This is a genomic window from Terasakiella sediminum, assembly GCF_033100395.1.
Taxonomy (GTDB): domain Bacteria; phylum Pseudomonadota; class Alphaproteobacteria; order Rhodospirillales; family Terasakiellaceae; genus Terasakiella.
In genome coordinates, this window is the sequence record NZ_JAWLVJ010000005.1 from 72,607 (window position 1) to 187,949 (window position 115,343).

General features: G+C 48.4%; 109 protein-coding genes and 2 pseudogenes (1 of these 111 running past the window's edge). 50 read left to right on the plus strand and 61 right to left on the minus strand.

Annotated features, from left to right (window positions below; translation table 11 throughout):
* The 3 genes and pseudogenes from RYZ26_RS05140 to RYZ26_RS05150 all read left to right on the plus strand — a co-directional run.
* Positions 1–345 (plus strand): annotated as a pseudogene (locus RYZ26_RS05140) (hypothetical protein); the annotation flags it as partial.
* Between the two features lie 299 nt (positions 346–644).
* The gene (locus RYZ26_RS05145; RefSeq protein ID WP_317682091.1) at positions 645–1,349 is read left to right on the plus strand and encodes a DUF6969 family protein; all 705 of its coding nucleotides are present in this window, start codon (positions 645–647) and stop codon (positions 1,347–1,349) included.
* 67 nt (positions 1,350–1,416) lie between these two features.
* Complete coding sequence (locus tag RYZ26_RS05150; RefSeq protein ID WP_317682092.1) at positions 1,417–3,282, plus strand: ABCB family ABC transporter ATP-binding protein/permease; 1,866 nt, start codon at positions 1,417–1,419, stop codon at positions 3,280–3,282.
* A 683-nt stretch (positions 3,283–3,965) separates the two neighbouring features.
* Here the strand turns inward: RYZ26_RS05150 and RYZ26_RS05155 are convergent.
* The gene (locus RYZ26_RS05155; RefSeq protein WP_317682093.1) at positions 3,966–4,958 is read right to left on the minus strand and encodes an MDR family oxidoreductase; all 993 of its coding nucleotides are present in this window, start codon (positions 4,956–4,958) and stop codon (positions 3,966–3,968) included.
* Between the two features lie 136 nt (positions 4,959–5,094).
* Between RYZ26_RS05155 and RYZ26_RS05160 the strand changes: the two genes are divergently transcribed.
* The 6 genes from RYZ26_RS05160 (at position 5,095) to RYZ26_RS05185 (ending at position 10,531) form a co-directional block, all read left to right on the plus strand.
* Positions 5,095–6,222, plus strand: coding sequence for a YjgN family protein (locus tag RYZ26_RS05160; protein WP_317682094.1), 1,128 nt, complete (start codon positions 5,095–5,097; stop codon positions 6,220–6,222).
* A 3-nt stretch (positions 6,223–6,225) separates the two neighbouring features.
* Positions 6,226–7,290: a M48 family metallopeptidase gene (locus RYZ26_RS05165; RefSeq protein WP_317682095.1), complete on the plus strand. Its 1,065-nt coding sequence runs from the start codon at positions 6,226–6,228 to the stop codon at positions 7,288–7,290.
* 212 nt (positions 7,291–7,502) lie between these two features.
* Positions 7,503–8,276 (plus strand): ABC transporter ATP-binding protein, encoded by a 774-nt coding sequence (locus RYZ26_RS05170; protein ID WP_317682096.1) that lies wholly within the window; start codon positions 7,503–7,505, stop codon positions 8,274–8,276.
* A 72-nt stretch (positions 8,277–8,348) separates the two neighbouring features.
* Positions 8,349–9,092, plus strand: a complete 744-nt coding sequence (locus RYZ26_RS05175; RefSeq protein WP_317682097.1) for an ABC transporter substrate-binding protein — start codon at positions 8,349–8,351, stop codon at positions 9,090–9,092.
* A gap of 60 nt (positions 9,093–9,152) precedes the next feature.
* Positions 9,153–9,848 carry an ABC transporter permease gene (locus RYZ26_RS05180; RefSeq protein WP_317682098.1) on the plus strand — a complete coding sequence of 232 codons (696 nt, stop codon included), beginning with the start codon at positions 9,153–9,155 and terminating at the stop codon, positions 9,846–9,848.
* Positions 9,845–10,531: an ABC transporter permease gene (locus RYZ26_RS05185; RefSeq protein ID WP_317682099.1), complete on the plus strand. Its 687-nt coding sequence runs from the start codon at positions 9,845–9,847 to the stop codon at positions 10,529–10,531. Before RYZ26_RS05180 ends, RYZ26_RS05185 begins: the two co-directional genes overlap by 4 nt.
* On the opposite strand, the gene RYZ26_RS05190 is transcribed toward RYZ26_RS05185, so the two are convergent.
* The 9 genes from RYZ26_RS05190 to RYZ26_RS05230 all read right to left on the minus strand — a co-directional run bounded on the left by RYZ26_RS05190 (position 10,528) and on the right by RYZ26_RS05230 (position 17,625).
* On the minus strand, positions 10,528–11,070 hold the full coding sequence (locus RYZ26_RS05190) for a DUF4760 domain-containing protein (protein ID WP_317682100.1): 543 nt from the start codon (positions 11,068–11,070) through the stop codon (positions 10,528–10,530). The two genes, RYZ26_RS05185 and RYZ26_RS05190, sit on opposite strands and share 4 nt — an antisense overlap.
* A 99-nt stretch (positions 11,071–11,169) precedes the next feature.
* Complete coding sequence (locus RYZ26_RS05195) at positions 11,170–13,065, minus strand: SLC13 family permease (protein WP_317682101.1); 1,896 nt, start codon at positions 13,063–13,065, stop codon at positions 11,170–11,172.
* Between the two features lie 69 nt (positions 13,066–13,134).
* Positions 13,135–13,593: a GNAT family N-acetyltransferase gene (locus tag RYZ26_RS05200; protein WP_317682102.1), complete on the minus strand. Its 459-nt coding sequence runs from the start codon at positions 13,591–13,593 to the stop codon at positions 13,135–13,137.
* Positions 13,590–14,369 (minus strand): PhzF family phenazine biosynthesis protein, encoded by a 780-nt coding sequence (locus RYZ26_RS05205; RefSeq protein ID WP_317682103.1) that lies wholly within the window; start codon positions 14,367–14,369, stop codon positions 13,590–13,592. Before RYZ26_RS05205 ends, RYZ26_RS05200 begins: the two co-directional genes overlap by 4 nt.
* 60 nt (positions 14,370–14,429) lie before the next feature.
* Positions 14,430–15,215 (minus strand): PhzF family phenazine biosynthesis protein, encoded by a 786-nt coding sequence (locus tag RYZ26_RS05210; protein WP_317682104.1) that lies wholly within the window; start codon positions 15,213–15,215, stop codon positions 14,430–14,432.
* 13 nt (positions 15,216–15,228) lie between these two features.
* A complete protein-coding gene (locus RYZ26_RS05215) occupies positions 15,229–15,933 on the minus strand; it encodes an alanyl-tRNA editing protein (protein WP_317682105.1) in 705 nt (234 codons plus the stop codon).
* Positions 15,934–15,940: 7 nt separating this feature from the next.
* Positions 15,941–16,486 carry a LysE family translocator gene (locus tag RYZ26_RS05220; protein WP_317682106.1) on the minus strand — a complete coding sequence of 182 codons (546 nt, stop codon included), beginning with the start codon at positions 16,484–16,486 and terminating at the stop codon, positions 15,941–15,943.
* Positions 16,480–17,370, minus strand: a complete 891-nt coding sequence (locus tag RYZ26_RS05225; RefSeq protein ID WP_317682107.1) for an EamA family transporter — start codon at positions 17,368–17,370, stop codon at positions 16,480–16,482. The genes RYZ26_RS05220 and RYZ26_RS05225 overlap by 7 nt, the downstream gene beginning before the upstream one ends.
* A 3-nt stretch (positions 17,371–17,373) precedes the next feature.
* Positions 17,374–17,625: a DUF1127 domain-containing protein gene (locus RYZ26_RS05230; RefSeq protein ID WP_317682108.1), complete on the minus strand. Its 252-nt coding sequence runs from the start codon at positions 17,623–17,625 to the stop codon at positions 17,374–17,376.
* Positions 17,626–17,744: 119 nt separating this feature from the next.
* Between RYZ26_RS05230 and RYZ26_RS05235 the strand changes: the two genes are divergently transcribed.
* On the plus strand, positions 17,745–19,139 hold the full coding sequence (locus RYZ26_RS05235) for an aminotransferase-like domain-containing protein (protein WP_317682109.1): 1,395 nt from the start codon (positions 17,745–17,747) through the stop codon (positions 19,137–19,139).
* On the opposite strand, the gene RYZ26_RS05240 is transcribed toward RYZ26_RS05235, so the two are convergent.
* Genes RYZ26_RS05240 through RYZ26_RS05250 form a run of 3 tightly spaced genes read right to left on the minus strand, consistent with a single transcriptional unit; the run spans position 19,132 to position 21,082 of the window.
* Positions 19,132–19,848 (minus strand): LrgB family protein, encoded by a 717-nt coding sequence (locus RYZ26_RS05240; RefSeq protein ID WP_317682110.1) that lies wholly within the window; start codon positions 19,846–19,848, stop codon positions 19,132–19,134. The two genes, RYZ26_RS05235 and RYZ26_RS05240, sit on opposite strands and share 8 nt — an antisense overlap.
* Positions 19,845–20,183, minus strand: coding sequence for a CidA/LrgA family protein (locus RYZ26_RS05245; protein ID WP_317682111.1), 339 nt, complete (start codon positions 20,181–20,183; stop codon positions 19,845–19,847). Before RYZ26_RS05245 ends, RYZ26_RS05240 begins: the two co-directional genes overlap by 4 nt.
* Before the next feature lie 2 nt (positions 20,184–20,185).
* Complete coding sequence (locus RYZ26_RS05250) at positions 20,186–21,082, minus strand: LysR substrate-binding domain-containing protein (RefSeq protein ID WP_317682112.1); 897 nt, start codon at positions 21,080–21,082, stop codon at positions 20,186–20,188.
* Between the two features lie 143 nt (positions 21,083–21,225).
* Between RYZ26_RS05250 and RYZ26_RS05255 the strand changes: the two genes are divergently transcribed.
* A complete protein-coding gene (locus tag RYZ26_RS05255) occupies positions 21,226–22,155 on the plus strand; it encodes a response regulator (RefSeq protein WP_317682113.1) in 930 nt (309 codons plus the stop codon).
* Position 22,156: 1 nt separating this feature from the next.
* On the opposite strand, the gene RYZ26_RS05260 is transcribed toward RYZ26_RS05255, so the two are convergent.
* Entirely contained in the window at positions 22,157–23,341 is a 1,185-nt protein-coding gene (locus RYZ26_RS05260; protein ID WP_317682114.1) for a DUF2478 domain-containing protein, read from the minus strand.
* A 68-nt stretch (positions 23,342–23,409) separates the two neighbouring features.
* On the opposite strand from RYZ26_RS05260, the gene RYZ26_RS05265 reads away from it, so the two are divergent.
* From RYZ26_RS05265 to RYZ26_RS05285, 5 genes and pseudogenes are all read left to right on the plus strand, one after another.
* Positions 23,410–24,075: a histidine phosphotransferase family protein gene (locus RYZ26_RS05265; protein ID WP_317682115.1), complete on the plus strand. Its 666-nt coding sequence runs from the start codon at positions 23,410–23,412 to the stop codon at positions 24,073–24,075.
* Between the two features lie 222 nt (positions 24,076–24,297).
* Positions 24,298–27,087 (plus strand): hybrid sensor histidine kinase/response regulator, encoded by a 2,790-nt coding sequence (locus RYZ26_RS05270; protein ID WP_317682116.1) that lies wholly within the window; start codon positions 24,298–24,300, stop codon positions 27,085–27,087.
* 112 nt (positions 27,088–27,199) lie between these two features.
* On the plus strand, positions 27,200–27,565 hold the full coding sequence (locus tag RYZ26_RS05275; RefSeq protein WP_028879161.1) for a response regulator: 366 nt from the start codon (positions 27,200–27,202) through the stop codon (positions 27,563–27,565).
* A gap of 43 nt (positions 27,566–27,608) precedes the next feature.
* Entirely contained in the window at positions 27,609–28,748 is a 1,140-nt protein-coding gene (locus RYZ26_RS05280; RefSeq protein WP_317682117.1) for a protein-glutamate methylesterase/protein-glutamine glutaminase, read from the plus strand.
* A pseudogene (locus tag RYZ26_RS05285) lies at positions 28,745–29,572 on the plus strand (CheR family methyltransferase); the annotation flags it as partial. The gene RYZ26_RS05280 and the pseudogene RYZ26_RS05285, both read left to right, overlap by 4 nt.
* A gap of 430 nt (positions 29,573–30,002) precedes the next feature.
* Here RYZ26_RS05285 and RYZ26_RS05290 read toward each other — a convergent pair.
* A complete protein-coding gene (locus RYZ26_RS05290) occupies positions 30,003–31,070 on the minus strand; it encodes an enolase C-terminal domain-like protein (RefSeq protein ID WP_317682118.1) in 1,068 nt (355 codons plus the stop codon).
* Between the two features lie 91 nt (positions 31,071–31,161).
* On the opposite strand from RYZ26_RS05290, the gene RYZ26_RS05295 reads away from it, so the two are divergent.
* Positions 31,162–31,764, plus strand: a complete 603-nt coding sequence (locus RYZ26_RS05295) for a TetR/AcrR family transcriptional regulator (RefSeq protein ID WP_317682119.1) — start codon at positions 31,162–31,164, stop codon at positions 31,762–31,764.
* Here RYZ26_RS05295 and ctrA read toward each other — a convergent pair.
* Positions 31,719–32,414 carry a response regulator transcription factor CtrA gene (gene ctrA, locus RYZ26_RS05300; protein WP_317682120.1) on the minus strand — a complete coding sequence of 232 codons (696 nt, stop codon included), beginning with the start codon at positions 32,412–32,414 and terminating at the stop codon, positions 31,719–31,721. The genes RYZ26_RS05295 and ctrA overlap by 46 nt on opposite strands.
* Before the next feature lie 221 nt (positions 32,415–32,635).
* On the opposite strand from ctrA, the gene fliI reads away from it, so the two are divergent.
* From fliI to RYZ26_RS05315, 3 genes are read left to right on the plus strand one after another with little or no spacing between them, the layout of a single operon-like run.
* Positions 32,636–34,033 (plus strand): flagellar protein export ATPase FliI, encoded by a 1,398-nt coding sequence (gene fliI / locus RYZ26_RS05305; RefSeq protein WP_317682121.1) that lies wholly within the window; start codon positions 32,636–32,638, stop codon positions 34,031–34,033.
* Positions 34,034–34,043: 10 nt separating this feature from the next.
* Positions 34,044–34,469, plus strand: coding sequence for a flagellar FliJ family protein (locus RYZ26_RS05310; RefSeq protein ID WP_317682122.1), 426 nt, complete (start codon positions 34,044–34,046; stop codon positions 34,467–34,469).
* A 23-nt stretch (positions 34,470–34,492) separates the two neighbouring features.
* Complete coding sequence (locus RYZ26_RS05315; protein WP_317682123.1) at positions 34,493–35,077, plus strand: 2-hydroxychromene-2-carboxylate isomerase; 585 nt, start codon at positions 34,493–34,495, stop codon at positions 35,075–35,077.
* Positions 35,078–35,082: 5 nt separating this feature from the next.
* Here the strand turns inward: RYZ26_RS05315 and RYZ26_RS05320 are convergent, their stop codons facing one another.
* From RYZ26_RS05320 to RYZ26_RS05390, 15 genes are all read right to left on the minus strand, one after another.
* The gene (locus RYZ26_RS05320; protein WP_317682124.1) at positions 35,083–37,143 is read right to left on the minus strand and encodes a methyl-accepting chemotaxis protein; all 2,061 of its coding nucleotides are present in this window, start codon (positions 37,141–37,143) and stop codon (positions 35,083–35,085) included.
* Between the two features lie 134 nt (positions 37,144–37,277).
* Positions 37,278–37,649, minus strand: coding sequence for a hypothetical protein (locus RYZ26_RS05325; RefSeq protein ID WP_317682125.1), 372 nt, complete (start codon positions 37,647–37,649; stop codon positions 37,278–37,280).
* A 3-nt stretch (positions 37,650–37,652) separates the two neighbouring features.
* Positions 37,653–39,290, minus strand: coding sequence for a hypothetical protein (locus RYZ26_RS05330; RefSeq protein WP_317682126.1), 1,638 nt, complete (start codon positions 39,288–39,290; stop codon positions 37,653–37,655).
* Between the two features lie 13 nt (positions 39,291–39,303).
* Complete coding sequence (locus tag RYZ26_RS05335) at positions 39,304–40,095, minus strand: MinD/ParA family protein (protein WP_317682127.1); 792 nt, start codon at positions 40,093–40,095, stop codon at positions 39,304–39,306.
* A gap of 141 nt (positions 40,096–40,236) precedes the next feature.
* Positions 40,237–41,424, minus strand: a complete 1,188-nt coding sequence (locus RYZ26_RS05340) for an amino acid aminotransferase (RefSeq protein WP_317682128.1) — start codon at positions 41,422–41,424, stop codon at positions 40,237–40,239.
* Positions 41,425–41,439: 15 nt separating this feature from the next.
* Positions 41,440–43,566, minus strand: coding sequence for a flagellar biosynthesis protein FlhA (gene flhA / locus RYZ26_RS05345; protein WP_317682129.1), 2,127 nt, complete (start codon positions 43,564–43,566; stop codon positions 41,440–41,442).
* 19 nt (positions 43,567–43,585) lie between these two features.
* A complete protein-coding gene (locus tag RYZ26_RS05350; protein ID WP_317682130.1) occupies positions 43,586–44,935 on the minus strand; it encodes a sigma-54-dependent transcriptional regulator in 1,350 nt (449 codons plus the stop codon).
* Between the two features lie 25 nt (positions 44,936–44,960).
* Positions 44,961–45,767 carry a motility protein A gene (locus tag RYZ26_RS05355; protein ID WP_317682131.1) on the minus strand — a complete coding sequence of 269 codons (807 nt, stop codon included), beginning with the start codon at positions 45,765–45,767 and terminating at the stop codon, positions 44,961–44,963.
* A gap of 11 nt (positions 45,768–45,778) precedes the next feature.
* Positions 45,779–46,078, minus strand: a complete 300-nt coding sequence (gene fliN, locus RYZ26_RS05360) for a flagellar motor switch protein FliN (protein WP_317682218.1) — start codon at positions 46,076–46,078, stop codon at positions 45,779–45,781.
* Between the two features lie 89 nt (positions 46,079–46,167).
* Positions 46,168–46,929, minus strand: a complete 762-nt coding sequence (locus RYZ26_RS05365) for a FliH/SctL family protein (RefSeq protein ID WP_317682132.1) — start codon at positions 46,927–46,929, stop codon at positions 46,168–46,170.
* Position 46,930: 1 nt separating this feature from the next.
* Positions 46,931–47,950, minus strand: a complete 1,020-nt coding sequence (fliG, locus tag RYZ26_RS05370) for a flagellar motor switch protein FliG (protein WP_317682133.1) — start codon at positions 47,948–47,950, stop codon at positions 46,931–46,933.
* Positions 47,951–47,962: 12 nt separating this feature from the next.
* Complete coding sequence (gene fliF, locus RYZ26_RS05375; protein WP_317682134.1) at positions 47,963–49,597, minus strand: flagellar basal-body MS-ring/collar protein FliF; 1,635 nt, start codon at positions 49,595–49,597, stop codon at positions 47,963–47,965.
* Positions 49,598–49,899: 302 nt separating this feature from the next.
* The gene (locus tag RYZ26_RS05380) at positions 49,900–52,086 is read right to left on the minus strand and encodes a flagellar hook-basal body complex protein (RefSeq protein ID WP_317682135.1); all 2,187 of its coding nucleotides are present in this window, start codon (positions 52,084–52,086) and stop codon (positions 49,900–49,902) included.
* Between the two features lie 115 nt (positions 52,087–52,201).
* Entirely contained in the window at positions 52,202–53,224 is a 1,023-nt protein-coding gene (locus tag RYZ26_RS05385) for a flagellar hook assembly protein FlgD (RefSeq protein ID WP_317682136.1), read from the minus strand.
* 24 nt (positions 53,225–53,248) lie between these two features.
* On the minus strand, positions 53,249–55,024 hold the full coding sequence (locus RYZ26_RS05390) for a flagellar hook-length control protein FliK (protein ID WP_317682137.1): 1,776 nt from the start codon (positions 55,022–55,024) through the stop codon (positions 53,249–53,251).
* Positions 55,025–55,260: 236 nt separating this feature from the next.
* Here RYZ26_RS05390 and RYZ26_RS05395 point away from each other — a divergent pair, with 236 nt between their 5' ends.
* The gene (locus RYZ26_RS05395) at positions 55,261–56,106 is read left to right on the plus strand and encodes a sulfotransferase family 2 domain-containing protein (RefSeq protein WP_317682138.1); all 846 of its coding nucleotides are present in this window, start codon (positions 55,261–55,263) and stop codon (positions 56,104–56,106) included.
* Positions 56,107–56,134: 28 nt separating this feature from the next.
* Here RYZ26_RS05395 and RYZ26_RS05400 read toward each other — a convergent pair whose 3' ends face one another.
* On the minus strand, positions 56,135–56,884 hold the full coding sequence (locus RYZ26_RS05400; RefSeq protein WP_317682139.1) for a hypothetical protein: 750 nt from the start codon (positions 56,882–56,884) through the stop codon (positions 56,135–56,137).
* A gap of 59 nt (positions 56,885–56,943) precedes the next feature.
* Complete coding sequence (gene pseG, locus RYZ26_RS05405; protein WP_317682140.1) at positions 56,944–57,963, minus strand: UDP-2,4-diacetamido-2,4,6-trideoxy-beta-L-altropyranose hydrolase; 1,020 nt, start codon at positions 57,961–57,963, stop codon at positions 56,944–56,946.
* Positions 57,964–58,084: 121 nt separating this feature from the next.
* Here pseG and RYZ26_RS05410 point away from each other — a divergent pair, with 121 nt between their 5' ends.
* Genes RYZ26_RS05410 through RYZ26_RS05480 form a run of 15 tightly spaced genes read left to right on the plus strand, consistent with a single transcriptional unit; the run spans position 58,085 to position 73,522 of the window.
* On the plus strand, positions 58,085–58,999 hold the full coding sequence (locus tag RYZ26_RS05410) for a thiamine pyrophosphate-dependent dehydrogenase E1 component subunit alpha (RefSeq protein ID WP_317682141.1): 915 nt from the start codon (positions 58,085–58,087) through the stop codon (positions 58,997–58,999).
* A 7-nt stretch (positions 59,000–59,006) separates the two neighbouring features.
* Complete coding sequence (locus RYZ26_RS05415) at positions 59,007–60,077, plus strand: alpha-ketoacid dehydrogenase subunit beta (protein ID WP_317682142.1); 1,071 nt, start codon at positions 59,007–59,009, stop codon at positions 60,075–60,077.
* A 16-nt stretch (positions 60,078–60,093) separates the two neighbouring features.
* Entirely contained in the window at positions 60,094–61,065 is a 972-nt protein-coding gene (locus tag RYZ26_RS05420; RefSeq protein WP_317682143.1) for a GDP-mannose 4,6-dehydratase, read from the plus strand.
* A gap of 2 nt (positions 61,066–61,067) precedes the next feature.
* Positions 61,068–62,123: a GHMP family kinase ATP-binding protein gene (locus RYZ26_RS05425; protein ID WP_317682144.1), complete on the plus strand. Its 1,056-nt coding sequence runs from the start codon at positions 61,068–61,070 to the stop codon at positions 62,121–62,123.
* A gap of 1 nt (position 62,124) precedes the next feature.
* On the plus strand, positions 62,125–62,964 hold the full coding sequence (locus tag RYZ26_RS05430; RefSeq protein ID WP_317682145.1) for a transketolase: 840 nt from the start codon (positions 62,125–62,127) through the stop codon (positions 62,962–62,964).
* An 11-nt stretch (positions 62,965–62,975) separates the two neighbouring features.
* Positions 62,976–63,878, plus strand: coding sequence for a transketolase family protein (locus RYZ26_RS05435; RefSeq protein ID WP_317682146.1), 903 nt, complete (start codon positions 62,976–62,978; stop codon positions 63,876–63,878).
* Between the two features lie 3 nt (positions 63,879–63,881).
* Positions 63,882–65,003 carry an aldo/keto reductase gene (locus RYZ26_RS05440; protein WP_317682147.1) on the plus strand — a complete coding sequence of 374 codons (1,122 nt, stop codon included), beginning with the start codon at positions 63,882–63,884 and terminating at the stop codon, positions 65,001–65,003.
* Positions 65,000–65,989 (plus strand): NAD-dependent epimerase/dehydratase family protein, encoded by a 990-nt coding sequence (locus tag RYZ26_RS05445; protein ID WP_317682148.1) that lies wholly within the window; start codon positions 65,000–65,002, stop codon positions 65,987–65,989. Before RYZ26_RS05440 ends, RYZ26_RS05445 begins: the two co-directional genes overlap by 4 nt.
* Positions 65,990–65,995: 6 nt before the next feature.
* Positions 65,996–67,288 (plus strand): B12-binding domain-containing radical SAM protein, encoded by a 1,293-nt coding sequence (locus RYZ26_RS05450; RefSeq protein ID WP_317682149.1) that lies wholly within the window; start codon positions 65,996–65,998, stop codon positions 67,286–67,288.
* A gap of 11 nt (positions 67,289–67,299) precedes the next feature.
* A complete protein-coding gene (locus RYZ26_RS05455) occupies positions 67,300–68,058 on the plus strand; it encodes a TylF/MycF/NovP-related O-methyltransferase (RefSeq protein ID WP_317682150.1) in 759 nt (252 codons plus the stop codon).
* Between the two features lie 23 nt (positions 68,059–68,081).
* The gene (locus RYZ26_RS05460; protein WP_317682151.1) at positions 68,082–69,014 is read left to right on the plus strand and encodes a hypothetical protein; all 933 of its coding nucleotides are present in this window, start codon (positions 68,082–68,084) and stop codon (positions 69,012–69,014) included.
* A gap of 17 nt (positions 69,015–69,031) precedes the next feature.
* Positions 69,032–70,024, plus strand: coding sequence for an NAD-dependent epimerase/dehydratase family protein (locus RYZ26_RS05465; protein ID WP_317682152.1), 993 nt, complete (start codon positions 69,032–69,034; stop codon positions 70,022–70,024).
* Between the two features lie 15 nt (positions 70,025–70,039).
* Complete coding sequence (locus RYZ26_RS05470) at positions 70,040–71,020, plus strand: NAD-dependent epimerase/dehydratase family protein (protein WP_317682153.1); 981 nt, start codon at positions 70,040–70,042, stop codon at positions 71,018–71,020.
* 8 nt (positions 71,021–71,028) lie between these two features.
* Entirely contained in the window at positions 71,029–72,609 is a 1,581-nt protein-coding gene (locus RYZ26_RS05475; RefSeq protein ID WP_317682154.1) for a hypothetical protein, read from the plus strand.
* The gene (locus RYZ26_RS05480; protein WP_317682155.1) at positions 72,602–73,522 is read left to right on the plus strand and encodes a phytanoyl-CoA dioxygenase family protein; all 921 of its coding nucleotides are present in this window, start codon (positions 72,602–72,604) and stop codon (positions 73,520–73,522) included. The genes RYZ26_RS05475 and RYZ26_RS05480 overlap by 8 nt, the downstream gene beginning before the upstream one ends.
* A gap of 5 nt (positions 73,523–73,527) precedes the next feature.
* On the opposite strand, the gene RYZ26_RS05485 is transcribed toward RYZ26_RS05480, so the two are convergent.
* The 9 genes from RYZ26_RS05485 to RYZ26_RS05525 all read right to left on the minus strand — a co-directional run bounded on the left by RYZ26_RS05485 (position 73,528) and on the right by RYZ26_RS05525 (position 84,579).
* Entirely contained in the window at positions 73,528–74,037 is a 510-nt protein-coding gene (locus RYZ26_RS05485) for a dTDP-4-dehydrorhamnose 3,5-epimerase family protein (RefSeq protein WP_317682156.1), read from the minus strand.
* Entirely contained in the window at positions 74,034–74,789 is a 756-nt protein-coding gene (locus RYZ26_RS05490; RefSeq protein WP_317682157.1) for a sugar phosphate nucleotidyltransferase, read from the minus strand. The genes RYZ26_RS05485 and RYZ26_RS05490 overlap by 4 nt, the downstream gene beginning before the upstream one ends.
* A gap of 31 nt (positions 74,790–74,820) precedes the next feature.
* A complete protein-coding gene (locus RYZ26_RS05495) occupies positions 74,821–75,342 on the minus strand; it encodes a flagellar biosynthesis regulator FlaF (RefSeq protein ID WP_317682158.1) in 522 nt (173 codons plus the stop codon).
* Between the two features lie 82 nt (positions 75,343–75,424).
* Entirely contained in the window at positions 75,425–77,149 is a 1,725-nt protein-coding gene (locus tag RYZ26_RS05500) for an O-linked N-acetylglucosamine transferase family protein (protein WP_317682159.1), read from the minus strand.
* 222 nt (positions 77,150–77,371) lie between these two features.
* Positions 77,372–79,303, minus strand: coding sequence for a 6-hydroxymethylpterin diphosphokinase MptE-like protein (locus RYZ26_RS05505; RefSeq protein WP_317682160.1), 1,932 nt, complete (start codon positions 79,301–79,303; stop codon positions 77,372–77,374).
* Between the two features lie 109 nt (positions 79,304–79,412).
* Entirely contained in the window at positions 79,413–80,588 is a 1,176-nt protein-coding gene (locus RYZ26_RS05510; protein WP_317682161.1) for a flagellin N-terminal helical domain-containing protein, read from the minus strand.
* A 92-nt stretch (positions 80,589–80,680) separates the two neighbouring features.
* Positions 80,681–82,189 carry a tetratricopeptide repeat protein gene (locus RYZ26_RS05515; protein WP_317682162.1) on the minus strand — a complete coding sequence of 503 codons (1,509 nt, stop codon included), beginning with the start codon at positions 82,187–82,189 and terminating at the stop codon, positions 80,681–80,683.
* Complete coding sequence (locus tag RYZ26_RS05520) at positions 82,186–83,679, minus strand: tetratricopeptide repeat protein (RefSeq protein ID WP_317682163.1); 1,494 nt, start codon at positions 83,677–83,679, stop codon at positions 82,186–82,188. Before RYZ26_RS05520 ends, RYZ26_RS05515 begins: the two co-directional genes overlap by 4 nt.
* Before the next feature lie 9 nt (positions 83,680–83,688).
* On the minus strand, positions 83,689–84,579 hold the full coding sequence (locus tag RYZ26_RS05525; RefSeq protein WP_317682164.1) for a hypothetical protein: 891 nt from the start codon (positions 84,577–84,579) through the stop codon (positions 83,689–83,691).
* 128 nt (positions 84,580–84,707) lie between these two features.
* On the opposite strand from RYZ26_RS05525, the gene pseI reads away from it, so the two are divergent.
* Positions 84,708–85,757 carry a pseudaminic acid synthase gene (gene pseI, locus RYZ26_RS05530; protein WP_317682165.1) on the plus strand — a complete coding sequence of 350 codons (1,050 nt, stop codon included), beginning with the start codon at positions 84,708–84,710 and terminating at the stop codon, positions 85,755–85,757.
* Here pseI and RYZ26_RS05535 read toward each other — a convergent pair.
* From RYZ26_RS05535 to pseB, 5 genes are all read right to left on the minus strand, one after another.
* On the minus strand, positions 85,754–86,422 hold the full coding sequence (locus RYZ26_RS05535; protein WP_317682166.1) for a class I SAM-dependent methyltransferase: 669 nt from the start codon (positions 86,420–86,422) through the stop codon (positions 85,754–85,756). The two genes, pseI and RYZ26_RS05535, sit on opposite strands and share 4 nt — an antisense overlap.
* A gap of 158 nt (positions 86,423–86,580) precedes the next feature.
* Positions 86,581–87,387: a hypothetical protein gene (locus RYZ26_RS05540; protein WP_317682167.1), complete on the minus strand. Its 807-nt coding sequence runs from the start codon at positions 87,385–87,387 to the stop codon at positions 86,581–86,583.
* Positions 87,388–87,496: 109 nt separating this feature from the next.
* Positions 87,497–87,916, minus strand: a complete 420-nt coding sequence (locus tag RYZ26_RS05545; RefSeq protein ID WP_317682168.1) for a flagellar biosynthesis repressor FlbT — start codon at positions 87,914–87,916, stop codon at positions 87,497–87,499.
* Between the two features lie 80 nt (positions 87,917–87,996).
* Positions 87,997–88,722, minus strand: coding sequence for a glycosyltransferase family protein (locus tag RYZ26_RS05550; protein ID WP_317682169.1), 726 nt, complete (start codon positions 88,720–88,722; stop codon positions 87,997–87,999).
* A 17-nt stretch (positions 88,723–88,739) separates the two neighbouring features.
* Positions 88,740–89,774, minus strand: coding sequence for a UDP-N-acetylglucosamine 4,6-dehydratase (inverting) (gene pseB, locus RYZ26_RS05555; RefSeq protein ID WP_317682170.1), 1,035 nt, complete (start codon positions 89,772–89,774; stop codon positions 88,740–88,742).
* Between the two features lie 190 nt (positions 89,775–89,964).
* Here pseB and RYZ26_RS05560 point away from each other — a divergent pair, with 190 nt between their 5' ends.
* Both RYZ26_RS05560 and RYZ26_RS05565 read left to right on the plus strand, forming a co-directional pair.
* Complete coding sequence (locus tag RYZ26_RS05560) at positions 89,965–90,312, plus strand: flagellar biosynthesis regulator FlaF (RefSeq protein WP_317682171.1); 348 nt, start codon at positions 89,965–89,967, stop codon at positions 90,310–90,312.
* A 72-nt stretch (positions 90,313–90,384) separates the two neighbouring features.
* On the plus strand, positions 90,385–90,855 hold the full coding sequence (locus tag RYZ26_RS05565; RefSeq protein ID WP_317682172.1) for a GNAT family N-acetyltransferase: 471 nt from the start codon (positions 90,385–90,387) through the stop codon (positions 90,853–90,855).
* On the opposite strand, the gene RYZ26_RS05570 is transcribed toward RYZ26_RS05565, so the two are convergent.
* From RYZ26_RS05570 to RYZ26_RS05600, 7 genes are all read right to left on the minus strand, one after another.
* Positions 90,852–92,702 carry a flagellin gene (locus RYZ26_RS05570; protein WP_317682173.1) on the minus strand — a complete coding sequence of 617 codons (1,851 nt, stop codon included), beginning with the start codon at positions 92,700–92,702 and terminating at the stop codon, positions 90,852–90,854. The genes RYZ26_RS05565 and RYZ26_RS05570 overlap by 4 nt on opposite strands.
* 12 nt (positions 92,703–92,714) lie before the next feature.
* Positions 92,715–95,003 (minus strand): flagellar hook-associated protein FlgK, encoded by a 2,289-nt coding sequence (gene flgK, locus RYZ26_RS05575; RefSeq protein ID WP_317682174.1) that lies wholly within the window; start codon positions 95,001–95,003, stop codon positions 92,715–92,717.
* A gap of 21 nt (positions 95,004–95,024) precedes the next feature.
* Positions 95,025–95,456 (minus strand): hypothetical protein, encoded by a 432-nt coding sequence (locus RYZ26_RS05580; protein WP_317682175.1) that lies wholly within the window; start codon positions 95,454–95,456, stop codon positions 95,025–95,027.
* Between the two features lie 2 nt (positions 95,457–95,458).
* A complete protein-coding gene (locus RYZ26_RS05585) occupies positions 95,459–95,851 on the minus strand; it encodes a rod-binding protein (RefSeq protein ID WP_317682176.1) in 393 nt (130 codons plus the stop codon).
* Entirely contained in the window at positions 95,851–97,017 is a 1,167-nt protein-coding gene (locus RYZ26_RS05590) for a flagellar basal body P-ring protein FlgI (RefSeq protein WP_317682177.1), read from the minus strand. Before RYZ26_RS05590 ends, RYZ26_RS05585 begins: the two co-directional genes overlap by 1 nt.
* Before the next feature lie 268 nt (positions 97,018–97,285).
* On the minus strand, positions 97,286–98,935 hold the full coding sequence (locus RYZ26_RS05595) for a flagellar hook protein FlgE (RefSeq protein ID WP_317682178.1): 1,650 nt from the start codon (positions 98,933–98,935) through the stop codon (positions 97,286–97,288).
* A 163-nt stretch (positions 98,936–99,098) separates the two neighbouring features.
* Entirely contained in the window at positions 99,099–100,304 is a 1,206-nt protein-coding gene (locus tag RYZ26_RS05600) for a glycosyltransferase family protein (RefSeq protein WP_317682179.1), read from the minus strand.
* Positions 100,305–100,401: 97 nt separating this feature from the next.
* Between RYZ26_RS05600 and RYZ26_RS05605 the strand changes: the two genes are divergently transcribed.
* From RYZ26_RS05605 to RYZ26_RS05615, 3 genes are all read left to right on the plus strand, one after another.
* Positions 100,402–100,833: a flagellar assembly protein FliX gene (locus RYZ26_RS05605; RefSeq protein ID WP_317682181.1), complete on the plus strand. Its 432-nt coding sequence runs from the start codon at positions 100,402–100,404 to the stop codon at positions 100,831–100,833.
* 146 nt (positions 100,834–100,979) lie between these two features.
* Complete coding sequence (gene dksA, locus RYZ26_RS05610; protein WP_317682219.1) at positions 100,980–101,396, plus strand: RNA polymerase-binding protein DksA; 417 nt, start codon at positions 100,980–100,982, stop codon at positions 101,394–101,396.
* A gap of 130 nt (positions 101,397–101,526) precedes the next feature.
* Positions 101,527–102,666 carry an aminotransferase class I/II-fold pyridoxal phosphate-dependent enzyme gene (locus RYZ26_RS05615; protein WP_317682182.1) on the plus strand — a complete coding sequence of 380 codons (1,140 nt, stop codon included), beginning with the start codon at positions 101,527–101,529 and terminating at the stop codon, positions 102,664–102,666.
* Here the strand turns inward: RYZ26_RS05615 and RYZ26_RS05620 are convergent.
* Positions 102,647–103,522: an SMP-30/gluconolactonase/LRE family protein gene (locus tag RYZ26_RS05620; RefSeq protein WP_317682184.1), complete on the minus strand. Its 876-nt coding sequence runs from the start codon at positions 103,520–103,522 to the stop codon at positions 102,647–102,649. The two genes, RYZ26_RS05615 and RYZ26_RS05620, sit on opposite strands and share 20 nt — an antisense overlap.
* 105 nt (positions 103,523–103,627) lie before the next feature.
* On the opposite strand from RYZ26_RS05620, the gene RYZ26_RS05625 reads away from it, so the two are divergent.
* Positions 103,628–104,383: a helix-turn-helix domain-containing protein gene (locus RYZ26_RS05625; protein WP_317682186.1), complete on the plus strand. Its 756-nt coding sequence runs from the start codon at positions 103,628–103,630 to the stop codon at positions 104,381–104,383.
* Here RYZ26_RS05625 and RYZ26_RS05630 read toward each other — a convergent pair.
* The 6 genes from RYZ26_RS05630 to flgF all read right to left on the minus strand — a co-directional run bounded on the left by RYZ26_RS05630 (position 104,380) and on the right by flgF (position 109,882).
* On the minus strand, positions 104,380–105,534 hold the full coding sequence (locus tag RYZ26_RS05630; RefSeq protein WP_317682187.1) for a methyl-accepting chemotaxis protein: 1,155 nt from the start codon (positions 105,532–105,534) through the stop codon (positions 104,380–104,382). The two genes, RYZ26_RS05625 and RYZ26_RS05630, sit on opposite strands and share 4 nt — an antisense overlap.
* Position 105,535: 1 nt before the next feature.
* The gene (locus tag RYZ26_RS05635) at positions 105,536–106,063 is read right to left on the minus strand and encodes a PAS domain-containing protein (protein ID WP_317682188.1); all 528 of its coding nucleotides are present in this window, start codon (positions 106,061–106,063) and stop codon (positions 105,536–105,538) included.
* Between the two features lie 416 nt (positions 106,064–106,479).
* Complete coding sequence (gene flgH, locus RYZ26_RS05640) at positions 106,480–107,235, minus strand: flagellar basal body L-ring protein FlgH (protein WP_317682189.1); 756 nt, start codon at positions 107,233–107,235, stop codon at positions 106,480–106,482.
* Positions 107,236–107,285: 50 nt separating this feature from the next.
* The gene (gene flgA, locus RYZ26_RS05645; protein WP_317682190.1) at positions 107,286–108,299 is read right to left on the minus strand and encodes a flagellar basal body P-ring formation chaperone FlgA; all 1,014 of its coding nucleotides are present in this window, start codon (positions 108,297–108,299) and stop codon (positions 107,286–107,288) included.
* 14 nt (positions 108,300–108,313) lie between these two features.
* Positions 108,314–109,099: a flagellar basal-body rod protein FlgG gene (gene flgG / locus RYZ26_RS05650; RefSeq protein WP_317682191.1), complete on the minus strand. Its 786-nt coding sequence runs from the start codon at positions 109,097–109,099 to the stop codon at positions 108,314–108,316.
* Between the two features lie 51 nt (positions 109,100–109,150).
* A complete protein-coding gene (gene flgF, locus RYZ26_RS05655) occupies positions 109,151–109,882 on the minus strand; it encodes a flagellar basal-body rod protein FlgF (protein ID WP_317682192.1) in 732 nt (243 codons plus the stop codon).
* A gap of 418 nt (positions 109,883–110,300) precedes the next feature.
* On the opposite strand from flgF, the gene RYZ26_RS05660 reads away from it, so the two are divergent.
* The 7 genes from RYZ26_RS05660 to RYZ26_RS05690 form a co-directional block, all read left to right on the plus strand.
* Positions 110,301–110,858: a flagellar basal body-associated FliL family protein gene (locus RYZ26_RS05660; protein ID WP_317682193.1), complete on the plus strand. Its 558-nt coding sequence runs from the start codon at positions 110,301–110,303 to the stop codon at positions 110,856–110,858.
* A gap of 54 nt (positions 110,859–110,912) precedes the next feature.
* The gene (fliM, locus tag RYZ26_RS05665; RefSeq protein ID WP_317682194.1) at positions 110,913–112,049 is read left to right on the plus strand and encodes a flagellar motor switch protein FliM; all 1,137 of its coding nucleotides are present in this window, start codon (positions 110,913–110,915) and stop codon (positions 112,047–112,049) included.
* A gap of 5 nt (positions 112,050–112,054) precedes the next feature.
* Positions 112,055–112,570 (plus strand): DUF6468 domain-containing protein, encoded by a 516-nt coding sequence (locus tag RYZ26_RS05670; protein ID WP_317682195.1) that lies wholly within the window; start codon positions 112,055–112,057, stop codon positions 112,568–112,570.
* 18 nt (positions 112,571–112,588) lie between these two features.
* On the plus strand, positions 112,589–113,374 hold the full coding sequence (locus RYZ26_RS05675; protein ID WP_317682196.1) for a MotE family protein: 786 nt from the start codon (positions 112,589–112,591) through the stop codon (positions 113,372–113,374).
* 175 nt (positions 113,375–113,549) lie between these two features.
* On the plus strand, positions 113,550–113,936 hold the full coding sequence (locus RYZ26_RS05680; protein WP_028879207.1) for a chemotaxis response regulator CheY: 387 nt from the start codon (positions 113,550–113,552) through the stop codon (positions 113,934–113,936).
* 41 nt (positions 113,937–113,977) lie between these two features.
* Positions 113,978–114,640: a protein phosphatase CheZ gene (locus tag RYZ26_RS05685; RefSeq protein WP_317682197.1), complete on the plus strand. Its 663-nt coding sequence runs from the start codon at positions 113,978–113,980 to the stop codon at positions 114,638–114,640.
* A gap of 16 nt (positions 114,641–114,656) precedes the next feature.
* A protein-coding gene (locus RYZ26_RS05690; RefSeq protein WP_317682198.1) for a flagellar motor protein MotB crosses the window boundary here: on the plus strand, positions 114,657–115,343 show its 5' portion. 240 nt of this gene lie beyond the right edge of the window; 687 of the gene's 927 nt are visible here — the first part of the coding sequence; the start codon lies at positions 114,657–114,659; its stop codon lies off the right edge, out of view.

The window sequence follows — 115,343 nt, forward strand, 5'->3', positions numbered from 1 at the left end:
CATGGGTTCTTCGCGGCACAGGGGTTAGCCGCGCATGGGTTCTTCGCGGCACAGGGGTTAGCCGCGCATGGGTTCTTCGCGGCACAGGGGTTAGCCGCGCATGGGTTCTTCGCGGCACATGGGTTAGCTGCGCAAGGGTTCTTCGCGGCACATGGGTTAGCTGCGCAAGGGTTCTTCGCGGCACATGGGCTAGCTGCGCAAGGGTTTTTCGCGGCACATGGGTTAGCCGCGCAAGGGTTCTTCGCAGCACAAGGGTTAGCAGCGCAAGGATTTTTCGCCGCACAGGGGTTCTTGGCACAACATGGGTTTTGCGCACAGGCTTTGGCTGCACATGGGTTTGCCTGAGCAGGTGCAATGTTGCCCAGGGTCGCAATCCCTATTCCTAGCCCAAGGGCCAAAGGTGTGATAGAGCTGCAGAAAAGAGTTTTGCGAAAAGTCATGAAAAGCCTCCGATAAGATAAAACAGCGTCAGTGCTGTAGTAAGATTTATTTGCCTGAAACCATCATGTGCTTTTCTGAAAGTGGCGTCTTTAAACAAAGCCATCACACCCCATCAACAAAATGTGATAAGTATTTGAGGACCAGAAACGTTAGAGAAGCTTTAGAAAGAACGTTCCTGGACATGAATGGGGATACTGGAAGCGATGACTGTAAACTTGAAAGACCTGTCAACTGAACGGCTGCAAAAGATGCTGGAAGCTGGGGCGATGGTGGAAGAATGCCACCGGGTGCTGGCTAAAGTGGGTGAGAATATCGTTTCTGATATTTTAAAAGGTACAGGCACTTTTTATCAGATGAACCATTATCCTGAAGGCGATGTTTATGATCATGAAACCCACGGGCAGTATTATTATCACGCCCACCGTGATGGCGAACATGGTCACTTTCATCTGTTTTTGCGCCCCAAAGGCATGCCCGATGGCGTAAACCCGGTGAAGGTTGCTGATTATGAAGAACCAGCTGCTGCCAATGATGCGCTCAGCCACCTGATCGCCATTTCCATGGATGCCTATGGCATTGCGCAATCGCTCTTTACCACCAACCGCTGGGTGACGGCGGAATATTGGTATGATTGTGAAGATGTCATCAAGATGCTGGACAGTTTCGAGATTGATCACGCCAGCCCGTCCTGGCCCGCCAACAAATGGGTCGGGGCCATGGTACAGCTGTTCTATCCGCAGATTTGTACCCTGCTGCGCCAACGTGATGAGGTCATCAAGGACTGGGAAAAAGCCCATCCGGATCGTAATGTCTATGAAGACCGCGATATGGAAATTCCGTCTGAAATGTCGTGTGATTATCTAAAGCAAATCGAGTTGATTACAGCAGAAATTGCGAGCCGCGCATAAGCAACCCCTGTTATTCAAAACGAAACGGGCTATATTCTAAAGATATATTTTCTTTGGATTATTTTTCATGCGCTCACTTTCACAGGATGCCCCGAAATCTTCGGGCTCACGTAATGACTGGAAAACGTTAAAAACGCTTCTCCCTTATCTCTGGCCCAAGGACGCGATGAATTTGCGCGTCCGCGTGGTGATTGCCCTTTTGCTTCTGGCTGCATCCAAGGCGACCAACGTTTCAGTGCCACTGTTTTATAAAGAGGCTGTGGATACGCTTAGTCTGAATGACGGCGTCGGTCTGGTGGTTGTACCTGTCATGTTGCTGATTGCTTATGGGGTAGCCCGTGTCATGGCCCAGGCTTTTGGGGAATTGCGTGATGCGGTCTTTGCCCGCGTCGGCCAGCGTGCCATCCGTGATGTGGCGCTCAAGACCTTTAACCACCTTCATCGTTTGGCCTTGCGTTTTCATGTGCAGCGCCAGACGGGCGGGCTGACCCGATCGATTGAACGCGGGACCAAGGGGATTGATTTCCTCCTGAATTTCATGCTGTTCAACATCCTGCCGACCCTGCTGGAAATCGTGCTGGTCTGCGGGATTTTATGGGCACTTTATGACTGGACCTTTGCAGCCGTCACCTTTGTCACCATCGCAAGCTATATCGCCTGGACTTTGATCGTGACGGAATGGCGCATCAAATATCGCCGTCATATGAATAAAAGCGACAATGAAGCCAACACGAAAGCGGTTGATTCACTGTTGAATTTCGAAACGGTCAAATATTTCACCAATGAAGATCATGAGGCCCGGCGTTATGACGTGGCCCTCAGATCATTCGAAGAAGCGTCGGTCAAATCCAAGGTGACGCTCAGCTTGCTCAATATCGGGCAGGGGGCGATTATCTCCATCGGCCTGATCGCTGTGATGATCATGGCAGGCTATGGCGTGCAGGATGGCACCATGACGCTGGGTGACTTTGTGCTGGTGAACAGTTACCTGATGCAGCTTTATATGCCGTTGAATTTCTTAGGGTTCGTATACCGCGAAATCAAACAGTCCCTGATCGATATGGAACATATGTTCTCCCTGCTGGATCAGGAAGCTGAAATTGCCGATGACGAAGATGCGACGGACCTGCCCGAAGGCGGCGGCGATGTGGTTTTTGAAAATGTCTCTTTCGCCTATGATGAACGCCGCCCGATTTTGAAAGAAGTGGACTTCCATGTTCCGGCTGGCAAGACCTGCGCGATTGTGGGGTCCAGCGGGGCAGGGAAATCCACATTATCGCGCTTGCTCTTCCGCTTTTATGATGTCTCCAAGGGGGCTGTGAAGATTGATGGTGCAGATATCCGCAGCATCAAGCAACATGCCCTTCGCAGCAATATCGGCATCGTGCCGCAGGATACGGTCCTGTTTAACGACACGGTCTTCTACAATATCGCCTATGGCCGCCCCGAAGCCACGCCACAGGAAGTGGAAGAAGCGGCGAAGCTTGCGCGCATCCATGATTTTATTATGGATTTACCTGATGGCTATAACACCATTGTGGGCGAACGCGGCCTGAAACTTTCGGGCGGGGAAAAGCAACGGGTTGCCATTGCCAGAACTATCCTGAAGCGTCCACGCATCCTGTTGTTTGATGAAGCCACATCCGCACTGGATACTCATACGGAAAAAGAAATTCAGGTTTCTTTACGTGAAGTGTCAAGCGGCCTGACCACCCTTGTTATCGCCCACCGATTGTCCACCGTTGTTGATGCCGATGAAATCATCGTGCTGGATAAAGGCGAGATCGTGGAACAGGGATCGCACGCTGTCCTGCTCGAAAAAGATGGGGCGTATGCCGCCATGTGGGCGAAACAGCAGGAAGCAGCGCTGGCGCTGGAAACGTTGGAGAAAGTGGGCGAGGCCGATGTGCTGGTACCTGCGGGTGCGGAGTAATTCATTACTGTGTCCCGGCGAAGGCCGGGACCTTTTTGAAACCTTACATGTCATAAAAGAGGCCCCGGCCTTCGCCGGGGAACAGAGGAAATAAAAAGCCCTTCTTCGCGTAGGTAGGCGCAAAGAAGGGCTCTTGGTGACTAAAGACTTTTTAAGGGGATATAGGGCTCTTTAGTCGTTGGCCGGATGTACGGTGGAATCTTCGGGGATGGGTTCCATGTCACGTACATAAAAGGCCACCGGGGGCGGTGCTGCTGGCTCCAACCGATCGGGAGGTGAGGGCGTATCGTATCGGCTGGGGTGAGGGCCATAGTAATTGACCAACCGCGCCGCGTCCCGGTGAACTGGTTCGGCAAAACATTGGACGGACCCCAATTGCTTGTAGCAATAACGAGGTTCCCAGTCATAGACGGCCTCTTCGTATTTATCTACGTATCCACAGGCGCTTAGGCCCATCAGGCCGCCTATCACCAGTCCTAGTTTCACCGCTCTATTCATTGTTTTGGTCCTCTTTATGTCACGTCATCCCTGCGAAGGCAGGGATCTGGTTTTTGTTGTTAGATTCCTGCCTGCGCAGGAATGACGCGTGTTATGCAAAATAGAACTGCAAAGAGGATGCCAAAAATGAAAAGGGGCTGTTAAAAGTTAACAACCCCTTAAAATTCAATTGGTTAACAAAGTGTTTATGAATTCACATCCACGACAACGCGTCCCTGAACTTCCCCTTTGAGGATTTTTTTGCCGTAACTAGGCAAATCTGACAGGGCAATATCTGTGGTCATGGTCCCCAGAACATCTTCCGGCAGTTCATTGACCAGTCGGTTCCAGGCGGTAACACGCTTGTCATAAGGACAGGTCGCACTGTCGATCCCCTGCAAAGTGACACCGCGCATCAAAAATGGCAGGACGGTTGTGTTGAGCTCATTGGATGCTGCAAGACCAACTGAGGCACAGCAGCTCCAGTATTTCAGCGTTGCCAGTACATGGTGCAGGGTGGATCCGCCCACATTATCAATGGCCCCGATCCAGCGTTCAGCCCCAAGCGTACCTTTGGGACCTTGTTCCAGCTCGGACCGTTCAACAATGTTGGTGACACCCAGTTCTGTCAGATAATTGTGCGACGCCTCTGACCCCGTAGAGCCTGCCACCTGATAGCCAAGACGCGCCAGGATCGCACAGGCAATGGACCCCACACCACCGGAGGCACCGGTCACCAGAACTTCACCGTCTTGTTCCGGATGCAGGCCATGATCTTCCAGTGCCATCACGGACAGCATGGCAGTATAACCCGCCGTCCCAATCGCCATGGCGCGCTTGGTTGAAATCTCATCAGGCAGCGGCACCAGCCAATCAGCCTTGACGCGGGCTTTTTGCGCATAGCCACCCCAGTGGATTTCCCCTACACGCCAGCCGTTAAGGACGACGCGGTCACCGGGCTTGTAGCGATCATCGCTGGACTCTTCGACCACACCAGAAAAATCGATCCCCGGCACATGGGGATATTCTTTCACCAGCTTGACAAGGCCATTCATGATCAGCCCGTCTTTAAAGTTAAGGGTGGAGTAGTCGACTTTGACCAGAACCTCGCCAGCAGGCAGGTCATCTTCGGAAACGGATTTGATCTCGAGCGATGGACCGTTATCGGTTTGATCCAGAAGGAGTGCATTGAATGACATGGGGGAACCTCACTGATTTATTATTATGAGATCACGATACAAAATGTTCGAAGCCCGATCAATCTTTGAGGTTGTTTAATTACAATATTTTACCTAAGCTCGCTTTAGGTGTGCGATATGCAAATGGGGTAGGGGAATGAGAGATGTAATCAAGAATATCGATCCGGGTGCGGACCGATTGTATAAAACGTTTTTGCATTCAGAGTGCCAAAATGGTGAATTTTTTAAAATATATATCGTAAATTTACTTTTCACGTTTTTGACTTTAGGAATCTTTCGTTTTTGGGCGAAAACAAGAAATCGTCGTTATATCTTCAGCCGCATGAAGCTGCTTGGTGACGGCTTTGAATATACAGGGACAGGCAAAGAGCTTTTATTGGGCTTTGGGGTTGTTATGGTTTTTATCATTTTGCCTTTTGGGATTCTGCCTGCGGGCTATGCAGAAAGTATATCGCTGACGAACCCCGAGCTATCGGGAACAATATATACTCTTCAGGCGATTTTTTTCTTCTGTTTATTCCCTATCGCTGTCTTTCGTGCCTATAGATATATTGCCTCACGCGTGAACTGGCGTGGTGTGCGGTTTTCCCAAGTCGGCAGTACGTTTGGATATTGGTGGCGTTGGATGCTTTTCACCTTAGCTATGCCATTTACGGGTGGTCTTATATTCCCCTTAAGACATGCTGTCATGTCACGCTATTGGGCTAATAATATGCGATTTGGTAATCAGGTCTTTCAAACACAGATAAAAGCGAGAAGTCTTTATAAGTCTTATTTGCTTTCCTATATTATTGTTATATCGGGGCTTGTTATTTCTTTTGGCGTTTTTAGTTACGGCATCAGTGAAATCGAGACCCGGATGGCCTTACCTAATGGAGAGTTGCCTGAAGTTGCAGTCGCACTTCAGGGGGGACTCGTTTTCGGGTTGGGGTTGTTGAACCTGCTGGTTTGGGTACTTGCAATGAGTTTTTATTATGCCAAATATTTTAGCCAGGCAATCAGCGAAACCAGCGTAAATGGTTGTTCGTTTTATGCGCGGGTTGGCCCACTGAAATTATTGGGCTTTCACGCGGTCAATCTTATGATCATGATTGTGACATTTGGTTTGTCTTATCCTTTCATTATGTCACGATATATGTCTTTTATCTCAGAAAACGTTAAGGCACGAGGCATCGAAAGTCTGGAACAAACCATTCAGATTGAACGTGACGAGCTGAAAACGGGCGAAGGTTTGGCAGATGCGCTGGACGTGGGGGCCTTCTAAAAGATGGGCTACCCCGCATCATTTGTGGATGGACAAAGTGCACGTCGTTATGATGTGCGTCTGAGCTTTTCCGGCAGACTGTTGGTTATTTCTGATTTGCAAGGCGAATGCCTGGGCGCGTGGGAGACAACACATATTGCGCCAATTGATCGTGTTGACCCCAGGCAACCTTTGATCCTGTCGTCGTCAAAACATGCGGGTGCGCGGCTTCAGATTACAGATGAGAGTACCCGAAGCTGGATCTATAACATCATTCCCGGTCTTGTCAGTCGCAATACTTATAAGAAAGAAAGCCGACTTGCCTGGTGGCTGACGGCGGCAACGGTTGCAAGCGCGGCGGGAATTTATTTTCTGCTGCCTGTTGCAGCGCAGATTGCTTTGGCTCTTGTCTCCGTGGAGTGGGAACGTGATATGTTCAAAGGGGCTGGGGTGCAGTTTGCTGGGCAGTTGGGGGCCGATAAACTCTGCACCTATCCCAAAAGTGTCGATATTCTTGATGATATGGTGGTGCGGATCGTTGGGCCGGAAAAAGCCAAACAGATGACCGTCCGCGTGGTGGATCACAAGATGGTAAATGCCTTTGCCACGCCAGGTCAGGAAATTATCCTGATGCGCGGGTTGATTGAGAAAGCCGACAGTCCGGGCGAGGTTATGGGTGTACTGGCCCATGAACTCGGGCACGTGGATCATCGCCATCCGATGCAGGCTGCCCTTCGTGGGGCTGGCCTGACGTTTTTATTGGCGGCGCTTTCCGGGGGCAGCATGATGGATCTGGCCGGATTGCTGGCCGAAACATCTTATAGCCGGGATCACGAACGCGAAGCTGATGCTTATGCGCTGGAAGCATTGAAACGCGAAGGTGTCAGCACACAAGGCATGGTGAAGTTTTTTAAAAAACTGGATCATGAAAATCATGGTTTGGAAACGGCCCTTCAATTTATCTCCACCCACCCGATGTCAGAAGACCGGGCAGCCTTCCTTGACGCCCAAAAAGGGGGGGGACCTGCTTTGTTCGATCAGGATTGGGCAGACTTGAAAAATATCTGCTCAAAAACCGATCAAATCTAGGTTCAACTTTCCGATTCCTTATGGCGGATTAGGAAAATTGATAGAAGAGGTTGAAATTTCCTTTCGATTGAAACCGAAAATTGGATGCATACTTAGTCAAATAGGATCATTTTTGGTGATTTACGAATTTCATATGACAGTTTCTTGACTTCTTGGTTAAGAAGAATCAAAGTTGCTTGAAACAGGACACTCAAACGATAACAAAAAATTATATGACCAGAGATTTTCCGGCCTTAGAAGTTTCAGATATTCACAAGCAATTTGGCGACCTTGAGGTGCTGAAGGGGGTGTCCCTGACAGCGCAGTATGGCGATGTGATTTCCATTATCGGATCAAGCGGGTCCGGTAAAAGTACCTTCCTGCGCTGCCTCAATTTGCTGGAACGCCCAACACAGGGTTCGATCCGCGTGGCGGGTGAAGATATGAAGCTGAAGCGAGAAAAAGATGGTCAGCTGGGCGCAGCGGACAAAAAACAGATTACCCGCCTGCGTGCAGAAATCGGTTTTGTGTTTCAGGGCTTTAACCTGTGGGCTCATATGGATTTGATGGAAAATATCATCGAAGGCCCAACCCAGGTCAAAGGCATGTCCAAAAAGGAAGCGACCGAAAAAGCAGCTGAGCTTTTAAACAAGGTCGGCCTTTATGAAAGAAAAGATCATTATCCGTCACAACTGTCCGGTGGTCAGCAGCAACGCGCCGCCATTGCCCGTGCGCTCGCGATGGAGCCGGAACTACTGTTGTTTGACGAACCCACATCTGCATTGGACCCCGAACTGGTCGGTGAGGTCTTGAAAGTCATGCAGATGTTGGCGGAAGAGGGGCGCACCATGCTGGTTGTGACCCATGAAATGGGATTTGCGCGCGAGGTCTCCTCGCATGTGATGTATTTGCATCAGGGACAGGTCGAAGAATTCGGCCCGCCCAAAGATGTGTTTGAAAATCCGAAATCAGAACGGATGAAACAATTTATCAGTACCGAACTCTAAAAAACAAAATTCGGACTGGTTAGGGACTAAAATTTAAGTGTTAAGACAAGCAATTCACGGGAGAATTATTTTATGAAAAAGATTGCAATTGCGCTGGCGGGCCTTTTGGCCATGGGTGTTGCAACAGCCGAAGCCGGCGATAAAATTCGCATTGGCACAGAAGGCGCTTACCCTCCGTTTAACAATATCGATAAGCAAGGTAAGGCACACGGGTTTGACGTGGATATCGCCAATGCCTTGTGCGAGCAAATGAAGGCAGATTGCGAAATCATCGCACCGCTGGACTGGGATTCTATCATCATCGGTCTGCAGAAAAAGAAATATGATGCCATCGTTGCTTCCATGTCGATTACGCCGGAGCGTCAAAAAGCGGTTGCGTTCACAGATCCTTACTATTCAAACAACCTGACCATGGTTGCCAAGGAAGGTTCCACATTGGACCCTAAAAATTTGGAAGGTAAAACTGTTGGCGCACAACGTGCAACCATTGCTGCAAACTATGTAACCGATACGCTGAAGGGCGTGACGCCAAAGCTTTATGATACGCAGGAAAATGCCTATTTGGACCTGGCATCCGGCCGTATTGATGTGCTTCTGTCTGACAAACTGCCTGCTTATGACTGGCTGCGTTCTGACGAAGGCAAAGGTTATGCCTTCCTGGGGGATGCGATTGACGTAAACGACAAGATCGGTATTGCTGTTCGTAAAAAAGACAATGAACTGCGCGAAAAATTCAACGCCGCGCTGAAAGCCATTGTTGAAAATGGAACGTATGAGAAGATCAACGCGAAATATTTCCCGTTCTCCATCTTCTAAGTTGATGAACTGGTGCCCCTTGTTTAATGCAAGGGGCCCTTTCTCTTTTGAAAGACCGATATGATCGACCTTCAGGGATTTGGACCACAGATCGCCCTTGGCGCATGGATGACACTGCAAGTTGCTGTGTGTGGCCTTTTGCTTGGCCTGATGTTTGGGCTGGGCGGGGCAGCGGCAAAATTGTCGCGCTTTGCGGTTCTGCGCGGGATCGGTCAAAGCTACACCACGGTCGTTCGTGGTATCCCGGAAATTCTGATTGTTCTGCTGGTTTATTTTGGGGGCGAAGATATCATCAACCGCATCGCGGAAAGCGTCGGCTATGATGATTATGTTGAGATTAACGTCTTTGCGGCGGGTGTAACGGCCCTTGCGCTGTCGTTCGGGGCCTATGCAACCGAAGTGTTTCGCGGCGCCATTCAGTCTGTCCCCAAAGGTCAGATCGAAGCCGCTGTTGCCATCGGGATGCGCGGATACAAGATTTTTTGGCGTATTACCTTTCCTCAGGCCATGCGTCTGGCCATCCCTGGGCTTGGCAACCTGTTTCAATGTCTGTTGAAAGATACCTCTTTGGTGTCCTTGATTGCGCTGCCGGAACTGATGCGAAATTCCGCCATCGCTATCCAGAATACCAAAGAACCTTTTACCTTTTATTTCGTCGCTGCCATCATTTATCTGATGATCACGGCTGCGGTCATGCTGGGGCAGACGTATGCGGAACGCTGGGCCAATAAAGGGGTGAAGAGGGCAGCATCATGAATTGGGAAGAAATCTATATCGCCCTTCCCAAACTGCTGGATGGGGCATTGCTGACACTGGAACTGGTTATCCTTGCCTGTGTAGCAGGTTTCCTGATTGCCGTGCCTGTGGCACTGATGCGCAGTTCGCGAAACTGGTGGCTGCGCAATATTCCGCTGGTCTATACCTTCTTTTTCCGCGGCACACCGATGCTGGTGCAGTTGTTCCTGCTTTACTATGGTGCAGCCCAGTTTGAAGCTGTGCGTGAAAGCTTCTTTTGGCCTGTCCTGCGTGAGGCTTACTGGTGTGCGCTTATCGTCTTTGCGCTCAATACAGGGGCCTATACAGCGGAGATTTTCCGTGGTGCTATTCGTACCGTTCCGGAAGGAGAGATTGAAGCAGGCATTGCCATCGGCATGAAAAAACCAACGCTTTATCGCCGGGTTGTCCTGCCACGCGCCATCCGCATGGCCCTGCCGTCTTATGGCAATGAGATCATTTTTATGATCAAAGGCTCGGCATTGGCTTATACCATTACACTTCTGGACTTGACGGGTGTCACCCGTACTATCATTGCCCGCAATTATCTGGCGATTGAAATGTATTTTGCCGCAGGGGTGATCTATTTGCTGATTACCTTCGTATTCATTCAAGTATGGATGCGTGTGGAAAAGCGAATGCTGCGGTTCCAGACACCGCATTAACTACATAGTTCGCTTTTCTTTATCCAGTCTGGTTTCATTTCTTGAATGAAACACTCTAAATGCATGAAATAGCGCGGGTGATTGGTTTCTTTGCGGTATTCAATTATCCATGGATAATGGTTTTTGAATGCATTTAAGAATAAACCACTTTTAGTTTTGAATACGACTTCTCCTTGGCAAATATCGTGTTCAATGCAATATGCTATTTCATCAAGATGATTGAGTATCTGGGTAAGGTTTCGATGATATTTTGGGTCATCGTTCACGATTTTTATAATTGCGGCTTTTTTGTCTGTGTGTTTTGTCTTGGATTTTCGATATTCAATCCAAAAATTGTCTATATAAGCAATTGAATTGTTTATTTCTTTGGTTTCCAGACTGCTAACATACTTCATCGATCGTTCAATGCGTTTGGCTTCTTTATTGTCGGTATATTCCCAGTATGCCCAGGTGGCACTAACGATTAACCCGACAGTTGCGCAAGTTTTGAATATGCCATCACAAATATTAGAAAATGCTTCGCTGTTTGTTCCACTCATGCTTTTCATCCCTTTCGCGAGGTATAAAAGACGAAGAATCCTAGCATTGTAAAATATTGATTTTTACAATTTTATATTGTCATTGCCATATTTGTCAATCTAGAAGCCATAGAATGCTGGGATGAACAGGCTGAAGGCAATCCAGATGATAAAGACAAGCGGTGTGCCTGCAACGATAAAGTCTTTAAAGCTGTAACGTCCTGGGGCCATGACCAGCAGGTTGGTCTGATAACCAATCGGGGTTGCAAAGGCGCAGTTGGCGGCAAAGACGACGGCCACGGCAAAGGCACGTGGATCGACCCCTAATTCATTCGCCATAGAGACCGCAATGGGGGTAAAGAGAACCGCACAGGTCTGTGTGGACAGAACGTTGGTCAGAATGGCGATCAGCAGGAAGAGCGCGGACAAGACGGTCCTCGGGCCCGCACCATCGAGGGCATCAACGACCCCATGGGCAAGGAAGGTCGCAGCGCCCGTTGCCTGCATGGCAGACCCAAGGGCGAGGGCGGCTCCCACCATGGTCACAATCTTTGAGTCAACGGCACGCACGGCTTGCTGGACGCTGAGCGCACCAATTGCAACCATGGCAGCTGCCCCAATTAGAGCGCAGGTCACCGTTGGCAGAACACCAGAACCTGCCAGCAGAACGACACCAGCGAAAATAGCGAGCGCACGTCTGGCATGGTGAACGGCGGGGAGTTCTTCTTTCGACCATTCCAGCAGGATCACATCGCGGTTGGATCGCAGATTATGGATATCGCTTGGGTGACCCTGAACCAACAGGACATCACCGCTTTGCAGGCGGATATCATCCATACGCGCGCGGATCATGCGTGAACGACGCTGAATGCCGATCACTTTACAGCCGGAACGTTGGGCAAAGTTGGTGCCCTGTAGGGTCTGACCGGATAGTTGCGTTGTGGGTGGTAGCATGACTTCCACCAGCATCCGGTCCTGTGTTTTCAGCTCGTCCTCTTCATCACCCTCAGATTCTTCAGCCCCTTCCATCGAAGCAAAGGATTTTTGCACCAGTTCGGGGTGATGGGGTTCCAAAAGGCCATTGTTGCGGGTCAGGACTTCGGTGATGACTTTACGGGTGGCGGCAACCACCAGAATGTCACCGGCATGGATTTTATGGTCTTCAAAGGGCGGCAGGATGTTGCTGCCCTGGTGCTGGATCATGCGTACCGTCAGGTTCGGCAATTCTTTAAAGAAGCCGCCCATGGACTCTTTACCCACTAGCTTGGCACCCGGTGCCACTGTCAGCTGCGCGATAAAGTGCTTGCCGCTATGTTTGGCTTCGCCTTCTTCACCCGTTCGGTCCGGCAGCAGGCGTGGCATGACAAATACCACATAGACCAGACCGATGGAGGCCAGCACAAGACCGGGGATGGTGAAATCAAAGAATTTAAACGGAATTTCACCCAGCTGGATCAGGGCTGAATTCACCAGAAGGTTTGTACCTGACCCGATCAGGGTGATCATCCCGCCCAGAACGGCAGCCGCACTTAAAGGCATCATCACCTTGCTGGCGGATTTATTGATACGTGCGGCCAGCGCTTGCATGATCGGGATAAAGATAACAACCACAGGAATGTTGTTCAGCATGGATGAAATCAACATGCCAACGATAAGGGTCAGAAGGATGGTAATCCAGGTGTTTTTTCCGCCCATTTTCAGCAGGATCTGGGCACCGCGTTCCAACACACCGGTTCGCACCATCCCTTGCCCTACCACCAGCAGGGCAAGCACCGTGATCAGTCCGGTATTGGCAAATCCCATCAACAGGGTATGCGGACTTAACAGATTATCCCCGCTATCATCGACCACCGGGAAGACATGGAAAATCACCATAATCCCGCCAAGGGTGACAAGGGACGTCAGTTCAACCGGGATATCTTCGATGGCATAGGCGATCAGCGCAGCAAGAATAATGATGTAGGTTAACCACATCTGAAAATTTGGACCGAAGATGTCCATTGCGAGTGCGCTCATGCTGCCCCTGATCCTTGTTGTTCTTTTGACATTAAGATATCGCCCAAGATGCTGGGATGCACAAGTGTTTTATAGGCTTTTTTCCATATAGATGACCTCATCCAGCGGATTGTCGTAATAAGGCGCAGACTTATGAAACCCTAAATCATCATAAAGTTTTAGCGCAGGTGTCAGGTGGGAAAGTGTATCCAGACACATGAAACGGTATCCTGAATTTCGGGCTTCTTCAAAAATCAATTCCGCCAGGGCACGTCCGATCCCTTTCTTTTTATAGGCATCACGCACATAAAGCCGTTTCATCTCGCAGGTATCTTTTTTGTCAACCGGCCAGATGGCGACACAGCCGCAGACTTCCCCGTTCCAGCGCGCCAGCAGCATGACGTCATATTTGGCGGCAAGGGCTTTTAATTCTGCCTGAAAGTCCTGAAAACACAGATCAACGCCCAGCCAATCCTGATATTCTGTAAAAAGCTTTTTGATATGGTCCAGATCATCGGCGCTGGTGGCTTTTGTGACAGACAGGCTCATATGGTGATGGTTCCTTTAAGGTAAAGCGCGGCCCGTCCCATCAGTTCCACCCGGTTGCCCTTGATGGTGCAGGTGATATCGCCGCCGCGCTTTGACACTTGCCGGGCATAAAGGGTGGCCTTGCCCAATCGGTCTGCCCAAAAGGGGGCAGAGACACAATGAGCCGCACCCGTAACCGGGTCTTCTTCCAGCCCGTGACCGGGGGCAAAACAGCGTGAAACAAAATCATATCGGCGCCCCGGTGCCGTCAGGATAAATTCGCCGGGTTCAATGCGGGCTAGGGCTTCGTGATCTGGTCTGGCTTTCTTGACCGTATCTTCATCTGTTGTGACGCAGACAACGAAATGGTTTTCATGGGTTTCAAGAATATCTACGCCAAGCGCTTCTTCCAACCCTTCCGGGACAGGGCAGGGTTTGGGGGCATTGGTGGGGAAATCCATGATGATGTCATCGCCCTTTTTAAGGACGATCAGCTCCCCGCTTTGGGTATCAAAATGGATCAGGCTTTTATCGTATCCCAATTCATGAAAGATCACATAAGCCGTTGCCAGCGTGGCATGTCCGCATAGGGGAATTTCGGTCGTAGGCGAAAACCATCTGAGTTGAAACCCTGCTTCATTCGGGATAAAAAAGGCGGTTTCTGACAAATTGTTTTCGGCTGCAATTTTTAACAATATCTTATCTTCCAACCACGCATCCAGCGGCACGACGGCCGCCGGGTTACCTTCAAGCGTTTTGTTGGCAAAGGCATCGACTTGGAAGATCGAAAGGTTCATCAGCGTCAACTTTTTTGGATTTGCTTTTGACCTATAGTAACCTTTTTTTGCCTCTGATTTCTAGGGGGTAAGCGTGATTTCACCTTTTAGATACAAAATCGCACGTCCAAAAAGTTCAACTCGGTCTTCTTTTACACTGCAAAGGACGTTTCCGCCGCGGCTTGATACCTGACGGGCCAGTAATTCGGTTTTCCCCAATCGTTCTGCCCAGAACGGGGCGGCGACACAATGGGCGGACCCTGTGACCGGGTCTTCATCAATCCCATGGGTGGGGGCAAAGCAGCGTGAGACAAAATCGTATTTCTCACTTTTGGCCGTCAGGATGAAATCACCGGGGGTAATATTGCCAAGGGCTTTGAAATCCGGCTTCGCATTGCGGACTTCTTCTTCGCTTTCACAGACCACAAGACAGAATCGATTTTCATGGGCTTCGATGAGTTTTGCACCAATGGCTTCATCCAGTCCTTTGGGGATATCACATGGTGTTGGTGGATTGGCCGGGAAGTCCATGGCAAAGCCATCGTCTTTCTTGCGCACCACCAGTGGGCCACTTTGGGTTTTAAAGACGATTTCGTCTTTGTCGTACCCAAGCTCGCTATAGATAATAAAAGCGCTGGCAAGGGTGGCATGCCCACATAAGGGGACTTCGACCGTCGGGGTGAACCAACGCAGGTGAAAGCCGTTTGTCGTGGGCAGGAAATAAGCGGTTTCCGCCAGATTGTTTTCTGCGGCAATGGCTTGCAGTTTTTCATCTGGCAGCCATTCTGTCAGCGGGATAATGGCTGCTGGGTTACCTTCAAAGACTTTGTCAGCAAAGGCGTCTACTTGATAGATATCTAATTTCATTTTTGCTCTGACTTTATGCGAAATGGATATTAATGCGGCGGTTTTGTTTGCCTTTTTTCTCGATCTTGCCAATGCGGATCAGACCGATTTCTCCGGTGGATTTTACGTGTGTTCCCCCGCAGGGCTGGTAATCCACATCACCCACACGGATGGTGCGCACAGACCCTTGTCCCATCGGCGGTTTGACCGACATGGTGCGGATCAAATCGGGATTGTTTTCCAGTTCTTCATCGGTGATGGCCCCGATCTCAATTGCTTTGTCTGCTTCAATCTCTGCATTGATGGCGGCAGCCAGTGCTTCTTTATCCGGGCTTTCCGGCAGATCAAAATCAAGGCGACTTTTATCCAGGCCGATGGACCCGCCGGAAACTGCCGCATCCACTTTGGAACATAGGATATGAAGGGCAGTATGCATGCGCATCAAAGTATAGCGACGATCCCAGTTGATTTCGCATTTAACCGATGATCCGATGGCGGGCAGGGGCGTGCCTTCTTCAACCAGATGAAGGTGCGCCCCCGTTTCGCGGTCTTTGACCGTATTGGCAATGGTGATGTGTGATCCGTCTTCCAGCGTCAATGTGCCGCTATCGCCGGGCTGACCGCCCCCAGTTGGATAAAAAATGGTCTGATCCAGCAGGATGGCATTGTCCTGATGTCCGGTGACAGTTGCCTGACATTCTTTTAGGTAGCTGTCGGTGCGGAAAAGTTCTTTGGTCATTCATCACCTATTTTATGAGTGTTAACACCATGATCAGTGCGAGGCTGACATAGAGTATGCGGGTTCTTAAAGGATTGTCGATCAGGAAACGACGCATCCAGGCCCCGGCAAAAATCCATGTGCCGCAAACAACATTGGCTGCAGTAAAGATAATCGCCCCGGTCACGGTATCAAGCCCATAAGACGTCGCACCCGCAAAAGCCATCATTAAAGCCTTGGGATTGATCCACTGAAATGCAGCTGCGCGAAAGAAGCCCCAAGGTTTGTCTTCGGTTTCTTCTTCACTGAAATCGGTGGAGGCTGTTGCGATCTTAAATGCGATATAAAGCAACAAGGCCATCGCCACCCATTCTAGCACATCTAAAGCGCCATTGGGCAGCAGGGGCAGGATGGAGCCTACCGCCAGAAACATAAAGCCAAAGCCCAGGTTAATCCCGAACAGGTGTGGCAATGTACGTTTGACACCAAAGCGTACGCCGGATGCCATCAACAGGGAATTGTTTGGCCCGGGCGTGATGGAGGTCACGAAGGCAAAAAGGGCAAAGTTCAACATGGCAATGTCTTTCTTCTTTTTAAAAATGATCCAGCCGGCATCGTATTGAAATACAGACCTGTGATGATAAAGCCGGCGGCCACAAGGCTATTGATTGTAATGGTCTCGCCTAAAACCAGGGCAGACGAGGTCATGCCAAAGATCGGCACCAGCAGGGAAAAGGGTGCAACCTGGCCTGCGTCATAGGTTTTCAGCAGATAAGCCCAGATGCCAAATCCTGCCAATGTGGCGATGAAGGCAAGGTAAAAGACGCTGGTAATGCCGCTGAAAGAAATCTGTTCAAATGCATTTATGATGGCATCACCGCCTTCATATCCCCAGGAAATGCCAAGCAGTACAGGGGTGGAAAAGGCACTGACCCAGATCATCAGGTGCAACGGATTGCTGCTTTGGGCCTTTTTCATGGACAGGTTGGACAATGCCCAGAAAAGGGCGGCTACCACCACAAAGGCAATCCCGATAAAGGCACTGCGCCCGCCATATTGATCGGCCAGAATAATACCAAGCCCGATAAAGGCGAGGCCCATCCCGGCCATCTGGCGTTTGCTCGGGCGCTCATCCAGTAAGAAAAACGCCAGCAAAACCGTAAAAAACGCCTGCATTTGTAAAACGAGGGAGGATAATCCGGCCCCTGCACCCAAATCCATGCCGACAAACAATAGGCTGAATTTAAAAATACCTAGGCACAGGGCAATGGCGACAATCCAGTGAAGGGGTGCCGGTCGGGTCTTCCAGATAAAGATCAGGGGAAGACCCGCCAGCCCGAAACGCAATGTGGATAACAGGATCGGCGGGAAGTTATCTAAGCCGATCCTGATGATCACAAAGTTGATACCCCACGCAGCCATAACTGAGGCTGCAAGAAAGATATGAGCGGGTTTCATTTCTCATGCTTTCCAGAAGGGCTTTTGCGCTTCGCCTTCGATATCCGCCCGGGAGAGGCCGATATCTTTTAGGGTCTCATCGGACAATTGCTTCATTTTAAAGCGCTGGCGCGAACGTTCATGCCAGGTCCACATGAGATGGACAAGCTGGAGGCAATCGGTCTTGACCATTGTTGCGCCTGCTTTCGCCCATTGGCCCCAGCTCAGCTGCGGGGCAGTTGTTGTTTCGATTGTATCGATACATTCCTGTCTCATTGGTCTTGTCTCCGCTTGTGTTAAACAAAATATTTGATGACAATGACTGTAACAATCGATACAATGTGGCGTCAATTGATACATTGTCACCATAACAATGTTTTTAGGATGATTACAAAATGACCAAATGGATGCCCCTGATCGAAGACCGTAAAGGTCCCCGCTACCTTGCTATCGCTGATGCTATTGGCGATGCAATACGTGATGGGGGCTTAAAGCCGGATGAGCGATTACCCACCCATCGTGACTTGGCTTATGATCTGGGTGTCACGGTTGGGACGGTCAGTCGGGCTTATGCCGAAGCTGTGCGGCGCGGATACGTGACGGGCGAAGTTGGGCGGGGCACTTACGTTAAAAAAGATGAAGGTACGGGCAATCCCTTTCACATCCCTTATGATATCAATCCGGAAGGTTATGACTTCAGCCTCAATTTCCCAGCAGAAGGCGAACGGGTGGAATATTTGCGCCGATCCCTGATGGTGGTTGCGCAGGACGCCGGGCTTGGGGCTTTGATGCGCTATCAAAGCGAACATGGCATGGAACATCACCGTAAATCTTTTGCCAAATGGGCAGCCTTTCACGGCGCGCCTCAGGATGCGGACCGGATTGTGGTTTCCAACGGGGTTCAGCATGGCATGACATTATCGTTGATGTCACTGGCGCGTGCGGGTGATACGTTGTTGTGTGAGGAATATAGTTATCCCGGCATCAAAACACTGGCGACCCAGCTGGGCTTGAAGATGAACGGCATTCCCATGGATGAGAAAGGGCTGATCCCGGAAAAACTGGAAGCTGCCATCATCCAGACGGGCGCGCGCATCCTTTATTGCATGCCCAATTACCAGAATCCCACCAGTATCATCATGCCCCATGAACGGCGTCTTGAAATTGCAGCCATTGCGAAGAAATACAGCGTCTGGATCATCGAAGATGACATTTATGGTTTTTTGCATGAAGACCCATCGTCTCTGACGCCATTTGCCTCCTTATTGCCAGATCAGACTTTTTATCTGAATGGGGCTTCCAAATGTGTCAGCCCGGGCATTCGGGTCGGATTTGTACTGGCCCCTGCATCGAAAGTCAAAACCGTTGCGGCCTGCATGCGCTTAAGCAACTGGATGGCGGCCCCGCTGAATGTGGAAGTGACATGTCGCTGGATCGAAGATGGTCTGATCTTTGAAATGATGGAATGGCACCGCGAAGAAGCCATCCGCCGTCAGGAACTGGTGATGGAGAATTTAAAGGGCCAGACCATCGGATCGACCAAACGATCCTATCACAGCTGGCTTTATTTGCCTGAACCCTGGACACCGGATATGTTTTGCCTGCGCGCACGTGAACGCGAAGTTTCTATCTTGCCAGCATCTGTTTTTTATACAGGCAAGGCCACACCGAAAAATGCCGTTCGCATTTGTTACGGCGCCCCGCCGAATCTGGAAAATGTGGAAGAAGGCATGAAACGACTGGGGCAGTTAATCCATGAAGAAATCCACGCCTTCCACAATGTTATGTAAGAAACAGTATCAGGATGGGCAGAAGCAGGGCGGTCACAAGGGCGTTTAACCCCATGCCCAGCCCGGCAAAGGCCCCGGCTGTTTCATTGATGCTGAGTTTGCGTGCCGTGCCGATCCCGTGTGATGCAATGCCGACGGCGAGGCCTCGTGCTTTTTTGTCTTGAACGCGAAACAGGCTCAGTACCATACCGCCAAAGACCGCGCCGACCACACCGCTGAGGATGACCAGGACAGCCGTCAGTGAGGGTGTGCCGCCAATGATTTCAGACAAGCCCATGGCAACTGGTGCAGTGACAGATTTTGGCACCATGGATAGAACCGTAGTTTCGGACCCGCCCAAAGCATAGGTGATATAGACCCCACTGATGATGGCGAACAATCCCCCCAAGGTGACGGTTGCCAGAATGGGAAAGAAGGCGGATCTGATGTGATGCAGGTTCTTATAAAGCGGCACTGCTAGGGCAACCGTTGCCGGACCCAGCAGGAAATGGATGTATTTCGCCCCATCAAAATAAACCTGATAGTCCGTCTTTGTGATCCATAAAACGCCTGAAACCAGAATGATGGAAATCAGGACGGGATTCGCTAAGGGGGACTGTTTACAGGTGCGATAAATCCAGTCACCAATGCAGAAGCATCCCAACGTCAGGCCAATGCCGAGCAAAGGCGTCTGGGTGAGGTGGTTCCAGAGATCAAGAAGCGTGTTCATGCCGAGCGATCCAGTAGCTTCATCACAAGCCCGCTAAAGATGATGGTGAAGAGTGTACCGAAAATCAGCGCCCCTGCGATGGGGAACCATTCGTTTGTAATCAGGTTAAAATGCAGAATGACGCCTGTGCCCGCCGGAACGAATAGGAACGAGAGATATTTCAGCAGTCCACTTGCCGTTTGATCCAACCCTTCTGGCAATCCTTTTTTGACGATCAGGAATAATAGCAACAAGGCCATGCCGACAACGGGGCCAGGGATGGGTAGGTCGGCCAGATAGACCAAAGCTTCCCCCGTCAGTTGAAAGGCGCAGAGCACGAAAAAGTAAAAGACCATCTTTAATGCATCTCCTGAAGGAATTTAGCCAGCGTGGTGAATTCATCACCGCGCCCGGATGTTTTTCGCCAGACCAGACCTATATCGCGTGGCGGACTGTCTTTGCTAAGCGGTAGGGTGGCAAGGTCGGTGCCTCGTGTAATTCCCGCATCAATTGCCATTTTGGGCAACAGCGTAATGCCCAGGCCATTGGCAACCATCTGCACAATGGTGGACAGACTGGTTGCGCCAAATTCGTTGATGTTCTTCGCCCCCGCCCAGGAACAGGCGGCCATGGCGTGATCGCGCAGGCAATGGCCTTCTTCCAGTAACAGCAGGTTTTCTTCCACGATTTCGGCGTTTTCAATGTGTGAATTGCTGGCAAGTGCATGATCCGCTGGCACAGCACAAAAGAAATCATCCTGCATAAAGATCGATGTCTCAATTGCATCACTTTCGTAAGGTAGGGCCAGGATCAGTACATCCAGCTGCCCTTCTTTCAGCGATTCCAGCAATCGTTCGGTCTGGTCTTCTTTCAGATACAGGGTGAGATCGGGAAAGTGGCTGCGGATATTCTGCATGATCTGCGGCAATAGATAGGGGCCAATGGTGGGAATAACACCTAGGCGAAGTTCCCCGGTTAGAGGGGAGCCTTTGGTTTTCGCCATTTCCATCAAGCCATCGGCCTGCACGACGATTTCCTGTGCGCGCGCCAGAACTTCCTTTCCTGTCGGGGTGATCAGGACGCTGCGTTTGGTCCGTTCCAGCAGTTGCAGGCCCAAGATTTCTTCAAATTCCTTGATGGCGGCACTTAAGGTTGGCTGGGTGACAAAGCACGCATCGGCTGCCTGGCCAAAATGCTGGTATTTGGCGACAGCGATGAAATATTTAAGATGCTTAAGTGTATAAGTTGCCTTCATAGGCATAATCTATAATTGATCCAAAACTCATTGGCAAATGAATGAGATGACCTATCCGTCACATGGTTGAGTCTTTTTAGTATTCTATTTGTAAAAAAAATGGCATAACAATGCGCGAAGAACGAGAAACTAAGGGCCGCTTTATGGGACAAGAACGCTTTGATCAGGTGACGGTGGTAATTGCAGACCCCGATCACAAGGCACGCACGATTGCAAAACAAACGCTGATTAAGGCGGGTTTCAGAAAGATTCTGACCGGGCACAATCTGGCATTTGTAAAGCAAAGCTTTGATGTGGAGATGCCGGAACTGCTGATCGCGGAAACGAATCTACCCGATGGTGATTTTGCGGAATTCGTAAATGATCTGCGCCACCACAAAATTGGTAATAACCCGTTTCTTGTTGTCTCCGCCCTGACGTCTGACCCGACACCAGAACTGGTGAAGAAGGTTATTCAGGCGGGTGCGGATGATCTGCTGTCCAAGCCTTTTGATGTCCCTACCCTGATGCGCCGTGTTGGTCGTTTGATCCATCAGCGCAAACCGTTCGTTGTGACAGGGGATTATGTCGGTCCAACCCGTCAGGCGAAATCTCAAAAAGAAGCTAATGCTGAAAAGTTTGATGCGCCCAACACATTAAAAGCACGCGCTTTGAACGAAGGTTCTGTCGATGACGTGCAGGCCATGGTTGATGCAGCTATTACAAATGTAAACACCAAGGCCCTGGAATCGCATGCGGAAGATATCAATGAACTGGTGACCATCGTGGTGCCGCGTCTGGCAACGGGTGAGATTGATGCCACGGCACGTCTGTGTCTGGACCGTCTGCGTTATTCCTCAGAAGATGCCAACCGTCGTCTGGATGGCACTGAATATGACCATGTGTCTGAACTGTGTCAGACTCTGATGGGGATTGTAAACAACATCCGCAATTCCGGTGGGATGCCGACAAATAAAGACGTGGCACTTTTGTCGCCTTTGAATAAAGCGATCCAGCTAGGTTTTGACAAAAATGCAGATATCGCAACGGCGCGTCAGATCACGCAAGCGATCCTTGCGAAAGTGCGCGCTTAATTTATTTTTCCAGCGTTATGTAGGTACTGACGGGTTTCAGTTCTTTGGGGGAGGCGCCGTCTTTAACCAGTTGTGCCGCCTTTTCTGCATCATTGATGATGCGGCCGGACAGCACGTTGATACCGTAATCAAACAGGCGTGAACAAAGCGGTGTTTCCGGCCCGACGATCACGCATTCTGCCATACCTTTGACCCGCAATAATGTGGGCAGAAAGCCTTCGCTGAAGGTATGGGACGGGAAGATTACGCCGTCATAGGTATATTCAATCAGATGCATCAGCGCTTCACCCGATGACAGCACCATGGAATTTTCGGAATAAGCTTTGTTCGCTGGGAACGATCCGATCACCAACACACTGTCATCACGCCCTTTAAAGTGATCCAGCCCGCTGTTATCCGGGCCTTTCAGGTCGTAGCGGTTATAGTGCGCGAGAATGGCGGCGACACCGATGGCGTGTTGCAGTGGGGTCTGGCGTTTCTGGGTATGTTCGGCCAGTGATTTTAGAGTGGCATCTGGATCAACTGTGTAACCTGTTTCACCCGTTGGATTGGCGGTGACACCGCAGCCATGCGCACCTTCTACAAAAATGGCGTTTTCGCCAATGACGACCTTTTTAACCGGGCTGTCGTCAATGCCGAGGGTCAGTTCTTTATAAAGGTTCCATTTCGGCCACCAGTCCCACATGGAGGTCACATCATGAGGCAGAAGTGACCCTAACCGTCCAGTAAATTCATTCCAGGTTTCAAGGGCGGTAGCGGGGACGGCGACAAGGGTGGGGATACCTGCCATGGCGGCTTCGACGATTTCGTCAGCCAGGCCACGGCCATCCTGTTCGCGTTCACCAAATTTTTCGATTACCAGTAAATCTGCTGGTGCATTCATGGCGTTGCGAAGGACTTTTGTTGTTTCACTGAGCTTGCCCACATCAAAGCCACAGGTGCCATGTTCACGGTCTTCCTTGCTGGGACGTGCGAGCGGCAGATGTTCGCCTGTGCGAATATCGATGGCATCCAGACCGATCTTTTCGCCAGTTTCATCATAGGCCAGTTCCTGCACCAGACCTGCCACATGCCAGCCGCGTTTTTGTAAAGTGGTCGCGAAATCACGCAAAGCATTGCGTTCCGGGGTGTCTGCAGCGTAAAGTACGCCGCCGAGACGAATTGGTTTTGCTGAATGTGTTGACATTTTTTCCGGTTCGCTTTTCTTTGTAACTGACAGTGCGCTTAACTTAACAAGAGAAGGAATAAATTTCCATGGGTATTCAGGTCGATATGAGAGTTGCTGAACTTTTATGTTCGCGTCTTTGCCATGACTTGATCGGTCCGGTGGGATCGGTAAACCAGGGGATTGAACTTCTTGGGGAAGGCGCAGGCCCCATGATGGCCGAAGCCACAGAAATGGTCGGCCAAAGCGCTCAACAAGCGGGCGACCGTCTGGAGTTTTTTCGTGTGGCCTTTGGTCTGTCCGGCGGCGGTAGTGGCCAGATATCCATGGCAGAAGGGCGCAAACTTGCCCGTGGCTTCATGAAACATGATGTGAAATTAAACTGGCCTGCCAATCCGGATTTGCCCTGGGCGGATGCTGAAAAGCGCGTACCCAAAGATGTAATCAAAGTTATTTTGAACCTGGTCATGCTGGGGCTGGATTGCCTGCCACGAAATGGCACGATGACTGTCAGCCAGGCTGTCCTGCCCGAAGGTCTGGGGGTTGCCCTGGTTGCTGAAGGACCCAAGGCCCATATCAAGGATGAAATCCACAGTGCGATTTCGGCCAATGCAAACTGCGATTCCTTGAATGCACGCACGGTTCAGCCCTTTTTTATGGCGCGTCTGGCGGAAGACCTGGGGCTGGACTTTGAAATTTTTAGTCCCGAAGCAGATTGCGTACAACTGGCCGCGATTATCCCACTGGAAATGTAACCCCTAAGCGAACTGCGCGTTTGACGTATTGTTGCAGTGCAAAGGTAAAATGGTTTCATTTCTATAATAAAATGAAATAAACGTTTCGATTTTGAAATGATGTCATTTTTCTTTTTGGAATCAGCCATTTTTTAGATACTGTACTTACCAAATCTTGAATATGCGCAAGAATGCGCGAACAGCTACGGCCGTACCCGGCATGATATGGAGAAAGGTGCAGACATGGATGATCTACTAAGTGAATTCATTACGGAAACTTCAGAAAGCCTCATGGTTCTTGACTCTGAACTTGTGAAGTTTGAGCAAAACCCGAACGATACGGAAATTCTTTCCAATATCTTCCGCTTGATGCACACCATTAAAGGGACATGTGGATTCCTTGGTCTGCCGCGCCTTGAAAAAGTGGCGCACGCCGGGGAAAACGTTCTGGGTAAATTCCGCGAAGGTACATTGGAAGTTACGCCACAGGCCGTGACCCTGATTTTGCATGCAATCGACACCATTAAAGAACTGCTGCAAACGCTGGAAGAAACAGAGGCAGAGCCAGACGGTAACGATCAGGAACTGATTGATCAACTGAATGCCATGGCTGAAGGCCGCGCAGTTGAAGATGCAGCACCGGCCGCTGCTGCCCCTGCAGACGAAGCGCCCGCAGAAGAAGCACCTGCTCCAGCACCATCTGGCGGGCCAACGCTTGATGAACGTGGTTTCCCGGTTGCAGCTGAACTTCTGATGGAAGTTGAACAAGCTGTTTCTGAAGGTGTGACGGCGCCAAGTCAGGAAGAACTTGATGCACAGATGAAAGCGGAAATGGATGCTGAAAAAGCAGCCGAAGCCCCCGCACCTGCCGCTGATACGCCAGCCCCTGCTGCACAAGTGCCTGCTGCGCCGAAGGAAGAGCCAAAGAAAGCGCCCCCTGCGAAGAAAGAAGCGGCTAAACCCAGCGGAGGCGGGAAAGAAACATCCGTTGCCAATCAGACCATTCGTGTAAACGTGGAACTGCTTGAAAACCTGATGACTTTGGTTTCCGAGTTGGTGCTGACACGTAACCAACTGTTGCAGATGGTGCGCGGGTCTGACGACAGTGTCTTTAAAGTGCCGCTGCAACGCCTGAGCCACATTACATCTGATCTGCAGGAAGGCGTGATGAAAACGCGGATGCAGCCGATTGGGAATGCATGGGCCAAGCTGCCGCGTATTGTTCGTGATCTTTCTATCGAAGCGAATAAGAAAATCGATCTGCAGATGATCGGTGCGGAAACCGAACTTGATCGTCAGGTTCTGGAACTGATTAAAGATCCGCTCACACACATGGTTCGTAACTCTGCTGACCACGGTCTGGAAACGCCAGAAGTTCGTGAAAGCGTTGGCAAGCCGAAAGTTGGTACAATTACCCTGAACGCGTACCATGAAGGTGGTCATATCATCATCGAAATCGCTGATGATGGTAAAGGTCTGAATACAGACCGTATCCGCGAGAAAATCATTGAAAATGGTCTGGCTGCAGAAGCTGATCTGGAAGCTATGTCTGATCAGCAAATTCACCAGTTCATCTTCCGTGCCGGTTTCTCTACCGCACAGAAGGTGACATCCGTTTCCGGTCGTGGTGTGGGTATGGACGTGGTGCGTACCAACATTGAAAAAATCGGTGGTACGATTGAGTTGAAGTCTATTGAAGGCAAAGGGTCTACCTTTACCATCAAGATCCCGCTGACACTGGCGATCGTATCTGCGCTGGTTGTTGAATGTTCTGGTGAACGTTTTGCTATCCCGCAAATCAGTGTTCTGGAACTGGTTCGCACATCGTCTGCGTCAGACAACAATATCGAAATGATCAACGATGCGCCTGTGTTGCGTCTGCGCAACCGTCTGTTGCCGCTGGTCTCGCTGCATGATCACCTGTCCTTGGGTGAGCGTAAAGTTGATTTGGAAAATGACGAACTGTTTATTGTTGTCACGCAAGTGGGGACATATACATTCGGTATCATCGTTGACCGTGTCTTTGATACGGAAGAAATCGTTGTGAAACCTGTTGCACCGATTCTGCGTCATATCTCTCTCTTCTCCGGGAACACAATTCTTGGGGATGGTAGCGTGATCATGATTTTGGATCCGAATGGTATTGCTGCGACAACAGGTGAAGTAGCCATGGGTAATTCCGATGCGCAGTCTACCTCTGTTGCGACGACCACCAGTGGGGAGACAACCTCTATTCTTATCTTCCGTGCAGGTGGTGAAGAGCTTAAGGCTGTGCCGCTGGCCCTTGTTGCCCGTCTGGAAGAAGTCGATGTCACCAAGATTGAATATTCCGGTACGAACCCGGTTGTTCAATATCGTGGTCAGCTGATGCCGCTTATTCCAATCGATCTCGGCCATGAATGGAAAGAAGAAGGACGTCAACCTGTTCTCGTCTTCACCGACAAGGACCACTCCATGGGGCTGGTGGTTGATGAGATCGTCGATATCGTAGAAGATCACCTGAATATTGAACTCGCTTCCGATCGCGAAGGATTCGTTGGTTCTGCGGTTATCAGTGGTAAGGCGACTGATCTGATTGATGCAGGTTACTATCTGACCAAAGCCTTCCCGGATTGGTTTGGTCGTGCAGAATCCGCCACAGCTTATGGGGATGAAAATACCTCTGGCCCACGGGTGCTGCTGGTGGATGACAGCCCGTTCTTCCGTAACCTTCTGACACCGATCCTGTCTGTAGCAGGCTACAATGTGTCCACGGCTGAAAATGCCAAGAAAGCACTGGCGTTGCGTTCGGCAGGGGCGGAATTTGATGCCATTGTTAGTGATATCGAAATGCCTGAAATGAACGGCTTTGAATTTGCCGAAGCGGTTCGTAGCGATACGCGCTGGCAGGGCGTCCCAATGATTGCGTTGTCTTCGCACGCAACTGAGCAAGATTTCGAACGTGGTCGTGAAGTCGGATTTAACGACTATTGTGCCAAATTTGACCGTGACGCTTTGTTGCAGACGCTAATGGAAATTTTATCCGTTAAGTAACGAAGACTGTTGAGTTTGATGGCTTACTGCTTTAACCTGTTTAACCAGTAAGCCGTCATTCAAATTGATGCACGGCTGGGAGGCAATCCGAGCTAAGGGGAACCGAAAAATAATGAAATCTTGTTTGATTGTCGATGATTCAAAAGTCATTCGAATGGTGGCGCGCAAAATTCTTCAGGAATTGAGCTTTGATACGATCGAGGCCGCCGATGGGCAGCAGGCACTGGATGCTTGTAAGGAAGCTATGCCAACAGCAGTTTTGCTGGATTGGAATATGCCTGTGATGAGTGGGATCGAATATTTACGCGAATTGCGTAAACTGCCCGGTGGTGATGAGCCTGTGGTGGTTTTCTGCACAACGGAAAATGATATTGAACATATTCAGGAAGCCATCGAAGCGGGTGCGAATGAATATATTATGAAACCGTTTGATAGTGAAATTATTCAGGCGAAATTTTCGCAAGTCGGCCTTTTATAATTGAAAAATTGAGGATCTATTGTCAGGTCTCGTTGGAAAAAATATGTCGTTTAAAGCCGCGCCGAAAAATGAAAATCCGATCCGGGTCATGGTTGTTGATGATTCAGCCGTTGTCCGTGGATTGATTACGCGCATGCTTGAAGCCGAAGCAGATATCAAAGTCGTCTCTTCTGTCGGGAACGGGAAGATGGCGGTCGATAGTCTTGCGCGCAATGAAGTTGAAGTCGTCGTCCTGGATATTGAAATGCCAGTGATGGACGGTCTGACGGCCTTGCCTAAAATGCTTGAAACAGATAAATCCATTCGTGTGATCATGGCTTCGACCCTGACGTCACGCAATGCGGATATCAGTCTGAAAGCCCTGCAGGCGGGTGCTGTTGATTACATTCCAAAACCATCTTCATCACGTGAACTGTCCGGGGGGCAGAACTTCGGTAAGGAGCTGGTCGAAAAAGTCCGCATCCACGGCGATGCGCGTCGCAAAGTCAAAGGTGCCCCTGTTGGCGGGGTTTCAAAACCACGCGGTGTTGCTCCACGTCCATCTGCGCTGACGACGTCGAACAAGGCCAAAGAAGTTGTGCTGCGCAAGCCCGTTGTTAAAGAACGCCCTGAAATTATTGCCATTGGCAGTTCAACTGGCGGGCCACAAGCGCTCTTTGCCGTGTTGAAAGGTATGTATGGCAAGGTGAAACAGCCGATTGTGATTACACAGCATATGCCGGCGACCTTCACAAAAATTCTGGCGGAACATATCAACCGTATGACGGGCTGGACCTGTCAGGAAGCAACGGATGGCACAGTCATTGAACCTGGGCAAATTTACCTTGCCCCTGGTGACTTCCATATGGTTGTTGAAAATGCGGGTGCGCAGAAAAAGTTACGATTAAATCAGGATCCGCCGGAAAACTTCTGTCGCCCGGCTGTAGATCCGATGTTACGCAGTGTTGTTGCGGCATATGGCAAAAAAGTCCTGACAGTTATTTTGACCGGAATGGGGTCAGATGGTCTGAAGGGTGGCAAAATTGTTGTGGAAACGGGCGGTGATCTGATCGCACAGGATGAAGCGACAAGTGTTGTTTGGGGAATGCCCGGTGCCGTTGCACAGGCTGGCATTTGCAGTGCAGTGTTGCCTTTGGATGAAATTTCATCCTATGTGGTTAAAGCTGCTGGGGGGGCATCATGAAACCTGATGATTTTCAGTTTCTCGCGACATTGGTGAAAGAGCGCTCCGGTCTGGTTTTGACGCAGGATAAAGCGTACTTGCTGGAAAGCCGTTTGATGCCGGTTGCGCGCAAGCGTGGCATGAAAGGGCTGGAAGAACTGGTCAGTTCGCTGCGTGGTCGTATGGATAACGCATTGGCTGATGAAATCACCGAAGCGATGACGACGAATGAGTCGTTCTTTTTCCGCGATATCAAGCCGTTTGATATTTTCCGCGATACGGTTCTGCCAAATCTGTTGAAGACGCGTGCTGCCAAAAAATCTTTCCGCATCTGGTGTGCGGCTGCTTCCAGTGGCCAGGAACCTTATTCCATAGCCATGGTGTTGAAAGAAGCGGCAGCTCAGCTAAATGGTTGGAAGTATGAGATTATTGGCACGGACATTTCCAAAGAAATGCTGGATAAAGCGCAAGCCGGTCTTTATTCCCAGTTTGAAGTGCAGCGTGGCCTGCCGGTTCAACACCTGGTGAAGTATTTTAAAAAGCGGGATGATCTTTGGCAGATTGACTCCTCTCTTCGTGGGATGGTTCAATATAAAGAATTTAACCTGCTGGAAGATATGAAGGCATTGGGCACGTTTGACGTTGTCTTCTGCCGTAACGTTCTGATTTATTTTGATCAGCAGACCAAGGGCGAAGTTCTTGGCAAGATGGCAAATCAGATGAGCGATGATGGTGTGCTTTACCTTGGTGGGGCAGAAACCGTTCTTGGTATTTCTGAAGCTTTTAAACCTGTGCAGGGTCTGCGCGGTATTTATGCTCGCACCGTCGGGGATAGCTCTCTTGGTGATGGCGCAGGCGATGCGGCAGCAGCCAAACCTGCGGCGAACCCAAATGTTGGACCAACAGGCTTCCAGAAGCCCAAACACATGCGCGAAGGTCGCCCGCCTGCAGGGGCTGGGACACCACCGCCTGCGCGGCCAAAGCCTGCAGGTACGCCGCCGCCGCGTCCGGCAGCAGGGGCACCGCGCCCAGCAGGTAGTCCACCGCCACGTCCGGCAGGTGCTGCACCACGACCCGGTGCGCCACGTCCGGCAGGTGCTGCTGCACCGCGACCCGGTGCACCACGCCCGGCAGGTGCTGCACCGCGTCCAGGGGCGCCGCGTCCCGGTGGGACATCCGGTGGTCCGGGACGTCCGACACCACCGCCAAGACCCGGTGTGAAAAAACCATAAGAAAAAAGCCGATCCTGACATGTGCAGGTCGGCTTTTTTGCTGTCAGATCAGATATTTATTGATCGCTGTTTCATTCCAGTTGATCCCCAGGCCGGGACTGCCGGGTTTGACATACCCATCAACAACCTGCTGCGGCGACTGTAGGATGCTTGAAGCGATATCCAGCCATTCCAGCCAGTGGCATGTCGGGGTGAGGGCAAGACAGTGTGCACTGGCTTCCACAAACAGGTGGCTTGAAACGGGTAGTGAAGCTGTTTTTGCAAGACTTGCTGCTTTCATCCAGCCGGAAATGCCGCCAATCTTCATCAGGTCCAGCATGGCAAAGTCACAGGCTTTTGTACGAATGGCGTCTTGCATGTCTTCAATAAACCACCAGTTTTCCCCAGTTTGAACCGGAACACCGGATTTGTCAGATACCCGCGCATGTCCGATTAAATCCTCCGCATGAACAGGTTCTTCTACCCAGGCGATGTTGAAATCTTTGAGGTACTGCAGACGATGAATGGCTTCTGCGGCATCGAGGGATTGATTGTAATCGACCATTAAGGACACATCATCCCCAATGATCTGACGCACAGTCGATACTGCCTGGATGTCACGTTGTAGATCAGCTGCGCCAATTTTAATTTTGACTCCTTTGAAGCCAGCATCGATGCTGGCTTCAATCTCTTTGCCATCAAGGGCAAGGTTGACGATGCCATAGCTGTCATAGGCCGCAATATCTTTTTCCACGCCTCCAAGCAAATTGACTACGCTTTGGTCCATGGATTTGCCAAGCCCGTCCCAAAGCGCCATTTCAACGCCGCTTAACGCCATGCCGACCAGTCCTTGGCTGCCCAGCAGGCGAAAGGTTTGGCGTAGTTTTTCAAATGTTTCAGCAGGGGCATAATCCCAAGCGCAAATCAGTTCATTCAGATTGTTGATGAAAGCAACCAACGGGGTGAGGGTAAGGGGGGTATAGGCGAAGATATAAGCTGATCCCTTGATGTTTTGGTCACTAAGCACGTCGATCAAAACAAGAGGGGCTTTGGGTATTTCGCCAACCGCTGTGCGGATGGGTCGCTTCATTGGGGCGAGAACGGGGCGGGCATTTAAGGATTTGATTTTCATCTCAGACCTAACATAAAGATTGAACGGTCCCTCAATCATGGTCATAGTTTGAGATAAATAAACTCACTAGTAAGTGAAGTTAGGAGAGGGTATGGCACGCAATCGGGAACAGACACGGCTAAAAATCATTACGGCTGCTTATGAAGAATTTTATCAGAAAGGCTTTTCCCGCTCCGGCGTTGATGCAATTGCAGAGGCTGCTGGGCTGACCAAACGCACCCTTTATGATCATTTTGAAAGTAAAGACGTTCTGATCGAAGCTGTCCTGGATCATCAAAACCAGTTGGTGCTGGATCGGATGAAAAAATGGGTGCCGGAAGAGGCAAGTGACCCGTCAGCAATGATTGATCATATCTTTGATAAACTCATGAAATGGATGGATCAGCCCAGGTGGATTGGTTCCGGCTTTTCCCGCGCGGCACTGGAACTTGCGGACTTGCCAGGACACCCAGCCCGCCATGCGGCGTCCAAACACAAAAAGGCTGTGGAAGGCTGGCTGGAAGCTGAGTTTTTAAAATATGGTCTTTCAAACGCAAAAGATTGCGCAACCCAGATCATGGTGATCCTCGAAGGGGCGCAATCTCTTGTACTTATTCATCAGGGCGTCGCTTATGCAGAAGTGGCCCGAAATGCGGCGTTGGTCTGTGTTCAGGCCGCAGGCTGTGCTTCGGCATCCGGGTCACGCAGCACGTAACCACGACCCCAGACGGTGTGGATGTAGTTGTCATCGGTTGCCTTGGTCAGCTTTTTACGCAGCTTGCAGACAAATACGTCAATGATTTTCAGTTCCGGTTCATCCATCCCGCCATAAAGGTGGTTGAGGAACATTTCCTTGGTCAGTGTGGAGCCTTTGCGCAGGGACAGAAGTTCCAGAATGCCATATTCCTTGCTGGTCAGATGCACAGGCTTACCATCACTTTCAACGGTCTGGTTATCCAGATTGACGGAAAGTTTGCCTGTTTTGATGATGGATTGAGAATGGCCTTTGGATCGGCGCACGATCGCATGGATACGGGCCACCAGTTCTTCCTTGTTGTAAGGTTTGGTCAGATAGTCATCCGCCCCGATTTCAAAGCCTTTGACTTTTTCTGGTGGCTGATCCAAACCGGACAAGATCAGGATCGGTGTATCTACTTTGGCACTGCGCAACTGTCGCAGGACCTCAAACCCATCAATGTCTGGCAACATCAGATCAAGAATGATAATATCATAATCATAAAGTTTGCCAATCTCGATGCCTTCTTCACCGTAGTTGGTGACATCGACGACCATACCGGCCGACTTGAGCATCAATTCAATGGCTTTCGCTTCGCTTGGATTGTCTTCGACTAGTAATGCACGCATGGGCCAGATCCCCGAAAATTGGCGTTAACGATTCATTAACCTTTTGTTAACCATTAACACAACTCCGATTCGTTGCAAATAGTTTTTTTATGAAAACTCTATATTTTCTCGCGAGTCGCAAAAAATAATGAATCTTGTCAAGGGGTTTGTCATTTTTGTGAAAAGGAGTATATTGGACGAAAGAGTGGACCAAAACTACCCCTTGCGGACGGAGAAAATAAGTGGCCCTGTTGGTTAATAATGTAATCGCAGAAGTTGATAAACTGCCCGAATATAATGTGTTTGGCCGGGTCGCTGCCGTGCAGGGGTTGATGGTGGAAGTCGGCGGGGTGCAAGGTGCGCTTTCCATTGGGGATCATTGTCGCATCCGTGTGCGCCAACGCGACTGGATAACCTGTGAGGTGGTCAGCTTCCGTGATGGGCGTGCGCTTGTGATGCCGTTTGGGCCCGTTGATGGCATCGCTATGGGGGACCGGGTGGAAGTCGGTCAACGTGAACCTGTACTGTTTCCATGCGCGGAATGGGCTGGTCGTGTGATCAATGCCATGGGGGAACCTGTGGATGGCAAAGGGCCGCTGCCTGTGGGGCCTGCGCCTTACGTAATTAAGGGCTCCCCACCTTCCGCGCATGAACGTACGCGCGTTGGCGGTAAAATTGATCTGGGCGTGCGCGCCATCAATACATTTTTGACCTGTTGTCGTGGTCAGCGGATGGGTATTTTCGCCGGGTCCGGTGTCGGGAAATCCACCGTGCTGTCTATGATGGCGCGTAGCACCGAAGCGGAAATTTCGGTGATTGGCCTGATCGGGGAACGTGGACGTGAAGCCCGGGAATTTATCGAAGATGATCTGGGCGAAGAGGGGCTGGCGCGCAGTGTGGTCATTGTCGCGACATCCGATGAACCGCCTTTGATGCGTCGCCAAGCCGCCTATGTCACCATGGCGGTTGCGGAGTATTTCAGAAATCAGAAACGTGATGTTTTGTGCCTGATGGATAGTGTGACCCGTTTTGCTATGGCCCAACGTGAGATCAGCTTGTCCGTTGGCGAACCGCCCGCATCCAAAGGCTATACGCCGTCCGTCTTTGCCGAACTGCCGCGTCTTCTGGAACGTGCCGGGCCAGGTAATCAGGATCAGGGTACGATTACGGGCCTGTTCACCGTTCTGGTGGAAGGTGACGATCATAATGAACCGATTTCAGATGCGGTGCGTGGTATCCTGGATGGTCATATTGTACTGGATCGCGCGATTGCGGAACGCGGGCGCTATCCGGCGATTAATCTTCTACGCAGTGTATCGCGGACCATGCCGGACTGTAATGATGATCAGCAAAATGCCTTGGTCTTTAAAGCGCGTCAGCTGTTATCGACCTACGAAGATATGGCTGAACTGATCCGCCTGGGGGCATACCGTCAGGGCACAGACCCGAAGGTGGATGAAGCGGTTTATTATAACCCGGCGCTGGAGGCTTTTTTGGGGCAGAACAAGAATGAGCCGATGGATTTGGAAACGGCTTACATGGCTCTCGCGCAATTGCTGGGCATGGAATATCGCGATTTTAACGGGGATGTCTCCCAACTTGGTGTCCCGCAGGAACAGCTTCAGGCCCCTGTGCAATAAGGATTGATCCATGGGCAAAACCCTTGAAAACCTGATCCGTCTGCATAAATACCGGGTGGATGAAAAACGCCGCACGCTTGGTGTGCTGTTTGGCGAGTTGAATGATCTGGAACAGAAGCTGAAGGATCTTTACGCCCAGATCGCTAATGAACAGGAAATTGCCCAATCTTCCCCTGAACAGGCCATGTTTTCTTATGGTCGTTTCCACCAGCGTGCGATGCTGATCCGTGACGAGATCGTACAGGCCATTGCGGCGAAGGAAGAAGAAGTCAATGCCGCACGCGAAGAGGTCAATGAGGCTTTTCGTGAGTTGAAGGTCTATGAAGAAGCGGAAAAGAAGCGCAAGAAAAAAGAAGACGAAGAACGTCAGCGCAAAGAAAATATCGAAATGGATGAAATCGCGATGAATCTGCATCGTCGCAATCATGACAGCTAATTTCTAAAGAGGATATCCCCCCAATGATCCGATATTATTTTACGCCCATCTCGCCCTGGTCCTATTTGGGTAACCAACGGCTCTCTGAGATGGCCGTCAAACAGGGCGTAGAGATTGATTATCGCCCAGTGAATATCCTGAAAGTGTTTGATGAAAGTGGGGGCCTGCCGTTGGGGAAACGTCCCATTCAGCGTAAACTCTATCGCATGACGGAACTGAAACGCTGGCGTGATCATCTGAATATTGATCTGACGCTGGAGCCCAAGTTTTTCCCGACCGATGACCAACTGGCATCACGTATGATTATTGCCTGTGAAAGCCAGGAAGAGAAGTTCAAGCTTTCCCAGGCGCTGATGTATGCCATCTGGGCGGAAGATCGTGACATTTCTGATGTTGCGACACTCAAGTCGATTTGTAATGAACTGGGATTGGATGCGGACGTTCTCATTGCACGTGGACAGAGTGACGAGACGCGTTGCCAATATGAAGCAAACATTCAGGCTGCCATTGAAGACAATGTCTTTGGCGCGCCCAGCTATCTGTATAAGGATGAGCTTTATTGGGGGCAGGACCGCCTCGATTTCCTGGAGGTGGCCCTGCAGACTTAACGGTCTTAAGCGCTTTTCAGACCCACAAGGAAGTCTTCAACCGCGAGACTGAGTTTTTTGGCATTGCTGCTGAGCTCTTCGGCTGAATTGGCTGTTGTGTCAGCTTCCACGCCTGTTTCTTGCACCCGTTGATCGACTTCGCGGATGTTGTCAGCCACATCTTTGGTGCCTTGGAATGCTTGTTCCACATTGCGGGCTATTTCCTGCGTGGCGGCGTCTTGTTGTTCGATGGCGGAGGAAACCGTCATGGAGATTTCAGACATTTGGGCGATAGACTGGTCAATCACGTTGATGGATTGAACCGCTTCATCAGTTGCGCACTGGACCTGACTAATCTGTTGAGAGATTTGGTCGGTTGCCTTGGCCGTTTGGTTGGCAAGGTTTTTCACTTCTCCGGCAACCACAGCAAACCCTTTGCCGGCTTCGCCAGCACGTGCCGCTTCGATAGTCGCGTTGAGTGCCAGCAGGTTGGTCTGATCCGCAATATCGGTGATAAGAGAGACCACATCACTGATTTCGCGTGCGGCTTGCGCCAAGGCCTGCACCCGTTCGGCAGCGGCCGCTGAATTGGTTTTACTGGTATTGGCAACGGATGTTGATTGTTGTACCTGACGGCCGATTTCTGTGGTGGATGCTGCCAGTTCTTCGGCTGCGGCTGATACGGATTCAACGTTGCTTGCGGCTTGTTCTGCCCCTGCTGCAGCGCTGGAAGCGCGTGTGCGACCTTCATTTACCGATGATTTTAGCGACGTGCTGGTGCTTTCCATGTTGGAAGCTGCTGTGCTGACGGTCGATAGAATCTCTGTCACCGATGTCTGGAACTGGTTGCTGAGACGTTGAATTTCTGCCCCACGCTTGGCCTGTTTTTCCTGCTCGATCTGTTGATCTTGTGCCAGTCGGTCAGCTTCCAGCTTATTATCGCGAAACAGACGCAGGGATTTCAGGATCTGGCCTGTTTCATCCTTGCGGTCTTCGCCAGTGAAATCAAGCTCTGTCACCCCTTGGGACAGTTGTGACATATTGCCCATGGCACGGGTCAGGGGACGGGTGATGGATACATTGACAATATAACCAAAGGCGATGGTTGCACCCAAAACGATGGCGGAAATCATCACGTGCAGCCATAGCAGGTTCCAGTGTGTGGCCTTGATTTCTTCCGTTGTTTCAATCAGGTCGTGGGCAATGAAATCTTCGACTTTTTTCAGCTCGTTGATTTTATCCGTAATAGTTTTAAACCAGTAAGCCCCGGTGATCCCCTGCAGGTCTTTGCTGTTCATACTATCTATGCCGATTTGGCGAAGACGCAAGACTTCCTGTGCGGACGTGGAAGTCAAAGCTTTCGCCAAAGCATCTTTTTCAGCCTTATTGGCATAGATGGCAAAGGTGCGCAAATAGGTGTTTTGTGCTTCGATCAGGGCGAGGAAACGCTGCATTCTTGCCCAGTTGAATTCGCCCGCCCCAAAGCTGCCTGCGCCCATGGCGCGTTCAATGCCTGCACGTTCCTTTGCCTGTAGGAAGGTCGTATAGGCAGAAATTGATTTGGAAATTTCCGCATTGTTGCTGATCTCGATCATCTCTTCAATGATGGTGAGGAAGCTTTTGATGGTGGATGTGTAATATTTCGCCAGCTGTGGAATGGTCAATTTCAGGGCAGAGACATCTGTGCGCATGGTTTCCAGTCGCTGTAGACGATTGAGCGCATTTTCAATCTTTTCTTTGAGGGCTGGATCGTAATCTTCAGTACTGAAGTTATCAAGGACAGTGATCAGTTCTGATCGCTTGCCATTGGTGTCTTGGCGCTGACTTAACAGGGTATCTTCAAACTTTGTTCCCTTACTGCCTACAAATCCGGCAGAAGCCCCGCGTTCCTTTTGCATTTCATGAACCAACGCGCTGATGCTGGGGGCCAATTGCGCCAAGGCGGAAAGCTGTTCATTTTCCTGTGCATCGGACCATGTTTCATGGATCAGAAGGCTGGAAGGAATGCTCATGCCGATCAGGGGGATGATGATCAAAGCATAGATACGAATCTTCAGACTGGTATGACGGAGAAAGCGCTGAAACATGGGGGCCTCAAAACACATTAGAAATGTAATAGTTTGAAGGCTATGTATAGATACGTATAGGCAGAGTCAAATAAATTAATACCTTAGTGGGACTTTTGATACCATTGTTTATAAAAAAGACATAAGATTGTAATCTATAACTTACTCAGACGGGCAAGGAGGCTATCATTTTTCCACTGAGGTTGATGGTCTTCGATGGTGACGTGATGTTCTGCCCCATTGCCATCCTGATTCGTCATAATGACCTGCAGCCAGCGTGGCACCAGTTCGTTATTCATATCTTCCAGAATGGTGGTGGCGGAAGTTTCCAGGTTGTTATCCTGACTCAGAACCGTTGTGATATAGGCGGCAAAAACATCACTGCTGAGGATGACTTTGTCTGGAATATATCGGAAATTGACAGATTGTTGAGTTGGGCCGCTGGCCTTTAGCGTCACGATGTAATCCATCGTTTTATTTGGGTTCGCCTGTGTTTCTAGCAGGGCGCGGCGTTCGGCAATGTCCATCGGTTATACCAGCATTCCAAGATTAAGATTTGTCTTTTGCAGATCAATCCCTTCCACATCGACAAACTGGGAAGTGACCTGAAAATTGATCTTACCGTCAAAACCGATGGCTGACATACCTTTTTCAAAAATATCGTGAATTTCCTTGCGCATAAAACCGGGCAGGGGACTTTTAGCACGCACGATCAGATCGAACTTTTTCACGCTATCTTTTGCAAGCCCGTCAAGCTGCAATTCCCCCAGACGTGATAGGTCCAGGTCGATGACAAACCGTACGCCCGGATCTTCTTTGCCGTCCTGTTGTTCATCCCTATGGTCGCGCTGGGCAATGCGGATCTGGCTGATCTGGTCATTGTTCTGCATGGGGACATAGGCGATTTTCCAGTCGGTGGAATTGGGCGTTTTGGCTTTGTCGCTCAGGTTCTGGAAGTCGCCTTCCAGCTTTTTCAGAAGGTTTGGTTTGCTCGCGGTAAGTGCTTTCAGCGTTGACTCATTGGCCCAGTTCTTAAAGTTGCCACGCCCCAGTGCCTTTAGGAAAAAGATCATGTTGAGCGCCAGACGGTTATCCGGTTTGGGTAACATGGCCTTGGACATTTGATCGGCAAGGGCTGGATTAATCTCCTTTAAAGACTGCAGCGTTTCCTCAAGAGCAGGCCATTTCTGGCTTAAAGTCTCAGTTGGGCTGGTCGCAACTTTGGGGGCAGCGGGTGAAGCTTGTGGCTTGGTGGAAGACAGCACTTCAAGGCGGATGTTTGTGCCGTCCATCATCTTTGCGGTGGTATCAAGTGCGATAAGCCCTTGTGGGGTGCGGATAATGGGCTGTTGGGTCGCAGTTTGTCCCTGCACTGTGCCTTGTGTAATCACGGTATTGGCGGATGTCACGCTGTTGGTCTGTGCGGTGTTGCTGGCGCTCTGACCAGGTTGCTGAACGGAAAGCAGGCGCACATTCAACTGATTGCCGGGTTGAAACGTTGTGCTGGTGGTCTGTCCCGGTGTACCAGCTTGTGCCGTCTGGCCCGTTGTTACCTGTGCGGTCTGGACGGTTACGCCTTTTGCCTGTGGTGTACCTGCTGTTGAGGTTTGTGCGGTTTGGCTTGTCGTTTGACCTGCTGTATTCTGTTGCGTTGTCCCTTGCGGTGTCGGAGGGCTTAGGACAAAGGCGCGAATGCCAGACGCCGTATTCAGATTTAACAGGGTTGCCGGGCCTGCGGTATTGCCGACTTGCGGTTGGGCCGTTTGTCCTACGGCCTGTCCGCCTTGTGTGGTTGGCTTTACCCCGGTCTGCATAAACTGGGTCGCCAGATTGGCAACGCGCGCGGCAGGCGTGTTGGTCGGGATGGGTTTACCGTTTATGTGGGTCAGCTGAATTTGGGCGGCAGGCTGGGTCTGCACCAGTTTAAAGGTCGCTTGTGCGTTGGGTGGCAGGGTAAATGGGGCTTTAAACTGAAAGGTGCCTAGATTGGTCTGAAGAACAGTTTCCCCACCTGCGGTCTGCGGACGGATCAAGCCTGTGATCAGACTATCAAGGGCGACTTTGGAAAGGGTAAGAGAAGCTTGCGCGCCGAGCGTCACTGTCAACTGCGCCGCATTGCCAAGGGCCGCGGGCGGCGGTGGCGGTGGCGGTGGGGCGACACTGGTCATGGGCGAACCTTAATTAAAAATTGTTCAACAAGCTATTGGCGATACTGACAACATCTCTGGCCGCCGGGCAGGTGGGGGCGAGGCTGAGCAAGGGTTGTTGCGCCTTTATTGTATCACGAACACGCTTGTCCCAGCGAATCACACCTGCAAGTGGCGGTGAAATACCCAAAAAACCTTCGCAGGCACGGCGCAGCGTGTTGTAGGTGCGTTCCCCATCGCGGATCGAATCGCTTTGATTAACCACAATGCGCAGATCAAGACCAGGGCGTTCTTTCGACATGGTCTTGATGAAGGCATAAGCATCGGTCATGGCGGTTGGTTCATCAGCCGTTACCACGAGACAGGTGCCAGCCTTGGTGGTTAGCTGGCGGGTTGGACGATCAAGCCCTGCCCCCAGATCAATAATCACACGATCATAAGAAGCTGCGAGCACACCCAAATCATTGCCCAGATGCTGGACCTGATTGGCGGGGATATGATTCAGTGCGCTAGACCCGGACCGCCCGGCAATAATGTCATAACCTGCATCGTCAAAGGGCTGAACGGCCTGGTTCAGGGTCAGATTGCCCCCGATCACACCAGACAGATCACACTTGGGCATCAGGCCCAACTGGATATCCACATTGGCCAGACCGAAGTCGCCATCAAACAAGAGTGTACGTTGACCCAGATCGGCAAGAGCATGAGACAGCGTTACGGCGAACCAGGTTTTTCCCACGCCCCCTTTGCCAGAAGCAACGGCAAATACATTGCCGCCCTTTCGGGCTGTTGGGGCGGGTGTTGTTTTTTGTATAGCTGCAAACATAGCTATTATATGTACAGAGAAATGGTTACTGAACAGTTAGGCAAAGATATTTTTTTGGTTAATTTTACACCTTCAACGCAAAGAAACACCGAGCCTTTTGGTCTCGGTGTTTCTTTAAGGTTTTGATTTTTATAGATATAGTTAGCTAGTCACATCAACCAGTGCTTTGGCAAGCTTTTCGATTTTTTCCATTTGCAGGCCCGCAACGTTAATACGGCCGCCTTTTACGACGTAGATCGCGTGATCGTCGCGCATTTTGGCGATCTGGTCATCATTCAGGCCCAGCAGGGTGAACATGCCGCGTTGGTTGGCGATGAAGTCCCAGCGGTTGGACCCTGTCAGTTCACGCAGTTTGTCAGAGAAAGCTGCACGCAGGCCATTTACGCGGCCACGCATTTCAGTCAGTTCTTCTTTCCAGATTTTGGTCAGTTCAGCATCTTGCAGGATGGTGCGAACAACAGCTGCACCGTGATCTGGCGGCATGGAATAGATGCCACGTGCGATCGCGCCAAGGTGACCCTGGCATTTCTTGGCCAATTCTGCATCTTCAGATACAACGATGGAGCAACCAACGCGGTCACGGTACACACCGAAATTTTTGGAACAGGAAACGGCAATCATGGCGGTTGGGACATGTTTCAGCAAAGCGCGCATGCCCTTAACATCTTCTTCCAGACCATCGCCAAAGCCAAGATAGGCGAAATCGATCAGTGGGATCAGGCTGTTTTCAGCCAGGAATTTGCCCATTTTGTCCCACTGTTCTACAGACATGTCGCGGCCTGTCGGGTTGTGGCAGCAGCCGTGAAGGACAACAACGTCGTCTTTCTTGGCATTGCCAAGGGCAGAACACATGTCGTCAAACAGCACATCCTGTGTGTCGTAATCAAAGTAAGGATAAACTTCCACATCCAGACCCACGCCTGTCCCCAACAGGGAATGGTGGTTCGGCCAGGTTGGATCGCTGACCCAGATGGTGGCATCTGCCTTGGCGCGTTTAACCAGTTCGGATAACAGACGCAACGCGCCACTGCCGCCCGGGGCCTGTGCGGCACCTGTCAGGCTGAGGTCATAATCATCGCCCAGCATGAACTTGGTCATTTCTTTGTTGAATTCCGCATCGCCCGTCATGCCAACATATTTTTTGGTGCTTTGGGTGGCGTGCAGTTTGTCTTCGGCCTGGCTGACGGCTTTCATGACAGGCGTTTCGCCTTTTTCGTCCTTGTAGATACCGACGCTCAGGTCGATCTTGTCGGCACGGTCATCGGCCTGAACTTTGGCCATCAACGCGATGATTGCATCGACTTGTGGCGCGGCTAGGTTTTGAAACATATTTATCCCCTTTTATTAAATCTGACCAATGGTCTTAATCTTGGCTTTCGGGTGGACTTCACTTTGGGAAATCACAGCCGTTGATGGACGGAAGCGTTCAATGATTGAACGAACATAAGGTCGGATCGCCGGGCTGGTCAGAAGGGCAGGTGTTTCGCCCATCATGGCCTGACGTTCAAACGTCTGGCGAACCATATTGATGAATTCCTGCATCTTGCTTGGCGCCATGGAAAGCTGGCGTTCGTCGCCACTGCCAACCAGGCTTTCAAGGAAGACCTGTTCCCATTCGGGCGACAGGGTAATCAAAGGCAGCACCCCTTGTGGATTGACCAGCATATCGCTGATCTGACGCGCAAGGCGGGAGCGCACATGTTCAGTAATCATATTGATGTTGCGGGTATAGCCTGTGGCTTCGGAAATCCCTTCCAGAATGGTCGGCAAATCACGAATAGAGATACGTTCCACCAGCAGGTTTTGCAGCACGCGCTGGACGCCGCCGACACTCATGCTGTTTGGAATGATATCACCGATCAGTTTCTGATGTTCCTTATCCAGATCATCCAGCAGTTTCTGCGTTTCTGTGTAAGACAGAAGTTCAGACATATTGTCTTTCACCAGCTCGGTAATATGGGTGGTGATGACGGTGCCGGGTTCCACGACCGTATAGCCACGGAAAAGCGCTTCTTCCCGGTTGTTGCTATCAACCCACATGGCAGGCAGGCCGAAGGTAGGTTCTTTGGTGGCTTCACCAGGCAGCGAAATATCTTCGCCGCGCGGATCCATAATCATCAACTGGTTGGGGCGCAAATCCCCACGGCCTGCTTCAATCTCTTTTACCCGGATGACATAATTGTTCGCTGGCAGTTGCATATTATCCTGAATACGCACAGAGGGCATGACAAAGCCCATTTCCTGTGCCAGTTGGCGGCGCAGCGCTTTGATCTGGTCGGTCAGTTTCTGGCCGTCCATACCTGCGTTTACAAGGGACAGTAGTCCATAGCCCAGTTCGAGACGCATCATGTCAATCTTCATGGTCTGGGAAATAGGTTCTTCACTAGGCGCAGGCGGGGCTGTGGACTCTGCCTGTTCTTTGATGACGCGTTCTTCGGCCTCGACTTTTTGCTTTTGCCATACGTAATAGGCCCCACCCCCGGTTAAGGCACCCAGAAACAGGAAGGGCAGCATGGGGATGCCGGGCATGGTTGACATGCCGACAAGGATAGCGGTGCTCATGCCCAGTGTTTTCGGATTGGCCCCAAATTGGGAAATCAGGGCCTTGTCAGCCGTACCTGCCACACCGGCTTTGGTGACCAGCAGACCTGCAGCAGTAGATACGATCAGGGCGGGGATTTGCGATACCAGACCATCCCCGACGGTCAGACGGGTATAGCTGTCTGCCGCCTCGGCCATTGCCAGGTCTTTTTGGACGACACCGATGATGATCCCGCCGATGACGTTGATAAAGGTAATCAGAATGCCTGCAATTGCATCCCCGCGGACAAACTTTGACGCACCGTCCATAGCCCCGAAGAAAGTGCTTTCATCCTGCAGTTCCTGGCGACGTTCTTTGGCTTGGTCTTCGTCGATCAGACCCGTTGAAAGGTCGGCATCAATCGCCATCTGTTTACCGGGCATGGCGTCCAGGGTGAAACGCGCGGTCACTTCGGCGATACGACCGGAACCTTTAGTGATAACGATAAAGTTTACGATCACAAGGATGGTAAAGACGATGATACCAATGATGAAATTACCGCCCATGATAAAGCCGCCAAAGGCTTCAATCACGGCGCCTGCCGCGTGTGTTCCTTCGTGGCCATCGGTCAAGATCAGACGTGTTGAGGCAAGGTTCAGCGCCAGCCGGATCATGGTGGCGATTAGAAGTACGGTCGGAAAGGCACTGAATTCCAGTGGTTTTTCCAGGAAGATCACCGTCATCATAATCATGACAGAGAAGGTAAAGGAAAAGGCCAGCGAGATATCCAGCAACCAACTAGGCATCGGGAAGATAAGAACAACCAGAATGGTTGATATCCCGATGGCCATACCAAAGTCGCCGTTCATGAAGGCTGTTTTTGCTTTGTTAAAGAAGGCGCTGAAGCTATCTCCGCCTTGTGCTGCCCCGCTGTCGCCTGGTTCTGCCATTTATGCGTACTTTCCTGACTTAAGGGGTGCCACCAGCTGCGGGAACGTCAAATCCTTCATCCCCGTAAAGCTTTAATTTATTGCGCAGCGTACGAATGGAAATGCCCAGCACGTTGGCCGCATGGGTGCGGTTGCCCAGGCAGTGATCCAGTGTCGCAATGATCAGTTTGCGTTCCATATCCGCAACGGTCTGGCCGACAAAATCTTCCGGTGCCCCTGTGCCGCCTGTTGAACCAGCAGTCGTACCTGCATCGCCTTGTCCGCCAGAAGGCGTGCCGCTGAGCATAATGGCTTCTTCGCCAATCTCTGTCGGGCCGCCGACCAAAACGGCACGGTGCATGGTGTTTTCGAGTTCCCGTACGTTGCCGGGCCAGCCATGTTGCAGAATTTTCTTTTTCGCAGCATCTGTCAACGGACGTTCTGCCATATCGTTGGCTTCAGCATATTTCTTGATGAAATGGGTTGCCAGAACAGCGATATCTTTCGGACGTTCTTTCAGGGACGGCAGCTGCAAATTCACCACGTTCAGGCGGAAATATAAATCTTCGCGGAACTCACCCTTGGCAACTGATTGTTCCATATTGCGGTTAGAGGTTGCAAGCACACGCACATTGACCGGAACCGGCTTTTTACCGCCGACACGATCAATTTCGCGTTCCTGCAGGATACGCAAAAGCTTGGCCTGCAGGCGCGGGTCCATCTCGGAAATCTCATCCAGCAGGATGGTGCCATTGTTGGCTTCTTCAAATTTACCGATCCGGCGCGCAACAGCCCCCGTAAAGGCCCCTTTTTCGTGACCGAACAGTTCCGATTCCAGCAGGTTTTCCGGGATGGCAGCACAGTTAACTGCGATAAACGGGCCGTCCTTGCGTTTGGAATTACGGTGAATGAAACGGGCCATGATCTCTTTACCCGTTCCGGATTGCCCGGTGATCAGCACACTTGCGTCACTGGGCGCGATTTGTTTTGCAAGGCGTACCACATCATCCATAACCGGATCATTATAGATCATGGCATGGCTTTCTTCGGCAACCGCGCTTAAGACCGCACCGATCAGTTCAGCATCCGGGGGCAGTGGCAGATATTCCTGCGCGCCCGCACGAATTGCCCGCACGGCAGCTTGGGCATCAGTTGCCACACCACAGGCCACAACCGGGGTATTGATGCGTTCGGCATTCAAATTGGTGATGAAGGTTTCAATATCCAGCTGGATGTCGACCAGAACCAGATCTACGCCTTTCCCTTGGCGCAGTGTTTCCAGACCATCGCGGATGTCGTCTGTATGAATGACTTTTGCGCCGCGCTTAACCGCAATCTGGCTGGCAGCACCGACTTGTCCATTCAATGTTCCGACGATCAAAATCTTCATTTATTCAAAACCTCTTTAATGGGCCTTAATCAAAATATTGCACACGACGATGCGGAGGCAAGATGCTGTTTAACATCATTTCCAGGCGACGTGGGTTTTCCTGGCGACCAATTGAGGCCGTTGCCAGAATATAAAGCTGGTTGACCAGAATTTCTTCATCCGAATTTCGTTCCAGTTTTGCAGCCAAGGGCATAAGTACCATATTCGACAGCACTGCACCATAAAAGGTGGTTAAAAGTGCGACGGCCATGGAGGGGCCGATGGTGCTGGGGTCATCCAGGTTCCCTAACATCTGCACCAGACCGATCAGCGTTCCGATCAAACCCATGGCCGGGGCGAATTCGGCAGCTTTGCGCAGGATGTTGGCCCCCTTATGGTGCCGTCCGGCCATGGCTTCCAGTTCGCCGATCATCATGTTTTCGACTTCGTCCGCAGGCGTGCCATCCACGATCATGGACAGGCCCTTGTGGAAGAATTCTTCACGTTTGATACTTTCCAGCACGCCTTGAAGCTGCAGCACACCTTGCTTGCGCGCAACTTCGGCAATGCGGATCGTTTGCACTGCAATGGTACTGGCATCCTGGCTGCGATACATCACCGTCTTTAAAACCAGTTGACCACTGCGCAGCATTTCCCCAAGCGAGAAACAGGCGGTTGTCACCCCGATGGTGCCGCCAAGTACGATCAGAATAGACGGCGGGTTGATGAATGAGTCGGGCGAGCCCCCCAGCACAATAGCTGCGATGACGAGTGCAAACGCGACAATCAATCCGATGATAGTTGCGGCATCAATCGTTGATTTGCTGCCCCCAATTCCTCCGCCTTCAGCCATATTTTCCTGCTTTAACTCCGGTCAGATTTAATAATCTCTGTCATGGTGACACCGAGACGTTCTTCAACGACCACGACCTCGCCACGCGCGACAAGACGATTATTAACATAAATATCAATCGCTTCACCAACTTTTCGATCTAATTCGATCACAGCACCGCGACCCAGCTTCAAAAGGTCGCTGACAGGCATGGTTGCCTTGCCCAAAACGGCGCTGACCCGGACCGGAATGTCATAGACGGCTTCCAGTTCACGTGCACTTGTCGGCAGATCCTGAACAGGGGCGCCCATGGCAGGACCAGCTTGTCCCATCTGGGCTTCCGGCGCCATCGGGCCTTCCGGATTATCCAGACTGTCGAGTTCTAAGTTTCCATCTTCATCAGCCATGCTGATTTACTCCTCTATCCTGCCTGTTCGGGCGCGTGATTTGCTGCAGGGGCATCCGGTGTTGTCTCCGCTTGCGGAGTTTCGCCCTGATTGGCACCTTGCGTCAAGTTTCGTTCGATAATTTCGTCAATTTGTTGCCAAAGTTCTTCGGAATTTCGCTCCGCCCCGCCTTCAGACCATTCCACACGGCAATCACCGGGCACCAGGTCGTCATGAGGCATCACGACGACGCGGCCGTCAAAGCCGACTTCATCGGCGATTTTGACCAGTTTTTCATGGACCTCATCGCGCAAACTTTCATGCACTTTGACGATAATGCGTGGTTCTGCGCGCAGCGGTTCCAGACAACGGCTGACCACATTGATAATTTCGTCCACCCCATGCTTTTCCGCATAAGCTGGGATAATTTTTTTTGTTACCGCACGGGCAACAGCCAAAGCGTGGGCTTCATGATCTTCCTGGGCCTGGCTATGTTGCTGGAAGGCCTGCGGGATAGATTGAGAAATCTGAGTTAAAGCATTGGCAATCAGATGTTCAAATTGCGCATTGGCTTCCTGCAATCCAGCCGTTTTACCTTCATCAAAAGCGGTTTGCTGTGCCGCCATAACCTCTTCTTCACTGAAGGTTGGGGCAGGGGGCTCTTCAAATTCTTCTTCCGCCTCTTCTGCGTCGGCTTCGTCGTGTTCTTCGGCAAATTCGAAGGTGGACTCATCATCCGGGTCGAAATCCGGATCGAAGGTGCGGTCTTCGAACATATATCTCTTAACGCCTGCCATGTTAGAATACCAACTCGTCGTCTTCGCCTGGCTGTGCGATATTGATCTCGCCCGCGTCGGCCAACTGCTTGGCGACCACAACGATTTCGGCCTGTGCCTCATCCACATCACGCAGACGAACAGGGCCCATGGCTTCCATATCTTCGCGCATCATCTTGGCAGCACGTTCAGACATATTCTTGAAGAACAGATCCTTGACCTCTTCCGACCCACCTTTCAATGCCATAGACAGTTTGTCTTTTTCTGCCTGACGCAGCAGCACCTGAATGCCAGCTGTATCCACACGCACCAGATCGTCGAATGTAAACATCAGTGCCTTAATACGTTCAGCAGATTCACGGTTACGTTCTTCAAGGGCGGTGATGAAGCGGTTTTCGGTGTTACGATCCAGGTTGTTGAAGATATCAGCCATAAGTTCGTGGCTATCGCGACGCTGGGTGCGGGCCAGGTTGGACATGAATTCAGAACGCAGTGTTTTCTCAACCCCGTCCAGAACTTCTTTCTGCACAGCCTCCATACGCAGCAGACGCATGATAACTTCCATGGCGTAGTTTTCCGGCAACAGCGAAAGAACGCGTGCGGCATGGTCCGGTTTAATTTTGGATAGGACAACCGCAACCGTTTGCGGATATTCGTTTTTAAAATAGTTGGCCAGTACGGCTTCGTGTACGTTGCCCAGCTTATCCCACATTGTACGACCCGCAGGACCGCGAATTTCTTCCATGATGTTGGAGACACGATCTTTTGGCAGGGCCTGGCGCAGCAGACGTTCCGTACTGTCAAACGTACCCACAAGGGAGCCGGCAGAAGACAGCTGATCGGCAAATTCTACAAACAGACGTTCGATCACGGTGGAGCTGACAGAACCCAGGGAGGCCATGATTTGCGACAGTTCGCGAATTTCTTCGTCATCCATCATTTCAAACAGGCGCCCGGAATGTTCCTCCCCAAGGGAAAGCATGAAAATTGCAGCTTTCTCCTGACCAGTTAAACTTCGGTAATCGTCCTTTACGCGAGCCATACTTCTTTACCTTTATGCTTCCTGATACATCCAGTTGCGGATGATCGCGAGCGCTTCTTCCGGGTGTTTGTCTACAATTTCGCCAACCTTCTTCACAGAAGACGCCTTCACGCGGCCTTCTACGCGGTCGATATCGATAAGTTCTTCAAATCCGTCATCTTCATCAGGTGCGGCATCCGATGGGACCGGTACACCAGCAGGGCCAGCCAAGGCTTCGGCTTCGGCTTCTGCGAGCGCAGCGGCTTCTGCAGCAGCCTGTTGTTCGAAGACACGTTTGATGAGGGGGCGGACCACCAGCAGGATTACCAGCAGGGCAACCAGACCCAGCACTGTCATCTCTGCGTACTTCATCAGTTCTTCTTTGGTGAAGATCCAGAAGACGATTTCAGGTGTGTCATCAATTTCTTCAACAGCGGCAAAGCGCATGTTGATCACATCAACGCGGTCGCGTTGGTCTTTATAGCCGATTGCACTCTGAACAAGGACGGAGATTTGATCCATCTCTTCCTGGCTGCGCGGCTCATAAGTTACCGTGCCGTCTTCGCCGCGCGTGTAAATCCCGTCAACCAGAACGGCGACGGACAAGCGGTTAACCACCGCTGTTTCACGCACGCGGTTGATGATTTTCTTTGAAATTTCGTAGTTAACAGTTTCCTGTTCGCGGTTGGCGCGTGATCCGGCTGTTGCACCCGAATTCCCTGTTTGCTGCGCATCAGGCAGATTATTGCCGACCGTTACGGCCAGGTCATTTTCACTTTCGTTACTTTCCTCGGACTCTGTCGCGGTGGAGGTTGAACGAACCACCTGACCTTCCGGGTCATATTCTTCTTCAACCGATGTTTCACGCGAGAAATCCATGTCTGCGTAAACTTCGGCGCGGACCTTACCAAATCCGACGGTGCGTTCCAAAAGGCCTTCAATCTTGCGTGCGATCTGTTCTTGTTTTTCAAGTTTCTGACGCTCGATCTCTTGCGTTTTATCCGCATTACCCGGCTGATCAAAGCCTTTGGCAAGTAGAGTCCCTTTGTCATCGACGATGGAAATCCGTTCCGGTACCAGGTCAGGCACGGCAGAAGCGACAAGGTGTTGAACCGCCGCGATCTGTTCTTTTTTCAGACGATCGCCACCACTCATGCGCAAAACAACAGAGGCGCTGGGCTGTTGCCGTTCACGTGAAAACAATTCACGGCGTGGCAGAACCAAATGAACGCGGGCGGCTTTTACGGTGCCGATGGATCGGATGGTGCGGGCCAGTTCGCCTTCAAGGGCGCGCACAAGATTTACGTTTTGCTGGAAGTTGGTTGAACCAATGCTTTCAGCATTATCAAAAACTTCGTAACCGACGGAGCCACCGGACGGCAGGCCATTTTCAGCGATCTTCAGACGCATGGAACCGACAAGATCGGAAGACACAAAAATTTCCGCCCCGTTCTGGGCAATGTCGTAAGGCACCTGTTCACGTGAGAGAATATCAACGATCTGGCGGGAGTCATCCTGGTTCAGCCCGGAATAGAGCAATTCCATCTGCGGGGTGCCAAGGCGCGTCATCAGGTAAATGAAGAAGGCGACCAGAGCCAATATGACACCGCCGACAACAGCCAGGCGCTGTGGTCCCAAATTCTTTAATGTGTCTACAAAACTACTCACTGGTCGATCCTTTTTGACTCTACTTAATCGCCTTTTCCATCATACGCAAACACTTTTGCCCATGAAACTACACCATAGAATCTAACGTAGCACCCCTAAACAAGAAGTTAATAACCCGGCAATTTTTGCCCAGTCTCCTATAAAACTTCTTTTCCCCCTTTAAAATGGCCTTAATTGGCCTGAGATTCTACCATAATTTTATATAAAAAAGAAAAATGCCCCGGTCACGCGAGGTGCCGGGGCCAAGTATAAAGAGAACCGATATAAATCGGAGATTTTCTGCGCGGTTAAACCTTGAAGGATTAACGTTTAACCCGCAGAAGTTCTTCCAACATCTCATCTGATGTTGAAATGATCTTGGCCGCAGCGGAATAGGCCCGCTGGGTGGTAATCATCGAGGTGAATTCTTCCCCCAGATCAACCGTTGAAGCTTCAAGGGATGATTGGTTCACAGAACCGGCCCCTGCAGAACCTGCTTCACGCACGGTTGGCTGACCGGAGAAGTCAGTTTCGATCCAGACGTTACCGGACAGACTTTCCATCCCGTTCGGGTTCACCATGGTGGCAACCGGGATCATAAAGACCGGACGGGTTACACCGTTATCGAACAAAGCCGTTACAACACCTTCTGCGTTGATGGACACCCCGGCGAAGTTACCGAAGGCCGCACCGTTCTGGGAGATGAAGTTGATCTGATAGTTTCCTCCGAACTGCGTGATCCCGTCAGCAACGTTATAGTTACCTAATGATACTTGCAGGGCAGGGCTTGTGGAGCCATCCATATCTTCTGCCCCGTTTGCCCAGTTGATCTTGTACTGGATAGTCGGATCAGAAGCTGTGGCTTCATCAGTTCCGAAAAATTTGTCTGGTGTCCCGTCCCCGTTAAAGGCGACAGCGTGACTTGTTTGTGAGGTCCAGCCTACTGTTGAGCTAATGGCTTCTACGTTGAAGGCGGTATTTTGCATAACAGAGTCAACACCACTGGTTTTCAATGCTGTGGCATCAACTGTCATTGTCTCAGCTGTATCAACATTATGGAATACAACAGCATTTTCACCTGCGATTCGTTCTGCCCAAGTGGTAGGAGGTGAATCAGCGACGCCACCAAAGTGATATTGCAATAGATTTTGAATGCGGGTACCAAGTTCATCCATAACTTGAGAAAGTGAACGGCTGTTGACGTTGATATCCAAGTTGGTATGTGTGCCCGGTGCGCCGCCTTGTGTTACAGCAAATGTGGCACTAGCACCGAAATTTGTGTTAACACCATTGGCGTTTGATTTGGCGAGGGTTGCACCGATTGTCGAATTACCCGCAGCGGCGATTGTATTGTTGACACTGATGGTCGCGTTTGCAACTGAAACCCAAGTTCCTGCGCCCCTAGCAGAATCCATTTGGGTTTCCATTGCACTGGCAAGTGCAGCAGCAGCAGTATTTGCAGATGCACCATTGGCAATAGTTACTTGTACTGCACCTGCCGTGGTAACCGTACTATCGGTGTCAAATTCGTATGAGACACCATCAATAGTGACGAGATCGCCATCAATGGGTTGGGTAATGGTGAAGCTATCTTGGTCCATGACGCTGTCGTCAGCGGTCGTGAAATCAATGGTATATGTCGCTGAACCAATTTGTAATGTCATCGAGGTGCCAGAATCTGGAACGGATGCAAAATCAAGACGTCCAATAGACATATAATTATTACGGGATGTATTTTGGTCTTCAATGACCATTGACTCTGCCCCAGCTGGTGGAACTACAGATAAATCCCATCCGTTGGATGCGCGTTTCGTCCAAGTGTGGTTGATGTTATGCGCACCGCCAAGGGAATCATAAATCAGAACGTCTGTTTTATGTGTTGAACCAACTGCATCTTCAGAAGGCAGGTTTGCGCCCATGGAGATGGTGGTGGAGGCAACGGCCGTACCACCAATTGTTTTCAAATTCAATGATCTTAGATTGTCAGAATCGACAATGTTGTCGTTAATGTAAACGGTATCACCAGAGGAGTTTTGATAGGCTTTCATATAGGTGTCATCATTGATGGTTTTTGTCACTGCTTGTGTGGAACCATCATATGTTTGCAAGGGCCAACCCTGCAGGTAATAACCGGATACATTTTGCAAATAACCATCTTTATCCACACGGAAAGAACCCGCACGGGAATAAGCATAGATATCCCCTGTGCCCGGATTACCTGATTCGTTTACGATAAACAGGCCGTTACCGGAAATTGCGATATCGGTTGCAGCTGATGTGGATTGCAACAGACCCTGAACGTCAACACCTTGACGGGGTTTGGATTGCACACCACCTGCGGAATATTTTGTCAAAGACGCTTGTTTTGTCACAAGGGTCTGGAAGTTTACAGTGGTATTTTTGTAACCGGTCGTGTTTACGTTGGTTACGTTATCGGCGATTGCACCCATGGCACTTGATTGTGCCTGAAGGCCGGATACGCCGGAAAAGAGGGCACCATATAAGCTCATCTTTTATCTCCTTAGCGAGTTGGTTTTGCAATTCTCGCGTTATCATTATGACTCCCCTGTTCTTGGGTCGCCGGTTCTCTAGTCGGTGGAGCTTTTGCTCCTGTTATTATTCGTCTTATGCAGTTATTGCAGCGGTCGCAGCTGTTGCAGCCGTGGCTGCATCACTTGCCGCTTTCGCTGCATTGGCTGCAGCCGTTGCAGCCGCTTGTGCTGCTTGTGCCGCGATACCGGATGTTGCAGCATCACTTGCATTGGTTGCGGCTTCTGCCGCAGCCGTTGCAGCTTCATTTGCTGCTGTAACAGCGTCATTTGCTGCTGTTACATATTCAGAAAGGTCTGTGTCAGGGTTGGCAGTCGCAAGGGCTTCAATTTCTGCAGCAGAGGCTGCAGCCGCTGTTTTGGATTTCTCAGCGTTTTGTGAATAGCCTTTGGCTGTCAGGGCCGCTTGCGCAATGGTGTCAACCTCACTCAGTTTGACCGCTTCTTCCTGAAGGGTCAGAACTTGATCAAGGGCGATTTCCTGGTTGTTGATCATCAGGATTGGATCTTTACCAGCGTAAGAAACGCCACTGACGATACCAAGTGTGGTTGTCGTAATATCAACAGGGGCACCGTCACCATCCTGTGCAACGACAGTAAGGTTATAAATGCCATCGGGAACCTGGTTGCCTTGCAGATCGGTACCATCCCAGACGACACCATGTTTACCTTGTGTCAGGTTACCATCAGCGGTCATGACTGTACGACCGGACGCATCCTGAATGGTGATCAATGTGCTGGCTGCATCTTCGTGAAGAATATAGTTAAATTCAGCCTGGCCGCCATAGACCTGAACATTGGAGCTTTCGGCCTCAATATAGTGACCTACATAGCCTGCAACGCTTGAAAGTTGTGAGTTTTCCTGTGCGGTGATCAGTGTCTCCAGGTTTGAGTTCTGGGCGATCTGCTGTTCCACACTGGCGAACTGAACCAATTGTGACGTAAATTCAGTGGCATCCATCGGATCAAGCGGATCCTGATGCTGCAACTGGGTTGTCAATAGCGTCATGAAATCATTCAGGTCATCTGCGAGTTTTTGCGCATCCTGGGCTGCACGGCCTGTTGTGGCAGCGGCGGTACCTGTAATAGCTTCAACCATGGTTCTCTTCCTTCAAATCTTTAATTACGCGCTGATGTCCACGCCGCCAGCGGCAGCCCGGTCTTTTGCACGTTGGGCCAGCATGTCCATTTCGGATGCGAGCAACAATTCTTCTTCAGGTGCATCGCTGCCAACTTCCCCACCGGGACCGCCATTGCCTGCACCTTTAGCCATCTGGCCTTCGCCTTCCTGCTGTTGCAGGTTAAAGTTCATGTCGCCCATGTTCAGGCCAGCTTCAGCCAGAGACTTCGCAAGATCAGAGGCATCGTTCTTCAGCATCTGCAGGGTCTCAGGGCGTTCGGCGACAACGGTTGCCACAACCTTGCCTGAAGACATATCCAGCTGCACTTCGATGCGCCCCATTTCCAGCGGCTTGAGCTGAATATTGATGCGATCGTGACCTGCTTTGGCCGCTTTGCTGATCTCAACAGAAATTTCTTCCGGACGTGCCGTTGTGTGAACAGGTGGTTTATGTTGGGCTGCCTGTTTGGCCTGTGCGGCTTGCTGGGTCTGTTGGGTTTGTTGCGTGTTATTCTGTGTACTGGCTTGTGCCGTTTGTGTATCCACACCTTGTGGCTGGGAAACCATGGTGGTTTTAGCGGCTGAACCAGCACCTTTTGCATCCCCGACCATATTCTGGAAGGACTGGTTCTGGCTCTGCTGGGTGTTGGTGTTTTGCGTGTTCTGGGTCTGCGCATTTACTACGGCAGCCTGGGCGTTCTGACCCTGATTACCTGTGTTGGACTGTTGGCCCTGCTGCTTGTTGGCAGCCGCTGTTGCGGTTGCAGCTGTTGCCACCTGACCTGCATTTGACAGGTTTTGCGTTGGGGTGGAAGACAGTTCAGCAGACTGGTTGGTCACATTTACGCTGACATTGGCCCGTTGACCAGCACCCAGTTTTTTGGACAGATCGGCAGCCTGTTTTTGCGCATCACCAGATAGTTCACCTTGCTGTGCAGGATTAACAGCCTGTTGATTGGCATTTGTGTTCTGGGCTTGTTGCTGTACCTGACCTTGTTGCGGGCCATGTTGTGCTGTTTTGTTTTCAGCACCACCGGATTGCCAGCCTTGAGAGAACTGACCTTTATTTTCTGTATTGCCCGCTTGTGTGGCCTGAACAGACTGAACAGTTTCTGTTGTTGTCTTTGTGGCGACATTCCCTTTCTTGGGGTCAGCCATGGCAACGATGGCAGGATCAGCTGCCATTTGGGCCGCAGCCGCTGTGCTTTGTGCAAAAGCATTGCTGGCGGCTTCATCAGACACATTATCAGTGGCTGCGTTCTGATTGCCTGCAGCATCCTGACCTTCATTGTTTTGGCCTGTGTTGCCCGTATCGGATTGTCCGTTATCAGCTGATTGTTGATCTGTAGAGGAAGTATCATCATTGGAGGCCGATTTTTCACGTGGCGCGTGATCGTCCTGCTGATTGTCGTGGCCATCTTGTGAAGCGTTTTGACGATGGTCATCCGGACGGCTGTCGCGGGTGTCGTCCGCACGGCCATAGTCGCGGTCATCGCGGCGTTCACGTACAGGTTCATCATCACGGTGGTTTGCCGGACCAGCTTCGCGTTCATCACGATAGCCGTGGTCGTGCGCGCCGCTGCCGCCGTCATCATAGACGCCTTCATTTTGCGAAGAATTTGTCGACATGGACATATTCGTATTCATGTTATCGGTACCGAAGACCAAAAAACTAGAGAACTGGGGACCCGAACCCGCCTGGGCTTTTGATCCGTTCTTTGCTGATCCTGCAACGGCAGCAGCTGCTGCGTTACGGTTTCTTACTGATAAATCATCCATGATCGCTTCCTCGCAATTTCTACATGTCGGCAGAAAACTTGCAAAGGGTGTGCCAATTGATTTCATATTTTTAAGATGTTGATTTTATTGACTTTATTGAATCTGCTTGGCGGATATTTTTTACCGAGTGGAATGACTTGGCAAAAATTACTAGGCAAATAGTGCCAAGTCCAATGAACTTGTGTATGTTGCTTTTAATTGTGTGATTGTCAGTAATTTAAGTCTGGAATGAAGTTATGAGTGAAATAGATGTGAAAACCGCTTTGAATGTGCACTTGGGGATCGTTCGTACCGGAAGTTCATCTATCAGACGACTTATTCGAGATTATTGTGAGATTTCGGGGGAAGTTTGTAGCCATTTTCCAGAGACGGACCAGGAGCAAAAATCAGATGACGCCAAATATATTCTCATGGAATGTCCGTATCCCTACCACAAGCAGGTAGAACGTCCTTGTCGCTATTTTACGACACTTCGTGATCCCGTTGATTCTGTTATTTCTGAATATTATTTTTATCTGGAAAGAAATGAAATTGATAAGGATGTGACGTTAGACGATTACATTTCTGCTCTGCCAGCGTCTTATAATAAACAGGCAAGATGGATGGCTGCGATCAATAGCCCTGATGAAACACGTCATCTGACAACTCAGCCGCGCAATATGTTTGAATGTGGCTTTTATGACACTATCGATGATAGTGACCTGTTGGAAGAGGTAAAGGAAAGTGCAGCAAAATATTTTGCTGTAATCGGATTGCTTGAACGTCTGGAAGAAACCGCATTTCTATTTGCGACCCAAATGGGATGGAGTACGGTTCCAATCTTGAAACGTATGAACCCGAGTATTCGAACGAGCATTGTCAAAAAGACACCGCCTACAGTGTTGCAGGTTCAGAAAATCAAGGCCTGTAACCGTGCGGACGAGATTTTGTACCATAGTGTTGTACAGAACTTTAATCAGCAAGTTCAGGGGATTATGCAAACCTATGGCAGTCAGTTTGCCACCTATCAGGAACAGTGTCAGGTGGTTGATCGGGCTTTTTTGGAAAAACAGGAAGAACTTGTTGAAAAACACAAGGCGTAAACAACCGAGCGGGCTTGTTGCGATCGCTTTATCCAATCAGATTTACAAAACTGCCTCTGTTGAATGAGCTGGCAGCATATTGGCCGGAAACAGGGTTGGAGTACTGAATAGGCGGGGAGTAGGTGTCACTGCCTATAGATAAATCTTGGGCGACGCTGTTCCCCAGGGAGGTGCCACCGCCAGCGGAATTTACAAGTGAGCCATAGTTAAAGCCTTGAGAGATGGCATCATTTAATTGCTGGATACGCCCCAATCTTTCTTCAACGGAATATAGTGCATCGTTGATGCGTCGGGCGGCATCTTCCACGCCCAAATCTGAAAGGACGTTGATGTTGGACAAGCCGAGTGCTTGTGAGTCAACGGCGACCCCCTGAACTTTGATTTTTCCACCAAGTTCATTTGTTTCCAGGTACAAAGTTCTGTTGTCTGAACGCAAGAGACTGACGCTTCCAACTTCTGCTGAATCTACGATGGTTTCAAGCGTGTTTAGAAAGCGTGAAATATCCGCTTGCAGGGTTACACGTGATGTTTCGGGAAAGTTGGTTGGCAAGTTTGTTTTTTCAGCGATGTTAATTAAGGAGGCAAGTCCTTCTATCACTGAACTGACAAGGCTGCTTTTGGCAACGGCAAGTTCGGTCAGGTCTTTGGATCGGCTAGGCGCAATGGATGTGGCAAAAGGTTGCCTTTGGCTCAGGGCAGACGGCTGGGTACTCGACTGAGAGGTTACAGTCGGAACATATAAAACAGCAGATAAATTATCTATTGCCGGAATAGCCATCTAAATACTCACATTATGTGTAAGTGTTTATCATATCATATTGTTATACAGATTGAAATTTAACATTCTGTCAGCGTTTGAATTGTCCTCTGTACACCTTTTCCATTACACAAAGCGGAAGCTGCCTTGCTCGTTTTTTTAAAAGTGTTTTCATCGGTAATTTGTTGGATGGCGTTGGTTAATGCCGTTTCAGTAATTTGATCAGGTTTCCCCAGGTTTATGCCTGCACCTGCCCGTTCGATTTCATTAATCATATAATGTTGATTGTCTGCAATTTCGACCATGAGGCTAGGGAGGCCCAAAACGCAACGTTCAAGGGCACTGACTCCACCTGCACCAATGGCAATATCGCATTGGCACATCAACTGTGTGAGAGGCGAAACATTATGGTGGAGGTTAACTTTATTTGGGTTTTGGTTTGCGCTTTTCTTGATGTCTTCCAAATGAGGGTTAGATCCGCCCACAATGATTTCAAAGGAGGAAATATTGTTGACTTTTGGCAGGTGTTTCAACAGCAGTGTGGTGACGTTGTTCGGATCTGTGCCGCCCATTGTGATAACAACTTTTTTCTTGTTTTGTGCAACGGATTGCAATCGTTGAATTTGGGCTTCACGCGCCAAAGCGTAGCTTGGGTCAAGGAGGGCAAAGTCAGGTCCCAGTAGCATTTTGCAGTTTTGTGGGACCAGGTTTTTATATCTTTCTGAGGTGCTGCCTACTGTCTGGTCCAGAAGGTAATCACAATCATGTTTTCGGTTTGCCAAATCATCGATGGCCAAAATTTTTCCGACATAGGGGCGAAGCTGTTTTGAGAAGGTCGCGTCCAGATCATAGTTGTCGTAAATGAAAATCGCCTGGGAAGAAAAACTGATCGCTTCGGCGTCATCTGTTGCCGGGTTGAATGCGATGATATTGATTTTTGCAGGTAGAATATTTTTGATCGTATTTGCTGTTTCTTCGGATATGAGCAGATTGATTTTATAACCATTTGCGAAATATTCCCGAGCCAAATTCAGGCAACGCACCGCATGGCCAAGCCCCAGTGTTTTTGAAGCTTCGAAATGAATGTAAATATCATGCATGAAAAGCGTTACCTTTTTCAAAAATAAAGATTCAGATAAGGTTTATCGTGTACCCTTTGATTTGACGATTCTGTATTATTCTATATTCTTTATAGAGCTTTATGTCACATAGGGGATTAAAGTGTATAAAAAATTTTATAAAGAGGCACTGCGTATTCGCCTTGTGGAAGAGAAAATAATCGAATTATATCCGTCGGATAAAATTCAAAGCCCGGTCCATATGTCTATTGGGCAGGAAGCTGTCGCTGTCGGTACTTGCCAAGCGCTGGATGATGATGACTTGGTTTTTGCGACCTATCGCAGCCATGCTTTCTATCTGGCAAAAGGTGGGGATATGCCAAAAATGTTTGCCGAACTATACGGTCGTATCGGCGGGGGCTGCAAGGGCAAAGCAGGCTCCATGCATCTGGCTGCGCCCGAAGTTGGGTTTATGGGGGCATCGGCAGTTGTTGCGAGTTCCATCCCGCATGCTGTGGGGGCGGCGATGGCCGCGAAAAGGCGTAAGACTGGCCAAGTGATCATGTGCGCGTTTGGCGACGGGGCGACAGAAGAAGGTGTTTTTCATGAAAGTATGAATTTTGCTGCCCTTCATAAGCTACCTGTTTTGTTCCTATGTGAAGATAATGGTTTAGCGGTTCATTCCTTCAAAAAAGATCGACAGTCCTATGAACTGGATCAATTGCCTGAAAGTTATGGGATGGAAAAAACAGTTATTGAAAACGGTATGGACTTTGTGAATGTGCAAAAGGTGACCAAATCCGTTGTTGATAAAGTGCGCAATGGTGAAGGACCTGCTTTCTTGTTGATTAATACCTATCGTTATAAAGAACATGTCGGTCCCGGTGATGATTTTGATGCAGGTTATAGGTGTTCCTCAGATTATGATAAATGGTCAAAACTGGATCCGCTTGTGCAGGACGAAGATACCTATAATGACTTGAAGGCAGAAGTTGAGCAGGAAGTCATGGCCGCTGTTCAGTTTGCAGAAGACAGTCCCTGGCCTGGCCGGGATGAACTTTTAACGGATGTATGGTGAGCAAAAGATGGGCTTGAAAACGATTTCATACCAGGATGCGTTGTTGGAAACCATGACGCATGGATTGGAAACCAACCCTGACTTTGTCATCATGGGCCAAGGGGTGGATGATCATAAGGGGCTGTTTGGAAGCACAACGGATTTGGCCAAGAAATATGGTCATGACCGTGTGATGGATACACCATTGGCCGAAGAAGGTGTGATGGGCGTTGCTGTTGGTGCGGCCATGAACGGGATGTATCCGGTTCTGACACACATCCGCTCGGACTTTATGTTGCTGGCAACAAACCAGATCATCAACATGGCCGCCAAATACAAGTATATGTTTGGCGGGACAACGGAAGTGCCCTTGATGATCCGCGCGATTGTCGGGCGCAGTTGGGGGCAAGGCGCACAGCATTCACAAAGTCTGCAATCGCTGTTTGCTCATATCCCGGGATTGACAGTGATTATGCCCTCCAGTTCACAGACGATCCTGGATAGTTACCCTTACATCATGGAAAAGGTCAAAGGGCCTGTTATCAGTTTTGAACATCGTTTGCTTTACACATTAAATTTTGATGTGGATGAAGCGGCAGTGGCAAACAATGCGGACCCGTTGAAAGCACGCAAAATTCGCGAAGGTGACGATGTCACGATAGTAGCAACCTCAATCATGGCGCTGGAAGCAACGCGTGCGGCCAAGTTTCTGTCCAATGAGGCAGGTATTAACTGTGATGTGATTGACCTCCACTGTTTGTCACATATTGATGTGGATATGATTTGCGAAAGTTTGAAAAAGACGGGCAAGTTAATTGTCGCAGATACCAGCTGGGCACCTTATGGCGTGTGCGCTGAAATTTGCCGATTGGTGTGTGAGCGTGATCCAAGTTTGTTGAAGCAGCCAGTGGAAAGCCTATCTATGGCATGGGCCCCTTGTCCAACAGCAAAAACACTGGAAGACATGTATTACCCGCATTTGGGGGATTTGTGCGATACGGTTGCCCGTGTCGTTACAGGTAAGAAGGAACATGGCGTTGCGTTGCCAACGGAAACATCTATGGCCGACGTATATAAACGTTTTCGCGGTCCATTTTAAGAATAAGGAATAGAATATGCGTGTTTTAATTACAGGCATCACAGGGATGGTCGGAAGCCATTTGGCGGAATATATCCTCGCAAATCACCCGGACGTGGATGTCTATGGCATGGTGCGCTGGCGCAGTCCGCTTGACAATATTCAGGGTATTCTGGATCAGGTCAATCTGGTGAACGGGGATTTACGTGATTTGAATTCTATGATCAAGATTATGGAAGAAATCAAGCCAGACCGCATTTTCCATCTGGCTGCACAATCTTATGTGACCGTCAGTTTTGATCAACCTGCAGACACACTTGAAACAAATGTGATCGGCACGACAAATCTGATGGATGCCGTGCGTTGGGCAAAAATTGATCCACGCATTCATATCTGTTCTTCTTCAGAAGTTTATGGCCAGGTAAAGGCAGATGAAGTGCCGATTACCGAACACAACCCCTTGCGCCCTGCAAGCCCATATGCGGTGTCCAAAGTGGGTGAAGATATGGTTTCGTTACAGTATTTTCTGTCTTATGGCCTTAAGACAATTCGCACGCGGATGTTTACCCACACCGGTCCGCGTCGCGGCGACGTATTTGCGGAAAGTACCTTTGCCAAACAGGTTGCAGAAATAGAAGCTGGCCTGAAGCCAAACCCGGTGAAGGTAGGTAATCTGGATAGTGTGCGCACCATCGCGGATGTACGTGATGCCGTTCGGGCTTATTGGTTGCTATTGGAAAATGGGGAACCTGGCGAGGTTTATAATATCGGAGGTGAAGAGACCATGACGGTTGGTGATATTCTTGATATCTATAAAGATATGGCCACTTGTGAAATTCTTCATGAAGTTGATCCAGCACGCCTTCGTCCTTCCGATGTTACCTTGCAAATTCCGGATATTTCAAAGTTCCAGAAGGTGACAGGCTGGAAAGCTGAAATTCCACCGCGCCAAACCTTTGCAGATTTGCTGAATTATCATCGTGAATTGATTAGAAAGCAAAGGGCCTAATCATGAGCGTTGTTGTTACCAGAACTCCTTTTAGAATGTCCTTTTTTGGGGGGGGAACAGATTATCCCGATTGGTATCTCAAGGAAGGTGGGGCGGTTCTGTCAACAGCAATTGATAAATACTGTTATATTACGGCCCGCTATCGTCCACCGTTTTTCCCAACGGTACATCGTATTGTCTGGTCACATATTGAGCTGGTTCAAAGTATCTCTGAAATCCTTCATCCTGCGGTTCGTGAAAGTTTACGCATGTTGAATTTCGATGATGCTCATGGAATTGAAATTATGCACCAGGGGGATTTGCCAGCCAGAACAGGCATGGGATCAAGTTCCGCATTTGCTGTAGGTTTGATTTTGGCTCTGAAAATGTTACGTGGTCAAAATACGACGCAGGAAGACCTTTACCTTAAAGCGATTGAACTGGAACAAGATTGGTTAAAAGACTCCGTTGGATCTCAGGATCAGGTTGCTGTTGCAATGGGGGGAATGAATGTTATTCGTTTTGACACGGATGGCAGCATTAACGTTGATCCGGTTCAAACTTCAAAACAACGATTAAACGGTTTGAATAGTCGTTTGATGATGTTTTTTACGGGGACCAGCCGGATGTCATCGGAAGTTGCGAAAGATTTGATTTCCAATATTGGAGATAGGACATCTATTTTGCGGGAAATGAAGGATTTGGTCGTTGAGGCGCAATCTATTCTGGAACGCAGTGATCGCGACCTGGATGACTTCGGGCGCCTCATGGATGTGACCTGGAATCTGAAAAAGAAGCTTAGTGGAAAAATCAGCAATTCTACAATTGATGATATCTATGATGCCGCAAAGAAAGCAGGTGCCCTTGGTGGTAAATTACTTGGGGCAGGGCATTCAGGTTTCGTTGTTATGTATGTCCCTCTTGATCGCAGAGAAGCGGTTCGCGGCGCGTTGCATGAATTGATGGAAGTACCTTTTAATTTTGAAATGCGCGGTGCAAGGGTCATGAATGATCATGCTTGGATTAATGATCTGACTCAAAATGTGCTTGGCAAGTTTAATGATAAGGCGGTTAAATAATATGCCATTAAGAAATGAACTGGCCCTGGTTGCCGCAAGACTGAGATTACGGGCCTTACAGGCTGCACTTAAGGCAAAAAAAGGACATGTACCACCTGCCTTTTCCTGTATGGAACTGGTCGTATCTCTTTATCACGGCGGACTTTTGAATGTGGATGCTAAAGAACCTGAGAAACGGGATCGAGACCGTTTCATTTTAAGTAAGGGGCATGCGTGTCTGGCTCTTTATACAGCAATGTCGGATTGTGGTTTTTTCCCTGATGAAGAACTGGATGATTTTGCGGGTAACGGGTCTGTTCTTCCTGGTCATCCTGATCTGGAAATTCCAGGTGTTGAGGCCATTTCAGGCTCTCTTGGTCATGGGCTTGGATTGGGCAGCGGTATGGCTTTGGCAGCGCGCATGAACCGTGAAAACTGGAAAACGGTTGTTGTCCTTGGGGATGGTGAATGTCAGGAAGGCTCAATCTGGGAAGCCGCCATGTTTGCCGGACAACAAAAACTGTCCAATTTGACAGCGATTGTTGACTACAATGGATTGGGTGCAACCAATTATATGGACAATGTTATTTCCATGGAACCTTTCGCCGATCGCTGGACCAGCTTTGGTTGGAATGCGATTGAGATCGACGGGCATGATTTTGTCGCGATTGAACAGGCGCTGACAAGCGGATTGGATGATCGTCCAAGGGCTATTATTGCAAAAACGACAAAAGGCAAAGGTGTTGATTTTATGGAGAATTCACCAAAATGGCACCATGCATTACCGCAAGGTGAACAGGTGGAAGAGGCGATTAGTCAGTTGCAGTCAAAGATTGATGCTTTGACGGATTTGAGCGAATAGGAGCTGGTAAGATGGATTTCAGAGATGCTCTTTTTGATCAAATTCATGATCTGATGCGCCATGATGAAGATGTTGTGGTTATCACTAATGACATGGGGGCTTTTGGTTTTGATCAAATCGCAAGGGATTTTCCGGAACGTGCGGTAAATCTGGGGATCGCCGAACAAAATCTTGTGTCGGTTTCCGCAGGTTTGGCTTTTGCGGGTAAAAAGGTTTTCGCATTTGGTATTGCGTCTCATGTGGCGTTTCGCTGTTTTGAGCAAATCAAGCTGGACATGTGTGTCGGAAACTTGCCCATTGTTTTGATTGGCATGGGGCCTGGTTTGACTTACGGGAATGATGGTCCAACGCATCACGCTGTTGAAGATGTCGGTGCCCTAAAATCTATACCCAACATACAAATCTTTAATCCCTGTGATGTGGTTGCTGTCGGGGAAAGTGTTCAGTTGGCTTTTGCCTCCAAGGGGCCTTGCTATATTCGTTTGGACAAGGAAAAAAATGCTCCGTTGTGGGAGGCGAACGACAGCAGCTTTGCTGATGGCATCAAGGAAGTCAAATCAGGCGATAAAACCGTGATGATTACAACGGGTATCAGCACTTTTCGTGCGCTACAGGCTGCGCAGGGAACAGGGGCCGCCGTAATTGATGTTTTGCGCTTAAAGCCTTTGGCAAAAGACAGGCTAAAGGAGATCCTTGAAGAGTTTGAACGGGTAATCGTCGTTGAGGAACATGTGAGAACGGGTGGCCTCTATAGTTCAGTGTGCGAAATCCTGGCAGAAAACGGACTGTCTAGAAAGCTAACGGCTGTGACATTGCCGGACGAATTTCTGATGGGGTCAGCCAGTAGAGATTGGGCGCATCAGAAGTTTGGTTTCACACCAGAGGCCTTGCGTGAAATCATAAAAGAAGACTGAAGAATGATCACATTCGCGCATAATTCCCTTGAATTACCCGCTATCGGTTTTGGATGTATGGGCCTTGGCGGACGCTATGAACGCGAAGATCAGAATGATAAGGCTGCTCAAAGTATCATTAGGCTTGCCTATGAATTGGGTGTCCGTTTTTTTGATACGGCCGAAGTCTATGGTGCGGGGCATGGTGAAGAGGTCTTGGGCCAAGCTGTTAAAGGTCTTGGAAAAGATGTTTTTATTTCCAGTAAATTTTCGGCATCTCATGCGGCAGCCAAGGATGTAAAGACTGCCTGCGAAAACAGCCTGAAGCGCCTTGATCGTGATCATATTGATTTATATCAGTGCCACTGGCCCAACCCTGATGTCCCGTTTGAAGAAACGCTGGGGGCATTGGATGATTTGCGCACCTGTGGCAAGATCAGGTATGTGGGGTTCTCAAATGTCACCTCTGCACAATTGGCTGAACTGAAAAAACTTTGTCCAGCAGGACTTGATGTCGTGTCGGCACAGCAGGACTACAGTCTGGTTGAAAGGTTCTGTGAACATCGCATTTTACCATATTGTCAGGAAAACGACGTAACGCTGATTGCTTATAGTCCATTGGGTCAAGGCAAGGTGGACTTGAGCGGCGCACGTGCAGCAGTGCTTCATGATCTGGCGAGTACCCATGGGGTGACACAGTATGCAGTGATGCTGGCTTGGGTCATACATGCCAGAAATGTAATGGCAATTCCCATGACCCAAAACCCGGATCATCTGCGCGCTAATATGACTGCTCTGGATGTTTCTCTGAAGGAAGATGAATACGAAGCCCTTTCGGATGCTTTTGCGCTGAATGTAGCGGAAATTGATACGGATCGTATTGAAGTGCTGACCTCTCACACAGGGAAATCATTCAAAACCCGAAAGGAAGCGGAACAAAATACACTGAACCTTTCACCAAGTCCGATGAAACTTGCTGAAGAATTGAAAATCGGTGAAATGCTGAAACCTGTAAAAATAAGGGAGCATCCTGAAAAAAAAGGGTTCTATCAGTTGTATGAGGGGCAGTTACGTTTTTGGGGATGGGTGATCGCCCATGACGGGAAAAAACCGATTGCCGCCTTGATTGAAAAGAAAAAACTATGACGTCATCTGGCATTGCTTCAGGGAAATACGTTCTTTTTGGTGCCAGTGGTCTGGTTGGGTCTCATGCCCTGACACGGCTTTCGGGGCAACCGGATGTCGAGGTGCTGGCGGTTTCCGGTAAGCGTGCTCTGACATCCTCGGCGGGTAATGTCAAAACTGTGCAGGCGGACCTGACGGATGAAGAAATCTGCAACCAATTATGTGAAGGTGCGGATTATGTTTTGATCTTTGCTGGCGTGGTTGCAAGTGCCCCTGTGTTGGCGCAAGACCCGATTGGTCCAGTCCAAACGAATTTGAAAATTGCTGTAAATTGTATGGAAGCTGCTTGGCGAAATAAAGTACGTCATTGTGTTTGGCTAAGCAGTACGACAGGTTATTCACCATTGGAAGGGAATATTACAGAAGATCAAATGTTTTTAGGTGACCCGCCTGGTAACTGGTTCGGCTTGGGATGGATGACACGTTATGTGGAAAAGTTTGCAAGGCATTTGGCTGAGAATGTGAATGATCCAATCGCGATTACGGCACTAAGACCCAGCTTGGTCTATGGTGAAAATGATCACTTTAATGAGGAAAATGCGCATTTTCTGCCTTCGCTGATCCGCCGGGTTGTCGGGCGAGAAAAGCCAATTGAAGTTTGGGGGAACGGGGAACAGACCCGTGATGTGATACATGCGGATGATGTTGTAAATGCAGCCCTTTTGGCGTTGCACCGCAAATCTTTGTTCGCGGATTACAATATAGCGTTTGGTGAAAGCTATAGCGTTAACCATATCCTAAGTTTGATATGTTCTATTGATAGCTACGATGATGTTGAAATCACCTACCGTCTGGACAAACCGCAAAGCCTCGCAAAAAGGGCCTTTTCTATCAGGAAAGCTCAAAAGGAAATTGGCTTTGAAGCAAAGGTTTCTCTTGACGAAGGCCTTAAAAGAACGATTTCATGGTATCGAGAGAATATCGATAAGGCAGAAGCCTGGAAGTGAGTGATTATGACACTACAAGTCGGCGTTGTGGTGCCTACATGGCATTACTGGATAGACCCGATTAAGTTGCAACCCCTGTGGGAATTATATTATGCAACGTTAATTGAAGATCATGTTGATAATGTATCTGTGCAGATTATTGACCGACGTGGCAATCAAGATGAACCTTACCCGGAATGCGATGTTTACTTTTACTGGGTGATGAAATCTGCAGATGCTTTTGAAGTTTATGACATTGTAAGCAGTATTAGAAAGCTATATCCGCAATCGCGTCATTTAGGTGGTGGCAACCATGTTGACCATTTGACTGAGCAGGCATCAGAACATTTTGATACTGTTTTTCTGGGAACGGCAGAAGAACTGATCTTTCAGGCATTCAAGGACTTGCGGGCAAACAAGCTTGAAAAAATTTATCGTGCGACGGGGCCATATTCTTTTTGTGCTTATGGACACAGCCGACGCCATTTCCTGCCAAAAGAACGTGTCGTTAATGACAAACACTTTTCTCAATATGGGGGGGTACCGGGAACTGGCGTTTATTTCTCGCGCGGGTGCAGCTTTAAATGCAGTTTCTGTGTCTATAACAATCCCGGGAAATTTGAATATCGTGACGGTAAACAAATCACCGATGAAATTGAATATCTGAAAAAGAATTACGGGGTTGAAGGCGTTAATCTGCGCGATGAGGTGTGTATCCCCGTGAACAGAAAAGTCGCCCAGCCTTATCTTGAGGCCATTGGAAACGGTGGCGTCATCTGGCGTGGTCAGACGGTTCCGTTCGGGGATGAAGAAATGGTCCGTCTTGCTGCTGAAAGCGGATGTCAGGAAGTCGCCCTTGGCATGGAAAGTGCTGATTCTGATGAAGTGTTGGTGATTTCCAATAAACCATCAAAAAGCATTGATAAGAACAAGCAGTATGTTGAAGTCCTGAAGAAGTACGGTATTCGGGTCAAGGTTTGCTTGATTTTTGGTCTGCCTGGGGAATCAAAACATGTGGTGGACCGTACCATCAAGTTTCTGGAAGAAGTCGAACCTGATTATGTCGCCTTGTCCGGGTTTGACCCGGTACCCGGCTCGCCGTTCTATAATAATCCTGAAAAATACGGCTTGAAGTTTATTGATAAGGATCTGTCAAAACATGCGCACCTTGTCTATCGATTTGGCGATGAGGAAGACGTGGGCCTGCCGTTTGAATATGAAGAAACAGCACCATGGGGAACACCCCTGACACGTAATGAAATCGTGAATAATATTAAAACAGTTCAATCCTGGCTGCGTGAACGCGGCATGAGTTATTAAGGGGCGGGAAAATGACAGAAGATTTAACGGGTATCCAGACCTGGGCGTCGGATGCGGAAAATCAGTCACGTGATGCACTGACGCGGAAATTGCTGAATTCAACATTACCGAAAGATCAACTTCTTTCAAACATTGGTTTGTTTATTGAATCCAAGAACCTGTCGCGTATTTTGTTTATGGACCATATCTACCGCCAGATCGTGGATGTTCAGGGCTGTATCGTTGAGTTCGGATGCCGTTGGGGGCAGAATTTGGCTCTTTACGAAGCTTTGCGCGGAATTTATGAACCCTTTAATCGGCACAGAAAAATCATCGGCTTTGATACGTTTGAAGGCTTTCCATCTTTGGACGAAAAGGATGGGGCTGCAAATCTGATGGTTAAGGGGAACCTTGCAACAACAGAAAATTACCAGGAAGAACTGGAAGGTATTCTGGATGTTCATGAACAGCTGAATCCGCTTGATCATATTAAAAAATATGAATTGAGAAAAGGTGATGGCACAAAGGAATTTCCGAAATATCTGGATGAAAACCCCCATACGGTTGTGGCTTTGGCCTATTTTGATTTTGATCTCTATGAACCCACAAAGGAATGTCTGGAAGCTTTGAGACCACGACTGACCAAAGGCAGTGTGGTCGGGTTTGACGAAGTCAATGATCCAGACTCACCGGGGGAAACGGTTGCCTTGATGGAAGTACTGGGACTGCAGAATATTCGTTTGAAACGCTTCCCGCATGCTTCGCGTGTTTCCTATTTCGTTGTTGAATAATTTTCCAAATAAAGAGAAGCAGCATGACTGTTGTCTATGAATCTGAATTAGGCCCTGAAGATTTTAAAAAAATGTTGGGCGTAAAAAGGCTTCCCCAGGAATGCCTGGAAGTCATTGGTGAACGTAATTTCCGCTATCACCTTTTGTCTCAGCAAGAACGTGAAGACAAGATGCTGGAGATATTGAAAATTCTGGAAGAAGACCTACCCGTAAGTGGCCCTTCACGAAAGCCGCGCTGGGAACAGGGCTGGGGCGAAAATTGCGATGAATTTATCAGTAGCGGTTACAAGGAAGATGCCTTGATCCCCGGATATTATCGTCGCGGTGCCAGCATCATGCGTCTGTTTGGGCAATATATCCTGCCAGAAGACGATTTCTTTGAAGTCAGCTGTCTGAAGGTAGTTCAGGCTTGGCTGTCTCATACCCATTTAAAGGATGCCTCTCACGTCTATGAGTTTGGGTGTGGTCCTGCGCATAATCTATATGCTTTTGCAAAGGTTGATCCGGCCAAGACCTATTGGGGTATGGATTGGACAGAAGCCTCCCAAAGAACCATTGCTGAGATTTCAAAAGCTACCGGTTGGGACATTCATGGGAAAAACTTTGATATGTTCAACCCGCCGCAAGATTTTTGCGTTGAACCGGGCAGCGCTGTTTTATCAATTGGCATGATGGAACAAGCCGGAAAGAATTTTAAACCTTTTTCCGATTATCTGATGGCCCAGGATGCGGAATTTTTTCTGCATATTGAACCAATCATTGAATTGCATGACGAAAACCAGCTGTTTGATTATCTGGCGACAAAATATATGCGCAAAAGAAATTATCTGGACGGCTATCTTGATCATCTGCGTCAACTCGAACGTGAGGGCAAGATTGTGATTGAGGATTGCCGATCTTTGATGGGTAGCGGTTTTTATTATGGCTGGAATTTGATTGTCTGGCGTAAAGCATAACAAGTGAGTTTAAAAAAGTGATTGAAGAGAAAATTCTGAAGGAACTGAACGGTTCCAACTGTGTGGTAACAGGCGGTACCGGTATGATTGGCGCAGAAGTCGTGCGCCTGCTATGCGATGCGGGGGCAAATGTCAAAAGTGTATCGCTTGATGATTTAAGTGCAGATGAACGTGCTGAAAGCGTAAAAGCAGATTTGACAGATATTTCGACCTGTCTCGATATTTGCCAGGATATGGACTTCGTTTTTCATGTGGCAGGGATCAAAGGGTCCATTGAAGTGACAAAATCCAAACCTGCCAGTTTTTTCACCAACCTGTTGATGATGAATACCAACATGTTGGAAGCGGCCCGACGCACAAACGCCAAGAAGGTGGTGTATACCAGTTCAATCGGTGCTTATTCATCGGCTGAGGTCTTTGTGGAAGATGATGATGATCCGTCAAAGCCGCCCATGGATATGTTCCCGGGGTGGGCAAAAAGAATGGCAGAAATGCAGGTTGAAGCCTATCAAATTCAGTATGGGCTTGAAAATTACGCTATTGTGCGCCCCTGTAATGTCTATGGGCCTGGTGATAATTTTGATCCCGCAAATGCCATGGTTATTCCATCGTTGATGGCCCGTGTGGACAAAGGGGAAAATCCTTTGCTTGTCTGGGGGGATGGATCTGCCGTTCGTGACTTTGCCTTTACAACAGATTGCGCTGAAGGCGTTATTCAGGCTTTGTATCACGGAACACGTGGCACCTATGTAAACCTTGGTAGCGGTGTGGGCGTGACAATTCGTGAACTGGTGGAGACACTGGCGCAGGTTACACCCTTTGAATACGAGTTTGACACCACAAAACCAGCAGGTTTTCCGCGCCGTGTAATGGATCTGACGCGGGCGCGTGACTGGATTGGATATAACCCGCAAACGTCACTGTTGGAAGGCCTGCGCCAAACCTGGGACTGGTATCAGGTTAACAAGAACGCCAGTGACAAGCGCCATAATTATTTTACACAGGATTAGGAAGGGGCAGAGCAGATGTCTATTGATCTGAATGGGGCAAAGGTTCTTGTAACTGGCGGGGCTGGATTTCTGGCAACTAATTATATTCTTCACCTTGTTGAAAGGGGTGCACAGGTACGTGCAACACTTCATAACAAAAATCCGAAAGTAAAGGTTGATGGTGTTGAATATATCAAGACGGATTTGCGTGACCTTGCAAACTGTGAAGTGGCGGTCAAAGGCATGGACTACGTTTTTCATTGTGCGGCGAATACGCAAGGGGCTGGTGTGATTGCGACAACGCCTATGGTCCATGTAACGCCTAATGTGGTGATGAATACACATTTGATGGAAGCAGCCTATGTGGAAGGGATCAAGAAGTTTGTCTTTATCGGGTCCGGGGCTTCTTACCCCGATACGGGAGATCGCCCGGTTACGGAACCGGAAATGCTGGATGAGCATCCGTCACCCGTTTACCATGCGGTTGCTTGGATGAAACGTTACGCAGAAATTCTCTGTGAAACTTATGCGACCCATTTGAAAAAACCGATGCCCTGTCTTGTCATTCGTCCCTCCAATGTCTATGGGCCATGGGATAAATATGATCCAAAATCATCCCATGTGACCGCAGCCATGATCCGCAAGGTTTTTGAACGTCAGACACCGATCGAAGTCTGGGGAACGGGTGAAGATATTCGTGATCTCATTTATATCGATGATTTTATGGAAGGCAGCTTCAAGGCTTTTGCTTGTGAAGATGATTATCTGGCGATTAACATATGTTCCGGTTATGGCGTTACGGTAAAGGACATTCTTAATACGGCAATTGAAGCGGAAAGTTTTGATAATCATGATGTACGTTTTGATCCGTCTAAACCTTCGACCGTACCAATCCGTTTGATTTCAAACGAATATGCTAAAACCAAGATTGATTTTGAAGCAAAGACGAACTTGTTGGACGGTATTCGACAGACATGTGATTGGCTGCGTAGTCACCCCGAAATTCTTGAGGGCTAGGTTGAAGCATGAATAATCCAAACCAGTTGGTTTTGCCAAATCACAAGGATGAAGTTCCGGCTCTGTTTGAAAGATATAAGGATCAGGAAACATCGCTGGTCTGGATTTTTCATGCCATGGTCCGACATGATCGCATTGAATTGGCAGAAATGTACATCAGAATGGCGTGTCAGGATAAACCTAATCGCGCTATGCCTTTGATTCTATTGTGTTATGTCTTGCTTTTGCAAGATAAGAAAATGGAAGAGATGAGAATTTCCGCTCAGATTTTAAAATGGGTTAGAAAGACATCGGAAAAAGATGCCGATGAATTATGCGGACAAATCTACAATGCCGTAAAGGAAGCGTATCTGTCGGGTAAAGGTGCGTATGTCAATGGCTTGCTGGAACTGGCGATGCGTATTCGTCCCTATGGGAAAAAGCTGGTGATTGCAAAAGGTGAAAACGCGGCACCATCCTATGAAGAATTTAAAGGGCTTATTGAGCAAAGCGTACGAGATTTTCAGGCAGGCAATACGGCATTGCCAAAAGTTTTGCGACATTTCAATGATCTGAATGTTCGCCACATTGACGAATTTAAAGGTAAAAAAGTCCTTTGCGTGTTTCGTCAACATGCTTATGCGTCAGCGCGTGCGCGCGAAGTTGAATTTTTTGACTTTTATGAGAAGACAGCGAAAGCGTGCGGTTTGGACTATCGCTCTTTTGCTTCTGATGCGCTGGTTCATACCTCGTCATTCTCGACTGACGATTTCAAAAATGAGGTTGAACGCCTGGCGAAAGAAATTATCCAGTGGCGTCCAGACTATGTGTACATTGATAACTTTCTTATTCACAGTGATGCTGAGATCTCTGATTTTGTGAAAGAAAAGTTTACAAAATTGAAACGGGAAACGGGCTGTTGTCTCATTTCCTTTTTTGCAGATGCATGGCATCTTGGTCAGAAAAATGGGCTTCTATGGGCTGATGAATTGGTAGATGCCCATCACCATACACAATCAAGTTATATTGGAGCTTTGCCACAGGAAGTGGAGGATAAGGCCTTTTGTTATCCGTGTCCTTATCCTCAAGAACTGTTCCATTTTCCAGAGGTGGAAAAGGACATTTTTGCAGCATTTCATGGGTCTCTTCACGATATTCGTGCGCCCTGGTTGGTGAAAATCCAGAATGACGAACTGAATGTTCATGTTGAGGTATCTGATCATAGCAATACGAGTGAATTGTCAACGTTGGAAGCCTACGCAAGACAATTTTCCAGATATGACGTGTCTTTGCTTTTTTCTGCGCGAAACACCGTGCAAACAGCCATCACAGGTGCTGTCTGGGAATCTCTTTTGACGGGGAGTATGATTCTGGAAGAAAAGAGTGAAGAGGTACCGGACTATCTTGTGCCTTATGTGCATTATATTCCGTTTCAGAGTTATGCTCAGTTAAAGGCGGCACTGACCTACTTGGAACAAGACAAAGACTTGATCAATTTGATTAGGGACAATGCGACTTCATTTTTCAAGACTTATTATAGTGCCCATCATTTTTGGAGCGGGATGTTAAGTATGGCGGATAATGGCGCCAGGGAGAGAGAAAATGCGTAATGCGATGGATCAATTCGAACTGGCTGAAAATGCCATTTTGGCCCGCCGGGCACAGTTTCCAGAATTTACGAAAGAGTTTGAACAGGTGGCGATTGAGCGTGCCGATGAAGTTCGTGTGCTGGAAGAAGATGGATTTTTACCCTATGGCGGATATATCGAAAAAGATCGTGTCAAGAAAATCAATGACCAGTTTGAAAGCTGGGCCAGGCAAGGGGTTAACTTACAGCTACCACGTGATATTGCCGCTCGGAAACCGGGGCAGGAAGATTGGGATGTGGGCCGAATAAGTCAGGAAGATGTGGAAAAAGGCCTGGATGCTTTCGCCCACCGCACGCATATGGTGCAGTTGCAGGACCCGTTGATGCATTTCCCGGATTTGCTACGTATTGGTCTGGATGAAAAAATTCTGGATATTGTCGGCGCGTATATGGGCTGTTTGCCATCGATGGGCTTTCTTAAAATTACCAAATCTCTGGCAAATGACTTGCCACCGTTTGATACGCAGCTTTATCACATCGATGGCAATGCAGCGAAGATGGTCAAAGCCTTTCTCTTGTTGCATGATGTGGATGAAGGAACGGGCCCGCATGCCTTGGTCAAGAACAGTCATAAAGATCGTTTCGAGGGTTGCTTTGACAAGATCAGATGGACTGAAGAGGAAATGGTTCATCATTTTGGCGAAGATCGGATTTTACACCATCATGGTAAAGCTGGCGACTTGGTCGTGGAAGACACATCAGCCTTCCACTGCGGGCAAAAACCAACACAGACAGACCGCACCATTGTGATTTTTAACTATGTTCCGCATGAAGAATATGGTGGCGGTGGTCCAAAATTGCGTGCACCTAAGTTTTTGCTGGATGAACTCAGCGAAAAACAAAGGTTGGCGAGTGACGAAATTGAATTTGTGTGACGATTTTATTTATCGAATTTGTCACGCAAAGAAAGAATTGGGTTTTCAATCGGCCAGAAAATATCCAGCTCTGGATCATTCCAGATCAATGTAAACTGGCCGGCTCGGTTATATTCACTGGTTTGCTTATAGTGAAAAATGGCTTCTTCACTCAAGATCACGTGACCATTACCAAATTTTGGCGGGATGAGGAGTTGCTGTCGGTTTTTTGCTGAAAGCGTATGGCCTTCCCATTGTCTGTATTGATCTGACTCCGGATCGTTATTAATGACGACAATATAGAATTTGCCATGCAAACAACTGATCAGTTTCCAGGTTTCCTGATCGCCGTGAATGCCACGCAACACATGGCGAGAGGAGAGAGAAATATCATCTTGAATGAATTTCTGTGTGATCCCGGCTTCGTGATAGATACGTTCGTTATAGGTTTCGATATATTCCCCCCTGAAGTCTTCAAAAATTGTCGGGGGTGTTATTTTTAAAACGCCATCCAGTTTTGTTTTGTCGACTTTCATTTTATCATGTCCATAAAGTTAGGGTTTTGGGGGTGGGAAGAGGCAAAGTTCTTCATCTCATCAAAAAATGTTTGATCTGCTTTTTCAAAATTGTCAGGTGTACCGATATCGATAAAGAAGCGATCAAATGTTTGGCCTGCCAATTTGTTCTCTTTTGCCAGTTTTGGGAAAAAGTCTCGTTCAATTGAAAAAACACCTTCAGGACAATTCGGATTGTCCAGTACGGCTTTTTTCAGATGATAAATACCTGCATTGATCAGGCCTGGGTGGTTGCCGCCACGTTCTTCAAAGTGAGTAATAATGTCATCTTGATTGAGATGTACGATCCCGGAGGAGGCTGTATTGTCCAGATGACGTAGTGCCATGACGCCATCGATATCCTTATGTTTGCTAAACATGTCTGACAAGGACGTAGGGTCAAATGCGAGCCAGGAGTCGCCGTTGGCAGCAATGAACTGGTCCTCTAGGCATTGCCTGGCGTTCAGGATTGAGCCTCCGGTACCAAGGGGGGCATTTTCCTGCACAACTTCAATGGGTAATTCTTTTGTGCTATGAGTTTTTGCAAACTCCTGAATTTGCCCACCCTTATATCCGGATAGGAGCAGGACCTGATGGGCAGATGCTGCTTTTGCCCATTTTATCAAATGCAATAGAAAGGGCTTTCCCGCGATTGAAAGCAAGGGTTTCGGGGTGGTTTTCGTTCGCTGACCAAGACGCGTTCCGAAACCACCAACTAGAAAAACATATTGCACGGTCTGACTTACAATTTCAGAAGCAGGGGATTTATGCCTCTTCGTTTAAACCTTGTAGCAGGGCAGGGTCCACTTCTGGCTGTGGCTCATTTGCTTGTGGAGCAGCTGGCGCTGGTGGCTGCGGCGCAGCAGGTGGAATAGATGGATCACCTTCGACATTCTCCTGCTCCGCCTTGGCGCCTTCCAGAAGACCATTTGCAATGTTTCGGTTAATATCGACCAGTACAAGGATCCGTTCAGGATCAGGGTCGGGCAGTTGCTGAACTGTGTGGTTATCAATAAATTTGGCCAGCGTTAACATATTGATGCGGATGTCGTTCGGGATATTGCATTCTTCTTCAACAGCCAGTTCGGCCTGAAAAATTGTCCAGAGTTTCCAGTTTTTGCGCAATGCAGCCTGCATAGTTTTCTTGCGTTCTGCGTTCTCTTCAATTTGCGTGCTTTCAATGAGTTGGCGAGCTGCAGCAATCAAGGCCCAGGCTTCGCTATAAGTAGGTTGGCCGCCTGCGGGTGTTGAAGAATAACCTTGGTCTGGTTGGTTTGTGTAAGTCATTTGTTTAATCCCGTTGGATAACTGTAAGAAACAGTATGAAAGCTTGTATAATTTTATAAAGCGTGGCGCTTTGGATCAATGTTTAAATCAAATCTTTGCTCTTTAGGGCATTGATGTAGGCACCTTCCAGGTCCTTTGCCAATGACTGAACTTGGTAAGGAGGTGTTTTAATGATCTCTGTGTGCATGTGTGCTTTATCATGTGTTTGGTAGTCTTCTGCCGCTGCACAGGTCTTTTCGATGTATTCAGCGCTCGAAGAAGCCAGCCATTCTTCTTTTTGGCAATTTAAAATCAGGTCGCCATTTCCTGGGATGCTTGAGCTTGGCGCATTTTTATCTTGAAAGACAATGGTCGGTGTCCCTGATGCAAGAACTGAAGCCGTTGTGTTCACGTCCTTGTCATTTAGTGCGGAGAGGTGGATATCACTTACGTTCAAAAGTTCACTTAATGAAGGTGTTTCCGTTGCCGAGTTCTGGAAAAAGATACGATTTGCCAGGCCATAATTCATGAAGTAGCTGGTGATTTTTTCACGTTGCGGTTTTTGATTGCTGCCAGGGCCACCAAAAAGAATGTTTGCATTTGGCAGTTTCAGCAGAATTTCAGCCCAGGTGCTGAAAGTGTCCGGGGTCATTGTGCCCAGGTTGCAGCATGCCGTTAGAATAAGTGCTGTATTTTCAGCGCGTTCATTGTTTACCGTATGATCCATTTTAAAGAGGTCTGCGCCAGCGTCAAACGATATGCCCCCGTTTGTCAATTTTTCGGATGTCAGAATGTCATCAATCTCACAGAAAGATGAGCTATCTACACTGTTAAGCCAGGAAAGGACAATTGGTGCCGGTTTTTGGGCAATTACGTTGATGCGCTGGTTTTCGCTGACACCGATCGTATCAATGAGAATATCAATACCGTCACAAGTGATCAGATAGGCAGCTGTCAGATCATCCAACTCGCCTACATCACGCCAATCATCGGCCAATACTTTGATCCGCGATGTGGTTGAGTCAGATTTACTATTTTGCTGGTAACAGAAAATTTCAAATTTAGATTTGTCGTGGCCTGTTAATGCCCGCTCAATAAAGTGCCCTTTGGGGCAGTCGTAGAAAGAATCAGATAGATAGGCGATACGGATTTTGCGGTCATCCAAATCTTCGCCACCCCCAATGAGAATGGCTTCATCTACGTCATCAAGGACGATGTTTTTCAAATCGGTTTCAAGTGCTTGCTTGAAGTCGCGACAATCAAGGGGGAGATGGCTAAGCTTTTCAATAATGCGGGAAAGTTCATTTTCTGGCTGTGCCGCCTGATTGCAATATTTGTGCGCTACTTTCAGGCTGTAGAGGCAGTCTTCGAATTGACCGAGTTCTAATTGACAGGTTGCAATGTCAAACAAAATGTCGCTGTTGGGCGCACGCGTACCGCTGATGGTCGTCTGAAAAGAGGTGATGGCATCTCGAAAATTATACGTCTTCATCAGCGCCTTGCCCATTTGGCTATAGGCTTTCCAATTGTTTGGCGCAGTTTTGATGTTGTTGCGGCAGAGTTTGATGGCTTGGGCGTAATCACCCTCTTCGTAGGCGAGAATTGCAGAAATCAGGTTGTCTGCCTTGTAAGATGAATCGAGCGCTTGCGCGAAATCTCTGAAAAATTCCGGAACGAGAGTGTGAATGGCCGGGTCGCTTTCCAGAACTGTAGCCAATTTTGCATAGTAGGTCGCTTCATTGACGTTGCCGGAGCGCGCAAGGATAACCGCCAGCGCATCAACAATTTCCTGATTATCCGGGTTTTCCTCATGCAATTCTTCGAGCATGACCACAGCGCGTTCTGAATCACCCATAAGATAGGCTGTCATAGAAAGGAACAGGATGCCATAAGGGTGTTTTTTGTTTTCTTCAATGAATTCTCCGGACAATGTTAATGCCCCAACAAAATCATTGTCGATGAGACATTGGCTACATTGTTCGATTTTTGTGATATCCAGAGCTGATGTCATTTGTTTGTTCCATTCCCTTACAAAGACTTTTAGACGTTGTTATTTTTTCAATAGATCGTCGTAAAATGTGTTGGTTCGTTCTTTTAACTCTAACATTGAATTTCTTAATTCTTCACGAACAATTTCTCTGACAAGTTCTCTTTTTTCTTCTTGGATAACGCGTGTTGGGTAGAAAATTGTCGTCATAAACATCATGAAGATTGAACCGCGCAACATGAATTGGGCAGGTGTCGTTTCTTCGTCTGGAGAAATAATAAGTCTGGCGATACGTTCGACATATCGTGACCAGTAATTCTCTTCTTTCACGTCATCAATGGTTTCGATAATTGCATCGCAAAGGTCATTTACCTGCTGTTGCCAGTCTTCGCGTCCCCAGGTTTTTTCAAAATGTTCGTCTGTGTAAAGTTCGAAATTTTCTTTGATTTTTGCAACGGTCGCACTTTTGTCAAAAGGAAGTTCAGCAAGGGGTTTCAATGCACGGGGCAGGCGTGGAGTTGCCCGTTCGATATAGGCACCGTCACTGCAGTTGTAATACGTACGTCCGTTATTGAAGCGAATAATACTTCTTTCAGCGACGCTTCGTGCCCAATGCATGATTGAATCGATAAAGACTGTGCCACCAAAGTTTCCTCGGTACTTATTTTTGAATTCTCGGCTGTATTTGATGTCTTTTTCGTAAGCGGTATTTTTTACATGTGTTTTTTGTGCGTCGCGTGCGCCAAAGTCCATTCCGAAGAAATAGAATTCACGTCCACCGACCTGTTGGGCGAAGGAAAGGGCTGCATTTGTAACTGTTGGGCCAACTTCTAACAATTGATAGTCAGAACCCAGGGTAAAAATAGGAGTCGAGCTCAGGCTTTGACGGAAATACAGCACTGTATTGTCAAAACAGGCAATCGCATCTGGTTGCATCGTTGTGGTGGTCACAAGTGTTGTATTGCTTAGGTCGAACTCTTTCTTGGCTTTTTCCAAGACTGTGATAGAGGCTTCAACATTTTCTACTTCGACCTGAAAGTCAGGGCGAATGCCGGCTCGCATCAACGGCTGCAGAGATGTGCCGCCTGCAACGACCAGGGCGCGATCCTGGTTTTCTTTAATAAAGTCAATGGATTGTTCGAGAGACGGGCCTGCGCCGATAACAAATACGGGAAGATCAATCTTGATGTCCGCGTTTTTGAAAACGAAAGATCTGTAATCTTTCATATTCAGGTAGCTGTTGCGGATCATGATTTCTTCATCATTGTAGAAACCGAGCCCCATGACGACAAGATTGATTTCCTTGCGGATCAGATTGAACATTTCTTCCATCAAGGAACTGGGGTAGTGACGGAAAAAATCAACGCCATCACAATAAGGAGGGTTCATGCCGCGAATAAATGCAACACAATCATGAAAGGTTGCATGCGGATCAGTATGACAGAGAATATTGAGATAACGTCCCGCGTCTTTGCCATTAAAATACGTGAAAATTTCATCCCAATCGGTGACGAAGAGGGAATGATAAAGAAATTCAATATTGGGTTCGATTAAGGTAATGCCAATGGCATTCGAACGTTTGGCAAAGGGGAGGATGTGCTGCCCCAGTCCCACGCCGAATGAAATCGCCTGAAAAGTATCATCTCCCAGCATATTGGTCGCAAAGGTGACACCTTCATCCGTTGCACGTTTTAAAACATTATAATTATATTTCCCCGAAATTTCATCAAGGTTGTCGGTCGCCGGGGGCGTCAGAAAGACGCGGTGTCGTGCATTGAAATAAGTGTCAAGTTGTTGATCTATAAATTTATCAAGATCATCTGTGTCATATAGCTTTTGCCCCCTGAAAATGATATCCGGGGACCCGTTTTCATGGAAGAAAAGCTCTGAGTGCGGAGACTGAACCTGAGTGAGTTTCTCAAAGACGTACGGGGCATATAATTTGAAACAAGACAGGTTTTTTTCGAATAACTTGATATCGGCTTGATCTGACATGCTGAAAAACGATTTGCTATGAATAAAAAACAGTATAGGGAATTTATAGAACAAAAAAAGGAGGATGTAAAAACATCCTCCTCTAATTTGTATTCGGGTTTTAAATTCCTTAACGGAAGAGACCCAAGATACCTTGTTCTGCTTGACCCGCGAAGGACAGGGCCTGAATACCCAATTGCTGGCGTGTTTGAAGTGCCAACAGGTTTGCACCCTCTTCGTTAAGGTCTGCAAGTGTCAGTTTGTCAGAACCTGCTTGCAGTGTATTCACATATGTTTCAGTGAATTCAAGGCGTGTTTGCAACAGGGCAACGTTCGAACCAAGGTTTTGTGATTTGGTACGAAGTGTTGTCAATGCACTTTCCAAATCAGTAATGGCCGCACTTACCTGAGTTGTGAAGTCTTTATCCAGAACGCGAACACCATCTGTTTCAGACGCTGTGATGGAACCACCAGCAAGTTCGATTTTACCTGAACCAGAAGCGTTACCCGCACTTTGGATAGTCAGTGTGATTGCCTTACCGGCAGAAAGAACCGCGCCACCAGAGAAGGCGTAGTTATCACCACCGTTACCACCGGAACTTACGGTGATGGTGAAGGTGTTACCACCATAAGAGAAGGTGTAAGTTGTTGCACCAGAGCCGTTACCCAGAGTAAAGGCTGTTTCACCAGCGTAAGTAAGGGTGATTTTTTCCTGACCGGAAAGTGTCGTGTTGGTAACACGAGCATAAGAGAAGTTCAGAACTTGACCAGTTGTTGCTTTCGCAGTAACGGCTTTCTCAATGCCCAGACCTTGTTGTGCACGAAGGTCAACAGAAGCCACTGAAAGTGTACTTGTTGTTTCGTTTGAGAATTGAACAGTCAGCGTGCTGCCTGTACCGTTTACAAGGTTCAGACCTTGATATTCAGCGTCAGCTGTCAGGTTGTTAATCTGTGTGCGAAGGTCGTTAAACTGGCTAACCAATTCGCCAATTTGAGAGCTAGTCGCAGATTTAGCAGAAAGTGCAAGACCTTTAAGCTGTGCCACGATATCTTCAACGGCTTCCGTTGCATCAAGTGCAGCTGTTACTGTTGAGATACCTTGGTCAATATCGTTCTTTTTACTGTCAAAATCAGAAGCACGGTCACTGAGTGTCTTCGCCTGGAAGAACTTTACAGGATCGTCAATCGCAGACGCAACTTCAAGGCCTGTAGACAGACGGCCTTGTGTACGTTCGATAAGATTTGTGGTGTTTTGCAGTGACAGCAGGCTGTCGCGAACAGCTGCTGATAACGTTACGTTAGACATAATAAACTCCTTTCTAGAGTACTTTCGTTGGAGATTCTTCTCCTACAATGCCGATAGATAACCGGTTACTCTGGATTGTTATATATAAAGACTTAACTGTCAATAGGAAAAAAATGCCGGGTATTCTGGCGTTGAATGTGGTGTTTAAGTTGGGTCGAGGTGTTGACGAGAACCTCATTCCAGCTCTGATCAGAAGGGCAGCGAATGAGAGTTAGGGAAGGGTATAATACTGTTGTCGTTTTGCCCCACCCCCAACGCCAATCCGGTATTGTCGGCAGCATCAGCCAGGTCGGTACGTTCATGGCGCCTGCAATATGTGCGGTTGCGGAATCACATGTAATCATGAGGTCCATTTGTGAAATGGCCGCTGCAAGAGGTGCAAGACCTCTGTCTTCACCCAGTAAATCTGTTTCCAGGTCTTCAATGGGAAAAGGAACGTTTTTAATTTGGTCTGTGCCAAAGATCGCCTGAACACTGATCAGATCAATTCCTTCGAGCTTGGCAATCGGTTCAAAGGCGCTTAAAGGAATGGAACGTGTTGCATCACGTGGGTAGTCAGGGTTTCCTTGCCAGGAAATACCGATTTTGAATCCGTTGTGGGAGGAAAGCCTCTCTTGGAATTTCAGAACGAGGTCGTCGGGTGCTTTCAAATAAGGAAATTCATAGTCCAGATCCGGCAAATTCAGGGATCTCAGGACATAGGGAATATCCATGATGGAAATCAGAAAATCTGCGTCGGGCTTTTCTTGATCGGCATTGTGGATTGTGATCGATTTGTTTTCTGGGATCAGCCGTTCAAAAAGTTCAATCAGGATGGGGCGTGTATCAAGAATGACATGGGCGCCCATCGCGCACAAATGAAACACATACCGCACAAAGTGAACTGTGTCGCCCAGCCCTTGTTCCCACGTTACCAGGATGGATTTTCCTTGCAGGGGCTGACCCACCCATTGGGTATAGTTGTCTTTGAAAGATGTAAATTGGGGAGCTTGGTATCTGTGGCGCCACGAATAATGTTCCCACGCCTCGGTTGTTTCGCCAAGAGAGAGCAGAAGGGTGCCAAACAGAAAGTGATTTTCGGCATCATCTGGTGTGAGTGCCAATAGTTCTTTGTATGCTTCCGCAGCTTTTTCCAGTTTTTGCATATAGAATAAAGTACGAGCGAGATCCTTCAGGTTTACGCAGTTCTTTGGTTCTAGTTCCCGGATGATTGAAAAATGCTTCAGGGCGAGTTCAAGTTGGGCGGTCTCATAGTATTTCTGTGCCAAGCTGGAATGAATTCGCGTTGAATCAGGTAAAAGCTGGAGCGTATAGTTCAGATGTCTGATGGAGAGTTTTTTTTGATTACTTCGCCACATAGCCTCAGAAATAAGGAAATTAAGTTCTACATGTTTGGGGGCCAGTTTCAAAGCATTTTGAGCGATCTTTTGCGCTGTTTTAAAATCTGATTGGTTGAAGTGTAAAATGGCAAGACGATGTCTGCTCATCACATCTTTGGGTGAGAGTTCAGCCAATTGGGTGAAAAGTGCAATAGCCTTTTCGTTTTCACCAGCCTGTTCTAATTCTATGGCCTGATTATATAGATCTTCAATTTCGGTCATTTTTTTGTGAGTGCTATTAGGTTTGTCTTGATACGGTCAATGACGCTCTCCCACTGACCATAGTTTTCCTGCTTGTAAATTGTGAGGCTCGGGTAAAGTGTGGATTGATCATTGATGCTCGTCCATCTCCAATCAGGGGAAGAATGCAGAATAATCCATGTTTTCTTTCCAAGTAAACCCGATAGATGAGCAACTGATGTATCTACGGTTATCACAAGATCCAAATTTTTGATGATATGTGCGGTTTCGAGGTAGTTGGAATTCAGGTTAAGAGGGGTGCTCAGATTGTACTTTTCCCGAATATCATCTGATGTATCGGGCATCAAACTGACCCAGTTCACCCCGTTGATTTCAAGAAGGTGAGAAATGGGTTCTAATCCGCAAGAGCGCAATGCATTGTTGGCAAAAGCTTTTGAACCAGTCCAGCAGATACCGACATTCAGTTTCTCGCTTGTGGTTGAGTGATCAATTGATAATGTGGGCGGGATGCTGGGTGCGATAGGCGTTTCATAAATATCATAAAGATAGGGCAGGCTTAAAAGTGAACATTGTCTATCGCACACTGGGGGGCTGTCGGTATGTGAACTGGCAGGTAATCCCAACTCCTTGAAAAGCGGGACAATGGCGGGATGGCACAACAGGTGATAGTCGATGTTGTGTTTTTCAAGTATGCGTAAGTATCGGCTGAAATGGATCGCATCCCCAGCGCCTTGTTCAGTATAGACAAGAAGGCGTTTGCTTTCAGAAGTTTCGTGTTTATGGAGAGGGGGGAAATAGGACCATTTAGGGGCGTTGGCTTTTTGGAGGCGCCATTCAAATTCTTGAAACCCGTCGGCCATTTGCCCTCTTGCCAGCAGACATTGTGCATATTCGAAGTGACTGTCCACATGGTCTGGTGTTTCCAGTAAGGCCGTCACAAATGCTTGTTCTGCGTCATCCAGTAATCCGAGATCGCGGGCAACTAATCCTATGTTAAAATAATCCTGATGTGCCAATTTATGATGTTTTTGTGCTGAGGAATAGGTCTCAAGCGCTTTTTCTAGTTGGTGCCCTTGCACATATGATTTTACTAGAATGCGCCATATCTGCAGATTGCTTTTGTCAAGTTCAAGATAGGTTTTACAATATTTTTGCGTTTCTTCATCAAGGCCTGACTTTTGTGCAGAAATGACCAGATTGAACAGGAGGCCAAGGTCAGGGGCATTGGGGTCGTATAGGTCCTTCAGTGTTTGACAAGCAACGTCATGGCGGTGGGTCTTGATCGCAAAAACAGCCAGATTTTTTTTCAATCCCGTGTTGTGTGGGGCCAGGGCAAGGGCCTTGCTCTGGTATTGGTAGGCTTCTTCATCTTTTCCAAGAGCGCTATAGGCGATGGCCTGTACTTCCAGAACAAGAGGATCATCATCATGTAGGGACTGACTGACAAGGATTGCCTGTTTAAACTCGCCTTGGTTGATCAGTCTTCTAATCTGTTTGAGGTCATCACCCATTTTTTCTGCTTATAAATAAGCTTTGTGGGTGCCGATGATAAATTCACTTTCCGGGGCATTGTGCTGAATATTGCCAAAGACATCCGGGTGCTTTGCACCTGGGATAACCATTTGCATATAGCCGCGTGTGCCACCTTCAATGAAATGAAGGAAGAAAGAATTCAGGAAAAGTGAATTGATGATACTGAATATCGCTTTGGTATCTGTTTTGTAACCGTGGATCATCAGATAGGGATGATGGTGCATAATCTCCAGATCAACAATTTTGTTGAAACGTCCGTCAATGCCATTAACCAGGTCATTTTTTAATAGATGGTAGGACAGTGGGATATTTTCTTTGGCACTAAAAGGGTTTTCTTCGTAATTGTCATAAACATAACGCAGTGTTTCACCATGTTCAGGGCGCAAGACCATCACCCCTGTATTGATCATGTCATCGACATCGCCAGCAAGCCCAGCTCTTTCATATCTTTCGCTGAAAGACATTTTCCCGGCCTTGGCAATTTCCTGATTAATATTATTCTTGATGGTGCGCGCAAAACCGCCGTCAATCATTTCTGCAGAGTAGGTTTCGTTATAGCGAACGACACCAATTTTGTCGGATTGATTGCTGTCTACAATACATGGGGCCGTTTCTGAATTGATTACAATGTCTGTATCAATCCAAACCAGATGGTCATATCCCTGGGTTTCTTCGGCTTCCAGAATCAGGAGTTTTTGCCAGTGAGGAGGCCTGGTCGTGGCGAGTTCTGAATCATCAAGCCAACGTTTGATTATGACAATATCGTAGCCATATTTTTCTGCATATGGTTCCCACGTTCTTTTGCAGTACTTATTCCAGAGATCGACATAGTGGTCGCCAATCGCAAGTGTCACCAATGCCTTCTTATTTTTTTGCATAATCAAGTCTCGCTTTATCAATCAGTCTTTACATATAATGGGCAAGGCGGTTAAGAAAAGGCAAACGAATTGTAAAAAATGCCAAAAAAATCGCCAACTTGGACATTTGACCATCATGAGGACCTGCTATGGACGTGCTTGAGATCGCCGGAGTGAAAATTGGGAAAGGGCAGCCCCCTTTCATTATTGCAGAAGTTTCGGCAAACCATAATGGTGATATCGGCCGTGCCTTGGAACTTTTGGAGGTGGCGAAAAAAAGTGGTGCGCAAGCCGTAAAATTACAAACATATCGTGCAGATACGATTACAATTGATTGTTCAAAACCTGATTTCTTGATTCCGAAAGGGCCATGGGCAGGGCGTCGATTGTATGATTTGTATGATGAGGCCCATACGCCTTGGGAATGGCATGGTCCCTTGTTTGAGCGCGCGCGTGAATTGGGTTTGATTGCGTTTAGCTCTCCCTTTGATGAAACGGCGATTGATTTTTTGGAAACATTTGATGTACCTGCCTACAAGGTTGCCTCCTTTGAATTGTTGGATCTGCCGCTTGTCAGAAGTATGGCGCGCACCATGAAACCCATAATTATGTCAACGGGAATGGCTAATCTCAAAGAAATTGAAGATGCCGTGAGTGCCGTTCGGGGGGAGGGGAATGAACAGATTATTCTTTTACATTGTGTTAGTTCCTACCCGGCAAAATATGAAGAAGCCAACCTAAAAACGATTGGCGCGCTCCGAGATGCTTTTGATTGTCCGATTGGTCTTTCAGATCATACTTTAGGGACGTCTGTTTCTGTTGCTGCCGTCGCGATGGAAGCTTCTGTCATTGAAAAGCACTTTACCCTTCGCCGCGCCGATGGCGGGGCAGATAGTGCTTTTTCTTTGGAACCGGACGAATTGAAGAAACTTGTGGAAGAAACGGGACAGGCCTGGTCTGCACTTGGGCATGCGAGTTTTGAACAGACCGAAGGCGAGAAAGAAAACAGTCTGTTCAGACGGTCACTTTATGTGGTTGAAGACATTGCCAAGGGAGATGTGATCTCAGTTCAAAATGTTCGATCCATCCGACCAGGCTTCGGTCTTTCCCCAGACATGTTTTCAAAAATTGAGGGGAAAAAAGTGACAGAAGACCTGGAAAGGGGCACCGCGCTTAAAATGGATTACATTGAGGTCTAGGCGTCTTTAACAGAGAATGTAGGGATGAGAACTGGACGGTCTTTGACGCGTGCAGCCCTATGTTTAAAGGTCATTTTTGACGGGAAATCAGGTAGTTCAAGAGCGCTGTTATAGACATTCATAAACCCGCCCAGGAAATATTGCGCATTGGGAGAATTAACATTTCGGCATAGTACATATGAGGGGAAATTTTCCCAGGTCATTGCAAAAAGGGTAAATTCTCCCTCTTCCAGGAATTCATTGACGGCTTCAATTACACCAAAATTCATACGTTTTGCATCTGGGTGATTGGTATAGTCATGCCCTAGAATAAATCCGTCTTCTTTTATTTTGTCTTTGTAAGCCTGTAAATCCGCTTTCACACCCTCATAACTATGAAGTCCATCAATAAAAATCCAATCTAAAGATTTATCTGCATATTGGCTGGCAACATTTGTGGAGTAGTCGCGATGGATTTTCACTTGTCCAGTTTGTGTTTGTTGCTTGAACCGTTTTGAGACATATCGGAAACGGCCTTCTTGTTTGTTGTTGCTAACATTGTTCACATCATCCTTGTAATCACTGCGCTCCTGATATTCCCATGGGTCAATCAGGTGCAGTTCGCTCGGACTGTTTTTTGCCAAAATTTCTTGAGAAAAGTTACCCTCGCAGACACCGATTTCCACGACTCTTCCTTGTTGAGGTAGAAAGGGAAGAATTTCAGTGCGCGCTGTCGGGAGAAGGTACATGTTAGCCTCAGAATAAAAATTGGAATATTGAGGCTAGCATACATAAGGTAAACAACAAGTGAAAAGAGGAAGATGTTTGCTGAAGCTGGTATGGCTCAGGAAATAATATCTACGACAGTCCCTTTTTGAGTGTTGTTTCCACTCAAATTATCTGCAAGTGCCTGTGCATTGGCTTGGGATACCTCAAAAGCAATGGACAGGTATTTCAGGAAATTCGCGTGATCATCGCGTAATTTCTCAATCTCATTGATGACGTCAGTTTGTGCGGCGAGTTGCTCTGCATTGATTTGAATGCTGATGCTGGACAGTTTGCCTTGTACTTCATTTGAGATTTTGTAGGCGGTGTCCAAGTTAATATCCAGAACACTGATGGAAATATTCAGGCTGGTTTGAAGCTCTGAAATTGCGGTGGTTCTGGCATCACTATCAGCATAATCCGCGTAATTTAAGAGACCCGAGCCATTTTCGCGATAGCTATACAAACCATCCTTTACATTCATGCCTGCAGCAGAGCCATCGACATCTTTCAGGTAGTTTGTCATCAGCTCGTCAATTTCAGCTTTTGCTGCATTGAAGGCTGTTTCGTCAGAATTGGAATTGGCAGTCGTCAGAAGGTCAATTTGTGCTGAGATATCTTTAACAACATCTTTGTTGTGTTGTGTATCGTTCCCAAATTTACCAACAGCTGCAAGTGCGCGGGTGAGTTTGTTCTGTTCAACCTGAAGAAAGGCATCAACTTTGTTGATGTCTTGACTTTGAAGGTCTTCGACTTTTACAGAAAGTTGATCAAGCAGCGCGTTTTGCAACATGTTGAACTGAAGTTCAAATGTCGGGCGTGAGGCCGCAAGTTGTACTGCGGAAAACGAATCTGCGAAGTTGCCTCCGCTTAGAATGCTGCTCATATTGCTCACCGTAACTTCTGTTGTGTAAATGCTATTCTAGCATCTTTCAGGCTATCACAGTTTCATGGAAACGTAAAGGTTTCTGCAATCGAGGGCCGCTTGGAAAAGGTTAGCCCTTTCCGGTGAACGAGTTGACGTCAATTCCAGCTGATTTCAGAACGTTTTCTTCATGTTCGATCAGGGCGTGTGCTTCTTTTAGCGCTTTGTAAATCTGATCTTTTTCAACCAGTTCCTTGATCTTTTGCACGATCTTCAGAGAACTGGGCGTAGCTTTCAGAAAGTCGGCGAGATACCGGTCAAAAGCTTCAAGGAATTCTTGTTCCTTGTCTTTGAAAATATATGCCCCTTGTAAAGAGAAATAAACACGCGCGGCAGGTGTGCGCGCATCTTCCTGCTGCATGATTTCTTTGCCGCGCAAAATTGCAGCTTCATTGTGCACAATGATTTTAGAGTTCGGGCTGGCCATTTCAATGACAGCCCCATTGATGATCATGCGGTCTCCATGCTTGAGATCAATCGTAAGGGGCATGTGGAAACTCCATTCTTTGTTTGTGCAAAATTGCTGGGATGGTAAAGGGTCTTAAATGAAAGAACAAGGATTGTGGCTGGTTAAACTCGGTTTTTTTCGTGCCACTGGCCATTAATATGCATTAATTCGGGTTTTTTTCTTATCACTTCCATAATTTCAGAGGTGTTTGCCGTCAAAGGGGCTTTAAGATACTTTGCAACTGCTCTGAAAAAATCGAGATCTTCGGGGTAGTCTAGTGTCCAGCGTAGATTGTTTTGGCCTTCTACCGGATTTTGATAGTTACCAATTGTAACTTCTGAATGCGTGCGGATAAAAGGCATGACGTGTTCACGCTGCTGACTGTTTTGTGCCTCTTGATGGGCCTTTTCCAGCCAGGACATTGAGGTTACTTCGCAGTCAAATCCATGCGGCCAGGTAGGTGGGTGGTTATTGCACACAAACTCGTAGCCCCCTTGCAGATATAATGACAGTGTTTTGCTGACGACTTCAGGGTCGAGAAATGGACAATCGCTTGTGACACGCACGATAACACGACTGTCCAGCTTTTTTGCAGCCTTGTAGTAGCGAGCAAGAACATCATCTTCCGGGCCGCGAACGACTTTGACGCCCATGCGTTCGGCTTCTTGTGCCACAGGGTCATTTTCGGCGCTTTCAGGGACAGCGCAACATACCTGTGTAATCCCGCTGACGTTCATGCACCGGGTCAGGTTATATTTAAGGGCGCTATGACCTTCTATTTCTTTCAGGACTTTGCCAGGCAGGCGATTGGACCCCAGCCGCGCCTGTACAATAAGGGTAATGTTCATGGAACTGTGCAGGAAAATCAGGTTTTGGGTTCTGCGAGCATTTGCTCAAGGCGTTCATTGTTCAGCCAGTCATCATTTATATTACTGGCGTAGCGGAAGCCCTTATCTACTTTTTCAGCATTTTCATGCAGTGAGCCAACATCATCTTTGCGCCAATAAACATATGTTGGTTCAATAACGTAACGGTCACCAATATCATACGTGCTTGTTGCATCATCTTCTGAAATCATCATTTCATGCAATTTTTCACCCGGGCGAATGCCAATGACTTTCTGGGGCAGGTCGGGTGCCAGGTATTTTGCCATATCAACAACAGACATGCTGGACATTTTAGGGACAAAGATTTCACCGCCCTTCATGAAACGAAGGTTGGAAATGACAAAATCGACACCTTGTTGCAAGGTGACCCAAAAGCGGGTCATTTCCGGGTCGGTGATGGGAAGAAATTCTGCGCCATCGTCAATGAGCTTTTTAAAGAAAGGTACAACGCTGCCGCGGGAGCCTACGACATTGCCATATCGTACGACAGAAAATTTGGTCCCGTTTGATCCAGACAGGTTATTTGCTGCAACGAAAATTTTGTCCGCAGCAAGTTTGCTTGCACCATATAGGTTGATTGGGTTTACCGCCTTGTCGGTTGAAAGGGCGATGACTTGGGGGACGTTATTATCAATCGCTGCACTAACGACATTTTCAGCGCCATTCACATTGGTGCGAATACATTCACTTGGATTATATTCAGCAACAGGGACATGTTTTAAGGCTGCGGCATGAACGACAATATCAATATTGCGCATTGCCATACGTAAACGTTCTTCGTCTCGGACGTCACCAATGAAATAGCGTAAACAGGGGTATTCTGATGTTGAGAACTTTTGTTGCATTTCGAACTGTTTAAGTTCATCGCGTGAGAAAATCACAAGGCGCTTGACTTTGAAACGTTCAAGAATGGTTTTTACGAACCGTTGTCCAAAAGAACCAGTTCCTCCTGTGACAAGAATTGATTTGCCATCAAGGTTCACGTTCAGGTCGTAGTATTTGGAAAGCCACACGGTTCTTTCTCCTTATCAAAGCGGATTTCTTTTTCTCGTATCAAAAATATAATCGGTTTTAGTGTCTGGCAAGCATTACTGAACAGTTTATCTGTTGAAATCACTTATTTTGCGGCATTTATCATTTGACACGATTCGTTGTATCATTCAGAATCCGCGCTAAGGATTTATGAATGGGAGGAACGCTGAAATGGCGGACACAAATTTCGAAGAATTGAGTGTACAGGAAAAAGATGCATTTGGTCTTTCGCGCGCGGCTGTAGAATTGGATAAAGCACGCCAGGATAAAGGAAATCAGGCTGGGTTGGCTAATGCTCTGAACCATAATTTGGAGTTGTGGGTCGCTATTCGCACGTTTGTTTCCAAAGAAGAGAATAATGTTCCGGCGGATGTTCGTGAAAACCTTTTGAAGTTGGGCCAATATGTCGCTGAAGTTACCTTTAAAAGTGCAGACGGTATCAGTGATCAGGACGTGTCTTCTCTTGTGAATATTAATTTGCAAATATCTGAAGGGCTTCTTGAAGGTGCTGGCAAGTAACCGTTACAAGTTATATAAAAAAGGGGAAGCTGAGCTTCCCCTTTTTTTGTGTCTTTGAGTAGGGAAGAAAGAATGGATCTTGTGTTTCGTTGTGCCAAATTGGAAGACAGCCGTTTGCTGTGGGAATGGCGAAATGATCCTGTCACCCGGCAATCTAGCCGCAACCAGGATATTGTGCCATGGGAGAGCCATCAAAAATGGTTTGCGCAAAGTTTGTTGAGTACGACCCGTCGTATCTACCTGTGTCAAAAGGGTAGTCAAGCTGTCGGTATGGTTCGTTTTGACAAACTACCGGGTGAGGCTTACGAAATCAGCGTGAATATAGCACCAGAGATGCGTGGCCGGGGGATTGGGGCTGAAGTCATTCGTCAAGGAACTCATTTTTTTGTGGGAAGTCAGTTAAATGCCGAAGAAGCTGAAATCAGGGCTGTTGTAAATGAACAAAACCCGGCTTCTCAAAAAGCATTTAAGAAGGCCGGGTTTCAGATAAAAGATCAGGCGCTTGAGGGCTGGATCACCCTGGTCTGTGCCAGAACTGATTAAAGGTAATTGTTCAGCGACAATTCCTGGAAGCGCGAGAATACCTGATAAGAGGCTTCCAGGGTACGCGATTGGTCCTGCATTGTCGTGATTGCCTCCAGAAGATCGACGTCTTCGATGTCTGAGATATTCTTTTCCAGAAAACCGACAAATCTTTCATGTGCGTCATTTGCACTGCTGACACGGACTTGCATAAAGCCAAGATCAAAGGCAATTTGTTCAAAGCTTCCTGTTTGTTCCGTCCCAAAAGGCGGTGTGCCGGAAGTCGGGAAGGACAAAGCATCTTCCAGCAGGTAATTGGCATCATCCAGACGATCTGTATTCTGATCGAGTCCGCCTGCGGTCCCATAAACACCTTGTGCAATAATGCTCATGGCACGAATGGCTTTTTCGATGGCAGGATCAATGGCATTGAAATCAAGGTCAATAGCCCGGTCTTCATTCAGGCGATGTTCTACATCTTGATCGTTACCTTGATACCAACTGGTCGATTTTACTTCCCAGTTGCTTGTATAGGCCTGCAGTGTAATGACGGTGCCGTCGTTAGAGGCAACTGTGAAGGATTTGTCATTTTCACCACCGTTTGATCCGGCAAGGGTGATGACATCACCCACGGCGATACCGGCTAAAGAGCCGCCTGTTGCAGCGGTAATTGTTCTGGCCGTATCGTTGATGGTTAAGCCACCCGTTGCACCAGACAGATATGTTGTTCCGTCACTGTTGGTAATATTAATGGCTTCAGGTGCCGCACCTGTTTGCGCAACAAGGGAGGCAACGCCTTCATCTTCAAAACGTTTTGTATCCAGTGTGATGACACCAGTTGCTGTGTTCACCGACGCAACTGTGAATGTTTTGTCATTTTCACCACCGCCACCACTGCCTGATACGGTAATCACATCGCCAGCAGCAAAGTTTGAAACACTGGCTGGTGTTGCTGCGGTCAATGTATCGGCTGCGCCTGAAGCACCAACGCCAAAAGTAATGCCGCCTGTTACACCCCATTCAATTGCAGTACCGTCACCTTTTGTGATTGTAACCTGTTCGGGTTGCGCATTGGTCGGGGTGACCAACTGGCTGGACTTGATTGTAATCTGTGAAGAACTATCAACAGATTGAACTGTATAGGTCCCGTTGTTACTGGCGGAATTGCTGATGGTGATGGTTGAGCCTGCTTTCAAATTCGTAAAGCTTTGGGTTGAACCCGTACCATTGCCTAGCGTAAGTGTGCTTGTCCCGGTGGTGTCATTTCTGTCAAAGACAAGCCAGTCTGTTGTCGCAGAAATGCCCGTGCCACTGTTATTGAGGGTAAAGTCTTGCAGGTGCGCATCCCTTGTGGTCGGGTAAGTTACTTTCTGACCGTCATAGGTACTTTGAAAGTTACTGAGAGACGTAATGTTCAAATTCACGGGTTGTGTGGTTGTTTTGGTACCTGAAAACAGATATTGCCCATCAATTTCAAGATTAAGGTAAGATTGAATGTCTTTCAGGCTTGAAATTGCCCATTTTTGCAGTTCTTCAGTCGCGTCTTCAGCTGGTGGGGACGCAAGATTGCTCTTGTAGGCTTGCAGGCGTCTCTGAAATTCCTTGACGCTACTTTCAACGGCTTCAATGGAAGAAGCAGCTGAATTTAATCGAAGTTCAGCCGTTTCATTGTTTTGAACATAACGATTGGCCAGTGTCGCGCTGACTTCCAGACTCAATAATCGGCTGGATTGAGAGACAATACCCGAATAAACTTGGGATTTCTTTTCACTCGTGACCTGGACTTGCGAATCAACAAGGCGCTGCTGTGTTCTTGTCATTTGTTCGACAAGAAGTCTTTGAGTAGAGAGATCAGTAATACGTGTCATTTATAAATCTCCTTAACTTGCAGCACGATCAAGGACATCAAACATTTCGTTGATGACACTGATGACGCGGGCACTTGCAGCGTAAGCTTGCTCAAATAATACCAGTTGTGCAAGCTCTTCGTCCAGGTTTACGCCCTTAAAAGTATCTGATTTGTTTTTAAGGCTATTGACCAATACCTCTTGTGTCTCTTTGTCTTGCTGGTTATTCGCAGAAAGTGTGGCGCTGCTGGAGACAATATCAATGGAATAATCGACAATGCTTTTCGACCCCACGATGAAGCTGCCAGCGGCTTCGAAAGAGTTGGGATTTGAAAAGGCATCGGCAAGTCCGACAGCATTGGAATTATCCGATGCGGCGGTATAAAATTCCCCGCCTGCAATACCGAGTGTAGAGTCAAATTGAATACGCTGAGAGGCAATGTTGCCGGGCGTTTGCTGCAATGTTGTGCGCACAGAAATTTCCTGCGCCAAGCCAATATTTGATTCCTGCATGCCGAGATCAGAAAGCAGTGTACCACCAGCGACCTCTGATAAGATCAGTTCTTTGCCGCTTGAATGCGTAATGCGCAAACGTTCCCCAGAACCTTCCGGTACGACGACAGCTTCCAGCAAACCGTTCAATGTGGAATCATTGTTAATTTGTGTTGCAAGTTCTTCCAGTGTCAAACCCGCCTGAACTGTCAGGCCCGCACCACCATGTTTGTCGTTGCCCGTACCAACCCCACTGTCTTCATCATAGATATACAGTGTCGTTGCAGAAGTTGTCGTTGTTGTCGGTACAACAGCAGATTCATAGGTGTCACGTACCTGTCCATCAACAAAGAAGTCATTGAGGCCCATGAAATTTGAGAAGCCAGAAAATGTTTCTGTTTTTTGGTTGTATCCACCCGCGCCGTTATTGGCGCCAGTCGCGTCAAAGGTAATGCTGGCATCCTGATGTGTTAAGCCTAAATCACCAACGGACTGACCTGCAGATGTGTCTGCCACTTCGTCTCGAAAACCAAGGTACAAGCTGCTGTTGGATAAAGTAATGTTTACAAAGCCATGCGTCGTTTGACTGAATGAAATCGTCGCCTGCGCACCTTCAGCATCAAGCCAAGCTTCCATCCGGGTGTTGAGTTCGGTAATACTGATAATGTTTGTGCCGTTGTTACCGTCTGCACTGTAGTTGACCGTATCTCCAAGTGTTGTGTCCTGGAACAGGGCGGACAATGTTGTTGTTGCCTGTTGTTCACCATCGCTGTTGAACAGGACAAGGCGGGTATCATTATTTGCGGCAAGCTCGAACGTTTGATCGGCAGGGTCGGCAAAATACATTTGCCCTTCGAAAGTTTGATGCCCGGGGAACGCCATCCCCATATTGTGCGCCTGGTTGACGACATTTTTCATTTCTTCGGAAAGTTCGTCCAGCGCGCGTTGAAAGTCATTCAGGGAACCATCACGTAAATCCACCAGGCCTTTCATTTTGCCGCCCAGCAAATCATTCGTAATGTCGTAGCTACCGACCAAAATACCTGTAAAACCACCTTGTGCATGGGAAATTGTTGGGCCGGATGCAGCAGCACGGGTATGCGAAATTGTTTGTGCATCTGAATCAACAAGGACAGTCCCGCCTCGTGTGAAGACAGCGACTTCCCCGTTGGTGCGTTCAAAATACTGAATGTCCACAAGTTGCGACAATTCATCTAAAGCAAGGTCTCGTCTGTCTTTCAGGTCGGATACATCATTTGAGACAGCCTGATTGCGGATAATTTTATCATTCATGTCTGCAATAGATGCAATCAATTCATTGGCATCATTTGCAGCTTGAGCCAAATCGACGTCAGCCTGTAGTCGCAGGTCCTGAATCTCAGATGCAATGTCGGTCAACTTGTCAGTCGTGTTTAAAGCCCAACGAATGACTTCAGCTTTATTGAGAGAGCTGTCTGGTGTCGTGGATAGGGTTTCAATTGAGGCAACGAGCTCGGAGATGGTGTGACTGATGGAGGTGTTATCAGCGGGAGATCCAAAAAGTTCTTCCATACGTTGATAGTAGCTGTCTTTGGCCTCATACTGATAGAGTTGTGCATTTTCTTCACGGACGTCTCGCATCAGTCCTTCATCGACTGTGCGTTGAACTTCGGAGATCTGAACACCAGCACCACTGCCGTCTACTACCCGTGTCTCCAGGTTTACGATCTTACGGGAGTAGCCCACAGTATTCGCATTGGCGACGTTTTCAGAAACCGTCCCCAGCGCAGACTGCATTGCAAGCAATCCGTCTTTAGCGGTGTGAAGTGCAAGTGTAATGTTACCAGCCATTTTAGACCTCCGGACTCTCTTCTAGAGTTCTTGGTTAAGTGAAACAGGGGCAGTGAGACCTACTTGAGGCCCGCTGTGCCCATTGTTTGCGTATGTGCCGCTGTGTGGTGTATGAGTTTTTGCTGCTTCTGCAACGCGTTTCATAAAGCGACGGTTTGAATCCATTGCGATTTTCAGAAGACGACCATTTTCGTCCAGAAGTATGTTCATTTCTTCGCCGAGTTCCCGCAATGACGCCAGTGTATCCTCGTCAATTTCTTTCAATTGATCAGGGTTGCGTTGCAGGGATTTCATGTGACGTTCATAGAAAAGACTTAGTTGTGTCTTTTCTTCCAGCCGATCTTTAACCTGAGCGCCTTCGTTTTTGCGAAGGGCATCATTCTCTTTCGTGAGAATTTCGATCATGCGCTCGCAGATGAAAATCAGATCATTTACGCGTTCTTCATGTTGCATGATTACAGTCCTTCCTGTGCGCGGAGCAATTGTTTCTGTACTTCGTCGGCCAACCCAATACCGCCTGATTTTGAAAGCGATTTACCGTATTCAGTCACAAGCATGGATTGCCACATTTTTTCAGCATGACCGCCGCTGAACGGTTCTTCGGCTTCGATGCCTTCAAACATGGGCTGCAGCATCTGGCTTAAGAACTGGGCTTCAAACTCTTCAGCTGTTTCGCGGATTTTGCGTTTCTGCATGGCTTCGGTAAATGACGGGTCTGTCATTTGTTTGGCCGTCAGGGCAGCAAAATTGTTCTGGCCGTTCTGGTTTTGACTAGCAGACAGTTTTGTCTGTGACTGGGCCTGTTGATAGAGCATCTGGCCCTGGCTCATGATACTAAGGTCGCTCATCACATCACCTCGATTTTTGCTTGAAGGGCACCGGCGGATTTAATCGCCTGCAAGATGGTGATCAGATCACGTGGGCCAATACCCAGTGCGTTCAGACCGTTGACCAGTTCCTGCAGGGAAACACCGTCATCCAGAACGGTCAGTTTGTTATCGCCACCTTCATCAATGTCGGCAGTGGTGCGATCCACAGTTTCAGTTGTACCTGCTTCGGCAAAGGGGCCGGGCTGGGAAACCTGTTTGGCTTCGGTGATGCGGATGGTCAGGTTGCCTTGTGCAATCGCAACTGTGCTGATGCGGACATCTTCACCCATCACGATGGTGCCTGTGGTTTCATCAATCACCACACGGGCCATTTGATCCGGTTCGACACGTAATTGTTCAATATCTGTCAGCAGATTGACCACATTGCCTTCATAGCTGTCCGGGATGTCCAGCTGGACAGTACCAGGATCAGTCGGGCGTGAGGCGTTGGTGCCAAGGAAAGCGTTGATGGCTTGTGAAATGCGGCGTGCTGTTGTGAAATCCGGGTTACGCAGAGATACTTTAACATCATCCATTTCTGCCATTTCAAAGGCGAGTTCACGTTCGATGATTGCGCCGTTTGCGATACGACCAGATGTGGGAACACCTTTGGTTACAGTCTCGGCATTCCCGGCAGCAGTAAAACCACCGACAGCCAGTTGGCCCTGGGCAACGGCATAAACTTCACCGTCCGCACCGATCAGCGGGGTGACAAGCAGTGTACCGCCAAGGAGGCTATCTGCATCACCCAATGCGCTGACAGTGACATCAATGCGTGAGCCTTGACGTGCAAATGGTTTCAAGGCAGCTGTTACCATCACTGCGGCAACGTTATCACTGTCCAGTCCATCTTCGGTTGGTTTCACACCCAGACGTTCCAGCATGGACAGCAAGCTTTGTTTGGTGAAGTGACCATCTGCAAGCCCGTCGCCTGTGCCGTTTAGGCCGACAACGAGGCCGTAGCCGACAAGCATGTTGTCGCGCACACCTTCAAAGGTCACGATATCTTTGATACGAGAAGAAGCATTTGCTTCTGTAGCACTTAACAAAAGACCAAAGGCGATCAGGAGGCCAAGGCCTGCCTTGATGCTGATGTCTTTCGCGCTCTTAAGCGCCTCGTTGGTTCTCTTTATGACGGCAGTCATTTGTTTTCTCATCTGTTAGCCGTTTAAAAATAGGTGGCTTTCTTTGAAGCCGATATTTGTTAGTAGTTATTAAGCAAGGACAATGCCAAAAAATGAAATTAATAAAAGCGTTTAAATACAAAGGTTTAAATAATATGAGCGAAGCGGATTTGAACCGCCGTCCGGTCTTTCTTGCCTCTGCGGCAAAATGTGCCGGGCAAGAAAAAAGGGATGCCATATAGATGGTATCCCTTTCCTCTAAATACAGTGTTAACTTGACCTGGAATTTTTAGGCTTTGAGATCGCGTGCGACCTCCGTCATTTCATCCACGGTCTTGATGACGGTGGAGGCGGTGTTGTAGGCATTCTGGGTGACGATCATCTTGGTGAATTCATCTTCCAGATTAACGTTGGAAATTTCACGCGCATTGGCAACAAAGACGCCTGCGCCTTGTCCGCTGGCTGTTCGAACGACCATTTCGCCAGCATTCGGATCGTATTTATAGACATTACCGTTGACGGGATCCAAGGCATCTGGATTGGTAAAGGTTGCCAGCGGAAGCTTGTAGATCGGACGCTGTGTCGCATCAGAAAAGCGTCCGATCATTTCTCCATCCTGATTGAAGGAAAAACTGGTGAGACGGGCGTCTGATCGACCATTATAGTCGTAACTGACTTCGGCAATTTGACCAGACGCATAGTTGGTGATTTTGGAAATATCCAATGCGAATGATGGGCCACCTGTATCGGCAATATTTACGGATAGGGGGGATGCGAGGGTCCCGTCACCGTTAAAGGTCAGTTGCAGGCGGTTTGGTGTTGTATCTGAATCAATAGCTATCGCCGTGCCATTTGAATCGAATACTTCCATTGTCCAATTGTTGTCAATTTGTTGAGATTTTACCCCGTCAATGGTTGTGCCGGTAACGGTGATACCTGTACCCGCAACTTGGGTTATGGATGACGTATCAAGTGTGAATGTTGCTCCGTCAGTGGCGGTTGTGGCAACCGTCAGAGATGTTGGTGATACGATTGCCCCGGTTGCTGGGTCAAAGGTGACGGTCTCTGAATTTAACTGGGTGGAACCTTCCAAAACGCGCAGCGTCCATGTATTCGTCGCCGTCGCGACGGGTGTTTTTGTCCATTCCAGCGTGACATCCTGCTCAAAGCCTTGTGTGTTGTACAGAGTTATGTCTTGAGTGTACATGGCATTGTCAGCCGCACCTGAATCGACATTCCAGTTCGGCGTAACGGTGTTGGTTTGGTTTCCCAGAATATAATTGGTGAACTTCAATTGATAACTCTGGAGATCGCCATTGGAATCATAGGCTTTGATAAACGTAGATTCATTGTAGTTAGGCGCAGAATCAGAAGGCAGGTTGATGCCAAGCTCAGCCGTTGTCGTAGCCTCACCATTTGTGGTGAATGCTTCAGGGTCAATCCGCAAGGATTGCAGGCTGCCAGCATCGGTCGGAAAAGTTTCGCCATCGGCATTTACAGGCCAGCCCTGAACGTAATAGCCGTTTTTGTCCACCAGATAGCCTTCACGAGATGTGACGGTATTTCCACCGACTGTGATCGTGATTTCGTCACCCAATGCCTGTTCCATCATCCCGTCACGGCCATAATAGCTTGTGCCGCTGCCGTCAATTTCGGAATTTAACATGAAAAAACCAGACCCATTGATGGCAACATCATAGTTGCTGTCACTTGCAAGGATACCACCTTGTTGACTGATTAAGGAGCGCGAAACCGCCCTTACCCCGCCAATATCACGGTTGTGATCATAGGTCTGGGCAAGCATCGTCGAGAAATTCGTCTCTGTTCGCTTGTAACCGCCGGTGTTCAGGTTGGCCACGTTCAAACCGATGACTTCAAGCTTTTTGCTCTGTGCCATCATGGCCCCGACGGCAGGTGCGAATTGTCCTAGTAAACTCATCGCATTACCTCGTTGGTTAAAGTTAACACTGTGGGTACAATGACCCGCAATTATTTAAGCAACGTTTGTGCCACATTTTAAGTTATTGAAATTAATGGGTTTTGATTGTTGTGTGGTGGGTTGGGGACTGGGTAAAACTGGAGTTGTGGAAAAAAATACCGAGTTATTTTTGCAGGGTCGCAAGGAAATTTACAATCGGAGTACTGATTGACCTGAATGTATGAGTGTTTTCATATGTTGTTGTTGTTTCTTCAATCATGTTTTGCGCGTCATCTGGTGTTTCAAGCAGATGGTTTATGTGTTTAATGATTTTACTGTCGTCAAGGTCAAGCATATGCACATTGGGGGAATAGTGAACGTTCATCACGCTATTAAACTGTGAAGCTACCAAGCTTTTATTGGCCATTGCGTAATAGGGCCGGAAAATTACAGCTTCATCCATAATGTTGTCTGACAGAGAAATCTTGCTGTCTTTCATGACCTCAATGGATTGCTGATAGTTGATTGGTTCATGAAAGGTGGCGTGGGGGTTTAGTTTGCGAAATCTATCGCTGAAGGTACCGTAATAGTGGATGTCTTTGATACGCAACTTGCTGAACAGTTGCATACGGCGTTTGGTTCGAACACGATGATCTATTGATTTGATGAAGGCAGCTCCCCAATCTGTATCAAGCTGAAAGGGAAGCTCAATAGATTGGAGGAAATTTTTGCCAGCTTTGTAGAGGTCTGACTTGTGAAAAAGTAGATTTTCTTCCAGTTGTTGAATGCCTTTAATGAAGTGATTGTCAGTGATGCCGATCGTTTGTGCAAATTCTTTGGTGCTGAGGAGGTCGTCCACACGCCCTATAAAGCTGGCATTCTGGCTTCTGTCCTTAAAGGCAGGCGCACGATGATCAACATTGGACCCACCATGGGGGAACAGGATAATGTTGGCGGGTGCGACACCATAGTCAAGCAAGATTTCTTTGTGACTTTCTGCCATGACGGCATGATAAAAATTTTTATAATTTTGAAAATTTTTGATGACATATGGCAAAACACTGGCCGGATGATCCAAATAGATGCCGATAACAGGGCATTCCACGACATCAAGGAATTGAGTGTCTCCGGCTGTCATATAAGGCATAAAGTTAAAAGTAATAATGCTTTTTGGAGATTTTTGTTTTTGGCTGGCATATGAGATTAAATCATTGCCAATCTTAGTGAAAGGGGCTGCTGCGATGGCTTTTTCGTTGTGGTGCTGCAGACCTTCGCATATATCTTCGGCTACAATTTGCCAATATGTTCTGTTATCATTTTGAACATTGTCATTTCCATATTTGGCCATTTGGGTCATGAAAAAGTTTAATTTGTTAAAGTCAATTTCCATATTAAAATACTTTAGCCTGTACCTGTTGATTTTATATTGTACAGTTGGTGCAGCACTGAACAAGCGTGTTCATGCATAATAAAGTACTGGAGGAAAAATGAAAATATCAAACGTCGGGCCGACTAAACAGCTTTCGTCCAGTGCAAAAAAGTCAAAAGCACAGGGAAGCGGTAACTTCGCTTCGCATCTGGGGAAATCTTCCGGGTCAGAAGGCCATACGGAAATAATGGAAACGCCGCCTGTGGCTTCCATGGATTCTATCCTGGCACTTCAGGAAGTTGGTGATAGCACCGAAGAAGAACATCGCCGCGCCCTTTATCAGCGCGGGGAAGATATTCTGGATCGCTTGAGCGAGATCCAACGTGAGATTTTAAGTGGGGCCATTTCGGTTGAACGCTTGCAAAATCTTGCTCACCTGTTGCGCAGCCGTCGTCAGACGGTGGATGACCCGCGTCTGGCCCAGATTATTGACGAGATTGAACTGCGCGCGGAGGTGGAAATTGCAAAATGGGGACGTTCCCAGAAATAGAAATCAGGTATGATTTTTCATACTTCTATTAATTCTGGGCAATAAACTTGCCCAAAACTGTCGAAAACCTCTTGCGAATATAGACGACACTCCTTATATTGCGGCGCAATTTAAAAGGGCTGGCCTTGCGTAAAGGAATAGTGGGGATGAACGTCACATTGGCGCATGATTACAAACCTTCCGATAGCGAAGAGTTTATGAACGATCAGATGCAGGAATATTTCCGCCAGAAATTGTTGGCTTGGAAAGATGAACTGATCCGTGAATCAAACGAAACACTTGAACACCTGCAACACGAAAATAACCAGGCACCGGACTTGGCAGACCGCGCATCTATGGAAACAGATCGTGCGCTTGAACTGCGTACCCGTGATCGCGCCCGCAAGCTGATCAACAAGATCGACGCGGCGCTGGAACGTATTGATGAAGGGACATACGGTTACTGCGAAGAAACGGAAGAACCAATCGGCATCCGTCGTCTGGAAGCCCGTCCAATTGCGACGCTGAGTATCGAAGCTCAGGAACGTCACGAACGTCTGGAAAAAACCCACCGTGATGACTAAGCAAGGCTTGGGCGACGACTGATCGGGTTTAAACGGAATTTTAGAAAAGCGGTGACTGAAAGGTTGCCGCTTTTTTTGTTCTGTGTATCTTTGTTTTAAAATTGGATCACGTTGAAGGAATTTTAAGCCCATGGCGATTAAACCCTATGCAAGACCGGATGTGCGCGAAAGCGATATTGATGCCCTGTGTGATGTGCTGCGCAGCCAGTTTCTGACGACAGGTCCCAAGGTGCCGGAACTGGAAGAACGGTTTTTGGCCTTGGTTCAGAGTCAAGAGGCCGTGGCTTGCAGTAATGGCACCACGGCGCTGCATCTTGCGTCGCTTGCGATTGGGTTGAAGCCAGGGGACAAAGTGATCGTTCCTGCCCTGACATTTCTGGCCACTGCAAATGCAGTGCGCATGTGTGGCGCAGATGTGGTTTTTTGTGATGTGGATCCAGAGACCGGGATCATGCGTCTGGATGATTTAAAGGGTGCGGAAAAAAGTGCCGGGGGTCCCATCAAGGCGGTCTTCCCGGTACATATCGGCGGACATTGCGCGGATATGAAAGCGATCTCGGATTATGCCCGCAAAAAAAGCTGGTTGATCGTTGAAGATGCCTGTCACGCGCTGGGAGGGACCAATCATGGGCATCCGGTTGGTGCGTGTGGTTATAGTGATCTGGCCTGCTTTTCCCTTCATGCGACCAAGAGCTTTACGGCCTGTGAGGGTGGGGTGGTGACCACTAATAATCCTGATTATGCAGAGCGGATGCGCACCCTTCGAAATCATGGGATGCAACGTGACCCACAGGCAGGCCCCTGGGCTTATGAGATGAATGAACTTGGCTATAACTATCGCCTGACTGATGTGCAGGCTGCCCTTGGCATTTGTCAGATTGATCGCATGAAAGAAGTTGAGATCAGGCGCGGTGAAATCGTTGCGCAATATCGTACGGCGCTGGACGGTGTTTCAGACTGCCTCACATCCGTTCCCCCTACAGGTAATGGTGATCCGCTTTTGCATCTGTTTCAGGTGCTGATTGAATATGACCAACTGGGAAAAAGCCGCGCTCAGGTCATGAAAGAACTCATGGATCGTGGTGTAGGGACGCAGGTGCATTATATTCCTGTTGCCAACCAGCCTTATTATGTCGGTCTTTATGGGAAGTCAGATGTGAAAGGGGCGGACCGTTTTTATGAACGGGTTCTGGCCCTGCCCCTCTATTCCAGCCTGACAGATGAAGATGTCGCTGAAGTGATCCGTGCGGTTAAAGAAGTGGTTGCTTGATTTTTAAGGCTTCCACTTTGTTATCCATCATATAGGGCATGTAGAGCGTATCGCCATGGTTTGCGATATCGGCCAGGCCCGGCTTGAAGGTTGCGATCTTTTTAAAGGGCTGGCCTGGCGTGACGACAAACAGGTCGCCCGTGATCCAGTCGTTGATCAGGAATTGATCGCCCATTGCAACCACCCCATCCAGATTGCCCATATGTTCGGCGCCTTTCACAAGGGTGATTTCTTTGCTGGTGAGATTGACTTTGTAAAGGGAGCCGGGTGTCTTGGTGGAAAAGTCATCCTGCATGTCGGTGCCCCAAGTCGCAATATAAAGGTCGTTGCCCTTGACCAGCAGGCCGTTGGGGTGCTGGATTTGATCGGATGCAAGCCAAAGCGACAGGCCTTTTTCTGTGACTTCATAGATGCCATGACCAACCATATCGCTGATGAACACGCGTCCGTTATCTGTCGCGCTTAGGTCATTGAGGAATTTAGCGTTCGGTTCTTTGTGGGTTTTCACAATTTCACCGGTGGCAATTTCGATGACATGAATTTTATCAATGTCACTGACATAGAGCTTGTCTTTGGCAATCGCCATTCCTTTGGGCGCGTCCATACCTGTGGCCCATTTCTGCATCACAATTTTGCCGTCTGCTGAAAGTTTGGAGATGTAGCCCTTGGCATTCTTTTCAGCAGGGCTTCCCGCGATATTGCTGACGAACAGGTGATTACTGCCTTTATGAAAAATGACTGATTCAGGTTGTTCGAAACCTTGTTCGCTCCAGATCTCATTATCGGCGGCTACCGGGTTTGCAAAAAACAGAAAACCAGCCAGCAGGGAAAGTTTGAGGGGGGATTTGTTAAGCATGTTTGTCTCCTTTAAAACTGAAAGAAGAATATTTATTTGATGCTTGAATTCATCTATAAATAAAAGAGTATTGTTTTTTGATACGTAATTGCCGAGGAAAGTATTATGCACCCGTCATCCAGGGGTATTGTCTTTGATAAAGTCCGCAAAGCCATGAAAGCGCGAGGGGTAAAATATAAGGATTTGGCCGCAGCCCTTGAGGTATCGGAGCCGACCATTAAACGGCTGTTTCAGGATAAGGATTGCAAGCTCAGTCGCCTGATCGAGATTTGCCATTTCCTGAAACTTTCCATTGATGATATTCTATCAACAGAAATGCGGCCTGAACCACGTGCGGAATTTTTACCTGCTGCGGTGGAACGTCAACTGGCGGAAAATGATTCGCTCTTTGCCGTCTTGATCCTGTTGATGGATCGCTATTCACTGGAAGAAATTGCCCGTCAGTATGGGGTCAGCGAAGCCTCGATCTTTCGATATGCCCGCGATTTGGAAAGGCTGAATTTAGTCGAGATACTGGAAAACAATCATGTGCGTCTGTTGATGCATCTGCCGTTAAAATGGTTGCCCAATGGTCCCTTGATTGAACAGATCAAAAAGACCAATCAGGCGTATCTTGGCTGGGTCATGAGCCGCACGGACCAGGACGATGCCTGCTTCCTTTCACTTGCCCGTCAGATGTTGCCGGAAACTGCGCAGGTTCTGCAAAAAGAGTTACAGCAACTCCATGAAAAATTTATTGAGCTGGCACGACAGGATCGATTGCTGCACGCAGAACATGAACTGACCAGCCATAAATGGACAGCGGCCATGTCACGCGTAAATTTTGGGGAGATTTTGAAGGTGGAAGAATATCGCCGCTAGACGACCTCTTTTACCTTGGTCATAAAGTCGGCCAGGGCATGGCGCAGCACATCGGCATGTTCCGGCAGATCATTGGCGGAATTTGCGACCTGTTCGCCTGATTTATCCGCATCCAACGCACATTCTGACAAGACATGAATGTCTGCCTTTGTGGCTTCCATCCCCGTTGCAGCTTCGGCCACACTGCGGCTGATTTCCCCGGTCGCAGCACCCTGTTGTTCAACGGCAGCTGCGATGGAGGACGAACTGTCGCTCAGGTTCGCAATGGTTCCGGTAATATCTTTTATGGACGCACTTGCCTGAAGGGTGACCTGCTGGATTGATGCTATTTTACGTTCAATCTCTTCGGTTGCTTTTGTTGTCTGGCTGGCAAGATTTTTTACTTCGCCTGCCACAACGGCAAATCCTTTACCTGCATCACCCGCACGGGCGGCCTCAATCGTCGCGTTTAGCGCCAGCATATTGGTTTTGGTAGCAATATCCGTGATCATTTGCACGAATTCGGTGATCTCGTTGGAGGCCTTGGTCAACGATTCAATATGCTGATTGGCAAGCTGGCTTTGTTCCACTGCCTGATTGTTGATTTGTAAGGATCGATGGGTTTGGGAGCTGATTTCCGAAATCGATGCATTCAGTTCTTCCGTTGCAGATGCGACGGTATTCACATTGCCTGCTGTCTGTTCAGCAACTGCTGAAACCTGGGATGCTTTTTCAGAGGTGTCGGTAGAAAGGGCAGACATCTTATGGGCCTGGGTATTTAAATCTCTGGCCGCATCTTCGACCGCGACAACCACGTTTGAAACCGTTTCATTAAAATGATCAACCACTCCGCCAAACGCATGGACACGGTCTTCCATGCTTTGGGTGGCTTCGTTGATAATGCTGGCGGCAACCCCAAACGCACCCGTCATGCCTTTTTGATTGATGCGGCGGTAATATTCATTATCGCGCACACATTCCAGCGAGGCCGTTGTTTCACGCACATAGGCATCGGTACGGTCAATCAGGCGGTTGATGGCTTTGGCCAGGAGTTGCAGATCGGCATTTGTAGGCATGTCGGTGATGCGCTGTTCAAAATCCCCATCAGCGACAGCTTCACAGACATCGACAAACATGGCGATGGTTTTGTTCTTCCCCGAGTTTGAAAACATGTTACGCCGCCATCCGATCCAGAGTAAGAACGAAATGATGGTAACTTGGTGAATGAACCGAAACCACATCATTCAAATATTTCACTGCATCCTGCATGCCGGCTTTGGCGTTGTTTGCAGCTGCTTCAATACGGTTCAGTTCTTCATAAATCGGAATGATCTGGTTGTTCAGAATGGTGCGCTCCGGCACCCGGCGATTGGAATGATAGCCAATGATTTCGCCCTGTTCATTCAGCGATGGCGTTACATGTGCCAAAACCCAGTAATAGCCTCCTGATTTGGTCTTGTTGACCACATAGGCAAAAATTTCATTCTTGGACTGAATTGTTTCCCACAACAATTGGAAAACTGTGCGTGGCATAAAGTCATGGCGGATCAGGTTATGGGGTTTCCCCATGATTTCATCCAATGAATATCCCGACACATCAACAAACACATCATTGGCGTAGGTAATGCGACCTTTCAGGTCTGTTTTGCTGACGATGAGTTCATTCTCACCAAAAAATACTTCTTCGCTATTTTTAAACATTGGCTGCACCCCAATCTTTTTTTGCACTGCAGCAATTATAACAGCGTTTACATATATAAGTATTCACCTATTTAGGTGATGTTCTATAAAAGATTATAAGTATCTGTTTTAAAGTATTTATTTTTTAGCCCTGTAGGTGCTTTAAATCTAATGGTTGTTAATTTTCAAAGTTACACAAGCTTGAAATAATTGTGACCACAGGTTTTATTGCGAATCTATTCTTGATTGATTTGGTGCTATCAAGGTCAGAAAAGCGTTTAAACAAAAAAACACCCTACCTATAAAATTTATAAGTAGGGCATGAGTTTCCTAGTGTCTTAGAGCGATAAGAGCTAGGGCATTAAAGCGTGTTCGTTGGGAAACTCTCTGGCGAGGCCTCCCGGTTGAGGGAGGCTAAGCCAGAGCTTCACGAAAACTTAGAAGGGTGAGAGGATGTCGAGAACTTGCATACCCCAACGTGGTTGTTGCAGTTCACTGACGTTACCGCGACCACCATAGGTTACGCGCATCTCAGCAATCTTTGTGTGATCAATCGTGTTGGAAGAGGAAATATCTTCGCGGCGAATGATCCCGGTAATGTTCAGTTCACGTAATTCGTAGTTCACCAGGGTTTCCTGGCGCCCGTTAATAACAAGGTTACCGTTGGGCAGAATTTGAGTGATGATGGCAGCGACTGTTAAGCTGATGGTTTCTGAACGGTCAATCTTTCCTTCGCCTTTGGTGGTGTGATCCGTATCCAGGCTGACGGTTGATGTATTGACGACGTTACCGGAGACGATCTTGCCAAGGCCTGCTTCAAAGCCAAACAGGTTTGTCAGGTTTCCATCTTCTGTATCGTCACGGGTACGCTGTGTGGTGTTGGAAATGGCAGCGCTGTCTCCAATGGAGATGCTGACCGTCAGAATGTCACCAATTTCGTTGGCGCGGTTATCTTTGAAGAAAGCGCGTGCGCCATTACGCCACAATGAATTCGGGTTGATATGGGCCACTTGCGGGGCTGGCATGGGCATATTGACGGGCTGGTAATCCGGACGTTTGGTCGGATTGACAATTTCTGTTGTTTGCGGGCCGTCACCCACCTGTGACAGGCGGGTAAAGAGGCCGCAGGCCGACAGGCTGGACATCATCAGGACAATGCCTGAAATCCGGAGAATTTGTTTTGTACGTAACATTATTCCATCTCCTAACTGGTTTGCTCTAAGATTAACAACTTGCGTGATTTTTAATTATTGAAGGCAAGTTGTGCTGTGTTACTGCCGCCAATCGGCAAAACAGTAACCATGGAGGCGCCAACGACCACCGCTTCGACTGTGCGGCTTGTATTGGTGTTGGTGATACGAATGGTTTCTCCATCCGCACCGTCTTGAAGGGCGCGCCCTTGCGAGGTCAGCATCAGGCCTGGTTTTTTCAGGAAGATGGTCACCAGCTTGCCTTTTTCGACAAGTACAGGACGTTGGATGTCAGCTGCGCGGATTGGTTTTTCCGGACGCAGGTGACGTTTTGGCGACATGCCGATCAGGCTGTGTACATCGGTAATGATGTCACGCTGTGTGCGATCCGCACGCAGTTGAACCCATTGGATATCGTTTTCTGCAATGACTTCGCCTTTTGCCATACGTCGCGCAAGGGTCGGTACGTCAATCATTTTATGGATCTGACCTGTGACACGAACACGCTGGTTCGGTGTCATGTTTCTTTCACCTACCGCAACGATAGCGGCAAAGCGCATGGAGCGACGGTTGAAGGTCACATCTTCAATGGTGACTTCGGGCATGATCTCGCTTGGCACATGGATGCGCAGATTACGATTACTCAGTTCGATTTTGGCATTCTGCGGCAGGTCATGTTCCAGCAGAGAGGCCATCAGTGCGTCCTGAATTTCATCACGGTTAATTGTGATACTGTCGCGGGTAACCATGGTGCGCAAATCTGCAGAAAGGGGACGCCACTGCAAGCCATAAGCACGCGCCACACGGAACAACCAGCGTGCATCGAAAGACGCTTTGCGACCGGGTTTCGGGGCGTAGGCAACTGCCGTGTCGGCTTTGTCCTGTGGCGCATTGGTGAAGAGATCGCCAAGGCGGATGTAAGAACCGGATACCACGATGTTTTCGCGAAGTGAAACCGGACCTGTGTCGCCAGAAACAAGCTCTTCCTGTGCAGAGCCAGCGGCCAATGAATTGGAGGCCACCAACAGCAGGGAAAGTAATCCGGCAAAATAAAGAATGCGTTTCATAGCTCAGACCCTCCTTAACGCATTTGAGTCAAGGAGCCCATCATCTCATCAGATGTTGAAATCACCTTGGAGTTCATTTCGTAGGCACGCTGTGCAGAAATCAGGTTTGTTACCTCAGATACGGCATTGACGTTTGATGTTTCCAGGAAGCCTTGCAGGATGCTGCCGTAACCAGTCGTGGCGGGTGCAGCCGTTGCGGGCTGACCAGAAGCGGCTGTTTCAAGGTAGTAGTTAGACCCTTGTGCGCTTAGACCAGCCGGGTTCGGGAAAGAAGCCAATTGAATTTGGCCAACGTTTTGCAGAGCCACCTGACCGTCGATTTTGGCGAGAATTTCGCCACTGGAGTTTACAGTAACGTCAACCGCGTTGGCCGGGATTGTCAGGCCTGGCTGAACCAGATAACCATCATGTGTGACCAGTTCGCCGTTTCCGTTCAGTTGGAATGTGCCATCACGGGTATAAGCTGTTTCACCGCTTGGCAGGGTGATTTGGAAGAAGCCGTTACCCTGGATAGCAAGGTCGAATGTATTGTCCGTGGCGCTCAGGTTACCTTGTTCGTGGATACGGTAAACGGCAGCCAGCTTAACACCAAGACCTAGCTGTACACCTGTCGGGACAACCGAGCCATCCTGACCGGATGTGGAGCCTACGCGACGCAGGTTTTGATACAGCAGATCGTGGAATTCAGTACGACGACGCTGGAAAGCAGTGGTGTTCATGTTTGCCAGGTTGTTTGAAATGACTTCAACATTCTGTTGTTGAGCCAGCATCCCTGTAGCACCGATACTTAATGATCTCATTGTTTTAACTCCTAACTTCTTCGCTCTGTGTTAGCCGTTTATCGGCGCTTGTTACTGTTGACGGATGAGGGTGGTTGCCTTGCGGATCCGCTCATCTTCTTTTTCGATTAATTTCTTTGCCCGGTCATATGAACGGTGAACCTCGATCATTCGTGTCATTTCGATGATGGGTTCAACATTGGACATTTCCAGTTTGCCCTGATGAACGTCTGGATTTTCAACCTGTGTGCCAGGCACTTTGGAACTTAATAGTGTGTTGGATACTTTTTCCAGTTCCTGCGGATTGGGAAACTCTACAATGCTCAATTTCCCAATTGGGCCGGCGTTTGTGTGGATTTCGCCATTACGGCTGATTTCAATGCGGGTATCAGATGGGTCTGTTTCAATCTTTTCACCATCTTCGGTCAAAACCGGGTGACCATCTGTATTTACAACAATGCCTTGGTTGTTCAGTTGGAAGTGGCCGTTACGGGTGTAGCGGTTGCCAGCAGGTGTATCGACAACGAAATAGCCTTCACCGTGGATGGCAACGTCCAGCGGATTGCCTGTTTCATCGAAATTACCTTCGGACAGGTCGCGGTACTGGGCGATATCACGTACGAACATCATACGGTCCCCCATGATGCGATCGCCGCCATCACTTTTTACAAGATAGTCATCAAACATGACGCTTTCGCGCTTATAAGCTTGCGTGTTCATGTTGGCGATGTTGTTTGCCACAGAAGTCATTTCACGACGCAGCGATGTCTGGCGGGACAATGCGATGAGTAATGTATTTTCCATTTGGCTAAGCCTCTTAACTAATTCGCTCTAAGTGGTGCAGGCATTTCGCTGCGTTTGTCTTGGAATATGCACGAGGTATGCCAGTTTTAAAAAATATTTAAATTCAACATGTTAATCACGTTTTTTCCGAGTGAGTGCGAATTTCTCCTCCTTTTTTACCCGGTCAAAATCTACCACGGCGGCAAGAAATGCCTGTTTCGGGTGATCGTGGGTGTTTTTGACCCGGATGCGGCATAATTTGCCTGCCTGTGTTATACTGATGTGCCGTATTTGCAGGGATTTTCTGACAGGCTGACAAGAAAAGAAAAAAAACTCTTTAAATCAGTTGTTAACCACTTGCTTAGTATGGTGTAAATAAGGATAGCCGTATAAGATGCGGTTTAACTGGTTTGTGTTTTAATATATGTGAGCAAAAGACATGGCTGATGACGATCTCGACGACGACATGGATGACGACGACGAGTTTGACGATGAAGAGGAAGGCGGCTCCGGCGGTGGTGGCAAGAAGAAGATTCTGCTGCTGGCAATCCCGCTGGTCTTAATTCTTGGGGGCGCAGCTGGTGCCTATTTCACAGGTTTGCTTGACCCGCTTTTGGGCGTTGAAGAAACGGCTGAAGGTGAAGGGGGCGAAGATGGTGCACCTGCGGTTGGTCCGGATGGGGAACCGTTGCAGGTTGCCTTTTTTGATCTGCCGGAAATTCTCGTGAACCTTAATACAACAGGGCGCAAATCCAGCTTCCTGAAAATCCGCGTCAGTCTTGAACTTGCCAACTCTCTGGACACACCGCAGGTCGAAACTGTGCAGGACCGGGTGGTGGATGCCTTCCAGGTCTATTTGCGTGAACTGCGGGTTGAAGACCTGAAAGGGTCGGCGGGTATGTATCGTCTGCGTGAAGAATTGCTTGCACGGGTGAATACGGCCGTTGGCTCGGTCAAAGTCAATGATGTGCTTTTTAAGGAGATGTTGGTACAATAATTGTATGTGCTTTCATCCAGGACGAATAATGGAACGACGTGAAGGACAGGGTTTATGACTGTCGCCGATGAAGAAGGTGAAGATCTCGCTGCGGAATGGGAAGCTGCCCTTGGTGATGATGACGATGGCGGTGAAGATGACGATCTCGCAGCAGAATGGGAGTCCATGGTCGGGGACGACGATGGCGGTGCCGGTGCCGATTTACTTGGCGCGGTCGGTGGTCGTGAATCCACGCGTGTTCTAAACCAGGACGAGATTGACAGCCTTCTCGGTTTTGATGAAGATCATGACGAAGATGGTGGGCAAAGCGGTATCCAGGCGATCCTGAACTCCGCCCTTGTTTCCTATGAGCGTCTGCCTATGCTCGAGGTTGTCTTTGACCGCCTCGTTCGTATGATGTCCACCTCCATGCGTAACTTCACATCGGACAACGTGGAAGTTTCGCTGGATAACATTGTATCCATCCGTTTCGGTGACTATCTTAACTCTATCCCGCTGCCTGCAATGCTGGGCGTATTTAAGGCGGAAGAGTGGGATAACTACGGTCTTCTGACCATCGACAGTTCCATGATTTATTCGATCGTTGACGTTCTGTTGGGTGGTCGCCGTGGTACGGCTGCCATGCGGATTGAGGGACGTCCCTATACCACCATTGAACGGAACCTGGTTGAACGGATGGTTCATGTGGTGTTGAACGATTTGTCTGCTGCCTTTGATCCCCTGTCGCCTGTCACTTTCCGGTTTGACCGACTGGAAACCAACCCGCGCTTTGCGACGATTTCGCGCCCGAGTAACGCCGCGATTGTTGCCAAGCTTCGGATTGATATGGAAGACCGTGGTGGTCGTGTGGAAATGCTGTTGCCCTATGCGACACTGGAACCTGTTCGTGAACTTCTCTTGCAGATGTTCATGGGTGAGAAGTTTGGTCGTGACAGTATTTGGGAAACTCACCTGGCGCGTGAACTTTGGCAGACCGATGTAGATCTGGAAGCTGTGCTGGACGAACAATATATGGAACTGACTGATATTATTAATCTGAAAATCGGTTCACAGATTATGTTTAATGCGACACCGGATTCCGATATTGAAATTCGTTGTGGCGGTGTTTCCATGTATACTGGTAAGATGGGCCGTAAGGGCCAGAATATCGCCGTCCGCATTGACGACGAAATAACCAAGCAGAAAGGATAAGGACGTTGCCGTTTGCTTTGATCTTGGACATGCTGATTGCGATCCTTTTGATCGCCACCATTGCCTATGCGGTAATGCTTAATCGTCGCTTGTCAGAGCTGCGAAAGGATCAGTCTGAACTGGAGCAGCTTGCCCAAAGCTTTAACGACGCGACCATCCGTGCGGAAGAAAGCATTCACAAGCTCACTGGATCTGCTGATGAGATGAAACGCGATGTGCAGGATACGCTCAAAAAGGCTGAAAATCTGCGCGATGATCTTAACTTCCTAATCGACCGGGCGGGGACGTCCGCCGACAAGCTCGAAGAACAAGTGCGCAATAATCGTCCGGAACCTCCTGCATATGCTGGTAAAAAAGTAAAAGATACCGTTGCCTCGCCAGAGCCAAAAGCTCAGCCAAAGGTGCAACAGCCGCAGGCTGCCCCTGTTCAGAAAGAAACAGCACAGCCCGTTGAAGATGATTTCAAGCCAAAGACAGACGCAGAACGCGAACTGCTCAAGGCGCTTGAGTCTGTACGCTAAGTCGACAGGAGAAGAACCATGATGGCCACCTTAACAAGATTACGTGTTTTGCCCGTAACCATCTTTGTTGCGTTCTTTTTACTGACGTTTAAAATTGGCTCCATCTGGACAGGGGTCGGCGACTGGATGGACGGTGTGTCCGTAACCCAGGCCGAAGCGGAACAGGCAGAAGGCGCGCTGCGTCCGAAATCTGCAAAAGAAATTCTGGAAAAACGTCATCCTTCACCGCCCAAGGTGTTTGAACTGGCACAGGCCAATACGGATGAATTAAGTGAAGAAGAAAAAGCCGCCATTGCGGAAGAAGAAGCTGCGATTGAAGCAGAAGAAGCGGCTGAAGCTGCTGACGAAAGCTTCTCTGATGATCCGACATTCTATACGCAAGCTGAAGTGGATCTGCTGCAAAAACTGGCAGAACGTCGTGAAGAGATTGAGGCCCAGGCCCGTGAACTGGATGTGCGCGAGAATCTTTTAAAGGCAGCCGAAGCGCGGATTGATAAAAAAGTACAATCGCTGAAAGCCCTGCAACGCACCATTGAAGACAGCATGGTCAAATATGATGAAGAACAGGAAGCCAAGCTTGTCAGTCTGGTTAAAATTTATGAAAATATGAAGCCGAAGGATGCGGGACGAATCTTTGAAGAACTTGAGATGAACGTCCTTTTGGAAGTGGCTGAAAAAATGAATAAACGTCGCCTTGCACCGATTTTGGCAAAAATGGCACCGAAAAAAGCACGTGACGTGACTGAAGAATTGTTCCGTTTACGCAGTTTGCCCAAGCCGGGAGAACTCGCAGTTGGACAATAAGTACGAAAAGTAAGCGTGATTCAAAAAAAAATGCACTAAGGCGTTGGTTTCTCTTTTAAAAGGCTTGCGTCCTGCGCTATGCTCAAGTACTAAATTTATATAGGCCTTTTTGAAGTTGCCACTTTTTAAAGGTCTCGCCGATTAAAAAATATTTCTTCTGGGAGTGGAGTTCTAAATGGCTGTCGATCCTAATATGCCCATCCTGATCGTGGATGACTATAAAACAATGTTGCGTATCATCCGCAACCTTCTTCGCCAGTTGGGTTTCACCAACATCGATGAAGCAACAGATGGTAGCCAGGCTTTGCAAAAGCTTCGCCAAGCAAACTTCGATCTGATCATTTCAGACTGGAACATGGAGCCAATGACTGGTCTTCAGTTGCTGCGTGAAGTACGTGCGGATGCCAAGCTGAAACACATTCCGTTCATTATGGTGACTGCGGAAAGTAAATCTGAAAACGTTATTGCGGCGAAAGAAGCCGGTGTATCCAACTACATCGTGAAGCCGTTTAACGCAGAAACGCTTAAAGGCAAGATGGTCAGTGTAATCGGTGACTTCTAAGTTTTCCGACATCTAACGTTTTTTGAACTCGGGGAGCTTTCATGTCAGCGAATACCAAGGTTGATCCGGACTTGACGGCGCGATTGGATGAATTGCGCGATACTTATGGCGATACTGTCAAAGTAGAAGATGTTGTGGATGTGGTGGATAGCCTCATGTCTACAATGAAGGGGGATGTCACCTCGGCTGATATGGAGCTCTATACCGAGCTTGAATCACTTGCCACCTATATTCATTCTGCCAAGGCAGAGATCGCGCAGTTACGTCCTGATGATGTGAAAGATAAATATCTCACATCCGCCAGTGACGAACTGGATGCGATTGTTGAAGCCACAGCGGATGCGACAAACAGCATCATGGATGCAACCGAACTGGTTGAGAATGTGATGGGTGAGGTGGAGCAGGAAGTCAGCGACAAGCTGATGGAGGCCACCACCAAAATTTATGAAGCCTGTACCTTTCAGGACATTACCGGACAGCGCATTACCAAGGTTGTAACAGCCTTGCAGCATATCGAAGAAAAAATCGATGCGCTGGTGGATGCGTTTGGTTCTGAGATTGAAAAGTTCAAGGCAGAGAATCCTGAGCCTGAAGACGACGGTCCAAAAGAAATCACAGATGAAGATTTGCTTGAAGGCCCACAACTGGACGGTCAGGGCAAAAGTCAGGAAGATATTGACGCACTGTTAGCCAGTTTCGATTAACAACAGTTAAAAAGCGATGGACCGGATTCAGGTAGACTTTGGCGGGGGGGATAGACCCGCGAGTGACCCCAGTCGCACGATTACGCTTTTTTTGTCGCTTTATCTTCTCATCCTTGCTTTCTTTATTTTGCTCGTCAGCATTTCTTCCACCGAAGAAGTGAAATCCAAAGCGTTGATGGAAAGTTTGTCATCGACCTTTTCCTCTGTCTTGCCTCCGCGTATGGACCTGCGTGATTTCAACGCAACCACAGGGGAGTTTCTGGCGGCTGATGAATTCCAAAGACAGGTCACGGGATTATTTTCCACCGTCATCGGTGTGGTGAAGGTGGAGGCCATTCAACCCGGCCGCCTGATGCGCGTGGAACTAGACGCTAATGGTTTGTTTGAATTGGAAAAGGCGGTGGTGCGCGAAGGTCAGGCTGGCTTTGTTGACCGCCTTGTTGCTGCCCTTAGTGCTAATCCCCCAGGTCTTCGTTTTGAAATGGAATTTGTTGTTTCCACCCCCTGGTCAGAAGATATGACCCTGCCGGATAAACAAGACCTGGCGATTGAACGCGCAGGTGCTTTTGCCCGGGAACTGTTAACGCGGGGTGCCCCACCGGGCACAGTGTCCATCGGTTTAAAAGGTGGCGACAACACGACGGTGGAAATCTGGTTCCATATCCGGGGGCTGGAAGAAAACCGTATCCGATTTGAAGAATCT

Coding starts and splice junctions, on each gene's coding strand:
- RYZ26_RS05145 (WP_317682091.1), top strand. CDS start 645: ATGACTGTAAACTTGAAAGACCTGTCAACTGAACGGCTGCAAAAGATG.
- RYZ26_RS05150 (WP_317682092.1), top strand. CDS start 1,417: ATGCGCTCACTTTCACAGGATGCCCCGAAATCTTCGGGCTCACGTAAT.
- RYZ26_RS05155 (WP_317682093.1), bottom strand. CDS start 4,958: ATGTCATTCAATGCACTCCTTCTGGATCAAACCGATAACGGTCCATCG.
- RYZ26_RS05160 (WP_317682094.1), top strand. CDS start 5,095: ATGAGAGATGTAATCAAGAATATCGATCCGGGTGCGGACCGATTGTAT.
- RYZ26_RS05165 (WP_317682095.1), top strand. CDS start 6,226: ATGGGCTACCCCGCATCATTTGTGGATGGACAAAGTGCACGTCGTTAT.
- RYZ26_RS05170 (WP_317682096.1), top strand. CDS start 7,503: ATGACCAGAGATTTTCCGGCCTTAGAAGTTTCAGATATTCACAAGCAA.
- RYZ26_RS05175 (WP_317682097.1), top strand. CDS start 8,349: ATGAAAAAGATTGCAATTGCGCTGGCGGGCCTTTTGGCCATGGGTGTT.
- RYZ26_RS05180 (WP_317682098.1), top strand. CDS start 9,153: ATGATCGACCTTCAGGGATTTGGACCACAGATCGCCCTTGGCGCATGG.
- RYZ26_RS05185 (WP_317682099.1), top strand. CDS start 9,845: ATGAATTGGGAAGAAATCTATATCGCCCTTCCCAAACTGCTGGATGGG.
- RYZ26_RS05190 (WP_317682100.1), bottom strand. CDS start 11,070: ATGAGTGGAACAAACAGCGAAGCATTTTCTAATATTTGTGATGGCATA.
- RYZ26_RS05195 (WP_317682101.1), bottom strand. CDS start 13,065: ATGAGCGCACTCGCAATGGACATCTTCGGTCCAAATTTTCAGATGTGG.
- RYZ26_RS05200 (WP_317682102.1), bottom strand. CDS start 13,593: ATGAGCCTGTCTGTCACAAAAGCCACCAGCGCCGATGATCTGGACCAT.
- RYZ26_RS05205 (WP_317682103.1), bottom strand. CDS start 14,369: ATGAACCTTTCGATCTTCCAAGTCGATGCCTTTGCCAACAAAACGCTT.
- RYZ26_RS05210 (WP_317682104.1), bottom strand. CDS start 15,215: ATGAAATTAGATATCTATCAAGTAGACGCCTTTGCTGACAAAGTCTTT.
- RYZ26_RS05215 (WP_317682105.1), bottom strand. CDS start 15,933: ATGACCAAAGAACTTTTCCGCACCGACAGCTACCTAAAAGAATGTCAG.
- RYZ26_RS05220 (WP_317682106.1), bottom strand. CDS start 16,486: ATGTTGAACTTTGCCCTTTTTGCCTTCGTGACCTCCATCACGCCCGGG.
- RYZ26_RS05225 (WP_317682107.1), bottom strand. CDS start 17,370: ATGAAACCCGCTCATATCTTTCTTGCAGCCTCAGTTATGGCTGCGTGG.
- RYZ26_RS05230 (WP_317682108.1), bottom strand. CDS start 17,625: ATGAGACAGGAATGTATCGATACAATCGAAACAACAACTGCCCCGCAG.
- RYZ26_RS05235 (WP_317682109.1), top strand. CDS start 17,745: ATGACCAAATGGATGCCCCTGATCGAAGACCGTAAAGGTCCCCGCTAC.
- RYZ26_RS05240 (WP_317682110.1), bottom strand. CDS start 19,848: ATGAACACGCTTCTTGATCTCTGGAACCACCTCACCCAGACGCCTTTG.
- RYZ26_RS05245 (WP_317682111.1), bottom strand. CDS start 20,183: ATGGTCTTTTACTTTTTCGTGCTCTGCGCCTTTCAACTGACGGGGGAA.
- RYZ26_RS05250 (WP_317682112.1), bottom strand. CDS start 21,082: ATGAAGGCAACTTATACACTTAAGCATCTTAAATATTTCATCGCTGTC.
- RYZ26_RS05255 (WP_317682113.1), top strand. CDS start 21,226: ATGGGACAAGAACGCTTTGATCAGGTGACGGTGGTAATTGCAGACCCC.
- RYZ26_RS05260 (WP_317682114.1), bottom strand. CDS start 23,341: ATGTCAACACATTCAGCAAAACCAATTCGTCTCGGCGGCGTACTTTAC.
- RYZ26_RS05265 (WP_317682115.1), top strand. CDS start 23,410: ATGGGTATTCAGGTCGATATGAGAGTTGCTGAACTTTTATGTTCGCGT.
- RYZ26_RS05270 (WP_317682116.1), top strand. CDS start 24,298: ATGGATGATCTACTAAGTGAATTCATTACGGAAACTTCAGAAAGCCTC.
- RYZ26_RS05275 (WP_028879161.1), top strand. CDS start 27,200: ATGAAATCTTGTTTGATTGTCGATGATTCAAAAGTCATTCGAATGGTG.
- RYZ26_RS05280 (WP_317682117.1), top strand. CDS start 27,609: ATGTCGTTTAAAGCCGCGCCGAAAAATGAAAATCCGATCCGGGTCATG.
- RYZ26_RS05290 (WP_317682118.1), bottom strand. CDS start 31,070: ATGAAAATCAAATCCTTAAATGCCCGCCCCGTTCTCGCCCCAATGAAG.
- RYZ26_RS05295 (WP_317682119.1), top strand. CDS start 31,162: ATGGCACGCAATCGGGAACAGACACGGCTAAAAATCATTACGGCTGCT.
- ctrA (WP_317682120.1), bottom strand. CDS start 32,414: ATGCGTGCATTACTAGTCGAAGACAATCCAAGCGAAGCGAAAGCCATT.
- RYZ26_RS05310 (WP_317682122.1), top strand. CDS start 34,044: ATGGGCAAAACCCTTGAAAACCTGATCCGTCTGCATAAATACCGGGTG.
- RYZ26_RS05315 (WP_317682123.1), top strand. CDS start 34,493: ATGATCCGATATTATTTTACGCCCATCTCGCCCTGGTCCTATTTGGGT.
- RYZ26_RS05320 (WP_317682124.1), bottom strand. CDS start 37,143: ATGTTTCAGCGCTTTCTCCGTCATACCAGTCTGAAGATTCGTATCTAT.
- RYZ26_RS05325 (WP_317682125.1), bottom strand. CDS start 37,649: ATGGACATTGCCGAACGCCGCGCCCTGCTAGAAACACAGGCGAACCCA.
- RYZ26_RS05330 (WP_317682126.1), bottom strand. CDS start 39,290: ATGACCAGTGTCGCCCCACCGCCACCGCCACCGCCGCCCGCGGCCCTT.
- RYZ26_RS05335 (WP_317682127.1), bottom strand. CDS start 40,095: ATGTTTGCAGCTATACAAAAAACAACACCCGCCCCAACAGCCCGAAAG.
- RYZ26_RS05340 (WP_317682128.1), bottom strand. CDS start 41,424: ATGTTTCAAAACCTAGCCGCGCCACAAGTCGATGCAATCATCGCGTTG.
- flhA (WP_317682129.1), bottom strand. CDS start 43,566: ATGGCAGAACCAGGCGACAGCGGGGCAGCACAAGGCGGAGATAGCTTC.
- RYZ26_RS05350 (WP_317682130.1), bottom strand. CDS start 44,935: ATGAAGATTTTGATCGTCGGAACATTGAATGGACAAGTCGGTGCTGCC.
- RYZ26_RS05355 (WP_317682131.1), bottom strand. CDS start 45,767: ATGGCTGAAGGCGGAGGAATTGGGGGCAGCAAATCAACGATTGATGCC.
- fliN (WP_317682218.1), bottom strand. CDS start 46,078: ATGGGACAAGCTGGTCCTGCCATGGGCGCCCCTGTTCAGGATCTGCCG.
- RYZ26_RS05365 (WP_317682132.1), bottom strand. CDS start 46,929: ATGGCAGGCGTTAAGAGATATATGTTCGAAGACCGCACCTTCGATCCG.
- fliG (WP_317682133.1), bottom strand. CDS start 47,950: ATGGCTCGCGTAAAGGACGATTACCGAAGTTTAACTGGTCAGGAGAAA.
- RYZ26_RS05380 (WP_317682135.1), bottom strand. CDS start 52,086: ATGAGCTTATATGGTGCCCTCTTTTCCGGCGTATCCGGCCTTCAGGCA.
- RYZ26_RS05385 (WP_317682136.1), bottom strand. CDS start 53,224: ATGGTTGAAGCTATTACAGGTACCGCCGCTGCCACAACAGGCCGTGCA.
- RYZ26_RS05390 (WP_317682137.1), bottom strand. CDS start 55,024: ATGGATGATTTATCAGTAAGAAACCGTAACGCAGCAGCTGCTGCCGTT.
- RYZ26_RS05395 (WP_317682138.1), top strand. CDS start 55,261: ATGAGTGAAATAGATGTGAAAACCGCTTTGAATGTGCACTTGGGGATC.
- RYZ26_RS05400 (WP_317682139.1), bottom strand. CDS start 56,884: ATGGCTATTCCGGCAATAGATAATTTATCTGCTGTTTTATATGTTCCG.
- pseG (WP_317682140.1), bottom strand. CDS start 57,963: ATGCATGATATTTACATTCATTTCGAAGCTTCAAAAACACTGGGGCTT.
- RYZ26_RS05415 (WP_317682142.1), top strand. CDS start 59,007: ATGGGCTTGAAAACGATTTCATACCAGGATGCGTTGTTGGAAACCATG.
- RYZ26_RS05420 (WP_317682143.1), top strand. CDS start 60,094: ATGCGTGTTTTAATTACAGGCATCACAGGGATGGTCGGAAGCCATTTG.
- RYZ26_RS05425 (WP_317682144.1), top strand. CDS start 61,068: ATGAGCGTTGTTGTTACCAGAACTCCTTTTAGAATGTCCTTTTTTGGG.
- RYZ26_RS05430 (WP_317682145.1), top strand. CDS start 62,125: ATGCCATTAAGAAATGAACTGGCCCTGGTTGCCGCAAGACTGAGATTA.
- RYZ26_RS05435 (WP_317682146.1), top strand. CDS start 62,976: ATGGATTTCAGAGATGCTCTTTTTGATCAAATTCATGATCTGATGCGC.
- RYZ26_RS05440 (WP_317682147.1), top strand. CDS start 63,882: ATGATCACATTCGCGCATAATTCCCTTGAATTACCCGCTATCGGTTTT.
- RYZ26_RS05445 (WP_317682148.1), top strand. CDS start 65,000: ATGACGTCATCTGGCATTGCTTCAGGGAAATACGTTCTTTTTGGTGCC.
- RYZ26_RS05450 (WP_317682149.1), top strand. CDS start 65,996: ATGACACTACAAGTCGGCGTTGTGGTGCCTACATGGCATTACTGGATA.
- RYZ26_RS05455 (WP_317682150.1), top strand. CDS start 67,300: ATGACAGAAGATTTAACGGGTATCCAGACCTGGGCGTCGGATGCGGAA.
- RYZ26_RS05460 (WP_317682151.1), top strand. CDS start 68,082: ATGACTGTTGTCTATGAATCTGAATTAGGCCCTGAAGATTTTAAAAAA.
- RYZ26_RS05470 (WP_317682153.1), top strand. CDS start 70,040: ATGTCTATTGATCTGAATGGGGCAAAGGTTCTTGTAACTGGCGGGGCT.
- RYZ26_RS05475 (WP_317682154.1), top strand. CDS start 71,029: ATGAATAATCCAAACCAGTTGGTTTTGCCAAATCACAAGGATGAAGTT.
- RYZ26_RS05480 (WP_317682155.1), top strand. CDS start 72,602: ATGCGTAATGCGATGGATCAATTCGAACTGGCTGAAAATGCCATTTTG.
- RYZ26_RS05485 (WP_317682156.1), bottom strand. CDS start 74,037: ATGAAAGTCGACAAAACAAAACTGGATGGCGTTTTAAAAATAACACCC.
- RYZ26_RS05495 (WP_317682158.1), bottom strand. CDS start 75,342: ATGACTTACACAAACCAACCAGACCAAGGTTATTCTTCAACACCCGCA.
- RYZ26_RS05500 (WP_317682159.1), bottom strand. CDS start 77,149: ATGCTCGAAGAATTGCATGAGGAAAACCCGGATAATCAGGAAATTGTT.
- RYZ26_RS05505 (WP_317682160.1), bottom strand. CDS start 79,303: ATGTCAGATCAAGCCGATATCAAGTTATTCGAAAAAAACCTGTCTTGT.
- RYZ26_RS05510 (WP_317682161.1), bottom strand. CDS start 80,588: ATGTCTAACGTAACGTTATCAGCAGCTGTTCGCGACAGCCTGCTGTCA.
- RYZ26_RS05515 (WP_317682162.1), bottom strand. CDS start 82,189: ATGACCGAAATTGAAGATCTATATAATCAGGCCATAGAATTAGAACAG.
- RYZ26_RS05520 (WP_317682163.1), bottom strand. CDS start 83,679: ATGGGTGATGACCTCAAACAGATTAGAAGACTGATCAACCAAGGCGAG.
- RYZ26_RS05525 (WP_317682164.1), bottom strand. CDS start 84,579: ATGCAAAAAAATAAGAAGGCATTGGTGACACTTGCGATTGGCGACCAC.
- pseI (WP_317682165.1), top strand. CDS start 84,708: ATGGACGTGCTTGAGATCGCCGGAGTGAAAATTGGGAAAGGGCAGCCC.
- RYZ26_RS05540 (WP_317682167.1), bottom strand. CDS start 87,387: ATGAGCAGCATTCTAAGCGGAGGCAACTTCGCAGATTCGTTTTCCGCA.
- RYZ26_RS05545 (WP_317682168.1), bottom strand. CDS start 87,916: ATGCCCCTTACGATTGATCTCAAGCATGGAGACCGCATGATCATCAAT.
- RYZ26_RS05550 (WP_317682169.1), bottom strand. CDS start 88,722: ATGAACATTACCCTTATTGTACAGGCGCGGCTGGGGTCCAATCGCCTG.
- RYZ26_RS05560 (WP_317682171.1), top strand. CDS start 89,965: ATGGCGGACACAAATTTCGAAGAATTGAGTGTACAGGAAAAAGATGCA.
- RYZ26_RS05565 (WP_317682172.1), top strand. CDS start 90,385: ATGGATCTTGTGTTTCGTTGTGCCAAATTGGAAGACAGCCGTTTGCTG.
- RYZ26_RS05570 (WP_317682173.1), bottom strand. CDS start 92,702: ATGACACGTATTACTGATCTCTCTACTCAAAGACTTCTTGTCGAACAA.
- flgK (WP_317682174.1), bottom strand. CDS start 95,003: ATGGCTGGTAACATTACACTTGCACTTCACACCGCTAAAGACGGATTG.
- RYZ26_RS05580 (WP_317682175.1), bottom strand. CDS start 95,456: ATGCAACATGAAGAACGCGTAAATGATCTGATTTTCATCTGCGAGCGC.
- RYZ26_RS05585 (WP_317682176.1), bottom strand. CDS start 95,851: ATGAGCGACCTTAGTATCATGAGCCAGGGCCAGATGCTCTATCAACAG.
- RYZ26_RS05590 (WP_317682177.1), bottom strand. CDS start 97,017: ATGACTGCCGTCATAAAGAGAACCAACGAGGCGCTTAAGAGCGCGAAA.
- RYZ26_RS05595 (WP_317682178.1), bottom strand. CDS start 98,935: ATGAGTTTACTAGGACAATTCGCACCTGCCGTCGGGGCCATGATGGCA.
- RYZ26_RS05600 (WP_317682179.1), bottom strand. CDS start 100,304: ATGGAAATTGACTTTAACAAATTAAACTTTTTCATGACCCAAATGGCC.
- RYZ26_RS05605 (WP_317682181.1), top strand. CDS start 100,402: ATGAAAATATCAAACGTCGGGCCGACTAAACAGCTTTCGTCCAGTGCA.
- dksA (WP_317682219.1), top strand. CDS start 100,980: ATGAACGTCACATTGGCGCATGATTACAAACCTTCCGATAGCGAAGAG.
- RYZ26_RS05615 (WP_317682182.1), top strand. CDS start 101,527: ATGGCGATTAAACCCTATGCAAGACCGGATGTGCGCGAAAGCGATATT.
- RYZ26_RS05620 (WP_317682184.1), bottom strand. CDS start 103,522: ATGCTTAACAAATCCCCCCTCAAACTTTCCCTGCTGGCTGGTTTTCTG.
- RYZ26_RS05625 (WP_317682186.1), top strand. CDS start 103,628: ATGCACCCGTCATCCAGGGGTATTGTCTTTGATAAAGTCCGCAAAGCC.
- RYZ26_RS05630 (WP_317682187.1), bottom strand. CDS start 105,534: ATGTTTTCAAACTCGGGGAAGAACAAAACCATCGCCATGTTTGTCGAT.
- RYZ26_RS05635 (WP_317682188.1), bottom strand. CDS start 106,063: ATGTTTAAAAATAGCGAAGAAGTATTTTTTGGTGAGAATGAACTCATC.
- flgH (WP_317682189.1), bottom strand. CDS start 107,235: ATGTTACGTACAAAACAAATTCTCCGGATTTCAGGCATTGTCCTGATG.
- flgA (WP_317682190.1), bottom strand. CDS start 108,299: ATGAAACGCATTCTTTATTTTGCCGGATTACTTTCCCTGCTGTTGGTG.
- flgG (WP_317682191.1), bottom strand. CDS start 109,099: ATGAGATCATTAAGTATCGGTGCTACAGGGATGCTGGCTCAACAACAG.
- flgF (WP_317682192.1), bottom strand. CDS start 109,882: ATGGAAAATACATTACTCATCGCATTGTCCCGCCAGACATCGCTGCGT.
- RYZ26_RS05660 (WP_317682193.1), top strand. CDS start 110,301: ATGGCTGATGACGATCTCGACGACGACATGGATGACGACGACGAGTTT.
- fliM (WP_317682194.1), top strand. CDS start 110,913: ATGACTGTCGCCGATGAAGAAGGTGAAGATCTCGCTGCGGAATGGGAA.
- RYZ26_RS05675 (WP_317682196.1), top strand. CDS start 112,589: ATGATGGCCACCTTAACAAGATTACGTGTTTTGCCCGTAACCATCTTT.
- RYZ26_RS05680 (WP_028879207.1), top strand. CDS start 113,550: ATGGCTGTCGATCCTAATATGCCCATCCTGATCGTGGATGACTATAAA.
- RYZ26_RS05685 (WP_317682197.1), top strand. CDS start 113,978: ATGTCAGCGAATACCAAGGTTGATCCGGACTTGACGGCGCGATTGGAT.